97 protein-coding genes, 1 tRNA gene and 1 riboswitch (2 of these 99 only partly in view) are annotated in these 113,485 nt (G+C 69.0%); of the genes, 48 read left to right on the forward strand and 50 right to left on the reverse strand.

Annotated features, from left to right (window positions below; translation table 11 throughout):
• The 3 genes from K0H49_RS20955 to K0H49_RS20965 form a co-directional block, all read left to right on the forward strand.
• Positions 1–85, forward strand: the 3' portion of a protein-coding gene (locus K0H49_RS20955; RefSeq protein WP_219216585.1) for an NAD(P)/FAD-dependent oxidoreductase. It extends 1,016 nt beyond the left edge of the window; only the last 85 of its 1,101 coding nucleotides appear in the window; the start codon falls outside the window, past its left edge; the stop codon is at positions 83–85.
• A gap of 91 nt (positions 86–176) precedes the next feature.
• Positions 177–485, forward strand: a complete 309-nt coding sequence (locus K0H49_RS20960) for a glycine zipper domain-containing protein (RefSeq protein ID WP_219216587.1) — start codon at positions 177–179, stop codon at positions 483–485.
• A 54-nt stretch (positions 486–539) separates the two neighbouring features.
• The gene (locus K0H49_RS20965; protein WP_219216588.1) at positions 540–1,250 is read left to right on the forward strand and encodes a phage holin family protein; all 711 of its coding nucleotides are present in this window, start codon (positions 540–542) and stop codon (positions 1,248–1,250) included.
• On the opposite strand, the gene K0H49_RS20970 is transcribed toward K0H49_RS20965, so the two are convergent.
• Entirely contained in the window at positions 1,251–2,321 is a 1,071-nt protein-coding gene (locus K0H49_RS20970) for a quinone-dependent dihydroorotate dehydrogenase (protein WP_219216591.1), read from the reverse strand.
• Positions 2,322–2,361: 40 nt separating this feature from the next.
• On the opposite strand from K0H49_RS20970, the gene rpiA reads away from it, so the two are divergent.
• Positions 2,362–3,051: a ribose-5-phosphate isomerase RpiA gene (gene rpiA / locus K0H49_RS20975; protein ID WP_219216593.1), complete on the forward strand. Its 690-nt coding sequence runs from the start codon at positions 2,362–2,364 to the stop codon at positions 3,049–3,051.
• 162 nt (positions 3,052–3,213) lie between these two features.
• Here the strand turns inward: rpiA and K0H49_RS20980 are convergent, their stop codons facing one another.
• The 5 genes from K0H49_RS20980 to K0H49_RS21000 form a co-directional block, all read right to left on the reverse strand.
• On the reverse strand, positions 3,214–3,840 hold the full coding sequence (locus K0H49_RS20980; RefSeq protein WP_219216595.1) for a glutaredoxin family protein: 627 nt from the start codon (positions 3,838–3,840) through the stop codon (positions 3,214–3,216).
• Positions 3,841–3,921: 81 nt separating this feature from the next.
• Positions 3,922–5,976, reverse strand: a complete 2,055-nt coding sequence (locus K0H49_RS20985) for a M3 family metallopeptidase (RefSeq protein ID WP_374122396.1) — start codon at positions 5,974–5,976, stop codon at positions 3,922–3,924.
• Positions 5,977–6,002: 26 nt separating this feature from the next.
• Entirely contained in the window at positions 6,003–6,854 is an 852-nt protein-coding gene (gene folD, locus K0H49_RS20990; RefSeq protein WP_219216598.1) for a bifunctional methylenetetrahydrofolate dehydrogenase/methenyltetrahydrofolate cyclohydrolase FolD, read from the reverse strand.
• Between the two features lie 77 nt (positions 6,855–6,931).
• Positions 6,932–7,567: a response regulator transcription factor gene (locus K0H49_RS20995; RefSeq protein ID WP_183027591.1), complete on the reverse strand. Its 636-nt coding sequence runs from the start codon at positions 7,565–7,567 to the stop codon at positions 6,932–6,934.
• Positions 7,564–10,104: a PAS domain S-box protein gene (locus K0H49_RS21000; protein ID WP_219216600.1), complete on the reverse strand. Its 2,541-nt coding sequence runs from the start codon at positions 10,102–10,104 to the stop codon at positions 7,564–7,566. Before K0H49_RS21000 ends, K0H49_RS20995 begins: the two co-directional genes overlap by 4 nt.
• Positions 10,105–10,315: 211 nt before the next feature.
• On the opposite strand from K0H49_RS21000, the gene aceE reads away from it, so the two are divergent.
• From aceE to K0H49_RS21020, 4 genes are all read left to right on the forward strand, one after another.
• On the forward strand, positions 10,316–13,045 hold the full coding sequence (aceE, locus tag K0H49_RS21005; RefSeq protein ID WP_219216603.1) for a pyruvate dehydrogenase (acetyl-transferring), homodimeric type: 2,730 nt from the start codon (positions 10,316–10,318) through the stop codon (positions 13,043–13,045).
• 47 nt (positions 13,046–13,092) lie between these two features.
• A complete protein-coding gene (gene aceF, locus K0H49_RS21010; RefSeq protein ID WP_219216605.1) occupies positions 13,093–14,781 on the forward strand; it encodes a dihydrolipoyllysine-residue acetyltransferase in 1,689 nt (562 codons plus the stop codon).
• A gap of 16 nt (positions 14,782–14,797) precedes the next feature.
• Positions 14,798–16,630: a dihydrolipoyl dehydrogenase gene (gene lpdA / locus K0H49_RS21015; RefSeq protein WP_219216607.1), complete on the forward strand. Its 1,833-nt coding sequence runs from the start codon at positions 14,798–14,800 to the stop codon at positions 16,628–16,630.
• A gap of 163 nt (positions 16,631–16,793) precedes the next feature.
• Positions 16,794–17,753 (forward strand): class I SAM-dependent methyltransferase, encoded by a 960-nt coding sequence (locus K0H49_RS21020; protein WP_219219056.1) that lies wholly within the window; start codon positions 16,794–16,796, stop codon positions 17,751–17,753.
• 68 nt (positions 17,754–17,821) lie between these two features.
• Here the strand turns inward: K0H49_RS21020 and K0H49_RS21025 are convergent, their stop codons facing one another.
• Positions 17,822–18,382, reverse strand: a complete 561-nt coding sequence (locus K0H49_RS21025) for a C40 family peptidase (protein ID WP_219216609.1) — start codon at positions 18,380–18,382, stop codon at positions 17,822–17,824.
• Between the two features lie 225 nt (positions 18,383–18,607).
• Between K0H49_RS21025 and K0H49_RS21030 the strand changes: the two genes are divergently transcribed.
• Positions 18,608–19,750 (forward strand): PQQ-dependent sugar dehydrogenase, encoded by a 1,143-nt coding sequence (locus tag K0H49_RS21030; protein WP_219216611.1) that lies wholly within the window; start codon positions 18,608–18,610, stop codon positions 19,748–19,750.
• Positions 19,751–19,759: 9 nt separating this feature from the next.
• Here the strand turns inward: K0H49_RS21030 and K0H49_RS21035 are convergent, their stop codons facing one another.
• Positions 19,760–20,527 carry an alpha/beta fold hydrolase gene (locus K0H49_RS21035; protein WP_219216612.1) on the reverse strand — a complete coding sequence of 256 codons (768 nt, stop codon included), beginning with the start codon at positions 20,525–20,527 and terminating at the stop codon, positions 19,760–19,762.
• A 100-nt stretch (positions 20,528–20,627) separates the two neighbouring features.
• Here K0H49_RS21035 and K0H49_RS21040 point away from each other — a divergent pair, with 100 nt between their 5' ends.
• From K0H49_RS21040 to K0H49_RS21075, 8 genes are all read left to right on the forward strand, one after another.
• Positions 20,628–21,233, forward strand: a complete 606-nt coding sequence (locus tag K0H49_RS21040) for an isochorismatase family protein (RefSeq protein ID WP_219216614.1) — start codon at positions 20,628–20,630, stop codon at positions 21,231–21,233.
• Positions 21,234–21,335: 102 nt separating this feature from the next.
• Positions 21,336–23,243, forward strand: a complete 1,908-nt coding sequence (locus tag K0H49_RS21045) for a propionate--CoA ligase (RefSeq protein ID WP_219216616.1) — start codon at positions 21,336–21,338, stop codon at positions 23,241–23,243.
• Positions 23,244–23,407: 164 nt separating this feature from the next.
• The gene (locus tag K0H49_RS21050) at positions 23,408–26,284 is read left to right on the forward strand and encodes a 2-oxoglutarate dehydrogenase E1 component (protein WP_219216618.1); all 2,877 of its coding nucleotides are present in this window, start codon (positions 23,408–23,410) and stop codon (positions 26,282–26,284) included.
• A gap of 54 nt (positions 26,285–26,338) precedes the next feature.
• Complete coding sequence (gene odhB, locus K0H49_RS21055) at positions 26,339–27,604, forward strand: 2-oxoglutarate dehydrogenase complex dihydrolipoyllysine-residue succinyltransferase (protein ID WP_219216620.1); 1,266 nt, start codon at positions 26,339–26,341, stop codon at positions 27,602–27,604.
• A 15-nt stretch (positions 27,605–27,619) separates the two neighbouring features.
• Positions 27,620–28,120: a hypothetical protein gene (locus K0H49_RS21060; protein WP_219216622.1), complete on the forward strand. Its 501-nt coding sequence runs from the start codon at positions 27,620–27,622 to the stop codon at positions 28,118–28,120.
• A gap of 3 nt (positions 28,121–28,123) precedes the next feature.
• Positions 28,124–29,551, forward strand: a complete 1,428-nt coding sequence (gene lpdA, locus K0H49_RS21065; RefSeq protein ID WP_219216624.1) for a dihydrolipoyl dehydrogenase — start codon at positions 28,124–28,126, stop codon at positions 29,549–29,551.
• Positions 29,548–30,645: a cell division protein ZapE gene (gene zapE / locus K0H49_RS21070; RefSeq protein WP_219216633.1), complete on the forward strand. Its 1,098-nt coding sequence runs from the start codon at positions 29,548–29,550 to the stop codon at positions 30,643–30,645. The genes lpdA (K0H49_RS21065) and zapE overlap by 4 nt, the downstream gene beginning before the upstream one ends.
• Positions 30,642–31,289 (forward strand): hypothetical protein, encoded by a 648-nt coding sequence (locus K0H49_RS21075; RefSeq protein WP_257625055.1) that lies wholly within the window; start codon positions 30,642–30,644, stop codon positions 31,287–31,289. Before zapE ends, K0H49_RS21075 begins: the two co-directional genes overlap by 4 nt.
• Before the next feature lie 51 nt (positions 31,290–31,340).
• Here K0H49_RS21075 and ilvD read toward each other — a convergent pair whose 3' ends face one another.
• Positions 31,341–33,035 carry a dihydroxy-acid dehydratase gene (ilvD, locus tag K0H49_RS21080; protein ID WP_219216634.1) on the reverse strand — a complete coding sequence of 565 codons (1,695 nt, stop codon included), beginning with the start codon at positions 33,033–33,035 and terminating at the stop codon, positions 31,341–31,343.
• Positions 33,036–33,144: 109 nt separating this feature from the next.
• Between ilvD and K0H49_RS21085 the strand changes: the two genes are divergently transcribed.
• Both K0H49_RS21085 and lgt read left to right on the forward strand, forming a co-directional pair.
• The gene (locus tag K0H49_RS21085; protein ID WP_219216636.1) at positions 33,145–34,086 is read left to right on the forward strand and encodes a LysR family transcriptional regulator; all 942 of its coding nucleotides are present in this window, start codon (positions 33,145–33,147) and stop codon (positions 34,084–34,086) included.
• A 218-nt stretch (positions 34,087–34,304) separates the two neighbouring features.
• Entirely contained in the window at positions 34,305–35,132 is an 828-nt protein-coding gene (gene lgt, locus K0H49_RS21090) for a prolipoprotein diacylglyceryl transferase (RefSeq protein WP_219216638.1), read from the forward strand.
• Positions 35,133–35,135: 3 nt separating this feature from the next.
• Here lgt and K0H49_RS21095 read toward each other — a convergent pair whose 3' ends face one another.
• Positions 35,136–36,044, reverse strand: a complete 909-nt coding sequence (locus K0H49_RS21095; protein ID WP_374122397.1) for a pseudouridine synthase — start codon at positions 36,042–36,044, stop codon at positions 35,136–35,138.
• 220 nt (positions 36,045–36,264) lie between these two features.
• Between K0H49_RS21095 and K0H49_RS21100 the strand changes: the two genes are divergently transcribed.
• The 5 genes from K0H49_RS21100 (at position 36,265) to K0H49_RS21120 (ending at position 41,818) form a co-directional block, all read left to right on the forward strand.
• Positions 36,265–36,933 carry a GntR family transcriptional regulator gene (locus K0H49_RS21100; RefSeq protein ID WP_219216642.1) on the forward strand — a complete coding sequence of 223 codons (669 nt, stop codon included), beginning with the start codon at positions 36,265–36,267 and terminating at the stop codon, positions 36,931–36,933.
• The gene (locus tag K0H49_RS21105; RefSeq protein WP_219216644.1) at positions 36,930–38,408 is read left to right on the forward strand and encodes a malonyl-CoA decarboxylase; all 1,479 of its coding nucleotides are present in this window, start codon (positions 36,930–36,932) and stop codon (positions 38,406–38,408) included. Before K0H49_RS21100 ends, K0H49_RS21105 begins: the two co-directional genes overlap by 4 nt.
• An 84-nt stretch (positions 38,409–38,492) precedes the next feature.
• Entirely contained in the window at positions 38,493–39,479 is a 987-nt protein-coding gene (locus tag K0H49_RS21110) for a Bug family tripartite tricarboxylate transporter substrate binding protein (protein WP_219216646.1), read from the forward strand.
• 9 nt (positions 39,480–39,488) lie between these two features.
• Positions 39,489–40,274 (forward strand): enoyl-CoA hydratase/isomerase family protein, encoded by a 786-nt coding sequence (locus K0H49_RS21115; RefSeq protein ID WP_219216648.1) that lies wholly within the window; start codon positions 39,489–39,491, stop codon positions 40,272–40,274.
• Entirely contained in the window at positions 40,271–41,818 is a 1,548-nt protein-coding gene (locus tag K0H49_RS21120; protein WP_219216650.1) for a malonate--CoA ligase, read from the forward strand. Before K0H49_RS21115 ends, K0H49_RS21120 begins: the two co-directional genes overlap by 4 nt.
• A 3-nt stretch (positions 41,819–41,821) precedes the next feature.
• On the opposite strand, the gene K0H49_RS21125 is transcribed toward K0H49_RS21120, so the two are convergent.
• Together K0H49_RS21125 and K0H49_RS21130 are read right to left on the reverse strand one after the other, a co-directional pair.
• Positions 41,822–42,934 (reverse strand): catalase family protein, encoded by a 1,113-nt coding sequence (locus K0H49_RS21125; RefSeq protein ID WP_219216652.1) that lies wholly within the window; start codon positions 42,932–42,934, stop codon positions 41,822–41,824.
• Entirely contained in the window at positions 42,931–45,282 is a 2,352-nt protein-coding gene (locus tag K0H49_RS21130) for an FdhF/YdeP family oxidoreductase (RefSeq protein WP_219219060.1), read from the reverse strand. The genes K0H49_RS21125 and K0H49_RS21130 overlap by 4 nt, the downstream gene beginning before the upstream one ends.
• A 116-nt stretch (positions 45,283–45,398) precedes the next feature.
• Between K0H49_RS21130 and K0H49_RS21135 the strand changes: the two genes are divergently transcribed.
• Entirely contained in the window at positions 45,399–45,716 is a 318-nt protein-coding gene (locus K0H49_RS21135) for a YnfA family protein (protein WP_219216654.1), read from the forward strand.
• Between the two features lie 9 nt (positions 45,717–45,725).
• Here the strand turns inward: K0H49_RS21135 and K0H49_RS21140 are convergent, their stop codons facing one another.
• From K0H49_RS21140 to ribD, 11 genes are all read right to left on the reverse strand, one after another.
• On the reverse strand, positions 45,726–46,151 hold the full coding sequence (locus K0H49_RS21140) for a universal stress protein (protein ID WP_219216656.1): 426 nt from the start codon (positions 46,149–46,151) through the stop codon (positions 45,726–45,728).
• A 182-nt stretch (positions 46,152–46,333) separates the two neighbouring features.
• Positions 46,334–47,329 (reverse strand): cell envelope integrity protein TolA, encoded by a 996-nt coding sequence (gene tolA, locus K0H49_RS21145; protein ID WP_219216658.1) that lies wholly within the window; start codon positions 47,327–47,329, stop codon positions 46,334–46,336.
• A gap of 3 nt (positions 47,330–47,332) precedes the next feature.
• Entirely contained in the window at positions 47,333–47,770 is a 438-nt protein-coding gene (locus tag K0H49_RS21150) for an ExbD/TolR family protein (protein WP_219216660.1), read from the reverse strand.
• A gap of 27 nt (positions 47,771–47,797) precedes the next feature.
• Entirely contained in the window at positions 47,798–48,499 is a 702-nt protein-coding gene (gene tolQ, locus K0H49_RS21155; RefSeq protein ID WP_219216662.1) for a protein TolQ, read from the reverse strand.
• Positions 48,496–48,933, reverse strand: a complete 438-nt coding sequence (gene ybgC, locus K0H49_RS21160) for a tol-pal system-associated acyl-CoA thioesterase (RefSeq protein WP_183025612.1) — start codon at positions 48,931–48,933, stop codon at positions 48,496–48,498. The genes tolQ and ybgC overlap by 4 nt, the downstream gene beginning before the upstream one ends.
• Positions 48,930–50,114: a pyridoxal phosphate-dependent aminotransferase gene (locus tag K0H49_RS21165; RefSeq protein WP_219216664.1), complete on the reverse strand. Its 1,185-nt coding sequence runs from the start codon at positions 50,112–50,114 to the stop codon at positions 48,930–48,932. Before K0H49_RS21165 ends, ybgC begins: the two co-directional genes overlap by 4 nt.
• Entirely contained in the window at positions 50,111–50,647 is a 537-nt protein-coding gene (gene nusB, locus K0H49_RS21170; RefSeq protein WP_183025614.1) for a transcription antitermination factor NusB, read from the reverse strand. The genes K0H49_RS21165 and nusB overlap by 4 nt, the downstream gene beginning before the upstream one ends.
• Entirely contained in the window at positions 50,644–51,111 is a 468-nt protein-coding gene (gene ribH / locus K0H49_RS21175) for a 6,7-dimethyl-8-ribityllumazine synthase (RefSeq protein ID WP_219216666.1), read from the reverse strand. The genes nusB and ribH overlap by 4 nt, the downstream gene beginning before the upstream one ends.
• A 3-nt stretch (positions 51,112–51,114) precedes the next feature.
• Complete coding sequence (ribBA, locus tag K0H49_RS21180) at positions 51,115–52,269, reverse strand: bifunctional 3,4-dihydroxy-2-butanone-4-phosphate synthase/GTP cyclohydrolase II (RefSeq protein ID WP_219216667.1); 1,155 nt, start codon at positions 52,267–52,269, stop codon at positions 51,115–51,117.
• Positions 52,266–52,925: a riboflavin synthase gene (locus K0H49_RS21185; RefSeq protein ID WP_219216670.1), complete on the reverse strand. Its 660-nt coding sequence runs from the start codon at positions 52,923–52,925 to the stop codon at positions 52,266–52,268. Before K0H49_RS21185 ends, ribBA begins: the two co-directional genes overlap by 4 nt.
• A 64-nt stretch (positions 52,926–52,989) precedes the next feature.
• Positions 52,990–54,120, reverse strand: coding sequence for a bifunctional diaminohydroxyphosphoribosylaminopyrimidine deaminase/5-amino-6-(5-phosphoribosylamino)uracil reductase RibD (ribD, locus tag K0H49_RS21190; protein WP_219216672.1), 1,131 nt, complete (start codon positions 54,118–54,120; stop codon positions 52,990–52,992).
• Positions 54,121–54,288: 168 nt separating this feature from the next.
• Here ribD and pilV point away from each other — a divergent pair, with 168 nt between their 5' ends.
• The 6 genes from pilV to K0H49_RS21220 are packed head-to-tail and all read left to right on the forward strand — an operon-like array spanning position 54,289 to position 61,389.
• The gene (pilV, locus tag K0H49_RS21195) at positions 54,289–54,873 is read left to right on the forward strand and encodes a type IV pilus modification protein PilV (protein ID WP_219216674.1); all 585 of its coding nucleotides are present in this window, start codon (positions 54,289–54,291) and stop codon (positions 54,871–54,873) included.
• Positions 54,854–55,852 (forward strand): PilW family protein, encoded by a 999-nt coding sequence (locus tag K0H49_RS21200; RefSeq protein ID WP_219216676.1) that lies wholly within the window; start codon positions 54,854–54,856, stop codon positions 55,850–55,852. Before pilV ends, K0H49_RS21200 begins: the two co-directional genes overlap by 20 nt.
• On the forward strand, positions 55,849–56,490 hold the full coding sequence (locus tag K0H49_RS21205) for a pilus assembly PilX family protein (protein ID WP_374122398.1): 642 nt from the start codon (positions 55,849–55,851) through the stop codon (positions 56,488–56,490). Before K0H49_RS21200 ends, K0H49_RS21205 begins: the two co-directional genes overlap by 4 nt.
• Positions 56,491–56,492: 2 nt before the next feature.
• Positions 56,493–60,443, forward strand: coding sequence for a pilus assembly protein (locus tag K0H49_RS21210; RefSeq protein ID WP_219216678.1), 3,951 nt, complete (start codon positions 56,493–56,495; stop codon positions 60,441–60,443).
• Positions 60,440–60,865, forward strand: a complete 426-nt coding sequence (locus tag K0H49_RS21215; RefSeq protein WP_219216681.1) for a type IV pilin protein — start codon at positions 60,440–60,442, stop codon at positions 60,863–60,865. The genes K0H49_RS21210 and K0H49_RS21215 overlap by 4 nt, the downstream gene beginning before the upstream one ends.
• The gene (locus K0H49_RS21220; RefSeq protein WP_219216683.1) at positions 60,865–61,389 is read left to right on the forward strand and encodes a GspH/FimT family pseudopilin; all 525 of its coding nucleotides are present in this window, start codon (positions 60,865–60,867) and stop codon (positions 61,387–61,389) included. The genes K0H49_RS21215 and K0H49_RS21220 overlap by 1 nt, the downstream gene beginning before the upstream one ends.
• A gap of 12 nt (positions 61,390–61,401) precedes the next feature.
• On the opposite strand, the gene nrdR is transcribed toward K0H49_RS21220, so the two are convergent.
• The 3 genes from nrdR to K0H49_RS21235 form a co-directional block, all read right to left on the reverse strand.
• Positions 61,402–61,845 (reverse strand): transcriptional regulator NrdR, encoded by a 444-nt coding sequence (gene nrdR / locus K0H49_RS21225; protein WP_183025625.1) that lies wholly within the window; start codon positions 61,843–61,845, stop codon positions 61,402–61,404.
• Between the two features lie 26 nt (positions 61,846–61,871).
• A complete protein-coding gene (gene glyA / locus K0H49_RS21230; RefSeq protein WP_219216685.1) occupies positions 61,872–63,116 on the reverse strand; it encodes a serine hydroxymethyltransferase in 1,245 nt (414 codons plus the stop codon).
• Positions 63,117–63,159: 43 nt separating this feature from the next.
• Positions 63,160–63,280, reverse strand: a riboswitch (ZMP/ZTP riboswitch).
• Positions 63,281–63,330: 50 nt separating this feature from the next.
• Positions 63,331–64,170, reverse strand: a complete 840-nt coding sequence (locus tag K0H49_RS21235; protein ID WP_219216687.1) for a lytic transglycosylase domain-containing protein — start codon at positions 64,168–64,170, stop codon at positions 63,331–63,333.
• 672 nt (positions 64,171–64,842) lie between these two features.
• On the opposite strand from K0H49_RS21235, the gene K0H49_RS21240 reads away from it, so the two are divergent.
• Both K0H49_RS21240 and K0H49_RS21245 read left to right on the forward strand, forming a co-directional pair.
• The gene (locus K0H49_RS21240; RefSeq protein WP_219216690.1) at positions 64,843–68,583 is read left to right on the forward strand and encodes a DUF748 domain-containing protein; all 3,741 of its coding nucleotides are present in this window, start codon (positions 64,843–64,845) and stop codon (positions 68,581–68,583) included.
• 94 nt (positions 68,584–68,677) lie between these two features.
• Positions 68,678–71,566, forward strand: coding sequence for a DUF349 domain-containing protein (locus K0H49_RS21245; protein ID WP_219216691.1), 2,889 nt, complete (start codon positions 68,678–68,680; stop codon positions 71,564–71,566).
• Positions 71,567–71,759: 193 nt separating this feature from the next.
• Here the strand turns inward: K0H49_RS21245 and K0H49_RS21250 are convergent, their stop codons facing one another.
• The 5 genes from K0H49_RS21250 to K0H49_RS21270 all read right to left on the reverse strand — a co-directional run bounded on the left by K0H49_RS21250 (position 71,760) and on the right by K0H49_RS21270 (position 75,159).
• Positions 71,760–72,551 (reverse strand): M90 family metallopeptidase, encoded by a 792-nt coding sequence (locus K0H49_RS21250; RefSeq protein ID WP_219216693.1) that lies wholly within the window; start codon positions 72,549–72,551, stop codon positions 71,760–71,762.
• Between the two features lie 13 nt (positions 72,552–72,564).
• Positions 72,565–73,335 (reverse strand): UDP-2,3-diacylglucosamine diphosphatase, encoded by a 771-nt coding sequence (locus tag K0H49_RS21255; RefSeq protein WP_219216695.1) that lies wholly within the window; start codon positions 73,333–73,335, stop codon positions 72,565–72,567.
• Between the two features lie 19 nt (positions 73,336–73,354).
• A complete protein-coding gene (locus K0H49_RS21260; RefSeq protein ID WP_219216696.1) occupies positions 73,355–73,867 on the reverse strand; it encodes a peptidylprolyl isomerase in 513 nt (170 codons plus the stop codon).
• A 21-nt stretch (positions 73,868–73,888) separates the two neighbouring features.
• Entirely contained in the window at positions 73,889–74,449 is a 561-nt protein-coding gene (locus tag K0H49_RS21265) for a peptidylprolyl isomerase (RefSeq protein ID WP_219216697.1), read from the reverse strand.
• A 98-nt stretch (positions 74,450–74,547) separates the two neighbouring features.
• Entirely contained in the window at positions 74,548–75,159 is a 612-nt protein-coding gene (locus K0H49_RS21270) for a tetratricopeptide repeat protein (protein WP_219216699.1), read from the reverse strand.
• Between the two features lie 209 nt (positions 75,160–75,368).
• Here K0H49_RS21270 and cysS point away from each other — a divergent pair, with 209 nt between their 5' ends.
• The 6 genes from cysS to K0H49_RS21300 all read left to right on the forward strand — a co-directional run bounded on the left by cysS (position 75,369) and on the right by K0H49_RS21300 (position 81,013).
• Positions 75,369–76,745: a cysteine--tRNA ligase gene (gene cysS, locus K0H49_RS21275; protein ID WP_219216701.1), complete on the forward strand. Its 1,377-nt coding sequence runs from the start codon at positions 75,369–75,371 to the stop codon at positions 76,743–76,745.
• Between the two features lie 14 nt (positions 76,746–76,759).
• A complete protein-coding gene (locus tag K0H49_RS21280; protein WP_219216711.1) occupies positions 76,760–77,410 on the forward strand; it encodes a DNA-3-methyladenine glycosylase family protein in 651 nt (216 codons plus the stop codon).
• A gap of 140 nt (positions 77,411–77,550) precedes the next feature.
• Positions 77,551–78,531, forward strand: a complete 981-nt coding sequence (locus tag K0H49_RS21285) for an acetyl-CoA carboxylase carboxyltransferase subunit alpha (RefSeq protein ID WP_219216713.1) — start codon at positions 77,551–77,553, stop codon at positions 78,529–78,531.
• A 35-nt stretch (positions 78,532–78,566) separates the two neighbouring features.
• Positions 78,567–79,541 (forward strand): tRNA lysidine(34) synthetase TilS, encoded by a 975-nt coding sequence (tilS, locus tag K0H49_RS21290; protein WP_219216715.1) that lies wholly within the window; start codon positions 78,567–78,569, stop codon positions 79,539–79,541.
• A 73-nt stretch (positions 79,542–79,614) separates the two neighbouring features.
• Complete coding sequence (locus tag K0H49_RS21295; protein WP_219216717.1) at positions 79,615–80,883, forward strand: aspartate kinase; 1,269 nt, start codon at positions 79,615–79,617, stop codon at positions 80,881–80,883.
• 37 nt (positions 80,884–80,920) lie between these two features.
• Positions 80,921–81,013 (forward strand) — tRNA-Ser (locus K0H49_RS21300).
• A gap of 253 nt (positions 81,014–81,266) precedes the next feature.
• On the opposite strand, the gene K0H49_RS21305 is transcribed toward K0H49_RS21300, so the two are convergent.
• The 9 genes from K0H49_RS21305 to K0H49_RS21345 form a co-directional block, all read right to left on the reverse strand.
• Complete coding sequence (locus K0H49_RS21305; RefSeq protein ID WP_219216719.1) at positions 81,267–82,256, reverse strand: CobW family GTP-binding protein; 990 nt, start codon at positions 82,254–82,256, stop codon at positions 81,267–81,269.
• Between the two features lie 13 nt (positions 82,257–82,269).
• The gene (locus K0H49_RS21310; protein ID WP_219216721.1) at positions 82,270–83,940 is read right to left on the reverse strand and encodes an amidohydrolase; all 1,671 of its coding nucleotides are present in this window, start codon (positions 83,938–83,940) and stop codon (positions 82,270–82,272) included.
• Between the two features lie 49 nt (positions 83,941–83,989).
• Positions 83,990–85,024, reverse strand: coding sequence for an ABC transporter ATP-binding protein (locus K0H49_RS21315; RefSeq protein ID WP_219216723.1), 1,035 nt, complete (start codon positions 85,022–85,024; stop codon positions 83,990–83,992).
• Positions 85,021–86,085: an ABC transporter ATP-binding protein gene (locus K0H49_RS21320; RefSeq protein WP_219216725.1), complete on the reverse strand. Its 1,065-nt coding sequence runs from the start codon at positions 86,083–86,085 to the stop codon at positions 85,021–85,023. Before K0H49_RS21320 ends, K0H49_RS21315 begins: the two co-directional genes overlap by 4 nt.
• Positions 86,085–86,990 carry an ABC transporter permease gene (locus tag K0H49_RS21325; protein WP_219216727.1) on the reverse strand — a complete coding sequence of 302 codons (906 nt, stop codon included), beginning with the start codon at positions 86,988–86,990 and terminating at the stop codon, positions 86,085–86,087. Before K0H49_RS21325 ends, K0H49_RS21320 begins: the two co-directional genes overlap by 1 nt.
• On the reverse strand, positions 86,987–87,961 hold the full coding sequence (locus K0H49_RS21330; protein ID WP_219216745.1) for an ABC transporter permease: 975 nt from the start codon (positions 87,959–87,961) through the stop codon (positions 86,987–86,989). Before K0H49_RS21330 ends, K0H49_RS21325 begins: the two co-directional genes overlap by 4 nt.
• A 92-nt stretch (positions 87,962–88,053) precedes the next feature.
• Entirely contained in the window at positions 88,054–89,649 is a 1,596-nt protein-coding gene (locus tag K0H49_RS21335; protein ID WP_219216746.1) for an ABC transporter substrate-binding protein, read from the reverse strand.
• Between the two features lie 192 nt (positions 89,650–89,841).
• Positions 89,842–91,284 (reverse strand): NAD(P)/FAD-dependent oxidoreductase, encoded by a 1,443-nt coding sequence (locus K0H49_RS21340; RefSeq protein WP_219216748.1) that lies wholly within the window; start codon positions 91,282–91,284, stop codon positions 89,842–89,844.
• 15 nt (positions 91,285–91,299) lie between these two features.
• On the reverse strand, positions 91,300–91,701 hold the full coding sequence (locus tag K0H49_RS21345) for a nuclear transport factor 2 family protein (RefSeq protein ID WP_257625057.1): 402 nt from the start codon (positions 91,699–91,701) through the stop codon (positions 91,300–91,302).
• Positions 91,702–91,851: 150 nt separating this feature from the next.
• On the opposite strand from K0H49_RS21345, the gene pdxR reads away from it, so the two are divergent.
• The 5 genes from pdxR to K0H49_RS30735 all read left to right on the forward strand — a co-directional run bounded on the left by pdxR (position 91,852) and on the right by K0H49_RS30735 (position 96,945).
• Entirely contained in the window at positions 91,852–93,387 is a 1,536-nt protein-coding gene (pdxR, locus tag K0H49_RS21350; RefSeq protein ID WP_219216750.1) for a MocR-like pyridoxine biosynthesis transcription factor PdxR, read from the forward strand.
• Between the two features lie 193 nt (positions 93,388–93,580).
• The gene (gene tauA / locus K0H49_RS21355; protein ID WP_219216752.1) at positions 93,581–94,594 is read left to right on the forward strand and encodes a taurine ABC transporter substrate-binding protein; all 1,014 of its coding nucleotides are present in this window, start codon (positions 93,581–93,583) and stop codon (positions 94,592–94,594) included.
• 7 nt (positions 94,595–94,601) lie between these two features.
• A complete protein-coding gene (locus K0H49_RS21360; protein WP_219216754.1) occupies positions 94,602–95,390 on the forward strand; it encodes a taurine ABC transporter ATP-binding protein in 789 nt (262 codons plus the stop codon).
• Complete coding sequence (locus K0H49_RS21365) at positions 95,383–96,264, forward strand: ABC transporter permease subunit (protein WP_219216756.1); 882 nt, start codon at positions 95,383–95,385, stop codon at positions 96,262–96,264. The genes K0H49_RS21360 and K0H49_RS21365 overlap by 8 nt, the downstream gene beginning before the upstream one ends.
• Before the next feature lie 24 nt (positions 96,265–96,288).
• A complete protein-coding gene (locus K0H49_RS30735) occupies positions 96,289–96,945 on the forward strand; it encodes a class I SAM-dependent methyltransferase (protein ID WP_257625058.1) in 657 nt (218 codons plus the stop codon).
• Positions 96,946–97,034: 89 nt separating this feature from the next.
• Here the strand turns inward: K0H49_RS30735 and K0H49_RS21375 are convergent, their stop codons facing one another.
• A complete protein-coding gene (locus tag K0H49_RS21375; protein ID WP_219216759.1) occupies positions 97,035–98,387 on the reverse strand; it encodes an MFS transporter in 1,353 nt (450 codons plus the stop codon).
• A 53-nt stretch (positions 98,388–98,440) separates the two neighbouring features.
• On the reverse strand, positions 98,441–100,081 hold the full coding sequence (locus K0H49_RS21380; protein ID WP_219216761.1) for a GMC family oxidoreductase: 1,641 nt from the start codon (positions 100,079–100,081) through the stop codon (positions 98,441–98,443).
• Positions 100,082–100,178: 97 nt separating this feature from the next.
• Between K0H49_RS21380 and K0H49_RS21385 the strand changes: the two genes are divergently transcribed.
• Positions 100,179–100,991 (forward strand): IclR family transcriptional regulator, encoded by an 813-nt coding sequence (locus K0H49_RS21385; RefSeq protein ID WP_219216763.1) that lies wholly within the window; start codon positions 100,179–100,181, stop codon positions 100,989–100,991.
• An 18-nt stretch (positions 100,992–101,009) separates the two neighbouring features.
• Here the strand turns inward: K0H49_RS21385 and K0H49_RS21390 are convergent, their stop codons facing one another.
• From K0H49_RS21390 to K0H49_RS21410, 5 genes are all read right to left on the reverse strand, one after another.
• Positions 101,010–101,801 (reverse strand): TSUP family transporter, encoded by a 792-nt coding sequence (locus K0H49_RS21390; RefSeq protein ID WP_219216765.1) that lies wholly within the window; start codon positions 101,799–101,801, stop codon positions 101,010–101,012.
• Complete coding sequence (locus K0H49_RS21395; RefSeq protein WP_219219065.1) at positions 101,798–103,321, reverse strand: AMP-binding protein; 1,524 nt, start codon at positions 103,319–103,321, stop codon at positions 101,798–101,800. Before K0H49_RS21395 ends, K0H49_RS21390 begins: the two co-directional genes overlap by 4 nt.
• Positions 103,322–103,329: 8 nt before the next feature.
• Positions 103,330–104,772 carry an acylating sulfoacetaldehyde dehydrogenase gene (sauS, locus tag K0H49_RS21400; protein ID WP_219216767.1) on the reverse strand — a complete coding sequence of 481 codons (1,443 nt, stop codon included), beginning with the start codon at positions 104,770–104,772 and terminating at the stop codon, positions 103,330–103,332.
• Between the two features lie 71 nt (positions 104,773–104,843).
• On the reverse strand, positions 104,844–105,827 hold the full coding sequence (locus K0H49_RS21405; RefSeq protein WP_219216769.1) for a tripartite tricarboxylate transporter substrate binding protein: 984 nt from the start codon (positions 105,825–105,827) through the stop codon (positions 104,844–104,846).
• Positions 105,766–106,638 carry an IclR family transcriptional regulator gene (locus tag K0H49_RS21410; protein ID WP_219216771.1) on the reverse strand — a complete coding sequence of 291 codons (873 nt, stop codon included), beginning with the start codon at positions 106,636–106,638 and terminating at the stop codon, positions 105,766–105,768. Before K0H49_RS21410 ends, K0H49_RS21405 begins: the two co-directional genes overlap by 62 nt.
• Before the next feature lie 170 nt (positions 106,639–106,808).
• On the opposite strand from K0H49_RS21410, the gene K0H49_RS21415 reads away from it, so the two are divergent.
• Positions 106,809–107,426: a Pr6Pr family membrane protein gene (locus tag K0H49_RS21415; protein WP_219216772.1), complete on the forward strand. Its 618-nt coding sequence runs from the start codon at positions 106,809–106,811 to the stop codon at positions 107,424–107,426.
• Here the strand turns inward: K0H49_RS21415 and K0H49_RS21420 are convergent.
• Positions 107,423–108,457 (reverse strand): LacI family DNA-binding transcriptional regulator, encoded by a 1,035-nt coding sequence (locus K0H49_RS21420; protein WP_219216774.1) that lies wholly within the window; start codon positions 108,455–108,457, stop codon positions 107,423–107,425. The two genes, K0H49_RS21415 and K0H49_RS21420, sit on opposite strands and share 4 nt — an antisense overlap.
• 175 nt (positions 108,458–108,632) lie before the next feature.
• On the opposite strand from K0H49_RS21420, the gene K0H49_RS21425 reads away from it, so the two are divergent.
• Together K0H49_RS21425 and K0H49_RS21430 are read left to right on the forward strand one after the other, a co-directional pair.
• Positions 108,633–109,637 carry a Bug family tripartite tricarboxylate transporter substrate binding protein gene (locus K0H49_RS21425; protein WP_219216775.1) on the forward strand — a complete coding sequence of 335 codons (1,005 nt, stop codon included), beginning with the start codon at positions 108,633–108,635 and terminating at the stop codon, positions 109,635–109,637.
• A gap of 16 nt (positions 109,638–109,653) precedes the next feature.
• A complete protein-coding gene (locus K0H49_RS21430; RefSeq protein ID WP_219216778.1) occupies positions 109,654–111,378 on the forward strand; it encodes an N-acyl-D-amino-acid deacylase family protein in 1,725 nt (574 codons plus the stop codon).
• Positions 111,379–111,441: 63 nt separating this feature from the next.
• Here K0H49_RS21430 and K0H49_RS21435 read toward each other — a convergent pair whose 3' ends face one another.
• Together K0H49_RS21435 and K0H49_RS21440 are read right to left on the reverse strand one after the other, a co-directional pair.
• Positions 111,442–113,160: a cobaltochelatase CobT-related protein gene (locus K0H49_RS21435; protein WP_219216779.1), complete on the reverse strand. Its 1,719-nt coding sequence runs from the start codon at positions 113,158–113,160 to the stop codon at positions 111,442–111,444.
• Positions 113,161–113,200: 40 nt separating this feature from the next.
• On the reverse strand, positions 113,201–113,485 hold the final stretch of the coding sequence (locus K0H49_RS21440) for an AAA family ATPase (protein WP_219216781.1). Its footprint extends 663 nt past the window's final position; only the last 285 of its 948 coding nucleotides appear in the window; its start codon lies beyond the right edge, outside the window — the gene reads right to left on this strand; it ends in the stop codon at positions 113,201–113,203.

Genomic DNA, 113,485 nt, shown 5'->3' on the forward strand with positions numbered 1-113,485 from the left:
GGTCAACCTGTTCGGCATCGAGTCGCCCGGGCTGACGAGCAGCTTAGCCATCGGACGACATGTGGTTGAACTGCTGGCGCAATGATCGTCAACCTGTACCATGGAATGCCGCGCTGTTTGCCGGCATCCAGTCGCCGGCACCGTTGCCGGTAGTCCACCCACGGAGGAAGATTTCAATGAGTGCATCCAACAACCTCGAAGCCGCAGCCAACGCCGTCGTCGAAGACATCGCCAACGACGTCAAGGGCGTGCTGGGTGGCAAGGACCTCGAGTCGAATCCGCAGATCAAGGCGCTGCGCCAACGGGTCGAGGCCAAGCTGGCCATCGCCCGTGAGCTGGCATCCGAGAAGAGCAAGATCGCCGCCAAGAAGGCCAAGGACGCCGCCAGCACCGCCAATGCCTATGCCCACGACGAACCCTGGCAGATCGCCGCTGGCGCGCTGGCCGTGGGTGTTCTGGTGGGCCTGCTGCTGGGCCGTCGCTGAGCGCATCCGCGCATCTGAGTGCCGCGCCGTCGCGCGCGTGACCGGGAGGATCGAATGAACAAGTTGCTGTCCCTGCTGGGACTGGATGCGCGCATCCGCCGCGTCAAGATCGCTGCGGGCGAAAGTGCGATGGCGATCGAGGACCGGACCCAGCTCCTGCGCATGGCGTGGGACGACGAGAAGGACCGGCTGCAGCGCATGCTGCTGCTGATCATCGCGGTGCTGGGCCTGACCACGGTCGCGGTGGCCCTGCTCTCGGTGGCCGTGGTGGTGCACTTCTGGGACACGCCGCACCGCGCCACCGCCGCCTGGTCGGTGGCCGGCGTCTGGATCGCCCTGTGGGCCGTGTCGCTGATCGGCCTGCTCTCGACGCTGCGTGGTGCCAGCGGTGCCTTCGCGCCGAGCCGCCAGGAATTCGAACGCGACTGGGCCTGGGTGCAGGACCGTCTGGGCATCGGCAACCAGGGCCAGCCCGAAGGCACGCCGCGCCCGACGCGCCCGGCCACGCGGGAAGAACTGCTGGCCCGCATCGCCCGCCAGCGCCAGCGCATCGCGGTGCTGCAGGCCGCGAGCGCGGATGCGGCCACGGCCCAGGCGGCACCGCCGCCGCCCGACGAAACCCCCAGCGAGACCGCGCTGCGCCTGCTGCGTGCCCATCCCGTGGCTGCGGGCGTCGCGGCCGCCGCCGTGGTGGCAGTGGTCAAGCCGCGCAGGCTGCTGCGCTGGGCCGCCTTCGTGGCCCCGGTGCTCTGGCGGATGCGCTGATCAGGCGGCGCGGGACCGCAGGGCCTGCGCCACTTCGCGGACCAGCGCCGGTCCGCGGTAGATCAGGCCGGTGTAGACCTGCACCACATCGGCGCCGGCCGCCAGCTTGGCCTGTGCATCGGCGCCACTCAGGATGCCGCCCACCCCGATGATCGGATAACCCGTGCCCAGCGCGGCGCGCAACTGGGCGATCACGCGGTTGCTGGCCTCGCGCACCGGCGCGCCCGACAGGCCGCCGGCTTCCTCCGCATGCGGCAGGCCCGCCACCGCCGCGCGCGACAGCGTGGTGTTGCTGGCGATCACGCCGTCCACGCCATGGCGCTTCAGTGTCGCGGCGATCACCGTGACCTGCGCATCGTCGAGATCGGGTGCGATCTTGAGGAACATGGGCACCTGGCGACCATGCTGCTGCACCAGTTCGGCGCGGCGCGCCACCAGCGCACCCAGCAGCGCATCGAGTGCCTCGTCGCTCTGCAGCGAGCGCAGGTTCGCGGTGTTGGGGCTGGAGATGTTGATCGTCACGTAGTCGGCGTGCGGGTAGACGCCCGCCAGGCCGATCAGGTAGTCGTCGGTGGCACGCTCGATGGGCGTGGCGGCGTTCTTGCCGATGTTCAGGCCCAGCAGCATCGGCGCGGCCTTGGCGCCATCCTTGCGGAAGCGTGCGCGCTGCACGTTGGCCAGGAACACGTCCAGCCCGTCGTTGTTGAAGCCCAGCCGGTTGATCAGCGCGTCACGCTGGGGCAGGCGGAACATGCGCGGCTTGGGGTTGCCCGGCTGCGGCTTGGGCGTGACGGTGCCGACCTCGACGAAGCCGAAGCCCATGGCCGAGAAGGCATCGATGCAGCGCGCGTTCTTGTCGAGTCCCGCGGCCAGCCCCACGCGGTTGGGAAAGCGCAGGCCGGCCAGCGTGACCGGATCGTCCACCCGCCGGGAGGCATAGGCGCAGGCCAGCGGCGTGTTCTGGGTGCGGGCCAGGCTGCCGAGCGTCAGCTCGTGGGCGTGTTCCGGGTCGAGGCCGAAGAGGACGGGGCGGGCGAGTCCGTAAAGGGACGAAAGCAGCGGCAGGGGCATTGGATAATTCTCGGCTTCGTTAGCTCCAGGATTGTCCCCGATGACCGCACCCTCTTTGACCCAGGATGAACTCAAGGCCCAGGTGGCCCGCGCCGCGCTCGACTATGTGGTGGAGGGCGAGATCGTCGGTGTCGGCACCGGCTCGACCGTCAACAAGTTCATCGAGGCGCTGGCCACGGTCAAGGACCGGATCCGCGGCGCCGTGTCGAGCTCGGTCGCCTCGACCGAACGCCTGCGCGCGCTGGGCATCGAGGTGTTCGACAGCAATGCGGTGGAGGAGCTGTCGGTCTACATCGACGGCGCCGACGAGATCGACGGCCGCGGCTTCATGATCAAGGGCGGCGGCGCCGCGCTCACGCGCGAGAAGATCATCGCGGCCCAGTCGCGCTCCTTCGTCTGCATCGCCGACGCTTCCAAGCGCGTGCACGTGCTGGGCGGCTTTCCGCTGCCGGTCGAGGTGGTGCCGATGGCCGCGCGCCGGATCATGCGGCAGTTCGAGCGCCTGGGTGGCGTGGCGCAGGTGCGCGAGAAGGACGGTGTGGCGCTGGTGACCGATAACGGGCAGCACATCGTCGACGTGAGCGGCCTGAAGATCACCGACCCGCTGGGTTTCGAGACTGAAGTGAGCCAGTGGCCCGGCGTGGTGACCGTCGGCGTGTTCGCCTACCAGCGCGCCAACGTGTGCCTGCTGGGCACGCCCGCGGGCGTGGAGACGCTGCGCTACGACTAGGGCCTGGTCACACTATTTCCGGGGATCGCGTTGGAGGAACAAGGGGCTGGGTGCAAGGCGCCCGCGCGCAGCAAGGCTGAAGCCTTGCAAGCGCGGGCAACGCCGCAGACGGCCCCTTGTTTCTCCAACCCTTCGCGACCCCGGAAATAGTGTGAACAGGCCCTAGAAACGGATGCCGGCCGGGTTCGACGGCGTCGGGCCTGCCGCGGGCGGAACCGGCGCCGGCGGTGCCACCTGCGCCGCGGGCGGCGCGCTCACCGGCGCCGGGCGCTGCGCCACCATGGGCTGGGGCGGCGCATTGCGGTAGCCGGCGGGTAGGCGGATGCTCTTCGGGTAGCCGGCGGCATCCAGGTATTGCGACCATTCGCCGTCGGAGAAGCCCTTGAGTTGTTGCGAGCCGATGGTGAGCAGCGGCAGCGAGCCCTGCGAGCTCAGGCGCTGCAGCGCTTCGACATCCTCGTTGGTCTTGACCTGCCGTTCGGCAAAGGGCACGCCGCGTGTCGTGAGCAGCGAGCGGCCGGTGTCGCAGGGCGCGCAGTTGTCGCCGGTGTAGAGCGTGACCGGATAGCGCTGCACCACCTGCTGCAGCTCGTAGGGCAGGGCCGCCGAACCGCCGTCGTTGGACGCCGTCCCCGTGCGCGGTGCAGCGGGGCGGGCATCGGCGGCCGGCGGCTGATCGGAGAAGCTGACCTTGCCGTTCGCGTCCACATGGCGGTAGACCTGCTGGGCCGATGCCGCGACGGCGGCGAAGGCCAGCAGCAGAAGGGAGAGGCGCGCTGTGCGATGCATGAGGGAGGCTCCGGGCTCGAGGATCGAAAGCCGGAGTATCTCAGGCCGCGCGCCGCCTGCCATCCCCTGCCGTCCTGTGCGTTATGCCGGTTGGGGCTCCGCCATGCCCTGGTGGCGCAGCAGCGCGTCGAGCTGCGGTTCGCGGCCGCGGAAGGCCTTGAAGGACTCCATCGCGCTGCGGCTGCCGCCGGCCTCGAGGATGGCCTGGCGGTACTTGCGGCCGGTCTCGATGTTGGGCTCGCCGCTGGCGCCCGCGGTCTCCTCGAAGGCCGCATAGGCGTCGGCGCTCAGCACCTCGGCCCATTTGTAGCTGTAGTAGCCGGCCGCATAGCCGCCCGAGAAGATGTGGCTGAAGGTGTTGGGCGTGCGGCTGAAGGGCGGCGAGGGCATCACCGCCACCTCGGCGCGCACCTTGCCCAGCAGCGCCATCACCTCGCCCGGCGGAGCGGTGGCGGCCTGGTACTCGGTGTGCAGCAGCATGTCGAACAGCGAGAACTCGATCTGGCGCAGCGTCTGCATGCCGCTCTGGAAGTTCTTCGCGGCGGTCATCTTGTCGAACAGCGCGCGCGGCAGCGGCTCTCCGGTGTCGACATGGGCCGTCATGTGCTCGAGCACGTCCCACTCCCAGCAGAAGTTCTCCATGAACTGGCTTGGCAGCTCGACCGCGTCCCATTCGACGCCGCTGATACCCGACACGTCGCGCTCGTTGACCTGCGTGAGCATGTGGTGCAGCCCGTGGCCGAACTCGTGGAACAGGGTGGTGACGTCGTCGTGCGTGAGCAGCGGCGGCTTGCCGTCGACGCCCTCCGCGAAGTTGCACACCAGCTGCGCGACCGGCGTCTGCAGCACGCCGGTGTCGGGGCGCAGCCAGCGGGCGCGCACGTCGTCCATCCAGGCGCCGCCGCGCTTGCCGGCGCGGGCCGAGGGGTCGAGGTAGAACTGGCCGACGCGCTGGCCGTCGCGCTCGATGCGATAGAACTCGACGGTCGGGTGCCAGACCGGCGCGAAATCGCGGCGGATCGAGACCTCGAACAGCGTCTCGACGATCTTGAACAGGCCGGCCATCACCTTGGGCGCCGGGAAGTACTGCTTGACCTCCAGTTCGCTGAAGGCGTAGCGCGCTTCCTTGAGCTTCTCGCCGACGAAGGTCCAGTCCCAGGGCTGCGGATCGGCCAGGCCGATGGTCGAGGCGAACACGCGCAGGTCGGCCAGGTCGCGTTCGCCGAAGGGCTTGGCGCGCGCGCCGAGGTCGCGCAGGAACTTCACCACCTGTTCGGGCGTGTCGGCCATCTTGGGCACCACCGACAGCTCGCCGTAGTTGCGGTAGCCCAGCAGCTTCGCCTCTTCCTCGCGCAGCGCGAGGATCTCGGTGATGAGCGCGCTGTTGTCGAAGGCCGGGTCGCCGAGTTCGCTGGCACGGGTCACGTAGGCGCGGTAGAGCGTCTCGCGCAGCGCGCTGCTCTTGGCGAACTGCATGACCGGCAGGTAGCAGGGCATCTTGAGCGTGAGCTTGTAGCCGGGCTTGCTGTCGGCCTCGGCGCCCGCGCGGGCGGCGGCGATCACGTCTTCGGGCAGGCCCTCGAGCTCGCCGGCCTCGGCGTAGTAGGCAAAGGCGTCGGTCGCGTCGAGTGCGTTCTCGCTGAACTTCTGGCTCAGCTCGGCCTGGCGTTCCTGGATCGCGGCGAAGCGTTCCTTGGCCGCGCCCTGCAGCTCGGCGCCGCCCAGCACGAAGTTGCGCACCGCGTTGCGATGGGCCTGCTTCTGTTCGGTGTTGAGCGTGGCGGTATCGATGGCCTTGTACTTGGCGTAGAGGCGCTCATCGGAACCCAGCCGGGTCCAGAAGGCGGTGACGCGCGGCATGGCTTCGTTGTAGGCGGCGCGCAGTTCGGGCGTGTCGGCCACCGCGTTCAGATGGCCGATCGCGCCCCAGGCCCGGCTGAAGCGCTCCGACGACACGTCGAGCACCTTCGAGATCGCCAGCCAGTCGGCCGGGAAGCCGGCGGCGGTGACGGTCTGCAGCGCGGTCTCGGCGTCGGCCAGCAGGGCGTCGACCGCGGGCGCGACATGGGCCGGCCGGATCTGGTCGAACAACGGGAGATCGGTGAAGTCGAGGAGCGGATTGGTCATGGAGTGCATCTGGCGCCAGGCGCCGCAAGTTCAAGTCAGTGGGCGCTGCGTTCAGCGGCTTCTAAGGTGTTGACGAGCAGCATCGTGATGGTCATGGGGCCGACACCGCCAGGCACCGGCGTGATCCAGCCGGCCACTTCCTTGACACCCTCGAAATCGACGTCGCCGCAGAGCTTGCCCTCGTCGTTGCGGTTCATGCCCACGTCGATCACGACTGCGCCGGGCTTGACCATGTCGGCGGTCAGCACGTTGCGCTTGCCCACGGCGGCGACGATCACGTCGGCCTGGCGGGTCATGGCGCCGAGGTCGGGCGTGGCGCTGTGGCAGATGGTCACGGTGGCGTTCTTCGCGAGCAGCATCAGCGCCATCGGCTTGCCGACGATGTTGCTGCGGCCGATGACCACCGCGTGCTTGCCGCGCAGGTCGTAGGCTATCGATTCGAGCATCTTCATGCAGCCGTAGGGCGTGCAGGGCCAGAAGCCCGGGGCGCCGGTCATGAGCGCGCCGGCGCTGGCGACGTGGAAGCCGTCGACGTCCTTCTCGGGCGAGATGGCCTCGATGACCTTCTGGGCATCGATGTGCTTGGGCAGCGGCAGCTGCACCAGGATGCCGTGGATGGCCGGGTCGTCGTTGAGCGCGTCGATGCGCGCGAGCAGTTCGGCTTCGCTGAGCTCGGCCGGGTACTTCTCGAGCACCGAGTGCAGGCCGTTGTCTTCGCAGGCCTTGATCTTGTTGCGCACATAGACCTGGCTGGCCGGGTTCTCGCCGACCAGGACCACGGCCAGGCCGGGCGTCACGCCACGGGCCTTGAGGGCCGCGGCGCGCGCGGCGACCTCGGTGCGCAGGGTGCGGGAGAGGGCGTTGCCGTCGATCAGTTGGGCAGTCATCGTGATTTGATTTTCCAAGTAGAAACGCCCGCTTGCGCAGGCGTCGGGGGACTTTGTGGCTATCTCGCCGATAGCGATCAGGAAGCCTTGGCGGTGGGCTGGGCCTGGCCGAGCGCGATCTTCAGCAGATCGGCCACGGTGTTGGCGTTGAGCTTTTCCATGATGTTGGCGCGGTGCGCCTCGACCGTCTTGATGCTGATGCCGAGGTCGTCGGCGATCTGCTTGTTCAGGCGGCCGGCGACGATGCGCTCGAGCACCTGGGCCTCGCGGCCGGTGAGCTTGGACAGCAGCGCGTCGCGGCTGGCCGACTGCTGGTGCTGGGCGAAGGCGCCGCGCGCATGTTCGAGCATGCGCTCGACCAGCGAGACCAGTTCGTCTTCGTTGAAGGGCTTCTGGATGAAATCCATCGCGCCCTTCTTCATCGAATCGACCGCCATCGGCACGTCGCCGTGGCCGGTGATGACCATGATCGGCAGCGGCGAGCGCCGTTCGATCAGGCGGTCCTGCAGCTCGATGCCCGACATGCCGCCCATGCGGATGTCCACGATCAGGCAGGCCACCTCGCGCGGGTCGTAGCGGGACAGAAATGACTCTGCGGAGTCGAAGCAGCGGACCCGATAGTCCTTGCCTTCGAGCAGCCATTGCAGCGAGTCACGCACGGCTTCGTCGTCATCGACGACATAGACCGTGCCCTTCTTCGGAATCAAACTCATGCGGGTACCTTTGCCTCGTCGTTTGCTACGGAACTGCTAGCGTCCATCACCGGAATCCAGAAGGAAAAACGGCATCCGACCACGTCCGGACCATTGTAGATGTTCTCCGCCTGCATCCGGCCGCGATGCGACTCGACGATGGTGCGGCACAGGTTCAGGCCGATGCCCATGCCCTCGGGCTTGGTCGAGAAGAAGGCCTCGTAGAGGCGGTCCATGACCTCGGGCGCCAGGCCCATGCCGGTGTCCTGCACCGAGAACTCGATGGTGTTCTGGTTGTCGATCACCTTGGGCAGCACGCGCAGCTCGACGCTGCGGCGTGCCAGCGGGCGCTGGGCCAGGTCGATCGATTCGGCCGCGTTCTTCAGCAGGTTGACCATCACCTGCTCGATCAGGATCGGGTCGACCCGCACGATCGGCAGCCGGGCCGCCACATAGTGGTTGAGCCGCACGTTGCGCCGGCGCAGCTCGATGCCCGCCAGCTCGACGGCTTCGCTCACCATGGTGGCGACCTCGGCCGGCGTGCGGTTGGGCTCGCTGCGCTTCACGAAGGAGCGGATGCGCTGGATGATCTGGCCGGCGCGCTGGGCCTGCTTCGAGGTCTTCTCGAGCGCCGCCAGCAGCGCGTCGTTGTCGATCGACTGCCCCTTGATGCGCGACATCATGCCGTTGCAGTAGTTGGTGATCGCGGTCAGCGGCTGGTTGAGCTCGTGCGCCACGCTCGAGGCCATCTCGCCCATGGTGATCAGCCGGCTGGACGCATGCGCGCGGTCGGCCTGCGCCGCGGCCTGCTCCTCGGCGTCGCGCCGCGGCGTGATGTCGGTGGCGATCACCAGCTGCGCGAGCCGGCCGTCGACCCAGGTCAGGTAGCGCGAGCGCACCTCGAGCCACTTGCCCAGTTCGGGCACGAAGATCTCGTTGTTGGCGGGCTGGGCCGTGGTCAGCGTGTCGATGGGCAGGCCGGCGAAGGGGTCGACGTCGTCGAGTTCCTCGTCGTGCGCGGCCGAGGCCGGCACGCCGGCCTGCGCCACCATGCCCAGGTGGCCCACCGTGTCGGAGCCGAACCAGAGGCGGTACAGCTTGTTGGCGAACAGCAGCTCCTCGCTGCCGATCGGCGCCACCGACACCGCGGCATCGAGCGCCTCGAGCACCGTGGTGAAGCGCTCGTACGAGGCCGACAGCTGCTCGCGGATGCGTGTGGGCTCGGTGATGTCGGTCATCGAGGTCATCCAGCCGGTCTGGTGGCCGCGCGCGTCGATCAGCGGCGAGACATAGAGCCGGGCGTTGAAGATGCTGCTGTTCTTGCGTTTGACCCGCACCTGGAAGCCGCCGGGCAGGGCGCGGCCGTGCAGCTCTTCCTCGAGCCGCTCGTTCATCACTTCGCGGTCGGACTCCAGCCAGTAGGGGAAGGGCGGCGTCTGGCCGACCAGCTCGGTCTCGCTCCAGCCGGTCATGGCACAGAAGGCGGCGTTGACGTAGGTGATGCGGCCCTCGAGGTCGAGCACGCGCATGCCGGTCAGCATGGAATTCTCCATCGCGCGCCGGAAGTTGGTTTCGGCGACCAGCGCCTGCTGCGCCTGCAGCCGCTTGCGCGTGTGGCGCCAGGTGCCGATCAGCATCCAGGCCGTGAGCACGCTGAGCGCGCCCACCAGCCAGAACAGGCCGTTGCCGACCAGGCCGGGCGAGGTCCGGTAGGCCTGGGCGCGCAGCATCATGGCGTTGCCGATGGGCGAGACCGGCACTTCGTAGTCGTTGGTGTGCTCGATCCAGGGAAGCAGCCGGGTGCCGGCCTCGCGCGGGTTGACCGTGTTGCCGGCCAGCAGTCCGCCCTTGGCATCGAGCAGTGCGACCGCGTAGCGCGCGCTGACCTCCGGCGGCACGCCGTAGCGCAGCAGGCTGTCGACCGAGAACTCGCCCAGCACCATGCCGGCGAACAAGCCCTGGTCGAACAGGGGGATATGCAGCTGCAGCATGCCGGGCGGCTCGCCACCGGCCACCGGCTGCGAGAACACCGGCTGGCGCAGTTCGCGGGCCAGCGCGTAGTTGCTCTCGATGTCGCCGGGCCGCAGCACCTCTTCAAGCGCGTGCTGCTGGGCGGGCGGCACGCCGGGCGCCGCGTAATTGGCCTTGAAGCGCCGACGGTCATCGATCCAGCTGATGGCCTGCAACTCGGGATACTGGCTGATCAGGGACTCGGCGCGGCTGGTGAATTCGGCTGCGTCGATCTCGCGGTTCGAGGCGTCGCGGGCGATGCGCATCAGCTGTTCCTGGCGTTCGAGCAGGCGCAGCCGCAGGCGCTGCTGTGCGTACTCGACGTCGCGCTTGACCGACTCCTGCTCGCGCTCGATCTCCTCGGCGCGCAAGTACCAGAAGGCGCAGACGATGGCCGCGAGGAACAGCATCACGGCGGCCAGGGGCGCGAGCATCGCGACGGTGTCCTGCAGTACCGGCGTCTGGCGCTTCCACCAACGCCGCCACCAGGAAAGGGGCGACGATTTGACGGCGCTGCGGGCGGCGGCGAGCGGACTGAAGAAGGGCATCTCTCGAGTGTAGGGGAACCCCTAGTGAGACCGATGCGGTGGGTTCATCAAAAGCGTTCAGACTGGCAACGGCGTGCCGCCCATCGCCATCGCCATGAACACAAGTTATTTCACATTAAGAAAAGACAAAACACCATTTGAAATTTGACCTGTTCTGTGCGACATTTCCGCCCAGTTTCAGATCCACAGCCACGCCCACAAGGAGACAAGCATGTCGGCAACCCCCGAGAGAGCATTCGGCTCGGCCGCGAACGACGCGGATGCGCAGGAAACCCGTGAATGGATGGACGCACTGTCCGCCGTCATTGAGAGCGAAGGCCCCGAACGGGCGCATTTCCTGCTCGAACAGCTGCTCGAACATGCGCGGCAGAACAGCATCGACAAGCCCTTCTCGGCCAACACCGCCTACGTCAACACGCTCGAGGCCGACCAGGAAGAGCGCTCGCCGGGCAATGCCGAGATCGAGGAGCGCCTGCGCTCCTACATGCGCTGGAACGCGATGGCGATGGTGGTCAAGGCCAACCGCCTGCACCCGGCCGACGGTGGCGACCTGGGCGGCCACATCGGCTCCTTCGCCTCGCTGGCGACGATGTTCGGCGCCGGCTTCAACCACTTCTGGCGCGCCGAGAGCGAAGGCCACGGCGGTGACTGCCTCTACATCCAGGGCCACGTGTCGCCCGGCATCTACGCGCGCGCCTTCCTCGAAGGCCGCCTGAGCGAAGAGCAACTGCTGAACTTCCGCCAGGAAGTCGACGGCAAGGGCCTGTCGAGCTACCCGCACCCGAAGCTGATGCCCGAGTTCTGGCAGTTCCCCACGGTGTCGATGGGCCTGGGCCCGTTGATGTCGATCTACCAGGCGCGCTTCCTCAAGTACCTGCATGCCCGCGGCATCGCCAACACCGAGAACCGCAAGGTCTGGGTGTTCTGCGGCGACGGCGAGATGGACGAGGTCGAGTCGCTGGGCGCCATCGGCCTGGCCGCGCGCGAGAACCTCGACAACCTGATCTTCGTGATCAACTGCAACCTGCAGCGCCTCGACGGCCCGGTGCGCGGCAACGGCAAGATCATCCAGGAACTGGAAAGCGAATTCCGCGGCGCCGGCTGGAACGTGCTCAAGCTGATCTGGGGTTCCAACTGGGACCCCCTGCTGGCGCGCGACAAGGACGGCGCGCTGCGCAAGCTGATGATGGAGACGAACGACGGCGATTACCAGTCGTTCAAGGCCAACGACGGCGCCTACGTGCGCAAGAACTTCTTCGGCCGTGACCCGCGCACGCTCGAGATGGTCAGCAAGATGAGCGACGACGACATCTGGCAGCTGCGCCGCGGCGGTCACGATGCGCAGAAGGTCTTCGCGGCCTTCGACTCGGCCGTCAAGCACAAGGGCCAGCCCACCGTGCTGCTGGTGAAGACCGTCAAGGGCTTCGGCATGGGCAAGATCGGCGAAGGCAAGAACAACGTCCACCAGACCAAGAAGCTGGCGGACGAGGACATCAAGCTCTTCCGCGACCGCTTCAACATCCCGATCCCGGACAGCCAGCTGGCCGACATCCCGTTCTACAAGCCGGCCGACGACACGCCGGAAATGCAGTACCTGCACGAGCGCCGCAAGGCCCTGGGCGGTTACCTGCCGCACCGCCGCGTGAAGGCCGACGAGAGCTTCACCGTGCCCGCGCTCGAGACCTTCAAGGCCGTGCTCGAGCCCACGGCCGAGGGCCGCGAGATCTCGACCACGCAAGCCTATGTGCGCTTCCTCACGCAGCTGCTGCGCGACCAGGCGCTGGGCCCGCGCGTGGTGCCGATCCTGGTCGACGAGGCACGCACCTTCGGCATGGAAGGCCTGTTCCGCCAGATCGGCATCTACAACCCGCACGGTCAGCAGTACACCCCGGTCGACAAGGACCAGGTCATGTACTACAAGGAAGACAAGGCCGGCCAGATCCTGCAGGAAGGCATCAACGAAGCCGGCGGCATGTCGAGCTGGATCGCGGCCGCCACCTCGTACTCGACGAACAACCGCATCATGGTGCCGTTCTACGTGTACTACTCGATGTTCGGCTTCCAGCGCATCGGCGACCTGGCCTGGGCGGCCGGCGACATGCAGGCCCGCGGTTTCCTGCTGGGCGGCACCTCGGGGCGCACCACGCTCAACGGCGAAGGCCTGCAGCACGAAGACGGCCACAGCCACATCCTGGCCAACACCATCCCGAACTGCGTGAGCTACGACCCCACCTTCGCGCATGAAGTGGGCGTGATCCTGCACCATGGCTTGAAGCGCATGGTCGAGAAACAGGACAACGTCTACTACTACCTGACGCTGCTCAACGAGAACTACCCGATGCCCGGCCTGCAGCCCGGCACCGAGGAGCAAATCCTCAAGGGCATGTACCTGAGCAAGCAGGCGCCGGTGGTCAAGCCTGCCAAGGGCAGCAAGGAAGCGCCGAGCGTGCAGCTGCTGGGCAGCGGCACCATCCTGCGCGAGAGCTTCGCTGCGCAGGAGCTGCTCGAGAAGGACTGGGGCATCAGCGCCGGCGTCTGGAGCTGCCCGAGCTTCAACGAACTCACGCGCGACGGCCAGAACGCCGAGCGCTGGAACCTGCTGCACCCGACCGAGGAGCAGCGCGTGTCCTTCGTGGGCCAGCAGCTCGCCGCGAGCACCGGCCCGGTGGTGGCTTCGACCGACTACATGAAGGCCTACGCCGAGCAGATCCGTCCCTTCATCCCGAAGGGCCGCACCTACAAGGTGCTGGGCACCGACGGCTTCGGTCGCAGCGACTTCCGCAGCAAGCTGCGCGAGCACTTCGAGATCAACCGCCACTTCATCGTGGTGGCCGCGCTCAAGGCCCTGGCCGAGGACGGCGTGCTGCCCGCGACCAAGGTCGCCGAGGCGATCAAGAAGTACGGCATCGATGCCGACAAGGTCAACCCGCTCTACGCGTAAGAATCAACCCGAACAACCGACGCGCCCGACGGGCGGGAGACAACGATATGGCAGCAGTGGAAGTGAAAGTGCCCGACATCGGCGATTTCGATGAAGTCGCGGTGATCGAGGTGCTGGTGAAAGTGGGCGACACGGTGAAGGCCGAGCAGTCGCTGATCACGGTGGAGTCCGACAAGGCCTCGATGGAGATCCCGTCGTCGACCGCCGGTGTCGTCAAGGAACTCAAGGTCGCGATGGGCGACAAGATCAAGCAGGGCTCGGTCGTGCTGGTGCTGGAAGCCGAAGGCGCGGGCGAAGCCGCTGCGCCGGCGCCGGCTCCCGCGGCTGCGGCTGCGGCACCGGCACCCGCGCAGGCGGCGGCACCGGCGCCCAGCGCCGCGCCCGCACCCGCGGCGTCGGCCGGGCCGGTCGACGTCAAGGTCCCCGACATCGGCGACTTCAAGGACGTTTCGGTGATCGAGCTGCTGGTCAAGCCGGGCGACACGATCGCAGCCGACCAGTCGCTGATCACGGTGGAATCGGACAAGGCCTCGATGGAGATCCCGTCGTCGGCGGCCGGCGTGCTCAAGGAGCTGAAGGTCAAGATCGGCGATGTCGTGAACATCGGCGACCTGATCGCGGTGCTCGAAGGCACCGCTGGCGCCGCACCGGCACCGGCACCGGCCGCAGCGCCGGCGGAAGCCCCCGCGCCCGCGCCCGCAGCGGCTGCGGCAGCACCCGCCGTGGCCACGGCCTCGGCACCCGCACCGGCGCCCTCGGCGGCACCGGCGGCGCACAACCCGACCACGGCTCCCACCGGCAGCCTGCCGCATGCCTCACCCTCGATCCGCAAGTTCGCGCGCGAGCTCGGCGTGCCGCTGGAAGAGGTCAAGGGTTCGGGCCCGAAGGGCCGGATCACGCAGGAAGACGTCCAGGCCTTCACCAAGGCCGTGATGAGCGGCGCAGCCAGCACCAAGGCCTCCGCGGCCAAGGCGCCGGCGGGCGGTGGCGGCGACGGCGCAGCGCTGGGCCTCATTCCATGGCCGAAGGTCGACTTCACCAAGTTCGGCACGGTCGAGCGCAAGGAGCTGTCACGCATCAAGAAGCTCAGCGGCGCCAACCTGCACCGCAACTGGGTGATGATCCCGCACGTCACCAACAACGACGAGGCCGACATCACCGCGCTGGAAGCCTTCCGCGTGGCGACCAACAAGGAGAACGAGAAATCGGGCGTGAAGGTCACCATGCTGGCCTTCGTGATCAAGGCCGTGGTCTCGGCGCTGAAGAAGTTCCCCGAGTTCAACGCCAGCCTGGACGGCGACACGCTGGTCTACAAGCAGTACTACAACGTCGGCTTCGCGGCCGACACGCCCAACGGGCTGGTGGTGCCGGTGCTCAAGGATGCCGACAAGAAGGGCATTTTGCAGATCAGCCAGGAGATGGGCGAACTCGCCAAGAAGGCGCGCGACGGCAAGCTCGGCGGTGCCGACATGCAGGGCGGCTGCTTCTCGATCAGCTCGCTGGGCGGCATCGGCGGCACGCACTTCACGCCCATCATCAATGCGCCCGAAGTCGCGATCCTAGGCCTGTCGAAGAGCGCGATGAAGCCGGTGTGGGACGGCAAGCAGTTCGTGCCGCAGCTCACGCTGCCGCTGTCGCTGTCGTACGACCACCGCGTGATCGACGGCGCCTCGGCCGCGCGCTTCAATGCGTACCTCGGCCAAGTGTTGGCGGACTTCCGCCGCGTGCTGCTCTGAGAACAAGGAACCCGAGATGAGTGAACAACAGATCAAGGTTCCGGACATCGGCGACTTCGACGAGGTCGCGGTGATCGAGGTGCTGGTGAAGGTGGGCGACACGGTCAAGGCCGAGCAGTCGCTGATCACCGTGGAGTCGGACAAGGCCTCGATGGAGATCCCCTCGTCGGCCGCGGGCACGGTGAAGGCCGTGGCCGTGAAGATCGGCGACAAGATCAAGCAGGGCTCGGTGGTGCTGACGCTGGAGGTGGCGGAAGGTGCTGCGGCAGCCCCTGCGGCTGCGCCCGCACCGGCGCCCTCTGCAGCAGCGCCGGCCGCCAAGGCCGCGGCACCTGCGCCCGCACTGGCCCCCACGGCCGCGCCCATCGTGTCGAGCTACGGCGGCCAGGTCGACGTCGAGTGCGACGTGGTCGTGCTCGGTGCCGGCCCCGGCGGCTACTCTGCCGCCTTCCGCGCGGCCGACCTCGGTCTCAAGGTGGTGCTGATCGAGCGCTATGCCACGCTGGGCGGCGTCTGCCTCAACGTGGGCTGCATCCCGTCGAAGGCACTGCTGCACGTGGCCTCGGTGATGGACGAGGTCAAGCACTTCGCCGACCTGGGCGTGGACTTCGGTGCGCCGACCATCGATCGCGCCAAGCTGCTGGGCCACAAGAACAAGGTGGTGGGCAAGCTCACCGGCGGCCTCACGGCCATGGCCAAGATGCGCAAGGTGACGGTGGTGCGCGGCGTGGGCAGCTTCATCGACGCGAACCACCTCGAGGTCGACGAGACCTCGGGCACGGGCTGGGACACCAGCGGCAAGAAGCAGGTCGTGAAGTTCCGCAACGCGATCATCGCGGCCGGTTCGCAGTCCGTGAGCCTGCCCTTCATGCCCAAGGACGACCCGCGCATCGTCGACTCGACCGGTGCGCTGGAGATGGGCATCGAGCCCAAGCGCATGCTGATCCTGGGCGGCGGCATCATCGGCCTGGAAATGGGCACGGTGTATTCGTCGCTGGGCGCGCGCCTGGACGTGGTCGAGATGCTCGACGGCCTGATGCAGGGCGCCGACCGCGACCTGGTGAAGGTCTGGCAGAAGATGAACGCGCCGCGCTTCGACAACATCATGCTGAAGACCAAGACCGTGGGCGCCGAGGCGACCAAGGACGGCATCAAGGTCACCTTCGAAGGCGAGAACGCGCCCAAGGAGCCGCAGCTGTACGACCTGGTGCTGCAGGCCGTGGGCCGCAGCCCCAACGGCAAGAAGATCGGCGCCGAGAAGGCCGGCGTGACCGTGACCGACCGCGGCTTCATCCCGGTCGACATCCAGATGCGCACCAACGTGCCCAACATCTTCGCCATCGGCGACATCGTGGGCCAGCCCATGCTGGCGCACAAGGCGGTGCACGAGGCGCATGTGGCGGCCGAGGTCATCGCGGGCGAGCAGAAGGGCGACAAGGAGCTCTCGAGCGCGGCCTTCAACGCCCGCGTGATCCCGAGCGTGGCCTACACCGATCCCGAGGTGGCCTGGGTCGGCCTGACCGAAGACCAGGCCAAGGCCGAAGGCATCAAGGTCAAGAAGGGCCACTTCCCCTGGAGCGCTTCGGGCCGCGCGATCGCCAACGGCCGCGACGAGGGCTTCACCAAGCTGCTGTTCGACGCCGAGACCCATCGCATCCTGGGTGGCGGCATCGTCGGCACGCATGCCGGCGACATGCTGGGCGAGATCGCGCTGGCCATCGAGATGGGTGCCGACGAGATCGACATCGGCAAGACCATCCACCCGCATCCCACGCTGGGCGAAAGCATCGGCATGGCCGCGGAAGTGGCGCACGGCACCTGCACCGACCTGCCGCCGGTCAAGCGCTGAACGGCGCGCCCGGCCTGAACGAAGAATCCCGCCGCCGGCGGGATTTTTTCTAGGTGCGCGGGCGATACCATCGAGCGCCCGCTCTCGATCGGTCGGTCACGCCCATCGCCTGACCCTGCCTTGCGCCTTCCGGGCGCTCCCTACCCACGACACCGAGGTTCGTATCCAAGCCCTGCTCGACACCATCGCCCGCATGGAGCGACCCACCGACGCCGTCCGCATCTTCCACGGGCGCGGCGGCCTGCATCCGGGTTGCGAAGACTGGGCGCTCGATGCCTTTGCGCCCGTGCTGCTGCTGACCTGCTTCCGGCCCGTCGGCGACGCGGAACTGGCGGCCGTCGGCGAGGCGCTGGCCGCGCGTTGGCGGCAGCTCGATGCCGGCCCTCTGAACTGGGTCCTGCAGACGCGCGAAGGCGGTGGGCAGACCGAGACGCGGCTGATGGCCGGCGAAGTGCCCGAGGTGCACGAGGTGACGGAGCAGGGCACGCGCTACCGCGTCCACCTGTTGCAGGGGCAGAACCACGGGCTGTTCCTGGACATGGCTGCGGGCCGCCAGTGGACACGTGCATACGTGGCGCAGCGCGCGGCCGCCAACGCCGCGGCACGCGCGGCGGGCGGCTGGGCGCCGGGTCTGAAGGTGCTCAACCTCTTCGCCTACACCTGCGCCTTCTCGGTGGTCGCGCTGCAGGCCGGTGCTGACCAGGTGCTGAACATGGACATGAGCAGCCGCGCGCTGGCCGTCGGCCAGCAGAACCACCGGCTCAATGGCGTGCTGAAGGGTGCGAGCTTCCTGGGCCACGACATCTTCAAGAGCTGGGGCCGCATCGGCCGCGCCGGGCCCTACGATCTGGTGATCGCCGATCCGCCGAGCTACCAGAAGGGCAGCTTCGTCGCCACCAAGGACTACGCCCGGCTGCTGCGGCGTCTGCCGGAACTGCTCGCGCCGCAGGGCCATGCGCTGCTGTGCCTCAATGCGCCGGAGCTGGGGCCGGATTTCCTGCAGGCGCAGGTGGAGGCCTCGGCGCCGTCGCTGGCCTTCGTCGAGCGGCTGGCCAATCCCTCGTCTTTCGCCGATGCGGCACCCGATCGCGCGCTCAAGGTCTTGGTCTACCGCGCGGGCTGAACCGGTTGCCCCATGAAAAAACCCGCCGATGGCGGGTTTTTTCATGGGAGACGGCGGGGTCGCCGGCCTTACTTGCCGGAAATGGCCGCCGTGGTCTCGGTTTGCGCTTCCTGGACCCGGCGGGCGCCGTCGAAGCGGCGCTGCCAGTAGCTGCCGTTCATGTCCTCGACCCGGACCTGGGCGCCGCTGCGCGGCGAATGGATGAACTTGCCTTCGCCGACATAGATGCCCACATGGCTGAAGGCGCGGCGCATGGTGTTGAAGAACACCAGGTCGCCGGGCTTGAGTTCGCTGCGGTCGATCTTCTCGGTGGCGGCGGCCTGTTCCTCGGCGCGGCGCGGCAACAGGTGGCCGACGGTCTGGTTGTACATCGCGCGCACGAAGCCGCTGCAGTCGAAGCCGGTCTCGGCTGAGTTGCCGCCGCGGCGGTAGGGCACGCCCAGGAAGCCCACGGCGGTGACCACCAGGTCGGAGGTGCGGTCGACGACCGTCTGGCTGACGTGCTGGATGTGGCCCATCAGGCCCTTGTCCGTCAGCATGCGCTCCATGTCGTCCGAGCGGTCCTGCGGTGGGGCGGCGTGGGCCGCACTGGCCAACAGGAGGGAGGCGAGTAGGAGTGGAATTCGCATGGGCTCGTAGGATGGGGATGACAGCATGCGCCGTCAAATTCAGACGAAGTCGCGATTCTGCATGCAAATGGCTGTGGCGATTGGGGTTTTCGGCTTTTTTGACCATCAAAAATGTAACGATGACCCGCCCGGGCGCTGCTGCGCGGCGGGTTGTACCTAGAAGGTTTTCAGTATTCGCCGCGTCCGCGCTGCGGTCCCGTCGCGCGTTCCGCCTCAAGGAGTTGCATGCATCCGAACAAAAATCCCCGCCGAAGCCTGCAGTACGGGCTGTTGGCGCCCGTTTTGGCCCTGGCCTGCACGGCAGCCCTGGCCCAGCGCCAGCCCGAGGTGCGGGCGGAGCAGGTCGCCAGCGGACTGCAGAACCCATGGGCGGTGGCTTTCCTGCCCGAAGGCCGCTTCCTGGTCACCGAAAAGGCCGGGCGCATGCGCGTGGTCGGCGCCGATGGCAAGCTGGGCGCGCCGCTGGCCGGCCTGCCCGCCATCGCGGCCGGCGGGCAGGGCGGCCTGCTCGACGTGGTGACCGACAGCGGCTTCGCCGGCAACCGCACGGTCTATTTCTGCTTCTCCGAGCCCGAAGTCGGCGGGTCGGCCAACAGCACGGCGGTGGCGCGCGCCCAGTTGTCGGCCGACGGCGCGCGGCTCGAGGGCACGAAGGTGATCTTCAGCCAGCGGCCGAAGGTGACGAGCAGCGCCCACTTCGGCTGCCGCATCGTCGAGGCCCGCGACGGCACGCTGTTCGTCACCCTGGGCGACCGCTTCGGCCGCAAGGACGATGCGCAGAAGCTCGACAACCACCTGGGCAAGGTGGTCCGGATCCAGAAGGACGGCATGGTGCCGCGCGACAACCCCTTCGTGAGCCGCGCGGGCGCGCTGCCCGAGATCTGGAGCTACGGCCATCGCAACGGCCAGGGTGCGGCGCTGGCGCCCGACGGCCGCTTCTGGATGCACGAGCACGGCCCGCAGGGCGGCGACGAGATCAACGTGCCGCAGGCCGGCAAGAACCACGGCTGGCCCGTGATCACCTACGGCGAGAACTACGGCGGCGGCAGGATCGGCGACGGCCTGACGGCCAAGGAAGGCATGGCGCAGCCGCTGCACTACTGGGTGCCCTCGATCGCGCCCTCGGGCATGGTCTTTCTCACCAGCGACCGTTACGGCGCCGCTTGGAAGGGCAACCTGTTCGTCGGTTCGCTCAAGTTCGGCTACCTCGACCGCATCGAGCTCAAGGACGGCAAGGTGGTGGCCGAGCACAAGCTGCTGGAGGAGGGCCGGGCGCGCATCCGCGACGTGCGCCAGGGGCCCGACGGCTGGCTGTATGTGCTGACCGACGAGGCCGACGGCAAGCTGCTGCGCCTGCGGCCGCGCTGAGCCACGGGCTCAGGGGGCGCAGCGCGGCAGCGGCAGGGTCGGCAGCAGCGCGGTCCAGAGCCGGTGCCACGGCGCCCAGTCGTGGCCTCCCTCGGTGGTGAGCACATGGTCGGCCGGCAGCACCGCGGCCAGCAGGCCGTTGGGCGCCGCGAAACGGTCGGCCCTGCCATAGCCCAGCCACAGCGGCGGCAGCGTGCTCGCCGAGGGCGACGCATAGCCCTGGAGCGACGTCCACAAAGCCGTCTCGCGCTGTAGACGATCGTCCCCGGGCGGCACCGCCGCCGGATGCCAGCTGCGCAGGCCGCCGGCCTTTGCCACGTCATCGGCCACCGCCGGCTCGCCCAGGTAGGGCGCGAGCGCCACCAGGCCGGCAATCTCGCCGGGCCGTTCCTGGGCGTAGACCAGCCCGCCGAAGCCGCCCAGCGAGATGCCGACGAGCCAGATCGCGCGGTAGCCGCGGGCCCGGGCCGGCGCGATCACGTCCTGCCGCAGGCGTTCGACGAACGTGCCCTTCTCGTAGTAACCCAGGTGGGCATCGACGCGCAGCACGTCGACCGCGAGCCGCTGGTCCTGCACCGCGCGCACGAAGCCTTCGCGCACGAACTCGTCGGGGTGCGAGTGCACGCCGGGCAGCATCACGAGCAGCGTGTCGGGGTGCAGCGCGCAGTCGCTCGGGTCGCTCAAGATGTACAGGGGCGCATCGGCCGAGCGCAGGTTGGCACAGCCGGCCAGCAGGCCCAGGGCGAGGAGTGCGGCGAGCGGGTGGAAGGGCTTCATGGGAGAGGGGGCGGGGGTCTGCCGGTGCGTCTCGCGATACGGTCTAATTCTGCGCTGCACGGGCCGAAGTCGCCCGTCCTGTTTTTCCGAAGGATTCCCCATGCTGCTCGACGTCTCCCTTTCCCAACTCGTTCTGGTCGACTACCAGGCGCGCCTGATGCCCGCGATCTTCGAAGCCGACGCGACCGCCGCCAACGCGGTGCGCCTGGGCAAGATCGCGCAGCTGCTCGAGGTGCCGGTGTTCGGCACCGAGCAGAACCCGTCCAAGCTGGGCGAGAACCTGCCCGAGATCCGCGCGCTGTGCCAGCGCACGCTGGCCAAGATGCACTTCAGTGGCGTGGAAGAGGGGCTGGGCGAATGGCTGCGGCCGCCGGTCAAGGCGCCGCAGGGCAATGCGCGCAGCCTGCCCAAGCACCTGCAGAAGCCCGCCGGTGGTGCCCAGGAAGAGCGCGGCACCATCGTGATCGCCGGCTGCGAAGCCCATGTGTGCCTGCTGCAGACCGCGCTCGACCTGCTCGAGGACGAGTTCGAGGTCTGGGTCGTGACCGACGCCTGCAGCTCGCGCACCGAGCGCAACCGGGATGCGGCCTTCGACCGGCTGGCCGGCGCCGGCGCCGAGCTGGTGACCACCGAGATGGTGGGCTTCGAATGGCTGCGCACGGCCGAGCATCCGGCCTTCCGCGACTATCAGGCGCTGATCCGCTGAGCGGGAAACGGGCAGGGCGGGTGTCAGGCTGCCGAAAGCCCGCCGAACCATGATGAATTCAGCCCCGCGCCATAAGCGGGGCGTCTCTGGAGACATACCGACATGCGTTCGTACAGCGACTTCTATCGCCGGTCCGTCGACGACAGCGAGGCCTTCTGGGCCGAGCAGGCCCGGCTGATCGACTGGCAGACCCCACCGCAGCAGATCCTCGACGCCAGCCATCCGCCCTTCGCGCGCTGGTTCGTGGGCGGCACCACCAACCTGTGCCACAACGCGATCGACCGCCACCTCGACGCGCGCGGCGACCAGCCGGCGTTGATCTGCGTCTCGACCGAGACCGGGCTGGAGCGCAGCTACAGCTTCCGCGAACTGCACGCCGAGGTGCAGTGCACGGCCGCCAGCCTGCTCGCGCTGGGCGTGAAGCGCGGCGACCGCGTGCTGATCTACATGCCCATGATCGCGGAGGCCACCTTCGCGATGCTGGCCTGCGCGCGCATCGGCGCGGTCCATTGCGTGGTGTTCGGCGGCTTCGCCAGCGGCTCGCTGGCCTCGCGCATCGAGGATGCCGAGCCGACCGTGATCGTGAGCGCCGACGCGGGCTCGCGCGGCGGCAAGGTACTGGCGTACAAGCCGCTGCTCGACGAGGCGATCCGGCTGTCGAAGCACAAGCCCGCGGCCGTGCTGCTGGCCGACCGCGGCCTCGCGCCGATGGATCGGGTGGCCGGCCGCGACCACCTGATGCGCGATCTCGCCGCACAGCACCGCGGCGCGGTCGTGCCCTGCGCCTGGCTCGAGTCGACCGAGATCAGCTACACCATCTACACCAGCGGCACCACCGGCAAGCCCAAGGGCGTGCAGCGCGACACCGGCGGCTACGCGGTCGCGCTGGCGGCCAGCATGCCGCACATCTTCGACGCGAGGGCGGGAGAGACCTACTTCTGCACCAGCGACATCGGCTGGGTCGTGGGCCACAGCTACATCGTCTACGGCCCGCTGATCGCGGGCATGGCCACCATCCTCTACGAAGGCCTGCCGACCCAGGGCCTGGACCGCCAGCCCGACGGCGGCATCTGGTGGCAGCTGGTCGAGAAATACAAGGTGACGGTGATGTTCAGCGCGCCGACCGCGGTGCGCGTGCTCAAGAAGCAGGACCCGGCGCTGCTCAAGAAATACGACCTGTCGAGCCTGCGCGCGCTGTTCCTGGCCGGCGAGCCGCTCGACGAGCCCACCGGGCGCTGGATCGGCGAGGGCCTGGGCGTGCCGATCATCGACAACTACTGGCAGACCGAATCCGGCTGGCCGATCATCACCATCGCCAACGGCGTCGAGAAGAAGCCGGGCAAGCTGGGCAGCCCGGGCGTGCCCATGTACGGCTGGCGGGTGAAGATCCTCGACGAGTCGACCGGCGAGGAACTGAGCGCGCTCAACGAGAAGGGCGTGGTCGTGATCGAGGGACCGACGCCGCCCGGCTTCATGCAGACCATCTGGCGCGACGACGCGCGCTTCGTCAACACCTACTGGAAGAGCGTGCCCGGAAAAATGGTCTATTCGACCTTCGACTGGGGCATCCGCGACGCCGACGGCTACTTCTTCATCCTCGGGCGGACCGACGACGTGATCAACGTCGCGGGCCACCGGCTCGGCACGCGCGAGATCGAGGAGGTGATCTCGGGCCATGCCAACGTCGCCGAAGTGGCGGTGGTCGGCGTGGCGGACGCGCTCAAGGGGCAGGTCGCGGTGGCTTTCGTTGTGCCGCGCAATGCGGACGGCGTCGAAGGGGCGGGCGCCCTGGCGCTCGAGGGCGAGATCATGCGGCGCGTGGCCGATCAGCTGGGGGCGCTCGGCCGCCCGTCACGCGTGCACTTCGTGACGGGCCTGCCCAAGACGCGCAGCGGCAAATTGCTGCGGCGCGCCATCCAGGCGATCTGCGAAGGGCGCGATGCGGGCGACCTCACGACCATGGACGATCCCGCCACGCTGCAGCGCATCCGTCAACTGCTCTGGCCTTAGGGTTGCTTGGGCCCGTCGGCTGTCACAAGGCTGACGTGGCACAATGCCAAGGTACTCAGGCCCTTCCCTAGCCACAGTCGCATCCGCCAATCGGTTCAGCCGTGTAGCGGAAGGTTTCTTAAACCAGCTAATGCTTCCTTCAGGGGAGCGAAAGTCAGCGGAATATGAGCGATTCCTCGACGTCCAACGTCTACCAAGCCTATCAAGGCAACACCTACCTCTTCGGCGGCAACGCGCCCTATGTCGAGGAGATGTACGAAAACTACCTCGCCAACCCCGGCAGCGTGCCCGACAACTGGCGCTCCTACTTCGACGCGCTGCAGCATGTGCCGGCCGCCGATGGCAGCAGCGCCCGCGACGTGGCGCACCAGCCCGTCATCAACGCTTTTGCCGAACGCGCCAAGCAGGGCACGACCAAGGTCGTGCACGCCAGCGGCGCCGATTCCGAGCTGGGCCGCCAGCGCACCGCCGTCCAGCAGCTGATCGCCGCCTACCGCAATGTCGGCGCGCGCTGGGCCGACCTGGACCCGCTCAAGCGCACCGAGCGTCCCGCCATCCCCGAACTCGAGCCCTCGTTCTACGGCCTGCGCGATGCCGACCTCGAGACCGTGTTCAACACGAGCAACACCTTCTTCGGCAAGGACACCATGTCCTTGCGCGACCTGCTCAACGCGCTCAACGAAACGTACTGCGGCACCATCGGCGCCGAGTACATGTACACCACCGACCAGAACCACAAGCGCTGGTGGCAGCAGAAGCTCGAGAGCGCCCGGACCAATCCGAAGCTCAATGCGGACCAGAAGAAGCACGTGCTCGAACGCCTGACGGCCGCCGAAGGCCTCGAGCGCTTCCTGCACACCAAGTACGTCGGTCAGAAGCGTTTCTCGCTCGAAGGCGGCGAGAGCTTCATCGTCTCGATGGACGAGCTGATCCAGGAAGCCGGCGCCAAGGGCGTGCAGGAAATCGTGATCGGCATGGCCCACCGCGGCCGCCTCAACGTGCTGGTCAACTCGCTGGGCAAGATGCCGGCCGACCTGTTCGCCGAGTTCGACCACACCGCGCCTGAAGACCTGCCCAGCGGCGACGTCAAGTACCACCAGGGCTTCAGCTCCGACGTGACCACGCGCGGCGGTCCGGTGCACCTGAGCCTGGCGTTCAACCCGTCCCATCTCGAGATCGTGAACCCGGTGGTCGAAGGCTCGGTGCGCGCCCGCATGGACCGCCGCGGCGATCCGCTGGGCAAGCAGGTGCTGCCGATCATCGTGCACGGCGACGCGGCCTTCGCCGGCCAGGGCGTCGTGATGGAAACGCTGGCGCTGGCCGAAACCCGTGGCTATTCCACGGGCGGCACGGTGCACATCGTGATCAACAACCAGATCGGCTTCACCACCAGCGACCCGCGCGACAGCCGCTCGACGCTGTACTGCTCGGACATCGTCAAGATGATCGAAGCCCCGGTGCTGCACGTGAACGGCGACGACCCGGAAGCCGTGGTGCTCGCCACCCAGCTCGCACTGGACTTCCGCATGGAGTTCCAGAAGGACGTGGTGGTCGACATCATCTGCTTCCGCAAGCTGGGCCACAACGAGCAGGACACGCCTTCGCTGACCCAGCCGCTGATGTACAAGAAGATCGCGGCCCATCCCGGCACGCGCAAGCTGTACGCCGACAAGCTGGCTGCCCAGGGCCTGGGCGAGACGCTCGGCGACGACATGGTCAAGGCGCAGCGCGCGGCCTTCGATGCCGGCAAGAACACCTCGGACCCGGTGCTGACCAACTTCAAGAGCAAGTACGCGGTCGACTGGAGCCCGTTCCTGAACAAGAAGTGGACCGACGCCGGCGACACCGCCATCCCGACTTCCGAGTGGAAGCGGCTGGCCGAGCGCGTGACCTTCGTGCCCGAAGGCTTCACCGTGCATCCGCTGGTGAAGAAGGTGCTCGACGACCGCGCCGCCATGGGCCGCGGCGACGTCAACGTCGACTGGGGCATGGGCGAGCACATGGCTTACGCCTCGCTGGTGGCCAGCGGCTACCCGGTGCGCCTGTCGGGTGAAGACTCGGGCCGCGGCACGTTCACGCACCGCCATGCGGTGCTGCACGACCAGAACCGCGAGAAGTTCGACACCGGCACCTACACGCCGCTGCAGAACGTGGCCGACAACCAGGCCCCGTTCGTCGTCATCGACTCGATCCTGTCCGAAGAGGCCGTGCTGGCCTTCGAATACGGCTACGCCTCGAACGACCCGAACACGCTGGTGATCTGGGAAGCCCAGTTCGGCGACTTCGTCAACGGTGCGCAGGTCGTGATCGACCAGTTCATCGCTTCGGGCGAAGTGAAATGGGGCCGCGTCAACGGCCTGACGCTGATGCTGCCGCACGGCTACGAAGGCCAGGGCCCCGAGCACAGCTCGGCACGCCTGGAGCGCTTCATGCAGCTGTCGGCCGACACCAACATGCAGGTCGTGCAGCCGACCACGGCCAGCCAGATCTTCCACATCCTGCGTCGCCAGATGGTGCGCAACCTGCGCAAGCCGCTGATCATCCTCACGCCCAAGTCGCTGTTGCGCAACAAGGACGCGACCTCGCCGATCTCCGAGTTCACCAAGGGTGCGTTCCAGACGGTCATCCCCGACCACAAGGAACTCAAGGCCGACAAGGTCAAGCGCCTGGTGGCCTGCTCGGGCAAGGTCTACTACGACCTGGTGAAGAAGCGCGAAGAACGCGGGCAGGACGACACGGCGATCATCCGCGTCGAACAGCTCTATCCGTTCCCGCACAAGGCTTTCGCCGCCGAGATCAAGAAGTACCCGAACCTGGCCGACGTGGTCTGGTGCCAGGACGAACCGCAGAACCAGGGCGCCTGGTTCTTCGTGCAGCACTACATCCACGAGAACATGGTCGACGGCCAGAAGCTCGGCTACTCGGGTCGTGCCGCTTCCGCTTCGCCCGCGGTCGGCTACTCGCACCTCCACCAGGAGCAGCAGAAGGCCCTGGTCGAAGGCGCGTTCGGCAAGCTCAAGGGTTTTGTCCTCACGAAGTGAGCGAGCTCCTTCTTATCCATCCCACAAAAAGTACAAGTCGGAGCACTCTCCAAAATGTCTATCGTTGAAGTCAAAGTCCCCCAGTTGTCCGAATCCGTGGCCGAGGCCACCATGCTCACCTGGAAGAAGAAGCCAGGCGACGCCATCGCCATCGATGAAATCCTGATCGAGATCGAGACCGACAAGGTCGTGCTCGAGGTGCCCGCACCTGCCGCCGGCGTGCTGGCCGAAATCGTCCAGGGCGACGGCGCGACCGTCGTGGCCGATCAGCTGATCGCCAAGATCGACACCGACGGCAAGGCCGCTGCGGCTGCGCCCGCCGCCGCAGCCGCACCTGTACCCGCCGCGGCCCCCGCGCCGGCGCAAGCCGCTGCCGCCGCCACCGGCGGCGCCAAGTCCGACGTTGCCATGCCCGCCGCTGCCAAGCTGCTGGCCGACAACAACCTGAAGACCAGCGATGTGGCGGGCTCGGGCAAGGACGGCCGCGTGACCAAGGGCGACGTGCTCGGCGCCGTGGCCTCGGGCACGACCGCCAAGGCGCCGGCCGCTGCGCCCGCACCGGCCGCCAAGCCGCTGCTGCAGCAGGTCGCCGCACCCGCGAGCCCGAAGGATCTGGGCGAGCGCCCCGAGCAGCGCGTGCCGATGAGCCGCCTGCGCGCGCGCATCGCCGAGCGTCTGCTGCAGTCGCAGTCGACCAACGCCATCCTGACCACCTTCAACGAAGTGAACATGGCCCCGGTCATGGACATGCGCAAGAAGTTCCAGGACGCGTTCACCAAGGAACACGGCGTGAAGATCGGCTTCATGAGCTTCTTCGTGAAGGCCGCGGTGCATGCGCTCAAGAAGTACCCGGTGATCAACGCCTCGGTCGACGGCAACGACATCGTCTACCACGGCTACTTCGACATCGGCATCGCGGTGGGTTCGCCGCGCGGCCTGGTGGTGCCGATCCTGCGCAACGCCGACCAGATGAGCTTTGCCGAGATCGAGAAGAAGATCGCCGAATTCGGCCAGAAGGCCAAGGACGGCAAGCTGGGCATCGAAGAGATGACCGGCGGCACCTTCTCCATCAGCAATGGCGGCACCTTCGGCTCGATGCTGTCGACGCCCATCATCAACCCGCCGCAGTCGGCCATCCTGGGCGTGCACGCGACCAAGGACCGCGCGGTGGTGGAGAACGGCCAGATCGTGATCCGTCCGATGAACTACCTGGCGATGAGCTACGACCACCGCATCATCGACGGCCGCGAAGCCGTGCTGGGCCTGGTCGCGATGAAGGAAGCGCTGGAAGATCCTTCGCGCCTGCTGTTCGACATTTAATTTATCGCGAACGCAATGCGCCGCCTGGCCGTCGTCATGCTTTGCGCGATCGGCGCCTCGGCCTCGGCCGGGGCGGCGGAGCGCGATGCGTGGAGCGGCCTCTACCGGCATGAATGGGTGGCCGACACCCAGGCCGCGCGCGAGCGCCCGGGGGCCGGGCCGTCGCAGCTGACGATCGCCCGTGCGCCCGATGCCGACCCCGCCAGGCTGGCCGAGCGCTACCAGGCGGACCTGGCCCGATGGACCCTGGCCGATGGTAGCGGCGGCGGCGAGAAGAGCGAGCCGCTGCGCCGCTTTCTGCCGCGTGACTACGGCGAGTGGGGCTGGACGGCCCTGCACGAGGCCGGCCGCATGGAATGCCTGGACGGCGGCCATCTCTTCATCTGCAAGACCGCACCCGACACCACGGTCGCCTTCGGCCCCGAAGGCCCCAGGCAGGAGACCCTGCGTGTCAAGACGGGTGTCTTTGGAATCGCCCTCCATGCGGGCGCATTCGAACTCAAGAAACTGGACTGAAACATGAGCAAGCAATTCGACGTCATCGTCATCGGTGGTGGCCCCGGCGGCTACATCGCCGCGATCCGTGCGGCCCAACTGGGCTTCAACGTGGCCTGTGTCGACGAGTGGAAAAACGCCAAGGGCGGCCCCGCACTGGGCGGCACCTGCACCAACGTCGGCTGCATCCCCTCGAAGGCGCTGCTGCAGTCGTCCGAGCACTACGAGCATGCCGGCAAGCACTTTGCCGACCATGGCATCAACGTCAAGGGCCTGGAACTCGACCTCGGCAAGATGCTGGCCCGCAAGGACCAGGTCGTGAAGCAGAACAACGACGGCATCACCTACCTGTTCAAGAAGAACAAGATCACGTCCTTCCATGGCCGTGCGTCCTTCGTGAAGGCCGCCGACGGCGGCTACGAGATCAAGGTGACCGGCGCGGCCGAAGAATCCATCGTCGGCAAGCACATCGTCGTGGCCACGGGCTCCAACGCCCGCGCGCTGCCCGGCACGCCTTTCGATGAAGAGAACATCCTGTCGAACGACGGCGCGCTGCGCGTCGGCGACGTGCCGAAGAAGCTCGCGCTGATCGGCTCGGGCGTGATCGGCCTGGAAATGGGCTCGGTCTGGCGCCGTCTGGGCGCTGAAGTCACGGTGCTCGAAGGTCTGCCGACCTTCCTGGGCGCGGTCGACGAGCAGATCGCCAAGGAAGCCAAGAAGGCCTTCGACAAGCAGGGCCTGAAGATCGAACTCGGCGTCAAGGTCGGCGAGATCAAGTCGGACAAGAAGGGCGTCAAGGTCGCCTACACCAACGCCAAGGGCGAAGCGGTGTCGCTCGACGTCGACAAGCTGATCGTCTCGATCGGCCGCGTGCCCAACACCATCGGCCTGAACGCCGAAGCCGTGGGCCTGGCGCTCGACGAGCGCGGCGCGATCAACGTGGACGACGAGTGCAAGACCAACCTGCCCAACGTCTGGGCGATCGGCGACGTGGTGCGCGGCCCGATGCTGGCGCACAAGGCGGAAGAAGAGGGCGTGGCCGTGGCCGAGCGCATCGCGGGCCAGCATGGGCACGTCAACTTCAACACCATCCCCTGGGTCATCTACACCTCGCCCGAGATCGCATGGGTGGGCCAGACCGAGCAGCAGCTCAAGGCCTCGGGCCGCGCCTACAAGGCCGGCACCTTCCCCTTCCTGGCCAACGGCCGCGCGCGCGCGCTGGGTGACACGACCGGCATGGTCAAGTTCCTGGCCGATGCCACCACCGACGAGATCCTCGGCGTGCACATGGTCGGCCCGCAGGTCAGCGAGCTGATCTCCGAAGCCGTGGTGGCGATGGAGTTCAAGGCCAGCGCCGAAGACATCGCCCGCATCTGCCACGCCCACCCGTCGCTCTCCGAAGCGACCAAGGAAGCGGCACTGGCGGTCGACAAGCGCACGCTGAACTTTTGAGCGTCAAGCAAGCCTACGAGGCCGAGCTCGTTGCTCGCGGCTTCCAGAGCGACCCCGCGCAACTGCGCGCGGTGGACGCGCTGGAACGCTGCGCCAGCGAGTGGGCCGATTACAAGGCGCAGCGCTCCAATGCGCTGAAGAAGCTGATCAACCGGCCGGAAGTGCCGCGCGGCGTCTACATGTACGGCGGTGTCGGACGCGGCAAGAGCTTCCTGATGGATTGCTTCTTCAACGCCGTGCCGATCAAGCGCAAGACGCGGCTGCACTTCCATGAGTTCATGCGCGAGGTGCACCGCGAGCTGGCCGACCTGCAGGGCACGGTCAACCCGCTCGACGAACTCGGCCGGCGCATGGCAAAGCGCTTCAAGCTGATCTGCTTCGACGAGTTCCATGTCGCGGACATCACCGACGCCATGATCCTGCACCGGCTGCTGGCCGCGCTGTTCGACAGCGGCGTGGGCTTTGTGACCACCTCCAATTTCAAGCCCGACGACCTGTACCCGGATGGCCTGCACCGCGACCGCATCCTGCCCGCGATCGCGCTGCTCAACGAGAAGCTCGAAGTGATCAGCGTGGACAACGGTACCGACTACCGGCACCGCACGCTGGAGCAGCTGCGGCTCTATCTCACGCCCAACGGCCCCGAGGCCGACGCGGAGATGACGCAGGCCTTCGACCGGCTGGCCGAGTCCGCCGACGAAGACCCGGTGCTGCACATCGAGGCGCGCGAGATCCGGGCGCGCCGCAAGGCGGGCGGCGTGGTCTGGTTCGATTTCCGGACCCTGTGCGGCGGCCCGCGCTCGCAGAACGACTACCTCGAGATCGCGACCCAGTTCCACACGGTGCTGCTGTCCGATGTGCCGCAGATGACGGTCGCGCGGGCCTCTGAAGCACGCCGTTTCACCTGGTTGGTCGACGTGTTCTACGATCGACGGGTCAAGTTCATCCTGTCGGCGGCCGTGGAGCCGGAGGCGTTGTACACCGAGGGGCCGCTGGCCCACGAGTTTCCACGCACCGTGTCCCGGCTCACCGAGATGCACTCCGCTGAATTCCTTGCGCTCGAAAGGCGCGTGGTGGACACCCGACTCACATGAAGATTCGCACCCTGTTCCTGTCGCTGCTGCTGGCCCTGGGCGCATTGCCCGGCATGGCCCAGACCAACGCGGCCGACGGCAACGTGGACCTGGCCGCCGAGCGGGCCCGCCTGACGGCGGAGCGTGCGGCGATCGAGGCGCGCGCGCAGAAGGAGCAGGCGGCCTGCTATCAGAAGTTCGCGGTCGAGGACTGCCTGATCGACAGCCGCCGCAAGCGCCGCACGCAGGACGACGACATCAAGCGCCAGGAGGCCACGCTCAGCGACATCGATCGCCGGCGCCGTGCCGCGGCCCAGCTGAAGCGCCTCGAGGAGGCCGCCCCGCGTCCTCAGGACGATCCGGCGCAGCGCGAGCGCGCGCAGGCGGCCCAGCAGGGGCGCGAACAGCGCGCCGCCGATCACGCCAAGACCCGCGACGACGCGGCCGCACAGGCCGAGGCCAATCGCCAGAAATTCGAGGCCAAGCAGCGCGCTCAGGCGGCCGAGCAGGCCAAGGCCGCCCGGCTGCAGGCGGCGGCACCGGAAGCCCGTGCGCGCAACGAGCGCAAGCTCCAGAAGGCGCAGGAGCATCGCGAGGCCCGCGAACGCAGCAACGCCGAGCGCGTCAAGCCGCGCTCGCCCGCGCTGCCCACACCGCCGCCCTGATCGGGGCGGCTTGCGACGAGGGCCGGCAGCCAGGCTGCCGACCTCGGCGGATCAGTACTTGTCCAGCACGGCGCCCGAGCTCGCGCTCGAGGCGTTGAATGCGAACTTGGCCTGCACGCCACGCGTGTAGCGCGGCGCCGGTGCCGTCCAGGCTGCGCGGCGCTTGGCGATCTCGGCCTCGGGCACGTTGAGTTCGAGCACCAGCTTGTGCGCGTCGATGGTGATCGAGTCGCCTTCGTTGACGAAAGCGATGGTGCCACCGGCCGCAGCCTCGGGCGCCACGTGGCCCACCACCATGCCCCAGGTGCCGCCCGAGAAGCGGCCGTCGGTGATCAGGCCCACGCTCTCGCCCAGGCCAGCGCCGATCAGCGCGCCCGTGGGGGCCAGCATCTCGGGCATGCCCGGGCCGCCCTTGGGGCCGAGGTAGCGCAGCACCATCACGTCGCCGGCCACGATCTTGCCGGCCAGGATGGCTTCCAGCGCCGACTGCTCGTCGTCGAAGACGCGCGCCGGGCCGGTGATGACCGGGTTCTTCAGGCCGGTGATCTTGGCGACCGCGCCTTCGGGCGACAGGTTGCCCTTGAGGATCGCGAGGTGGCCTTCGCTGTACATCGGCTTGTCGATCGGGCGGATCACGTCCTGGTCGGCGCGCGGCACGTCGGGCACGTCCTTGAGGACTTCGGCGATGGTCTGGCCGCTGATGGTGATGCAGTCGCCATGCAGCAGGCCGGCCTTCAGCAGCACCTTCATGACCTGCGGGATGCCGCCCGCCTGGTGCAGGTCGACTGCCAGGTACTTGCCCGAGGGCTTCAGGTCGCAGATCACCGGCACCTTCTTGCGCATGCGCTCGAAGTCGTCGATGGTCCAGTCGACGCCGGCCGTGTGGGCGATCGCCAGGAAGTGCAGCACCGCGTTGGTCGAGCCGCCCGTGGCCATGATCACGGCCACCGCGTTCTCAATCGCCTTCTTGGTCACGATGTCGCGCGGCTTGAGGTCCTTCTTGATCGCCTCGATCAGCACCTTGGCCGATTCCTTGGCCGAGTTCTGCTTCTCGTCGTGCGGGTTCGCCATGGTCGAGGAATAGGGCAGCGACATGCCCAGGGCCTCGAAGGCGCTCGACATGGTGTTGGCCGTGTACATCCCGCCGCAGGAGCCGGTGCCGGGGATGGCGCGCTTCTCGATCTGCAGCAGGTCCTCGTCGCTCATGTTGCCGGCGGCGTTCTGGCCCACCGCCTCGAACACGCTCACGATGTTCAGGTCTTGGCCCTTGTAGCGGCCCGGCAGGATGGTGCCGCCGTAGACGTAGATGGCCGGCACGTTGGCGCGCAGCATGCCCATCATGCCGCCGGGCATGTTCTTGTCGCAGCCGCCGACCACCAGCACGCCGTCCATCCACTGGCCGCCGACGCAGGTCTCGATGCAGTCGGAAATGACTTCGCGGCTCACCAGCGAGAACTTCATGCCCTCGGTGCCCATGGCCATGCCGTCGGAAATCGTGGGCGTGCCGAAGACCTGGGCGTTGCCGCCGGCTTCCTCGATGCCTTCGATGGCCGCGTCGGCCAGCTTCTGCAGGCCCGAGTTGCAGGGCGTGATGGTGCTGTGGCCGTTGGCCACGCCGACCATCGGCTTCTTGAAGTCGGCTTCCTCGTAGCCCATCGCATAGAACATCGAGCGGTTGGGCGCGCGTGACTTGCCTTCGACGATGTTGGCGCTGCGGCGGTTGATCTGGAGTGCTTTGTCGGCCATGGGTTCTCTTCTCGTGGGTTGTCTTGTGGGGGAGGCTCGGCGCCAAGTATCCGCCCTTTGACTGATTGGTTCCAATCCATTTTTGGAGCTTGATTGATATGCTCGGCATATGAATGAAGCCTTGATCGACCTGCGTGCCTGGCGCCAGTTCGTCGCCGTGGCCGAAGAGCTGCATTTCGGCCGCGCGGCGCTGCGCCTGCACATGACGCAGCCGCCGGTCACGCAGGCCATCGCCCAGCTCGAGAAGACGCTGGGCATCGTGCTGTTCGACCGCACCCGCAGGCGCGTGGCGCTCACGCCCGCGGGCGAGGCGCTGCTGCCCGACGTGCGCGACATGCTCGAGCGCGCGCAGGCGCTGCCGGCCCGTGCGCGCGCTGCGGCCGCGGGCGAGGTCGGGCGGGTGCGGCTGGCCTTCGTCTCGACCATCGGCTTCGAGCGGCTGCCGGTGTGGGTGCGCGAGTTCCGCGCGCTGTGCCCCGAGGTGGCGCTGGAACTGGTCGAGGCCACCGGCGACGTGCAACTCGAGGCCTTCGCGCGCGGCGAGCTCGATGCCGGCCTGATGCTGCATTCGCCCGGTTTCGCGCCGCCCGGGCTCGAGCGGCTGGTGGTGGCGCGCGAGCCGCTGGTGCTGGCACTGCCGTCCCGGCATGCGCTGGCGCAGGTCGTGGCCCCCACGCTGGCCGAGGTGCTGGACGAGCCGCTGGTGATCTTCCCGCGCCGCATCGTGCCCTCGCTGCACGACGCGATCTACGGGCTCTACCACGCGGTCGGCCGCACACCCGTGGTGGCGCAGGAGGCGATCCAGATGCAGACCATCGTCAACCTGGTCTGGGGCGAGCTGGGCGTGGCCTGGGTGCCGGAGAGCGTGCGGCAGTTCCGGCGCGAGGGCGTGGTGTACCGCGCGGCCGCCGAGTTCGCGCCGGCCGGACGCCCGCGCCGGGCCACGCCGTTCCCGGCCTGCGAGACCAGCCTGGTCTGGCCCGCGGCGCTCGACAACCCGGCGCTGGCGCGCTTCGTCGCCTTCGTGCGGGAACGCTCGGGCAGTGCCTGAGCCCGAGGCTCAGGCCGCGCCCTTGAGCTGTTGCGGGGCTCATCACCTCAGCGTGGAGGCAGGCGATGCGGCGCGGCATGGGCATGGTCCGAGTGTGGGTGGATCACGCCGTGGCCGCAACGACAACAGGCCCCCCAATCTGGCCAATTCCCCGGCGTGGCCTGGTGGTCCGACAGGGCGTGCGCCAACCGTCACATCGGCCACGGCACAATGCCCGCATGCTCATGTATCCGCAGATCGATCCGATCGCCCTTCAAATCGGGCCCGTTGCCATCCACTGGTATGGCCTGACCTACCTCGCAGCCTTCGCGCTCTTCTATTTCCTCGGCACGCGCCGGCTGCGGCACGAGCCCTTCCGCTCGCTGACCGGGCCCGGCGTCTGGAGCCGAAAGGACGTGGAGGACATCCTGTTCCTCGGCGTGATGGGCGTGATCGTCGGCGGCCGCCTGGGCTACTGCCTGTTCTACAAGCCCGGCTACTACCTCACGCATCCGCTGGAAATCCTGATGGTCTGGCAGGGCGGCATGAGCTTCCATGGCGGGCTGCTGGGCGTGATCGGCGCGATGGTGTGGTTCGCGCATTCGCGGGCCCGGCCGTTCTGGCAGGTGATGGACTTCGTCGCGCCCTGCGTGCCGACCGGCCTGGCCGCGGGCCGGGTGGGCAACTTCATCAACGGCGAACTCTGGGGCCGCTTCTCGAGCCCGGACCTGCCCTGGGGCATGGTGTTCCCGCAGAGCGGCTCGATGCTGCCGCGCCACCCGTCGCAGGTCTACCAGTTCCTGCTCGAAGGCCTGTTGCTGTTCGTGATCCTCTGGCTCTACGCCCGCAAGGAACGCGTGCAGAGCCGGGTCGCGGCGGTGTTCCTGATCGGCTACGGCGCGATGCGCTTCATCGCCGAGTACTTCCGCGAGCCCGACGATTTCCTCGGCCTGCTGGCGCTCAACATGAGCATGGGCCAGTGGCTGTGCGTGCCGATGATCGCCTTCGGCGTCTGGCTGTACCTGAGCGCACCGGCGCGCGCCGCGCGCTCCGCCCGACGCGCCTGAGGATCAGTTTCCGAGCGACAGCGTGGTGCGAAACAGCCGCGCGTCGCCCGTCACCGGATCGGTGAAGCGCAGCGTCTGCGCCAGCAGCTGCAGCGGGTGCGCATGGTCCTCGTCGCCTTCGGCCCGCAGCACGGGGTAGACCGGGTCGTTGACGATCGGCATCCCCAGCGCCGCGCAATGCACCCGCAGCTGGTGCTTGCGGCCCGTGACCGGCGACAGCCGCAGGCGCAGCCGGCCGCCGTCGAGCGCCGCGAGTTGCTCGATGTGCGTTTCCGAATTGGCTTCGCCGGGCACCTCGCGCATGCGCATGAAAGCCAGGTCCTCGGCCAGCCGGCTGCGGTGCACCGCGGGCAGGGGCTGCGGCCCGGGCCCGTGCACGATCGCTTCGTAGGTCTTGTGCACCTCGCGTTCCGCAAAGATGCGCTGGTAGTGGCCGCGGGTGCCGGGCTCGACGCTGAACAGCACCAGGCCCGCGGTGCTGCGGTCGATGCGGTGCACCGGTGCCAAGGTGTCGATGCCCAGCCTGCGCTTGAGCCGCACCAGCAGGCTTTCCTGCAGGTACTTGCCGCCGGGCGTGACCGGCAGGAAATGCGGTTTGTCGGCCACCACCAGGTGCGCATCCTGGAACAGCAGCACCTCGTCGAAGGGCACGCGCGGTTCGTCCGGGATCTCGCGGTAGTAGTAGACGCGCCGGTGGGCGCGGTAGGGCTGGGTCCGCGTGACCGTCTCGCCGTGCTCGTCGATCACCTCGCCCGCGTCGATGCGCGCCAGCCAGGTGGCGGTGCCGACCGCGGGAAAGCGTTCGAGCAGGAAGGCCAGCACCGTCGGCCAGGCGCCGGGCGGCAGGCCGACGCAGCTGGGGCCGACGCCGTCGCGGGTCGGCAGGGGGAGGGGGGGAGCAGGGGCGCGCACGGCATCGACTGTAGCCGTGCCGCCGGAATGGCCCAGGGTTTCCACCGGCGCCCGGCCATTGCCAGCACGAGGCGTTGTTCCCATAATTACGCGTAATTATCGGAAATTACGGATTTGCCCTGGTGCAGACCGCCATGTCCTTTGGGCACCTCGCGTGACCTGCCATGTGCGCCCGTATGAACCCCGACAAGCCGATCCACCTGCCAGGCTGATCCACACCATGCGCATCGTTGCCAATTCGCTGCACGACGAGGTCGCCACCGCGCTGAGGGAAGAGATCTTCGCGGGCGCGCTGGCACCGGGCAGTTTCCTCGACGAGGCGGCGCTGTGCGAGCGGCTGGCCATTTCGCGCACCCCGTTGCGCGAGGCCCTGAAGGTGCTCACCGCCGAGGGCCTGCTGCGTCACGAGCCGCGCCGCGGCTGTTTCGTGGCCGAGGTGACCGAGCGCGACCTCGACGAGATCTTCCCGGTGATCTCGCTGCTCGAGGGCCGCTGTGCCTGGGAGGCGGCACGCAATGCGAGCGACGCCGACATCGCCACGCTCGAGGGCCTGCACGACAAGCTGGTCAAGCACGCCGCGGCCAAGCGCATCACGGCCTACTACGCGACCAACCTCGTGATCCACGAGGCCATCATCACGCTGGCCGACAACCGCTGGCTGGCCCAGACCATCGGCGACCTGCGCAAGATCCTCAAGCTCGCGCGACTGCAGCAGCTCAACGCCCCCGGCCGGCTGGCACAGAGCCTGTCGGAACACCTGGCCGTGTTCGCGGCGCTCAAGGCGCGCGACAGCGACGGCGCCGAGGCCGCGATGCGCACCCATCTCCACCGCCAGCGCGAAGCCCTGCGCGCCGTGGCGCTTCAACAGAAATCGAGGTTGGCTTCATGAATGCTTCCACCTGGCTCACGCGCAGCGTGTCGCGATTGCGCCCCGATGCCGCACCGGCGGCCGAACCCGAAAAGGAGGTCGCATCCTCTTCCTCGTCGGCCCCAGTGAAGAAGAAGGCCGCGTTGCCGCCACGCACGCTGAACGAGCGCCTCGAGGCCACGCTTCGCCGTCATGGCGAAGCGATGGCGCCACGTGCGCTGCGGCGTGCGCTGACCGAGCTTCAATCGGTGGTCGATGCGCGCGTCAGCGAGGTCGAGGCCGGTCGGCGCGCCTGCGAAGTCATGCGCTGGTATGCCGCGCTCGACGCAGCCGAGCGGCGCGACGTCTGGCTGCTGATCAGCGAGCGCTTCGCGCCCGATGCCAAGAAGCTCAGCAGCGCGCGCGCGCGCCACGAGGCCGCGGTCGGCACCCTCGACGAAGGGCAGGCCGAGGTGCACCTGCGCCGCGCGCTGGCCTCGCCGCGCGCGCGCCTGTTGCAGCGCTTCACCATCGACCCCGACGGCATGCGCTTCCTGATCGACCTGCGCGCCGAACTGCTGCCGCAGGTCAAGGGCGAGCGCCGCTTCGTGCCGCTCGACGCCGAGCTCGAACACCTGTTCTCGACCTGGTTCGACGTGGCCTTCCTCGACCTGCGCCGCATCAGCTGGGATTCGCCGGCCTCGCTGATCGAGAAATTGATCCAGTACGAGGCGGTGCACGACATCAAGAGCTGGGCCGACGTGAAGAACCGGCTCGACAGCGATCGCCGCTGCTACGGATTCTTCCACCCGCGCCTGCCCGACGTGCCGCTGATCTTCGTGGAGGTGGCGCTGGTCGACCACCTGAGCGACGGCATCGTGCCGCTGCTCGACGAGGCCGCGGCGCTGGCCACCGCGGACAAGGCCAGCACCGCGATCTTCTATTCGATCAGCAACACGCAGAGCGGCCTGCGCGGCGTGAGCTTCGGCGATTCGCTGATCAAGCGCGTGGTCGAGACGCTGCAGGCCGAGTTCCCGCGGCTCAAGGTGTTCGCGACGCTGTCGCCGATCCCGGGCTTTCGCCCCTGGCTGGCCAAGCACGCGGGCGAGATGCTGGCGCGGCTCGACGACAAGCGCGCGCGCGCCCTGGGGCAATCGCTGGGCTCCCTGCCGCCCACCCCGGAGCGTCTGCTGGCCGCGGCCGACGATGCGCTGGCGTTCGACGCCAGATCGCCCGTGCGCCAGATGCTGCTGCAGTGCGCGGCCGAGTACCTGGGCCGTGCGACGGTCGACGGCAAGCCGGTCGATCCGGTGGCGCGCTTCCATCTCGGCAACGGCGCACGGGTCGAGCGCCTCAACTGGGCGGGTGACCCGTCCAGCAAGGGCGTCAAGCAGGCCTATGGGCTCATGGTCAACTACCTCTACGATCTCAAGCGGCTCGACAAGCACCGCGCGCTGCTGGCCCAGGGCAAGGTGGCGGTCTCGGGCGACATCGACAGCCTGTTCCTCAAGGCTTGAGCGCCGATTTTTCGACGGGCCGATTTCCACGGCGTGCCGACGGCCCCGGCACATGAGCGTTGCATAAAAACAGGAGACAAGACAATGAACCACAGCTTTCAACGGCGCGACATGCTGCGCCTGGCCGCAGCGGCCGCGGCCGTCCTTGGCGGCGGCGCGCAGGCGCAATCCGGCTGGCCTTCCAAGCCCGTCACGCTGGTCGTGCCTTTCCCGGCCGGCGGCGGCACCGACGCGTTCGCGCGGCCGTTGTCGGCGCAGTTCTCCAAGGGCACCGGCCAGACGCTGGTGATCGACAACCGTGGCGGCGCGGGCGGCACCCTGGGGGGCAGCGTGGCCTCCAAGCTGCCGGCCGACGGCTACGGCCTGTTCATGGGCGGGGTGCACCATGCCATCGCACCGTCGATCTACCCCAAGCTCGACTACGACCTCGAGAAGGACTTCGTGCCGCTGATGCTGCTGGCCAATGCGCCGCAGGTGGTGGTGGTCAATCCCAAGCGCGTGACGCAGACCACCGTCCAGGAGTTCATCGCCTATGCCAAGCGCAACCCGGCCAAGATGAACTACGGCTCGGCCGGCGCCGGCACCTCGCACCATCTGGCGGGCGAACTGTTCAAGCAGCAGACCGGCACCTTCATCACGCACATTCCCTACCGCGGCGCGGGCCCGATGCTGCAGGACCTGATCGCCGGCAATGTCGACGTCTGTTTCGACGGCCTGGGCTCTTCGTCGCAACACATCAAGGGCGGCCGCATCAAGGCCCTGATGATGGCCGGCGCCAAGCGCAACCCGGCCTTTCCGGACGTGCCCTGCGCCGCCGAGGTGGGCCTGCCCGACTACAACGTGACGACCTGGTACGGCCTCTGGGCGCCCAAGGGCACGCCGGCCGAGGTGCAATCGCGCATCATCGAGGACATGAAGAAGTCGCTGGCGACCGACGAGCTCAAGACCATCTGGGCCGCCAACGGTTCGGAGATTCCCAACCTCACGGGCACGGCCTACGGCGGCTTCGTCAATGCCGAAATCAAGCGCTGGGCTGCGGTGGTCAAGGCCTCGGGCGCCAAACTGGAATGAGGAGAATTGATGGCGGGTGAGATTCGCATCGAACGCGAGGGCGCGATCGCCTTCGTCACGCTGGTGCACGCAGGGCGCCTGAATGCCATGTCGCGTGCGATGTGGCGCGACCTGCGCGCGGCCTTCGAGGCCTTCGCGACCGACACGGCCCTGCGCTGCATCGTGCTGCGCGGGGAGGGCGGGGCCTTCTGCGCCGGTGGCGACATCTCCGAATACCCGTCCTTCCGCTTCGATGCGGCTGCGCTGCGCGTCTTCCATGAAGACGAGGTCGGCGCCGCGCTCAAGGTGCTGCGCGGCTGCGAGGTGCCGATGCTCGCGCAGATCGAGGGCGCCTGCATGGGCGCCGGCCTCGAGATCGCGAGCTGCTGCGACATCCGGCTGGCCGGCGCGTCGGCGAAGTTCGGCGCGCCCATCGCCAAGCTCGGTTTCCCGATGGCGCCCTACGAAGCGGCGCTGGTGCACCGCGCCGTGGGCGATGCGTTGGCACGCGACATGCTGCTGGCCGCCGGCGTGCATGGCGCGCCCCGGCTGAAAGAGGCCGGCTTCCTGCTCGAGGTGCTGCCCGATGCCGCCGTGGCCGACGCGGTGCGGGTGCATGCGCGTCGCATCGCCGCGCTCGCGCCCGAGGCCGCGCGCGCCCACAAACGCATGCTGGCCGCATTGGCCGGCATCGACACCGGCAAGGTCGAGGCCCTGCTGCCCACGGCCTACGACTACGCCGATTCCCCCGAACACCGCGAAGGCATCGCTGCCTTCCTTGCCAAACGTCCTCCTGTTTTCCGAGATCACGCATGACGACCCAAGCCAACCTTTTCGCCGCGCTGCGCGCCGCCTTCCCTGCCGATCTCGATGCGGTCGCGGTCGAGACCGACGACGGCCTGCTGTACTCCTGGCGCGACCTCGACCGCGCGAGCGCGATGCTCGCCAACCTGTTCACCGCGCTCGAGCTGACGCCCGGCGCGCGTATCGCCGTGCAGGTCGAGAAGTCCGTCGAAGCGCTGATGCTCTACCTGGCCACGCTGCGCGCCGGCTATGTGTTCCTGCCGCTCAACACCGCCTACCGCGGTGCCGAGATCGCATACTTCATCGGCAATGCCGAGCCGGAGGTGGTGGTGTGCAGCAGCGCCAACGCCGAATGGGTCGGCCCGATCGCGCTGGCCGCGGGCACGCGCCATGTGTTCACGCTCGACGACGACCGCACCGGCACCTTGCTCGAACTGGCCGCGCAGTGCAGCGACCGGCACACCGTGGTGCACAAGGACGAAGACGACCTCGCGGCCATCCTCTACACCAGCGGCACCACCGGCCGCAGCAAGGGGGCGATGCTCACGCACCGCAACCTGCTGTCGAACGCCGAGGTGCTCAAGGACTACTGGGGCTGGACCGAGGGCGACGTGCTGATCCACGCTCTGCCCATCTTCCACGTGCACGGCCTGTTCGTCGCGATCCACGGCGCGCTGCTCAACGGCAGCAAGATGATCTGGCTCAACAAGTTCGACCCGAAGCGCGTGGTGGCGCGGCTGCCCGAGGCCACGGTCTTCATGGGCGTGCCCACGCTCTATGTGCGCATGCTGGCCGAGCCCGGGCTCACGAAGAAGGCCTGCAAGCGCATGCGCCTGTTCATCGCGGGTTCGGCGCCGCTGCTGATCGAGACCTTCCACGCCTGGCAGCAGCGCACCGGCCACACGATCCTCGAGCGCTACGGCATGAGCGAGACCGCGATGCTCACCTCCAACCCCTACAGTGCGGTGCAGGGAGAGCGCCGCGGCGGCACGGTGGGCTTCGCGTTGCCGGGCGTGAACCTGCGGGTGCGCGTGGCCGAAGACAACGGCGACAGCCGCGAGGCGACCACGGGCGAGATCGGCAACATCGAGGTCGACGGCCCCAACGTGTTCGCCGGCTACTGGCGCATGCCCGAGAAGACGAAGGAGGAATTCACATCCGACGGCTTCTTCAAGACCGGTGACGTGGGCCAGATCGACGGCCTGGGCTACATCACCATCGTCGGCCGCAGCAAGGACCTGATCATCAGCGGCGGCTACAACGTCTACCCGGCCGAGATCGAGGGCTTCATCAACGAGCTGCCGGGCGTGGCCGAGAGCGCGGTGGTCGGCGTGCCCCATGCGGACTTCGGCGAGGTCGGCGTGGCCGTGGTCACGACCAAGCCCGGCGCGGTGATCGATGCGGACGCGATCGTGGCCGAGCTCAAGGCCAGGCTGGCCAACTTCAAGGTGCCCAAGCGCTGCTTCGTGGTGGGCGAGCTGCCGCGCAACGCGATGGGCAAGGTGCAGAAGGCGCTGCTGCGCGAACAGCACAAGGGTCTGTTCGCGCGCGCCTGAGCCTCAATCGGGCAGCGCGGTCAGGCTGCGCGGCTCCTGCACCTGGGTCGCGTTGTGCTCGGAACGGTAGCGTGCCGCCATCGCATAGACCGCCTTGCGCACGCGCATGACCGAACCGATCGGCCGGTGCGCGGCCAGGCCGTGCCAGGGGCTGAAGGACATGCCGTCGTCCACCGCGGCCGAGCGCGCGTCGCTCCAGGCGACCTGCGGCGCGGCCACGATGCGTGCCACCGTGACGAAGGGGCTCTGGTCTTCCGGCCACTGCACCGAAGCATCCTCGATCGGCATGGCCTGGAGGTCGGTGCACAGCTGGACCCGCAGTTCCCAGGTGCCGCCGCTGTGGCTGAAGTGTTCGACCACCGCGTCGCGCAGGCCGTGGGGCCGATCGTGCAGGTCGACCGGTGCATCGGTCAGCGCGGTGAGTTCGGGAGACACCGGCACCAGCTGCAGCTTGCCCATGTAGGGCCCGAACAGCATGGGCACCTGCGTGTAGAAGGTCTCGCCGAGGATGTTCGTCTCGGGGTGGCCGCCCAGCGCCTTGAGCGTGCCGCTCTCGCCGCCGGCCTTCTCGATCAGGCTCTCGAGCCCGCGCAGCGTGGCCGACAGCGCCTTCTTGAGGCCCGGCAGCTTGTCGGTGCTGGATGCGAGCAACTTGAGCGTGCCCAGGAATTTCTTGGCGGTGGGTGCGCTGAACACCGGCCCGTTGACCATCAGGAAATCCTGCGTGACATCGGCCTGCGACCCGGGCAAACGCTCCCCCGGCACACCGATGATCTTCATGCCCAGGCCGCGCGGCGTCGACACGCTGTCGTCCAGCAGGTCACCGGGCACGGTCGACAGGCGCATCACGACCGGGTACGACGCCGGCGTGGCGAACACGCCTTGCGCCAGCATCGAGGGTAGGCCTGCCGCGACCTGCAGTTCGCCGAACAGCAGGCCGTGGCTCTTCGCATGCACGCTGCGGTAGGCATGGCCCTCGTCCTTGCGCACGATCTCGTTGATCTTGTGCAGGGTTTCGCTCAACGCGCGTTCGGTCTCGGCCTCGCCGTCCTCGAGCGCTTCGAAATCGGCCTGGTAGGGCAGCGGTGTGATGGGGTGCGTGGTGGGGTCGCTCATGGCTGTTCCTTTGAATCGTGGGGAAAGGAGGGCGGGCGGCCGCTCGTGCGCCGCAGCCGGATCGGGATCGACTTGAAGGCTGGCACTTGGCTGCCCTCGGCATGGTGCGCGAGCGGCACCAGCGGATTGCATTCGGGAAAGTAGCCGGCCGCGCAGCCTGCGGGGATGTCGAAGGGCGTGACGCGCAGGCCGATGACTTCGCGCCTCACGCCGTCGTCGACGGCGGTGGTGGCGGTCACGGTGTCGCCCTCGGCCAGGCCCAGGCGCGCGATGTCGGCTGCATGGAGCAGCAGCACCTGGCGCGTGCCGTAGATGCCGCGAAAGCGGTCGTCGAGGCTGTAGATGGTGGTATTGAACTGGTCGTCGCTGCGCATCGTCATGAGGCGCAGCACGTCCGGCGCGGTCTCGGGCGTGTCGGGGTCGGCCACCAGCGTGTCGGGCACGATGAACTGCGCCTTGCCGCTGGGTGTCTTCCAGATGCGCTCGCGCGCCGGGATCGGCCGGTGGAAGCCGCCGGGCGCGCGGAAGCGGCCGTTGAAGTCGCGGAAGATCTCGGGCCAGGTGGCCTCGATGGCGTCGCGCACGCGGCCGTAGTCGCCCGCCCAGGCGGCCCAGGGCACGTGGTCGTTGGGCTCGAGCGTGGCCTGCGCGATGCCCGCGATAATCGCGGCCTCGGAGCGCAGCGTGGCTTCGGCCGGTTCGGCCATGCCGTCGGAGGCGTGCATGAAGCCGGTCGAGTCCTCGACCGATACCGTCTGCGCGCCGCCCGCCTGGCGGTCGATCTCGATGCGGCCCAGGCAAGGCAGCAGGTAGGCCACCTCGCCGTGCACCAGGTGACTGCGATTGAGCTTGGTCGCGACCTGGACCGTGAGCCGCAGCCTGCGCCAGGCCGCCTCGACGCGGGCGGTGTCGGGCACCGCGCGCAGGAAGTTGCCGCCCAGGCCGACGAAGGCGCGCACCGAGCCGTCGAGCACACCCTCGCAGGTGGCGACGGTGTTGCGCCCCTGGTCGCGCGGCGGCTCGAAGCGGTAGAGCGCGGCCAGCGTGTCCAGCGGCGCGAGCTCGGGCTTCTCAGTGATGCCCACGGTGCGCTGGCCCTGCACGTTCGAGTGGCCGCGCACCGGGCAGATGCCCGCGCCGCGCCGGCCGATGTGCCCGCCCAGGAGCAGCAGGTTCGACACCATCTGCACATTCATCACGCCCTTGCGGTGCTGGGTGAGGCCCATGCCGTAGATGCCGATCACGGCACGCGCGCGGGCATAGACCGCGGCCGCCTGTTCGAGCGCCGTCCGGGTGAGGCCCGATTCGGATTCGATCGCCTCCCACGGCGTCTCGCGCATGCGCGCGGCGAAGGCATCGAAGCCCTGCGTGTGCTCGGCGATGAAGTCCGCGTCGACCACGCGTGCGGCACCGCTGCGCCGCGCTTCGTCGTCGGCCGCGATCAGCGCCTTGCACAGCCCGCTGATGGCCGCGATGTCGCCGCCGATCTTCAGCTGCAGGTACTGCGTGCTGATGGCGGTCCGGGCCGGCGTGAGCATCTCGATCGGCGACTGGGGGTTGGCGAAGCTCACCAGCCCGCGTTCCTTGAGAGGGTTGAAGCTCACGATCGGCACGCCGCGCTGCCGTGCCTCCTGCAGCTGGTGCAGCATGCGCGGGCTGTTCACGCCCACGTTCTGGCCGAAGAAGAAGATCGCGTCGGTCTGGTCGAAGTCGTCGAGCGTCACTGTCCCCACCGGCACGCCGATGGTCTGGGGCAGCGCCACCGAGGTGCTCTCGTGGCACATGTTGGAGCTGTCGGGCAGGTTGTTGTTGCCGTAGAGCCGGGCCAGCAGCTGGTACATGTAGCTGGCTTCCAGCGAAGCGCGGCCCGAGGCGTAGAACACCGTGGACTTGGGATCGGCAGCACGCAGCGCACGGAGTTCCGCACCGATGCCCGCGTAGGCCTCGTCCCAGGCGACTTCGACATAGCGGTCGGTGGCCGCGTCCCAGCGCAGCGGCACGGTGAGCCGGCCGCCTTCCTCGAGCGCATGGTCGCTCCAGCTCTCCAGGCTCGTCAGCGTGTGCTGCGCGAAGAAGCCGGGCGGCATCCGCTTGGCCGTGAGTTCCCAGGCCGTGGCCTTGGCGCCGTTCTCGCAAAACTCTGCGCGGTGCGGCTTCGCTGGCTTGGCCCACGCGCAGCTGACGCAGGCAAAGCCGCCATGCTGGTTCTGCTTGAGCAGCGCCTTGGTTCCCTGGATGGGAATGCGTTCACGCGTCAGAACGCCGGCCACGGCCTGGAGGGAGCCCCAGCCGCCGGCCGGGTGTTCGTTGGGTTCGAAGGTGGGGGTGTCGCTCACGTGGCCGGCCATTCCGTAGGGCCGCACGATCGGCGGCTGATGGCCTGCAGTATTCGGGCCGCCGCAAAGGCCCGCGTAGGGCAGTGCTGCCGCGCGGTGTCGGACGGCCCGCCACCGACAATGCGCGCATGAAAACTCTCGCGCTCTTCGTCGCCACCGCGCTGGCCGAAATCGTCGGCTGCTACCTGCCCTGGCTGTGGCTCAAGCAGGGCAAGTCGGTCTGGCTGCTGGTGCCCGCCGCGCTGAGTCTGGCGCTGTTCGCCTGGCTGCTCACGCTGCATGCCACGGCCGCGGGCCGCGTCTATGCGGCCTACGGCGGTGTCTACATCGGGGTGGCGATCGTCTGGCTCTGGGCCGTGGATGGCATCCGGCCGACGCCCTGGGACGTGGCCGGTGTGGTGGTGGCGCTGATGGGCATGGGCCTGATCATGTTCCAGCCCAAGTGAGGGCCGGCCTTACTTGACCAGCAGCACCGACACCGGACTTTCGGCGATCACCTTGCTGGCCACCGAACCCATGAGCGCGCGGCCGAACATGCCGTGGCCATGGGTGCCCATGACGATCAGGCCGGCGCCGGCTTCCCTGGCGGCCGCGACGATCTCCTCGGGCGCGTAGCCATGGCGCTCCTGGGTGGTGAAGGCGCTCACGCCCTGGTCGGCCAGGGCCTTCTTCACCGGCTCGAAGACCTTGGCGGCTTCTTCGGCGTAGTAGCCGTCAACGACTTCCCTGGACACATGGCGCTTCACGTTGCCTGGCAAGGCGGTGCAGACGTGCAGCACCACGAGTTCATGGCCTTCGACGAACATGGCGCGGTGATCGGCCAGGTAGGCCAGGGCCTTCTGGGTGTACGGGCTGCCATCGACGGCGACGAGGATTTTCATGAGGGTCCTTTCAGGGTCATGGAAGAGGGCTGCCACGGTGGCGGGCCCTGCAACATGTGACCACAGCCCGTTCCCCCGAGTGCGCTTGCCCCCGGAGACGCTGCGGTCTTGACCTCGAGCGTAGGGGGCCTGTGCGCTGCGCGGGTTGATGCAGATCAACCCGCGCAGGCGCCCCCGAAGGCTCAGCGCTTGGGCTTGAGCTCGACGATCAGCGCGGGTGGCACCCGGCCGTCGATGTCGCGCGGCAGCTTCTCGGTCTTCTGCAGCGCGCGCAGCGCGGCCTGGTCCCAGGCGGGCAGGCCACTGGACTTGACCAGCCGCGGCGTGCCGACGATGGTGCCGTCGGGCGCCAGCTTGACCTCGAATTCGGCACCCGGGTTGCCGTTGACGAGTTCGGCGTCGGGGAACACCACGTTCGGACGCACGGCCGCGGCGACCCGGCCGCCGTAGCTGCCCGAGGGGCCGGAGGACTTCAGCGCGGTGCCGGTCGCGTTGTCGTCGCCGCTGGCGCCGGCCAGGCCCTGCATGCGCTTGAGCGTGGCGGCGCGGTCGGCCGCCGCCTGCTTGGCGGCATCGGCTTCCTTCTTCTTCGCGGCCTCGGCCTGCTGCTGCTGTTGCTGCTGCTTGGCCTCGGCTTCCTTCTTCTTGCGCGCGTCGGCCTGGGCCTTCTCCTGCGCTTCGCGGCGATCCTGGGCGTCTTCCTCGGCGCGGCGCTTGGCCTCGAGATCCTTCTTTTCCTGGGCCGCCTTCTTCGCGGCTTCCATCTTCTTTTCCTGCTTGGCCTGCTCGATTTCCTGCTCGCGCTCCTTCTGCTCGCGGGCCTTCTTCTCGCGTTCGAGCGCGATGTCGGGTGGGCGTGGGGCGGGGGCGGGCTCGGGCGCCTTCACCGCGGGCGGCGGTGGCGGAGGAGGGGGCGGCGGTGCCGGTGTCGGCACGGGGGCTGGCGCGGGCGGTGGCACCGGGGCCGGCGGCTGCGTCAGGCGCGGCGCGGCCTGCTGCACCGTGGTCGACCAGATCTCGGCCTCGACGGCGTCGCTCTCGGCATCGCGCTTCCAGTGCACGCCCCAGGTCAGCGCGGCGATGAGCACGGCGTGCGCCGCCAGCGCGAAGGCGATGGCGCGCGGCGTGCCGCGTTGCGGCGGGGGGGCGAACTCGGGGCGGTCGGCGGCGAGCGACATGCCTTACTTCGCGCCCGTGGTCGTGACCGACAGGCCGACCCGTTCGACGCCCGCGCGCTTGAGCTGGTTCATGGCCTTGACCACGGTCTCGTACTTGACCGACTTGTCGGCGCTGATGACCACCGGGCGCTCGGCATCGCCGCCCTGCGCGGTCTTCACGGCCGCGCCGATCTGCGCGAAGGGGATGGCGCTGCCGCCCGAGCCGCTGGACGGGTCTTTCTTGATCTGGATCTCGTCATCGGACTTGATGACGATCTCGATCGGCTTGTCGGGCTGCTTGTTGGCGCGGTCGACGCTGGGCAGGTTGATCACGCTGGGCGTGATCAACGGGGCGGTGACCATGAAGATGATCAGCAGCACCAGCATGACGTCGATGAACGGGACCATGTTGATCTCGTTGATCGTGCGGCGGCCGCGGCCGCGGGAGGAGGTGGCGGGCATGGGCTCGTCTTCCGTTCGGCGCCGGGCTCAGCGGCCGGCGCTCGAGGGCGCCGGCTGGGTCGACAGGTTGCGCTGCAGGATGTTCGAGAACTCTTCGATGAAGGTCTCGAGCGCGATCGCGGTCTTGTCGATCTCGCGCGCGAAGCGGTTGTAGCCGACCACCGCGGGGATGGCGGCGAACAGGCCGATGGCGGTGGCGACCAGCGCCTCGGCGATGCCGGGTGCGACCGTGGCCAGCGTGACCTGGGTCAGCGCGGCCAGGCCGGTGAAGGCATGCATGATCCCCCAGACCGTGCCGAACAGGCCCACATAGGGCGAGACCGAGCCGACCGTCGCCAGGAAGGACAGGTTGGATTCGGCCACGTCGAGTTCGCGCTGGAAGCTCGCGCGCATCGCGCGGCGTGCGCCGTCCAGCAGCGTGCCGGCATCGGCCACGTGGCGTTCGCGCAGCTTCTGGTACTCGCGCATGCCGGAGGCGAAGATGCGCTCCATCGGGCCGGCGAGCTTGGCGTTCTGGGCCGCCGAGGCGAACAGCTCGTTGAGGCTGGTGCCCGACCAGAAGTCGCGCTCGAACTCGTCGTTGAGGGCGCGCATGCGCTTGAGCGCGAAGAACTTGCGGAAGATCGCCGCCCAGCTGGCGATCGAGATGCCGGCCAGCAGCAGCACCACGAGTTGCACAGGCAGGCTGGCATGGATCAGGAGGGTGAGGATCGAGAGGTCTTGGTTCATGGCGTGAGAGGTTGAGACATGGAGCCGCGATGGCGCTCGAGGGTTCCCGCAACATGGGCCGGAATGCGTGCCGGGCGCAATGTGAGGCCATCGACCCAGCCGATGCGGATCGTGCCTTCGCACAGCAAAGAGGGTTGCTCTTCTTTTGATAGCACGCGCTGGGCGATTATGGCCGACGCCGAGCCGGTCTGCCGCAGCTCGACCGTAACAAGCAGTTCGTCGTCGAGGCGCGCCGGCCGGTGGTACTTGAGCTGGGTCTCGCTCACCACGAACATCCCGCCGCTCTGTTCGCGCAGCGCGCGCTGCTCGATGCCCAGGTCGCGCAGCCACTCGGTGCGCGCGCGCTCCATGAACTTCAGGTAGTTCGCGTAGAACACGATGCCGCCGGCATCGGTGTCCTCCCAGTAGATGCGGATCGGGAACTGGAAGCTCATCCGGCCAGCGTCTTGAGCCGCGCGATCGCTTCTTCGAGGTGCGCCATCGAGCTGGCGGTCGAGAAGCGCACGAAGCGCGAGGTCTCGGCCGTGCCGAAATCGCGGCCCGGCGTGATCGCGACATGGGCGCGCTTCATGACCTCGAAGGCGAAGTCCCAGCTGCCCTCGATGCCCAGCCTGCGGGCGAAGTCGGTGCAGTCGGCCCAGGCATAGAAGGCGCCGTCGGGCTCGACCGGCACCGTGAGTCCGAGCGCGTTGAGCTGCGGAATGAACCAGTCGCGCCGGGCCTTGAACTCGGCGCGGCGGCGCTCGTACTCGGCGATGCTCTCGGGCTCGAAGCAGGCCAGCGCCGCGTACTGGGCCACGGTGCTCGCGCAGATGAACAGGTTCTGCGCCAGCCGCTCGACCGCCGGCACGATCGCATCGGGCACCACCAGCCAGCCGAGCCGCCAGCCGGTCATGTTGAAGTACTTGCTGAAGCTGTTGATGCTGATGACCTGGTCGTCGATGGCCAGTGCGGTCTGGCCGAAGGCGTCGTCGTGCGACAGGCCCAGGTAGATCTCGTCGATCAGCGTGATGCCGCCGCGGCGCGACACCACCTCGTGGATGCGGCGCAGTTCGTCGGGTGCGATCGAGGTGCCGGTCGGGTTCGAGGGCGAGGCCAGCAGCACGCCGCGCGTCTTGTCGGTCCAGGCGGCCTCGACCTTGGCGGCGCTGAGCTGGAAGCGCTCGGCCGCGGTGGTCGGCACCAGCACGGCGCGTCCCTCGGCGGCCGTCACGAAATGGCGGTTGCAGGGGTAGCTGGGGTCGGGCAGCAGGATCTCGTCGCCGGTCTCGATCAGCGCCAGGCAGGCCAGCTGCAGCGCGGCCGAGGCGCCGGCCGTGATCACGATGCGGCGGGCCGGCACGTCGACGCCGAAGCGCTCGCGATACCAGCCGCTGATGCGTTCGCGCAGCAGCTCCAGGCCGGTGGCCTGCGTGTACTGCGTGGCGCCCGCGCGCACGGCGCGCACCGCGGCTTCCTGCACCAGGGGCGGCGCGGTGAAGTCGGGCTCGCCGATGTTCAGGAAGATCATCGGCCGGTCGGTGTGGGCCACCTCGCGCGCCAGCGCGCTGGCGGCCTTGGCCACCTCCATCACATAGAAGGGCTCGATCTTTTCCGCGCGGCTCGAGATCCTCATGCGCGCGCTTTCCCCGATGCGCGGTCGGCTTCGACCTCGACGCTGCGCAGTGTGGGCGCCAGGCCGTTGAGCACCGCGTTCACGTACTTGTGGCCGTCGGTGCCGCCGAATTCCTTGGCCAGCTCGATGCACTCGTTGAGCACCACGCGCCATGGCACGTCGAGGCAGTGGCGGAATTCGTAGACGCCGATCCACATCACGGCATGCTCGATCGGCGAGATCTCGCCGAACTTGCGGTCCAGCAGCGGCTGGATCATGGCGTCGAGCTCGGCCTCTTCACGGATCGTGCCGTGCAGCAGCGCGTCGTAGTGCGCGGCATCGGCCTTGTGGAAGCCTGCCAGGTCGCGCGTGAAGTGGTCGATCTCGGTGGCGTCGTTGCGGCCCACCAGGTGCTGGTAGAGCGCCTGCAGCGCGAATTCGCGCGAGCGGCTGCGGTTGGACTTGGCCGAGGCCTTGCGTGCGCCCGTGCTGGTGAGGCCGGTGCGCACCTGGCGCGGCTTGGCGTCTTGTTCGGGAGGAAGGTCTGCGGTCATGAGAGGGTGGTTGCCAGCAGCTGCGCCATTTCGACGGCGACGCGCGCCGCATCGCGGCCCTTGTCGGTCTGGCGGGCCACGGCTTGTTCCAGGTTTTCGGTGGTGAGGATCGCGTTGGCGATGGGCAGGTGGTGGTCGAGTGCGATGCGGCTCACGCTTGCACCGGACTCGTTCGCCACGAGTTCGAAATGGTAGGTCTCGCCGCGGATGATGCAGCCCAGCGCGACCAGCGCGTGGTAGCCGCCGCGCCGGGCCATGGCCTGCAGCGCGACCGGCACTTCGAGCGCGCCGGGCACGCGCACGTGGTCGATGTCGGCATCGGCCACGCCGAGCGCGGCGAGTTCGGCTAGGCAGGCTTCGGCCAGTGCGTTGGTGATGTCTTCGTTGAAGCGCGCCTGCACGATGCCGATGCGCAGTCCTTGTCCGTCGAGCGCCAGAGGCTCGCCCTTGTTTGCGTGAAGCACGTGTCAGTCCTTGTGGATGTAGCCGGTGATTTCGATGCCGTAGCCGGCCGCCATGCTGGGCATGCGACGCGGCGTGCCCAGCAGCTGCATCTTGTGCACGCCGCATTCGCGCAGGATCTGCGCGCCCACGCCGTAGCTGCGCAGGTCCATGCGGCCGCGCTCGGGCGCCTGGGCGGGACGCGCGGTCCCGTCGAATTGGGCCAGCAGCTCGGCCGCGGATTCACCGCAGTTCAGCAGGATCGCGACGCCCTTGTCCTGCTTCGCGATGTAGGCGAGGCTGGCGTCGAGGCTCCAGGAGTGCAGCGAGCGGTTGATCTCGAGCGCGTCGAGCACCGACAGCGGCTCGTGCACGCGCACGGCCACGGTCTCGTCGGCGCCCCAGCTGCCGCGCACCAGTGCCAGGTGCACGCCGTTGCTCGGCTTGTCCTGGAAGGCGTGGGCCGTGAAGCGGCCCCAGGCGGTTTCGATCTCGCGGCAGCCGACCTTGTGGACCAGCGTCTCGGTGCGGCTGCGGTGCTCGATCAGCGCAGCGATGGTGCCGATCTTCAGGCCGTGCTCGGCCGCGAACAGCTGCAGGTCGGGCAGGCGCGCCATCGTGCCGTCTTCGTTCATCACTTCGCAGATCACCGAGGCGGGCGAGCAGCCGGCCATGGTGGCGAAGTCGCAGCCGGCTTCGGTGTGGCCGGCGCGCATCAGCACGCCGCCGTCGACCGCCTGCAGCGGGAAGATGTGGCCAGGCTGGACCAGGTCGGCCGCCACCGCGTTGCGTGCGACCGCGGCCTGCACGGTGCGCGCACGGTCGGCCGCCGAGATGCCGGTGGTCACGCCTTCGGCGGCCTCGATGGAGACCGTGAAGGCGGTCGAGTGCTGGGCGCCGTTGCGCGCCACCATCGGCGGCAGGTTGAGCCGCTCGCACATCTCGCGCGACAGCGTGAGGCAGATCAGGCCGCGGGCATAGCGCGCCATGAAGTTGATGGCTTCGGGCGTCACGTGGTCGGCCGCCAGCACGATGTCGCCCTCGTTCTCGCGGTCTTCCTCGTCGACCAGGATGACCATGCGGCCGGCCGCCATGTCGGCGACGATCTCCTCGACTGACGAGATGGGGGCCGGAGCCCGCCCGGTGCGATTGCCCGCGATGGGGGTGATGGATGCGTTCATGGCGTGGTGGTTGCTGATGAAATTGCGGCGGGAAGCATCCCGGCCTGGAGCATGCGCTCGACGTAGCGAGCGACGGTATCGATTTCGAGGTTCACGCGGGCGCCTTCGCGCAGCGTGCCGAGCGAGGTGTTCTCCACCGTGTGCGGGATCAGGTTGATGCTGATCTCGCTGCCGTCGGCCCCATCGCTCACGCTGTTGACCGTGAGGCTCACGCCGTTCACGGTGATCGAGCCCTTGTACGCGAGGAAGCGCGCCAATGCCGGCGGCGCGAGCACGCGCAATTCCCAGCTCTCGCCGACCGGCGCGAAGCGGCGCACCGTGCCGATGCCGTCGACATGGCCCGACACGATGTGGCCGCCCAGCCGGTCGCTGGCGCGCATCGCCTTCTCGAGGTTGAGCTGCGCGCTTTCTTCGGCCAGGCCGGCGGTCTTGTCCAGCGATTCGACGGAGATGTCGATGGTGAACTGTTGCTGGGCCGGATCGAGCGAGGTCACGGTCATGCAGGCGCCGTTGAGCGCAATGCTGTCACCGAGGCCGACGTCGTCCAGATAGCCGGGTGGCGTGGCAATGCTGAGGCGCTTGCCGTGAGAGGAGGAGCTTCCGAGGTTGCGTACGGCGGCGATGCGCCCCACGCCGGTGATGATGCCGGTGAACATCCCCGCATTTTCGCAGAGAACGCAGGGCTTCGGAGGCGGCCGCGCCGCCACGCGCATTTCCGCTTCAGAAAGCGTCGCGCCCGGCGACGCGCGCCAGGATGCGCAGGTCGGGCCCGAAGCGCTCCACCGAACGGAATTCCAGGGGCAGGGCGCCGGCCAACGCGGTCAGCGGGCCCTCGGCGAAAGGCTGGCTGGCCATCTCCAGGCCCTCGCCGATCAGCTTGGGCGCCAGGTAGACCAGCAGTTCGTCGACCCAGCCTTCGCGCAGCAGCGAGCCGTTGAGCTTGTGGCCGGCCTCGACGTGCAGTTCGTTGACTTCGCGTCGCGCCAGGTCGTGCAGCATCGCGCCCAGGTCGACCTTGCCGTCGGCATTGGGCAACGAGACGATGGTCGCGCCGCGCGCCGTCAGGGCCGCGGCCCGGTCGGCGTCGGGCTGCGCGGCGTAGATCCAGACCTGGCGATCGGGCACGTCGAAGAGCCTGGCGCCGGGCGGAGTCTGCAGCCGGCTGTCGACGATCACCAGATTCGGCTGGCGCGGCGTCTCGACCAGCCGCACATCGAGGCGCGGGTCGTCGTCGATGACCGTGCCCACGCCGGTCAGCACGGCGCTCGCGCGGGCGCGCCAGGCATGGCCGTCGGTGCGGGCCTCGGTCGAGGTGATCCACTGGCTCACGCCATTGCGCAGCGCCGTCTTGCCGTCGAGCGAGGCCGCGGTCTTCAGCCGCACCCAGGGTGTCCGGCGGACCATGCGGCTGAAGAAGCCGATGTTGAGTTCGCGCGTCGCCTCGGCCTGTGCGCCCACCTCGACCGCCACGCCGGCCGCGCGCAGCCGGGCGAAGCCCTGGCCGGCGACCAGCGGATTCGGGTCGGCGATCGACGCCACGACGCGGCCGATGCCGGCGGCGACCAGGGCGTCGCAGCAGGGGCCCGTGCGGCCATGGTGGGCGCAGGGTTCGAGCGTGACGTAGGCCGTGGCGCCAACCACCGACAGGCCGCGCGAAGCGGCGTCGCGCAGCGCCATCACCTCGGCATGCGGGCCGCCCGCGCGCTGGGTGTGGCCGCTGCCGATCACTTCGCCGGAGGGCGCGACCAGCACGCAGCCGACGCGCGGATTCGGATCGGTCAGCAGGCGGGCGTCCGAGGCCAGTTGCTGGGCGTGCGCGATGTGCTGCGCGTCGGGAGAGGAGGAGGGCATGGGCAGGGTGTGGCGGGTCGCGCGGCGCGCCGGCGAATCATACGAGGGGCCGTGTGGGCCGACGAACGGCAGGCGGTGCGTCGGCGTTCAAATCTAGACTCCCGGCACTTCGACGGACGAGCAGGCGCATCCTGCCGGCGATCGAGGAGGTGCAGGGAGGAACAGAACATGACGTGTTCCAGACGTCTGGCCGGAGGCTTTTCTCTTCTCGAGGTGCTGGTCTCGATCCTGATGCTCGGCGCGGGATTGCTGGGCGCGGCAGGCATGCTGATGACTTCGCTGCGCAGTGCCAGCGAGTCGGCCGTGTTCAGTGCGGCCGTCGACCTGGCGCGCGACCTGTCCGAGAAGCTACGCGCGAACACGGCCATCGCGGCGAGAAACGACGCGACGAACCCCTATCTGCTCGCACTGGGCGCGGGCGACGCGGCCCCCGCCAGCGCGCTGGCCTGCCTGGGCGAAGCGTCCTGCAATGCCGCGCAGCTGGCGGCCTGGGACGTGCATGAATGGGCGCTTCGTGTGCAGGCCGCCTTGCCCGAGGCCCGGCTGGTGGTCTGCTTCGACGAGGCCTTCGCCCGTGCCGAGCAGGGTGTCTGGGCCTGCACCCGGACCGGCCGCACGCTGGCCGTCAAGCTGGGCTGGACACCCCGGCTGGGGCCCAAGGCCGAGGCCGATGGCGCCGCCTCGCCACCCCGCCTGGTCATGCAGCTGAGCTCCGGACACGACGGTGATGGCCATGGGCCCGAAGGCTTCTGAGCCGCGCCCGACCGGGCGCCGCCGCCCGGCGCGCGGCGTCACGCTGATCGAGTTGATGGTGGCGCTGGCCCTCGGGCTGGTCGTGGTGCTGGCGGCTGGCACCGCCTTCCTCGCCGCCCGCAAGCTGTTCGATGCCAACGCCGACCTCCAGCAGGCGCAGGACACGATGCGTTATGCGCGCTACGTGGTGCAGAACGTGGTCCGGCAGGCCGGCTATGCGGACTACGCGCCCGACCGGGCGGTCGACGGCGTCGGCGCGGTCGCGGGCAATGCGGCGCTGCCGGGCGCCGCCGCAGATCCGTCGAGCCTCCATGTCTTCGGCGCGACGCGCACCGTCGTCCCTGGCACCGGTGACAGCGTCGGCGTGCACGGCGCCGACCCCGTGGCGGCCAACGATTCGCTGCTGGTACGCTTCTTCGGTCGCAACGCCTTCGACAGCGACGAGCCCGACGGCACCATGGTCGACTGCCTCGGACAGGCGGTGAGCGGGCCCGGGGGCGGCGCGCCCGAGGCTGCGCGGGCCTGGAGCTTCTTCTATGTGGCGCGGGCCGCCGACGGCGAACCCGAGCTGTACTGCAAGCGGCGCGTGCTCCATGCCGGCGCCGCCGACAGCTTCCATGCGCAGCCCATCGCGCGCGGCGTCGAGAAGTTCAAGGTGGTTTTCGGTTACGACGCCGATGGCGACAGCATCCCCGAGCGCTGGCTCGATGCCCAGGCGCTCGACGAGCAGGCCCGCGCCGCCGGCGTGCCGGCCAGCACCGAATGGCGCAAGGTCGTGGGGCTGCGGATCGGCATGGTGGTGCGCAGTGCGCGGCCCCACGCAGACCTGAGGCGCGCGGGCACGGCGGTGGCCACCCTGGCGCCACTGGGCGCCGCGTTCGGACATCGCGTGGCTTTCGATCCGCCGGACGATGGCCGTTTCCGCCTGACGACGAGCTTCACGCTGATGTTGCGCAATGTCGCGAGGGATCCGTCGTGAACGCGCCGTCCCATGGCGTCGCGGCGGCGCAGCGCGGCTTCTCGCTGATCGTGGTGCTGCTGTTGCTGGCCATCGTGATGGTGCTCGGCGTGTCCGCGGCGCAGTTGGCGCTGGTCAACGAGGTCGCGGCCCGCAGCGACCGCGACACCGAGATCGCGCTGCAGGCTGCCGAGGCTGCGTTGGTCGATGCCGAGCGTGACGTGCTCGGGCCGAACGCCGATGCCGCGGCCCGGCTGTGCCTGTTCGACCACCGGGACATCGCCGCCTTCGCCGCCGGTTGCGGCACGGGTCGCAACCTGGGTCTGTGCGCGGCCACCGCACCGGGCGAAACACCCGCCTGGATGGCCGCCGACCTCTCGCCCGCGAGCGCCGTTGCCGTGCCCTACGGACGGTTCACCGGCCAGTCCTACGTGGCGGGCGAGGACCAGGGTGCGGTACCGGCCCATCCGCCGCGCTACGTCGTCGAAGCGATCCGCAACCGCGGCGGCTGGGAGGCCCATCGTCTCCAGGGTGCGGGCGCCGAGCACGCCACCCATCTCTTCCGCGTGACCGCCGTGGGTTTCGGCGTCGATGCCCGGACGCAGGTGATGTTGCAGACCACGCTCTACAAATCCATGGCCAGCCCGGGGTGCCCATGAGCATGCAATCGATCCTTCGCCGCAGCCTTTTGGCCTTGTCGCTCTGCCTGGCCGGGCCCCACGCAAGCGCCGCTGCGCCGGCGCGCCCGCCCGATGCGGTGCTGGCGGCCGAGCCGCTGTCCGCTTCCGCGGCGCGCGTGAAGCCGAACATGGTGCTGGATCTGTCGGTGGCGTACTCGACCACCGGCGCGGCCTACCGGGGCGACTTCGACCTGCGCAAGACCTACATCGGCTACTGGGACCCGATGGGCTGCTACGACTACGCGGTGGCCGACGGTTTCTTCCGGCGCAGCGCCGATGCCAGCGAGGGCCGCGACGGCATCGTCTGCGCCCACCAGTGGAGCGGCAACATGCTCAACTGGGCCGCCTCGTCGGCCATCGACATGCTGCGCTATGCCATGACCGGTGGCGACCGTGTGATCGACACCGCCGAGACGACGGTGCTGCAACGGGCCGTGCTGCGAGACGATTTCTACAACTCGGACCGTTACTTCCCGGCCCGCATCCTGAGTGGCCGCCTCGACCAGCTGACACCGCTGGTCGCACGCGGGCAGGTGAGGGCGGAGGGCACCGTGCGCATCGCCAACTGCCGAGACCGCCTGTTCGTCGGTTCCGCGTCCAGGGGCCACTGCAGCGCGCCCGGGGCCAACCAGACCTACGGGCCGGACGGTGCGGCACCCTACCTGGCGCGTGTGCAGGTCTGCAGCGGCGCCGAGGGCACGACCCGCCGCGATCTGTGCTTCAGGTATCCGGGCGGACAGGCCAAGCCCGTCGGCGCGCTGCAGACCCATGCCGACAAGATGCGCTTCGCTGCCTTCGGTTACCTGATGGACGACCGCAATGCGCGCTATGGCGGCGTGCTGCGCGCGCCGATGAAATTCACCGGCCCGCAGGGGCAGAACGAGCGCTTCGAGAAGATCGCGAACGAGGCGCCCGAGTGGGACGCGACGACCGGCGTGTTCGTGCGCAATCCGCTGGCAGCGAGCGAGGGCCTCAGCGGCGTGGCGAACTACCTGAACCAGTTCGGGCGCACCGGTCCCGTGGCGGGCACCTACAAGGGGCTGGACCCCGTGGGTGAGCTCTACTACGAATCGCTGCGCTACCTGCAGGGGCAGCCGCCGTCCGAGCCGGCCGCGGCCGGCATGACGCCGGCGATGAAGGACGGCTTCCCCGTCTACAACCAGAGCCGTTACTGGGGCGCCGGCGATCGGGCGCTGTGGGACCCGGTGGTCGAGGGCTGCCAGCGCAACCATGTGCTGGCGATCGGCGACCTCTCCACGCACCACGACCAATCGCTGCCGGGCTTGCGCAACGACGGGCTCGACGGCTGGCCGAGCGGCTTTCGCACCCCCGACCCCGCCCGGATGGAGCCTGATGCCGCCCACTGGAGCAGCGTCGTGGGCGCGTTCGAGAACGACGAGTCGCTGGCCTACACCCATCCCTCGGGCAAGCCCGGGCTGAGGACGCGCGGCAATGCCGGCGGCCCGCGCGCCTTTGCCTACCGCAGCGGCATGCAGATCAGCGCGCAGAACATGGCCACGCTCGACACGGGGGCAAGCGCCGGCTCCCTGGCTTGGGCGGGGCTGGCCTATTGGGCGCACACGCAGCAGATCCGCAGCGACCATCCCGCGCTGCGGGTGAAGACCTACGCCATCGACGTGGACGAGCGGGGCGATGGCACGGTGCGCCGGGCCCAGCGCGGCAGCGCCTACTACCTCGCGGCCAAGTACGGCGCCTTCGACGACCGCAACCAGGACGGCAACCCCTTCGTGACCACCAGCGGTGCCGGCGGCGACGAGGTGGTCTCGAACGCGGAATGGCAGGCGGGCGTGGACGACGACGGCTTTCCCAGGCCGCGCGGCTACTTCCTCGCGAGCCGGCCTCAGGAGATGGTTGCGGCCATCCGGGAGATCTTCCGAAGCGCCTCGGCCGCCAGCGGCACCAGCGCGGGCGGCGCCATCGCCAGCCACAGGATCGCGCGCAGCGGCACGCAGCTCTACATCCCGCAGTTCGACGGCAGCACCTGGTCGGGCTCGCTGCTGGCCTACCCTCTGCGTTACGACGCGACCCAAGGCACGCTCGGCAAGGGCGCCACCGCAATCTGGAATGCGGGCGAGCGCCTCACGGGCAACCCGGAGGCGGTGCCCCCTGTGGCGGCCCGCGAACCGGCCGGCCGGCGCATCTTCACGCAGCTCAGCACGGGCCAGGGCGCCGAATTCGTGTGGGATGCCGTGAGCGCCGATGCGTCGCTGCGAGCCGCCCTGGACCGCGTGCCCTTCTCGCAGACGGACGAGCGCGACGGACTGGGCGCGGCCCGCGTTGCCTACCTGCGCGGCGACCGCCGCCGCGAGGGCCACGGCAGTGCGGGGGTGTTCCGCATGCGCGACTCGGTGATGGGCGACGTCGTCAACGCCACGCCGCTGCAGGTGGGCGCACCGAGCGCCGCGCTGCAGGGGCCGGGTTACGCGGACTTCCTGGCCGCGAACCGGGCGCGGCGACAGGCCGTGTACGTCGGTGCCAACGACGGCATGCTGCACGCTTTTGCTGCCGACGACGGCAGCGAACTCTTCGCCTACGTGCCGCGCGCGGTGTTCGACAAGCTGGGCGCCTACGCTTCGCCGGCCTATGTCCACCAGCCCTTTGTCGACGGCAGTCCGGTCGCCGGCGAGTTTCTGGGCGCCGACGGCCAGTGGAAGACGATGCTGGTCTCGGGCATGGGCGGTGGCGCGCGCGGGGTCTTCGCGCTGGACGTGAGCACGCCCGAGCGCTTTGCCGCGTCGCAGGTCCGATGGGAGTTCACCGGGGTCGACGACGCCGACATGGGCCATGTCACCCAGGCGCCGAGGCTGCTGAAATTCCGCACGGCGGCGGCCAGCAACGGCAAGGCCGCGACCTATCGGTGGTTCGCGGTGGTGCCTTCCGGTTTCAACAACGCCAACCCGACCCGGGCCGGTGCATTGTTCCTGCTGTCGCTCGACAAGGCACCGGGCGAGCCCTGGGTCAGGGGCGGCAACTACCACAAGGTCCTGCTGCCCGCGCCGGCCGACACCACGCGGGTCAACGCGCTCGGCCCGGTCGGCGACTACGCGGGCGCGGACGGTGCCACGCGATGGCTCTACGCCGGCGACACCCAGGGCCACCTGTGGAAGTTCGACTTCGCGACCAATGCACCCTGGACCGCGGCCAACGCACTGGCCCTGGCGGGCGCGCCGCTGATGGTCGCCCGGGACGCGGCGGGCCAGCGCCAGCCGATCACCGTGCCGCCGGAAGTCGGGGTCGGGCCGAATGGCGGCGCGCTCCTGCTGTTCGGCACCGGGAAATGGGTGGAAGTCGACGACCCTGCCAGCCGCTCCGCGCAATCGATCTATGCGGTGCACGACAACGGCCAGGCCATTCCCGAAGACGGCGCCCGCACGCAACTGCAAGCCCGCCGCGTCGAGAAGGACGGGGCACGCTTCCAGGTCACCGGCGACGCCTTCGCCTACGGCCGCTACAACGCGCGTACAGCCCAGCGCCGTGGCTGGTATTTCGACCTGCCCGATGCCGAAGACCGGGGCGAGCGACTGGTGTCGCGCATGGCGCTCGACGCCGGCCAGCTGTTCTTCAACACGCTGATCCCCCAGGGCACGGTCTGTGACGCAGGCGGTGGCGGCCACAGTTGCGCGGTGAACGCCCTGACGGGCCTGTCGGCGGGCCCGACCTGCATCCCCTCGACCGTCGGCATGCCGGGCGCGCCGTTGATCGTCCAGGCCGGCGAGGGTGCGTTTGGCCGGACCGACGCCTTCGGTCGCCGCATCGAGACCGGCAAGGTCGAGGTCGTCAACATCGGCACCGGGACCGGCGACGGACCGGGCGTCTCCATCGACCGGCCGCTCGCCAGCGGCAAGGTCAGCCAGGTGGGCGGGCGCCTGAACTGGCGTCGGGTCCTCAACTTCAAGGACTTGAAGCAATGAAGCGCCGCCACCGGGCCCCGCGCGGCTTCACGCTCATGGAACTGATGATGGCGGTGGTCGTGGTCGCCATCCTGGCGGCGGTGGCCTATCCGGTCTACACCGAAGCGTTGCGCAAGGGTTGGCGCGCCGAGGCGCGCACGGCGCTGATGCAGGAGATGCAGCAGCAGGAGCGTTTCCACACGCAGCGCGCCACCTACAGCGCCACCCCCTTCAGGAGCGACTCTGGCCTGGGCTCCGGCGGCGGCAAGTACACGCTGGCCGTCGGGACATGTGCGGGCCAGGCCGACACGCGGCATTGCATCCGGCTCACGGCCACGCTCAGGCGCGGCTTCGTCGATCCCGCGGTACAGGCGCTCTGGCTGGACAGCCGCGGGGAGAAGGGCTGCACCGGCACGGTGTCGCCGGCGGGGTGCTGGCCGTGATGGCACGGGCGGGCCGAGGCTTCACGCTTGTCGAGCTCCTGGTCGTCGTGGCGTTGCTGGCCATCCTGGCAACGCTGGCGGTTCCCGGCTTTCGCGATCTGCTGCTGCACCAGCGGCTGGCAGCGAGCAGCCGGGACTTCATCGCGGCGCTGAATCTGGCGCGCATCGAGGCGCTGCGGCGCTCGCAAAGCGTCAAGGTCCTGCCGCTCGGCCGCGACTGGGGCAGTGGCTGGCAGGTGCAGGTTCAGCAGGGCAGCGAGGTCGTGGTCCTGCGGCGTTTCGAGCCGCTGCGCGAGGGCATCGAGGTGGATGCGCTGGGCAATGCCTTCGGCCAGTCGGTGAGCTACGGCGCCAATGGCTTCGCGGGTGGCAGCAAGGGCATCAATGCGCTGGGGTGCCTGACCTTCAGGGCCCGGACCCAGCGCCGCAGCTCGATCGTCGTTCCGGCCTCGGGCCGGCCCAAGCTGTGCGACCCCGACAAGGCCGGCGATTGCGGCCTGGGGCGCTGCGGCAGCCAGCGCTAGCGCGGCAGGGACTCAGATGTCCCGCAGCAACTGCCGGAATTCGTCCACGTCCTCGAAGCTGCGGTACACCGAAGCGAAGCGGACGTAAGCCACCTTGTCGAGCTTCTTGAGCTCGCGCATCACGAGCTCGCCGACCTTGGTCGAGTCGATCTCGCGCAGGCCGCTGGAAAGCAGGCGCTGGTCGATGCGCAGCAAGGCGCCGTCGATCTGCTCGATGCTCACCGGCCGCTTGCGCAGCGCCAGCATCATTGAGGCACGCACCTTCTTGGAGTCGAAGTCAGCGCGGCTGCCGTCCTTCTTGACCACGACCGGAAAGTTGACGTCCGGCCGTTCGTAGGTGGTGAAGCGCTTGTCGCAGTCGCCGCACTGGCGACGGCGGCGCACGAAGTCGCCGTCCTCCGAGACCCGGGTCTCGACGACCTGGGTCTCGGCATGGCCGCAGAACGGGCACTTCATGCTGCGGGCGGCTCAGGCGGTGAAGTTCAACGGTAGACCGGGAACCGGCTCGTCAGCGCGTGCACCTTGGCGCGCACGGCATCGATGTTCGCCGCATCGCGCGGGTTCTCGAGCACGTCCGCCACCAGGTTGGCCGTCAGGCGCGCTTCCTCGTCCTTGAAGCCGCGCGTGGTCATGGCCGGCGTGCCGATGCGCACGCCGCTGGTCACCATCGGCTTTTCCGGATCGTTGGGGATCGCGTTCTTGTTGATCGTCATGTGGGCCGCGCCCAGCACCGCTTCGGCTTCCTTGCCGGTGATGCCCTTGGCGCGCAGGTCGACCAGCATGACGTGGCTTTCGGTGCGACCGCTGACGATGCGCAGGCCGCGCTCGGTCAGCGTGTCGGCCACGATCTTGGCGTTCTTGACCACCTGTTGCTGGTAGCTCTTGAACTCGGGCGTCATGGCTTCCTTGAACGCGACGGCCTTGGCGGCGATCACGTGCATCAGCGGGCCGCCCTGCAGGCCGGGGAAGATCGCGCTGTTGATCGCCTTCTCGTGCTGCGACTTCATCAGGATGATGCCGCCGCGCGGGCCGCGCAGGCTCTTGTGGGTGGTCGAGGTCACGATGTCGGCATGCGGCACCGGGTTGGGGTACACGCCCGCGGCCACCAGGCCGGCGTAGTGGGCGATGTCGACCATGAAGATCGCGCCGACGTCTTTGGCCACCTTGGCGAAGCGCTCGAAATCGATGTGCAGCGAGTAGGCCGAGGCGCCCGCGATGATCAGCTTGGGCTTGTGCTCGTGCGCCTTGCGCTCCATCGCGTCGTAGTCGATGGCTTCGTTGGCGTCCAGGCCGTAGCTCACCACGTTGAACCACTTGCCGCTCATGTTCAGCGGCATGCCGTGGGTCAGGTGGCCGCCTTCGGCCAGGCTCATGCCCATGATGGTGTCACCCGGCTTGAGGAAGGCCAGCATCACGGCTTCGTTGGCCGAGGCGCCGCAATGCGGCTGCACGTTGGCGGCGTCGGCACCGAAGATCTGCTTGACGCGGTCGATGGCCAGTTGCTCGGCCACGTCGACATGCTCGCAACCGCCGTAGTAGCGCTTGCCCGGATAGCCTTCGGCGTACTTGTTGGTGAGCTGCGAGCCCTGGGCCTGCATGACGGCCGGGGAGGCGTAGTTCTCGCTGGCGATCAGCTCGATGTGGTGTTCCTGGCGCGCGTTTTCGGCTTGAATCGCAGCCCAGATTTCGGGATCGGTCTGTTCGACCAGGATGTCGCGGTGGTACATGGCAGTCCTTAAAGACGGTGGTCCTTGCTCTCTACGATGAAACAAGGGCTGCCCAGGCGAACGGCTGATCGCCCGAAGCCGGGCGGCACGCTTCCCAGTGGTATTCCACGTCAACGCCATCCGCTGGAAAGGGATGGCGTCTATCGCCAGTCGCGTACCTCGCGAGTGTAGCCCAGGGTCGAGGGGCTCGCCGCCGCAGGGGCGAGCCGCGCGATCAGGAGGCGGCCAGCAGCGCGACCTTCTGCGGCGGCGCGACGTCGGGCTTGGCGTTGTTGGCAGGGGCGCCGACCGGGATCGGCTGGGTGCGCAGCACCGCCGGCGGGACCACCGGGAGCGTCCGCCCCGCGGCCACCAGGCGCAGCCGCTCGTGCTCGGCCAGCACCTTGCTCGTGTAGCCGCCGTCGTCGTCGAGGTTGGCCGCGCCCACGTAGTAGCGCAGGCCGGCTTCCAGCGAGCCGGCGCGTGCGATGCATTCCTGCAGCACTTTCACGCCGACGCGCATGTTGGTGACGGGGTCGAAGGCGGTGAGCGTACCGCCCGCGCTCTCGTACTTGTCGACATGCACGCGGGTCATGACCTGCATCAGGCCCTGCGCGCCGACCTGGCTTTGCGCAAAGGGATTGAAGCTGGACTCGACCGCCATGATGGCCAGGATCAGCGTCGGGTCGAGCTTGGTGCGCTGGCCGAGTTGGTAGGCTTCCGCCACCAGCACGCTCAGCGGCTCGGCCGCGACACGGTACTTCTTGCTCAGCCAGAAGGCCACGGCCGCCTGCTGCTTGGGCAGGTCCTTGGGGCTCGCCGCGGTCGTGCGTTCGATCGCATTGGGCTCGAGCGCCGTGGCTTCCGGTGCCGGCTTGCGCGACTCGAGCCAACTCATCAGGTGGACTTCGCCGCTTTCGCGCAAGTCCGGTCGGGCCATCAACGCGAGCACCACGAACACCGTGGCCAGGCCCAGCAGGGCGAAGCCGTTGTGCGTGATCTCGAAAAAGCCGTCGACCACATCGGATCCGAATGTCCGTAGCCCGCGGGCTGTGGCCTCCAACGCCTTGTTCATCGTTTTCCTTTCTGTGCGGCGCCTGAGCCTCTGCGCCCTTGGGGGCGACGGAGAAAACAAACGACAGCGCTTGGATTGGTACGTACCAGGTGAGCGCGAGGAGGGAAGTGCGCTGCAGCCTGATGAGCCGAAGCAGGTTCGGCGGCGGAAAGAGAAAGAAGGCCCGGCGCGAGGGGGTGGAGCGCGGGGCGACGGCGGATTCTAGGAGCGGCCAAATACCCGGTCAAGCATAAGGAAATCGATTGTTATGCTGGGATGGCTGAAGGGGTAAGTGGTCTTATGGCTTAAAGGGCACTGCAGATCGACCGACAAATGGTGTTGTATTGCACGAATTGAAGGCTTAATCTGCGGGTGTCCGATCTGATCGGGCATCGGCCAGAGTCCTGGATTTCGGCGCAAGCCCTGGGTCCGGTGAGCGAGGCAAAAACGGCGGCAATCTCTTGTCGCCAGCGAAGGCGGAACCATTCAACTTCCGCCCGAGCAAACAGATGGCATGGGCCTCGCGCCCGCCATCGAGCCCGGTGCGCGACCGTGGTCGTGCACCGGGCTTTCTTGTTGGGGCGCTGCCTTCGAAGGTCGGAAATGCGACATGCGGCGCGCTGTCGGTTCGTACACGCTGTTTCAGGATGCGCGCGCGTCGCGGCCGCCACTCAATTGCGGCACACTCGCGCGATGAATGCCGCTTCGCTGAAACAGAACAAATGGGTGCGACGTGTTGGCGTTGCCGTGCTGGCGGTGTTGGCCCTCTGGGCGGTGGCCTGGCTGGCCGTGCCGCCCATCGCCAAGAGCCAGCTGCAGAAGATCGCGAGCGAGAAACTGGGCCGCCAGGTAACGGTCGGCAAGATCGATTTCAAGCCGTGGACGCTAGAGCTCGCGCTGAACGACTTGCGCATTGCCACGGCCGACGGCAGCCAGTCGCAATTGGCCATCCGCCGCATCTATGTGGATGCCGAACTGCAGTCGCTGCTGCGCCTGGCGCCGGTGATCGATGCCGTCAGCATCGAAGCCCCGGAGGTGCACCTCACGCACCTCGCCGACGGCAAGTACGACATCGACGACATCATCGCCAAACTGTCGAGCGAGCCCGCCAAGCCGCCCGGGGACCCGGCGCGTTTCGCGGTCTACAACATCAGCGTGTCGGGCGGCAGCGTCGACTTCGACGACCGCACCGTGGGCCGCAAGCACGCGCTGCGCGACCTGGTGCTCAACGTGCCCTTCCTGAGCAACCTCGACTCGAAGCGCGACATCAAGACCGAGCCCAAGCTGGCCTTCACGCTCAACGGCAGTGCCTTCGACTCGGCCGCCTTCTCCACGCCCTTCGCCGAAAGCCGCAAGACCGATGCGCAACTGCGCTTCAAGGACCTCGATCTCGCGCCCTACCTGGGCTACATCCCGACCGGCCTGCCGGTCCAGCTCAAGGCCGGCACGCTCGACGCCGACCTGAAGATCGATTTCGAACGCGCGGCCGCCACCGGCCTCAGGATCACCGGCACGGTCGAGGCCCACAAGACCCGCCTGGCCGATGCCAGGGGGCGCGAGCTGCTGGGCTTCGACTCGCTCAAGCTGGGACTGACCGACGTGCGGCCGCTCGACGGCGTGATCCATCTGGGCGAGGTGGCGCTGGCGGGTCCGCAACTGGTGGTGGCGCGCGATGCGAGCGGTCAGCTGAACCTGCTGGCCACCGATCCGGCCACGGGTGCGACCCAGAAGGTGGCGCCTCCCAAGGCTGCCGCCAGCGCAGCCGCAGCGCCGGCCGCCCAGAAGAACCCCTTGCGCGTGCAGGTCGACAAGGTCGTGCTGAGCGGCGGCCAGATCGGCTGGCGCGACGAGACGACCAAGCCTGCCGCTGCCGTCGACGTGAGCCAGCTCGCGATCGAGGCCACGGGCATTGCCTGGCCCATGGACAAGCCGACCCATTTCAGCGGCTCGACGCTGGTGGGGGGCGCGGCGCTCAAGTTCTCGGGCGACGCCACCGACAAGGCCGCGACCGTGCAGACCGAGGTCACGGCGCTGCCGCTGTCGCTGGCTGCGCCTTACCTGGCGCAGAGCCTGGAGCCGACGCTCGATGGCAAGCTCAGCGGCCAGATCGACGTGGCCTGGACCGCGCCTGCCGCGCTCAAGTTCAAGGCCCGCCGACTCGCGGCCGACGGCCTGGCCCTGACCCAGGCCAAGACCGCGCTGGTGAGCGTGGGCCGCTTCGAGCTGATCGATGCCGAGGCCGACATGAGCCAGCACACGCTGGCCATCGCCTCCTTCACGGCCACCAATCCGAAGCTGCGCATCGAACGTGACAACGAGAAGCGCTGGATGTTCGAGCGCTGGCTCAAGACGCCGGCCGCGTCGTCGAACCCCGGCGCGAAGGAGACCAGCGCCCGCGTGGCCGCGCCCAAGTCCGAGGCGGCGGCAGCGCCGCAGCCCGGCGCCAACACCCAGCCCTGGCGCCTGAGCATCGGCACGCTGGCGGTGGACGGCGGCGCGGTCTCTTATGCCGACAAGGCCGGCTCGGCGCCCGTCGCGGTCGAGATCACCGCGCTCAAGCTCAATGTGCAGAAGGTCACGCCCAACAGCGCTACGGTGTCGCCGGTGCAGCTGTCGGGCCGGATCGCCGCCGGACGCGCCGACCCGGGGCGCTTCGACTACAAGGGCAACGTGGTGCTGCAGCCGCTGTCGGCCGAGGGCCGGCTCGACGTGAGCGCCTTCCCGGCCCATGCGTTCAAGGCCTACTACGCCGACGCGCTCAACATCGACATCCGCCGCGCCTTCGCCAGCTACCGCGGCACGGTGCGCTACGCCACGCAGCCGGCGGGCATGAACCTGCACCTGGCGGGCGATACGGCGGTCGAAGACTTCCGTGCCAACAGCGCGTCGCTGACCCAGTCCGACGCGCCGGGCCTGGAGCGCAGCAACAACCAGCTCCTGAGCTGGAAGGCGCTGAGCCTGCGTGGCCTGCAGGTGGCGATGGTGCCCAAGGCGCCGCTGTCGGTCGACGTGCGCGAAACCACGCTGACCGATTTCTTCGCCCGCGTGATCGTCGACCCCACGGGCCGTCTCAACCTGCAGAACCTCACGAAGAAGTCGCAGCAGGACGCGGACGCCGCGGCGGCCAAGGTCGCGGCCGCGCCCGAAGCCGCCACGCAGCGCAAGACCGGTGGCGTGACCGTCACGACGGCCGTGGTGCCGGCCGCCGACGGCACCGCGCCGGCGGCCGATGCGGGCGGCCCCGCGCCGCTGATCCGCTTCGGCCCGATGAGCCTGGTCAACGGCAAGATCGACTTCACCGACCTGTTCGTCAAGCCCAACTATTCGGCCGACCTCAGCGAGCTGACCGGCAAGCTCAGCGCCTTTGCTTCCGACAAGGCCGGACTGGCCGATCTCGAATTGCGCGGCAAGGCGCAGCAGACCGCGGCGCTCGACATCTCCGGCAAGATCAATCCGCTGGTCAAGCCGCTGGAGCTCGACATCACGGCCAAGATGCGCGACCTCGACCTGGCACCGCTGACCCCGTATTCGGTGCGCTACGCGGGCCACGGCATCGAGCGCGGCAAGCTGAGCATGGACGTCAACTACAAGATCACGCCCGAAGGCCGGCTCTCGGCCTCGAACAAGCTGGTGCTCAACCAGCTGCAGTTCGGCGAGGAAGTCAAGGGCGCGCCCAACAGCCTGCCGGTCCGGCTGGCGGTCGCGCTGCTGGCCGACCGCAACGGCGTGATCGACGTCGACCTGCCGATCAGCGGCTCGCTCAACGATCCGCAGTTCAGCATCGGCTCGCTGATCTTCAAGGCCATCGGCAATTTGATCGTCAAGGCCGTGACCGCGCCGTTCAGCCTGCTGACCGGCGGCTTCGGCGGCGGCGGCGCTGGTGAGGCCAGCGCCATCGCCTTCGACGCCGGCAGCGCCGCGCTGTCGCCCGCGGCCAAGGAAAACCTCGACAAGGTCGCCAAGGCCCTGACCGATCGGCCGGCGCTTCAACTGACCGTGGTCGGCACCGCCGGCCTCGAGCAGGAGCGCGATGCGGCCAAGCGCCAGCGCCTGCGCCAGATGCTGCAGGCCGAGAAGCGCCGCGCGGCCGCGCGCTCGGGCCAGGATGCCGCCGAGGTTCCGCCGTTGACCGATGCCGAATACCCGGTTTTGCTGACCGCGGTCTACAAACGCGCCGACATCACCAAGCCTCGGAATATGATCGGGCTTGCCAAAGACCTGCCGGTGCCGCAAATGGAAGACCTGTTGCTTGCCGGCATCACCGTGAACGAAGAGACCATTCGTCAGCTCGCCGTCGAACGCGGCGCCGTGGTCCGCGATTACCTGCTGGCCAAGCAGTTGCCGAGTGAACGCTTGTTCCTCGGCGCGGTGCGCACGAACCCCTCCGATGCCGGCTGGAAACCCGGCGCCGAACTGAATCTGGCGAGCCGTTGACCGGATCGAGCGCCGGTCTGTGAAAATGGCGGGGTGCGCCGGCTTTTGCCGGCGCCTTGGCTTTCCTCCTATCCGATAAAACGATCAGCGCGCAGTGACCTCTACTTCCTCCAAGCACCAAGACCTCCAGTCCCTCGATACGCTCACCGGCGGCGCCTTCACCGCGCCCACCTCCGGAGAGCGCGCGCAGCGCATCCGCGAGTGGCTGGCGACGAGCCCTTCGCCCGAGCAGATGCAGGAGGTGTTCAAGGAATTGAGCGGCCGCGACAAGGGGGCTGCACGCCTGCTGCGTGAAAAGCTCGACGAGCTCAAGCGCGCCAAGGGGCAGGAAGCGATCGCCGCCGAATGGGCGCAGAAGGCCGAGGCGCTGCTGGCCCAGTCCAAGCTCAACATCGCCGATGCGCTGGCCTGGCAGCGCGATGCCGCCAAGGCCGGTGCGCCGCTGTCGCGCGAGCCGCTGGCCGGTTTCAAGGTGCAGCTGGCCGAACGCGTCAAGGGCATCGAGGACCTGCAGCACCGTGCCCAGGTGCAGCGCGAGGCCGCCGTGCTGCTCGCGCAGCGCTTCGAAGTGCTCTCGACCAAGGGCTGGCGCGATGCGCAGGCCGCCGAGGAAGCCCTGCGCGCCGACGTCGCCCATTGGCAGCAACAAGCCGGCGAACTGACTGCGGACGCCAACTGGAGCAGCCTGGACGCGAAGTTCGCGCCCCAGCTCGAGGCCTCGAAGGCGCAGTTGATGGTGGTGTCCGATTCCTTCCACGGCGCGCTGGCGCAGGCCGCCGCTGCCGCCGCGGATGCGGCCGCGCCGCTGCCGCCGGTGCCCGTCTGGGCCGACGAGCTGCGCGCCGCGCGTGGCCTGCCGACCGAGGCCTCGGTGGTGGCTGCGGCCGCCGCGCCGGCCAAGCCCGCCGGACCCAAGGTCGACCCTGAAAAGCGCGCTGCGGCCCAGGCTGCGGTCGAAGCCTCGCTGACCAAGCTCGAACAGGAAACCGCCGAAGGCCACGGCAAGGCCAGCGCCGGCGCCGCCGCCGCGCTGCGCGCGGTGCTCAAGGAGCATGGCAAGCTGGTCGAAGCGCCGCTGGAAGCCCGCGTGCATGCCGCGCTGGTGGCCGCCGGTGAACTCGAAGGCTGGCAGCGCTGGAGCGCCGACAAGGTGCGCGAAGAACTGGTGGCCAAGGCCGAAGGCCTGCTCAAGCGGCCCGAAGGCCAGGCGCTGGGCGGCCGCAAGATGCAGGAATCGCTGCGCACCCTGCGCGAGCAGTGGAAGCAGGCCGACCAGGGCGGCGTGCCCAACCATGCACTCTGGAAGCGTTTCGACGAAGCCTGCAACGAAGCCCACAAGGTGGTCGAGGCCTGGCTCGACAAGGTCCGCGCCGACGCCGCCGAGCACCGCGCCCATCGCGTGGCGCTGATCGAAGAGGTCAAGGGCTGGGCGGTCGAACACGCCGCCGGCAACGACCTCAAGGCGCACAGCCGCGCGCTGCACCAGTTCGCCGACCGCTGGCGCGATGCCGGCCATGTGGGCGAGAAGGTGTTTGCCGAACTGCAGCCGCTGTGGAACGAGGCCTTCGGTGCCGCCCGCGTGCCGCTGGAAAGCGCGCAGGCGTCGAGCGTCGAACGTCGCCAGGCCATGATCGCCGAGGCCGCCGAACTGGGCGCCCAGCCGATGCTGCGCATCGACGCCGTCAAGGCGCTGCAGCAGCGCTGGCAGGCCGAGGCACAGGGTGTGCCGCTCGACCGCCGCCACGAACAGAAGCTGTGGGATGCCTTCCGCGCGCCCATCGACGAGGCCTTCAACCGCAAGACGACCGAGCGCGAGAAGGCGTCGGCCGCGATGAGCGAACACGACCGCTACGTGCTCGACGCCTCTAAGGCGCTCGACGCGGCCAACGCGACGGGCGACGTGCAGAAGATCCGTGCCGCGGTGGCGCAGCTCGAAGCCGCGATCCGTGGCGAAGCGCGGCCGCCCGCACCGGCCCCCGCGCCGGCTGCGGCCCGGAACGGCGCTGACGGCCCGGCCGTGGGTGCGACCGAAGTCGTGGCACCCGGCCAGGCGGCCGCCGAGTTCAGTGAAGGCGCACAGATCCAGCCCGTGCCCGGCGAGAACGAGGCGCCCGCGCCTGCCGTGGCACCGGCCGACACCGAAGAAGTCGGCGACGCCGCCGCGAGCCCTGCAGCTGCCGGCGACCTGATCGCCCCCGTGGGCAGTGCCGATGCCGGCGCGCTGGCCGACGAAGGCGACAACGCCGCCGCCGCCGTGCCCGCGGCAGCGCCGAAGCCCGCGCCCAAGCCGGTCGTGGCCGCGCGCCGCGGCGATGACCGCCCGGGCAGCCGCAAGGCCGAGCCGGCAGCGCCCGCCGGCCGTTTCGGCGACCGCCGTGACAGCCGCAGCGGCCCTGGCGGTCCTGGTGGCCGCCCCAACGACCGCGGCCCGCGTCCCGGTGCGCCGGGTGGCGATCGCGGTGACCGTGGCGCACCGGGCGGCGGCCGTTTCGGCGACCGTGCCCCGCGCTTCGAAGACCGCGGCCCGCGCCTCGGCGATGCGGCCTTCCGTGCCCAGCGCGAAGCGCTGGAGCGTGCCGATCTGGCGCTGCGCAAGCTGGCGGCGCAAGCCCATGGCGAAGCGCTCACGCACCTGCTGAGCGCATGGGAAAAGCGCGACGCGGCCCAGCTGCCCAGCGTGCAGGAACTCGGCCGCGCGGTGACGCCGACGGTGCGCAGTGCCTGGACGCAGGCGGTCGCCAAGCCCGCCGCAGGCGACGCCGGCGAAGCGCTGCTGCGCCTCGAGATGGCGGCCGAAGTGCCAACGCCCGCCGACCAGCTCGACGCGCGCCGTGCGCTGCAGTTGAAGCTGCTGACGAAGCGCGGTGACCCGGTGCCGGCGCAGACCTGGGGCGAGGACGCCGGCAAGGTGCTGGCCTCGGCCCACGATGCCGCGACGGCACGCCGGCTGCAGAACGCGCTCAAGGCGCTGTTGCGCAAGTAAAGGTCCGGCCCCGAGGCCGACCGGTATGACAAAGGCGCCCCGCGGGGCGCCTTTTCTTTGTGGGATCAGAACTGCTCGGCAGGACCGCCATACGGGCGGCCGCGCAGCCTTGAATGCGACACGGGCCGCCGGCTTCAGGCCGAGGAGCCCGAGGTGGATGGCCGGCGATGCGCTCCGGCCTCATCGCGGCGCATCAGGGGCGAGGGTTCAGAAAGAATTCATCGAAACGCACAAGCACGTCGGGGAAATCGCGGCCGAAATGGGCGCGGTTGACGAAGTAGGCCTCGCAGGCTACGGCGAAGAACTCGCTGAGGGATGTGGCGCCATAGGGGTCGAGCCAGGTCGGCTCGCCGCCGAAGCGCTCGGCCAGGATGGTCTGTTCCCTGAACGCCTCGTAGGCCGGCTGGATCACATCGGTCCAGGCCGCACGCGCCTCGCGGGCGCTCGAGGTGCCCGCGAAGCCCGAGGGCAGGGTGGGGCTGCCGTCGGCCCCGCCGTCTCGCATGTCGATCTTGTGGGCGAACTCGTGGATCACCACGTTGTAGCCCTGGTCCGCGCTCACGCTGCTGGCCAGCACGTCCTGCCAGCTCAGCATCACCGGGCCGCGCTCCATGGCCTCGCCGGCCACGACCTCTTCGTACTCGTGCACCACGCCGGCCTCGTCCATGGTCTTGCGCTGCGCCACCACTTCCGAAGGGTGGATCACGATGCCGACGAAATCGTCGTACCAGTCGAGGCCGCCCCGCAGGTGCAGCACGGGCAGCACCGCCTGCGCCGCAACGGCCAGCGCCACTTCGTCGGTGATGACGAAGCCGTGCGCGCCGTGGAATTCCTTGTCGCGCAGGAACTCGGCGGCCATGGTGCGCAGTCGCGCCGCGTCTTCGTCGGTGGGCCGGGCCAGAAAGGGGTAGCGCGCCAGCGTGGCCTGCCAGGCGGCATCGGGGATGGCGGGGGCGGCACGCAGGCCGCGGAGCCACTTGAACATGGGGAGGCGGCCGTCAGCGAACGTCGACGCGCCGGGCCCCTGAGGCCGACAGGCACAGCACCTGCGCGCGCGGCGGGTGCGCGGCGGCATCCCAATCGCTCAGCACGATGCGCCGCAAGCCGTCGCCCAGCGCGTGCTCGGCCGGCTTGTGCGTGTGGCCATGGACCAGCGTGTGCGCATCGGCACGCTGCAGCCATTCGCGGGCCGCGTCGGTGTCGACATCGGCCCAGACCATGCCGGGCGTGGCCTTGCGGGCTTCGCTCTGCGTGCGCATCGAACGCGCCAGCGCGCGCCGCTCCTCGAGCGGGCGGGCCAGAAAGACCTGCTGCCACGCCGCATTGCGCACCTGGGCGCGAAATTTCAGGTAGTCGGTGTCTTCGAGGCACAGCAGGTCGCCGTGGCTCAGCAGCCAGCGTCGGCCATGCAGCACCAGCACGGTCGGGTCGTCGAGCAGCGTCAGGCCGCACTGCGCGGCGAACGCCGGGCCGACCAGGAAGTCGCGGTTGCCGTGCATGAAGAATACCGGGCGGCGCGCGGCCGCTTCACGCAGCAGCTCGGCGCATTGCGCCTCGAAGCCGGGCAGGGCGGTGGCGTCGTCGCCGATCCAGACCTCGAACAGGTCGCCGAGGATGAACAGCGCGTCGGCCGGTGTGGTCTGGAGATAGCCGCGCCACGCATCGAAGGTGATGGGCTCGTCCGCCTGCAGGTGCAGGTCGGACAGCAGGTCGACGGTGCGCCACGCGGCGGGCGCGACGAGTTCGGCGAAGGCCGCCTGGTCACTCATGCCGCGCAGCGCCAAGCCGTCATTCGACCGTGATGGTGGCTTTCTCGATCACCACGTCTTCGAGCGGCACGTCGTCGTGGAAGCCCTTGCGGCCGGTCTTCACGGCCTTGATCTTGTCGACCACGTCGGTGCCGGCGATCACCTTGCCGAACACGGCATAGCCCCAGCCTTGCGCCGAGGGGGCGGTGTGGTTCAGGAAGGCGTTGTCGGCGATGTTGATGAAGAACTGCGCGGTGGCCGAATGGGGCGCGCTGGTGCGGGCCATGGCGACCGTGTACTTGTCGTTCTTCAGGCCGTTGTTGGCTTCGTTCTGGATCTCGGCATCCGAGGGCTTCTGGCTCATGCCGGGTTCGAAGCCGCCGCCCTGGACCATGAAGCCCGGGATCACGCGATGGAACACCGTGTTGTCGTAGTGGCCCTTCTTCACGTAGGCGAGGAAGTTCTCGACCGACTTCGGCGCCTTGGCGCGGTCGAGTTCGAGAGTGATGGTGCCTTGGCCCTTGATGCTGAGTTCGACCTGGGGATTGCTCATTGGAAAGCTCCTTTTTTCGCTTTACTTCGCCACGACGGTGGCGGACTGGATGGTGATGGGTTCGACGGGCACGTTCTGCATGCCGCCCTTGTTGCCCGTCTGCGCCGCGCGGATCTTGTCGACCGTCTCGGTGCCCGAGACGACCTTGCCGAAGACGGTGTAGCCGTGGCCGTCGGGGTTGGGGGCGTCGAGCATGGCGTTGTCCTTCACGTTGATGAAGAACTGCGCGGTGGCGGAGTTCGGGTCGCCGGTGCGGGCCATGGCGATCGTGTACTTGGCGTTCTTCAGGCCGTTGGAGGCCTCGAGCGGCACGGGCGCGCGCGTGGGCTTCTGGCGCATGTCGGCGGTGAAGCCGCCGCCCTGGATCATGAAGCCGTCGATGACGCGGTGGAACACCGTGCCGTCGTAGTGCTTGTCCTTCACGTACTGCAGGAAGTTGGCGACCGTCTTGGGTGCCTTCTCGGGGGCGAGTTCGACCACGATGTTACCGGCCGAGGTGGCCAGCTTGACGCGCGGCGCGGCGGCCGTCTGGGCCCAGGCGGCACCGGTGACGAGCAGCGTGGCGGCGAGGGTCAGCGCCATGCGGCGCGAGGAAGATGGGAGTTTCAAGAAAAGATCTCGCTTTCTGAAAAAGAGGGGGGGCGGGGTCGCCGCGTTGCCCCACGTCGTGCGCCAGAGGCTTACTTGCTGCGCGCGGGCTTGTGCGCGGGCACTGGGGCCGGCGCCGGCGGCAGGGCCGCGGCGGCCGGCGCGTTGAGGAAGATCTGGCGGATCAGCACCAGCTTGGGCGTCGCGCTGGCGTTGGTCGACGCCAGCTGCTGCGCTCGGCCGTACGACTGGGCCGCGAGACGCGCGTAGACGTCGCCGAGGTTCTCGTGCGCGGTCGCGTAGTTCGGGTTGAGCCGCAGGGCGTTTTCGAGCGCGTCGCGCGCCTTGTCGAACTGGCTCTGCTGCGCGTAGAGCGCCGCGAGGTTGTTGTAGGGCTCGGGCAGCTCGGGGAAGTCCTGCGTGAGCTGTGTGAAGGCGGCTGTCGCCTCGGCGGTCTTGCCCTGTTCGGTGAGGATCACGCCGCGCAGGAAGCGCATCTGCGGATCGCGCGGCTTGCCGGCGATGTAGGCATCGGCCTTGGCCAGCGCTTCGGGGGCCTTGCCCTGGCGCAGCAGCTGGTTGACGTCCGAATAGTCGTCGGCCAGGGCGACGGTCGATGCGGCAGCGATCAGCAGCGCGCCCAGCAGGCGCAACGCGGGGCGAAAGGACAGGGCGGGAGAGAGGAGGGGTACGGCGTGCTTCATGAGGCTCGGGAAGAAGGTCTGGCGCGGGCTTCGAGATTCACCCGGAAGATGCCCGGCAGGGGCCGTTTATACTGGGCACGATTGTAGCCGAGGGGCCGCGTCCAACCTCTCGTGCCACAGTCCCCCCATCCCTGAATGAAAACGTTGTTCGCCCGTACCCGTCGCCAGCCTGCGCCGGGTGGGTCGCACATCGACGCTTCCCGAATTCCATGAGTCTGCGCATCTACAACACGCTCTCGCGTGAACTGGAGGAGTTTTCCCCGTTGCAAGCCGGTCACGTGCGCATGTACGTGTGCGGCATGACGGTCTACGACCTCTGCCACATCGGCCATGCCCGGATGATGATGGCCTTCGATGTGGTGCAGCGCTGGCTGCGCGCGAGCGACCTGCAGGTCACCTATGTGCGTAACATCACCGACATCGACGACAAGATCATCGACCGCGCGGTCAAGCGCGGCATCACGATCCGCGCCTTGACCGACGAGATGATCGCGCTGATGCACGAGGACATCGCCGCGCTGGGCATCGAGCCGCCGGCGGTCGAGCCGCGCGCCACCGACTACGTGCCGCAGATGCTCGGACTGATCGAGACCCTGGAGCGCAAGGGCCTGGCCTACCGCTCGCCGACCGGCGACGTCAACTACGCGGTGCGCAAGTTCCCGGGCTACGGCAAGCTGTCGGGCAAGTCGCTCGACGAGCTGCATGCGGGCGAGCGCGTGGCGGTGCTCGACGGCAAGCAGGACCCGCTGGACTTCGTGCTCTGGAAGGCCTCGAAGCCCACCGAGCCGACCGAGGTGCAATGGGACAGCGCCTTCGGCAAGGGCCGGCCCGGCTGGCACATCGAATGCTCGGCCATGAGCTGCGCGACGCTGGGCGAGACCTTCGACATCCACGGCGGCGGCGCCGACCTGCAGTTCCCGCACCATGAGAACGAGATCGCGCAGAGCGAAGGCGCGAGCGGCCAGCCGCTGGCCAGGCTCTGGATGCACAACGGCTTCGTGCGCGTGGACAACGAGAAGATGTCCAAGAGCCTGGGCAACTTCTTCACCATCCGCGAGGTGCTGCAGAAGTACGACCGCGAGACGCTGCGCTTCTTCCTCGTGCGCACGCACTACCGCAGCCCGCTCAACTACAGCGACGCCCATCTGGACGATGCCCGCAATGCACTCAAGCGCCTGTACACGGCGCTCGACCTGGTGGCGCCCGTGCCGGTGACGATCGACTGGACGAACCCGCACGCCGCTGCCTTCAAGGCCGCGATGGACGAGGACTTCGGCACGCCCGGCGCGATCGCGGTGCTGTTCGAGCTGGCCACGGCCGTCAACAGCACGCGTTCGGCCCAGGCGGCCGGGCTACTCAAGGCGCTGGCCGGCACGCTGGGGCTGCTGCAGGGCGATCCCAAGGCCTTCCTGCAGGCCGGCAGCATGCTCGACGACGCAGCCATCCAGTTGCTGATCGCGCAGCGCGCGGCGGCCAAGGCAGCCAGGAATTTTGCCGAGGCCGACCGCATCCGCGACGAACTGCTCGGCCAGGGCATCGTGCTCAAGGATTCGCCCACCGGCACCACCTGGGCCGCGGCCCAGTGAAGGACTCGACTGCGATGTCTCCCGTCATTTCCGCGCCGGTCAAGATCATCACGCCCGACTACTGGGAAGAGGCCTGCCGGCACCTGGCCAAGAAGGACCGCGTGATGAAGCGGCTGATTCCGCAATTCGGCGATGCCTGCCTCGAGTCGCGCGGCGATGCCTTCGTCACGCTCGCGCGCAGCATCGTCGGCCAGCAGATCTCGGTCAAGGCCGCGCAACAGGTGTGGGATCGCTTCGAGACGCTGCCGCGCAAGATGACGCCGGCCAACGTGCTCAAGCTCAAGGTCGACGACATGCGGGCCGCGGGCCTGTCGGCCCGCAAGATCGAGTACCTGGTCGACCTCGCGATCCATTTCGATTCGGGTGCCGTCCACATCGACGCCTGGAAGGACATGAGCGACGAGATGATCATCGCCGAGTTGGTTGCCATCCGCGGCATCGGACGCTGGACCGCCGAGATGTTCCTGATCTTCCACCTGATGCGCCCCAACGTGATGCCGCTGGACGACGCCGGCCTGATCAGCGGCGTGAGCCAGAACTACTTTTCCGGCGAGCCGGTGAGCCGCAGCGACCTGCGCGAGGTGGGCGTGGCATGGGCCCCTTACTGCAGCGTGGCGACTTGGTATATTTGGCGATCGCTCGACCCGGTACCGGTCGCGTACTGACCATGACACATCCCCAGGCCTCGCTTACGACGCGTCGACACGCCCGGCCCCTTCGCGGCCTGGCCCGTCGGGCTGCGCGGTGTTCCGCCAGCCCCACGGTCCGGCCCTCGACCCATTGATGACACCCACAGGAGAAGACGTTGGCGAAACGAACCTTCCTCGACTTCGAGCAGCCCATCGCTGAACTCGAAGGCAAGATCGAAGAACTGCGCTATGTGCAGACCGAATCCGCGGTCGATATCTCCGAAGAGATCGACCAGCTGAGCAAGAAGAGCCAGCAGCTCACCAAGGACATCTACAGCGAGCTCTCGCCCTGGAAGATCACCAAGATCGCGCGGCACCCCGAGCGTCCTTACACGCTGGACTACGTCAAGGAAATCTTCACCGACTTCGTCGAGCTGCACGGCGACCGCCATTTCTCGGACGACCTGTCGATCGTGGGCGGCCTGGCACGCTTCAACGGCACGCCCTGCATGGTGATCGGCCATCAGAAGGGCCGCGACACCAAGGAGCGCACCGCGCGCAACTTCGGCATGAGCAAGCCCGAGGGCTACCGCAAGGCCCTGCGCCTGATGAAGACCGCCGAGAAGTTCAAGCTGCCGGTGTTCACCTTCGTCGACACGCCCGGCGCCTACCCCGGCATCGACGCCGAGGAGCGCGGCCAGTCCGAGGCCATCGGCCGCAACATCTTCGAGATGGCGCAGCTCGAGGTGCCGATCATCGTCACCATCATCGGCGAGGGCGGCTCCGGCGGCGCGCTGGCGATCTCGGTGGGCGACCAACTGGTGATGCTGCAGTACTCGATCTACTCGGTGATCAGCCCCGAAGGCTGCGCATCGATCCTCTGGAAGACCAGCGAGAAGGCGCAGGAAGCGGCCGACGCGCTGGGCATCACGGCCCACCGGCTCAAGGCCCTGGGCCTGGTCGACAAGATCGTGAACGAGCCCGTGGGCGGCGCGCACCGCGACCACAAGCAGATGGCCGCCTTCCTCAAGCGCGCGCTCAACGACGCCTTCCGCCAGGTCAGCGACCTCAAGGTCAAGGAACTGCTCGAGCGCCGCTACGAGCGCCTGCAGAGCTACGGCCGCTACTCGGACACCAAGGCCGAGAGCACGCGCTGACGCGCCGCGGGCCGATGCCGGCCTGCCTTCCCCCGATGGACAACCCCGCCGCTCACGCGCTCGCCTCGTGGGCGGCGCCGTTGCCGCTGGGTGTGGCCTACAGCGGCGGTGCCGATTCCACCGCGCTGCTGCACGCGGCCGCGGCCTGCTGGCCCGGGCAGGTGCATGCCTTGCATGTGCACCACGGGCTGCAGTCGGCGGCCGATGATTTCGAGCGCCATTGCGCGCAGGCCTGTCGCATGCTGGGCGTGCCCTTGCACGTCGCACGCATCGACGCGCGCCACGCTTCGGGCGACAGCCCCGAGGACACCGCACGCCGCGCGCGCTACGCCACGCTGGCGCAACTGGCGCAGGCCCAGGGCCTGCAGCACGTGGCGCTGGCCCAGCATGCCGACGACCAGGTCGAGACGATGCTGATCGCGCTCGGCCGCGGCGCGGGCCCCGACGGCCTGGCCGCGATGCCGCGCGAGATGACGCGCCACGGCGTGCAGTTCCACCGGCCCTTGCTCGAAGTGCGGGCCGACGCGCTGCGCGCCTGGCTCGCGTCGGCGCAGGTGGCCTTCGTCGACGATCCGAGCAATGCCGACGCGCGCTACACGCGCAACCGCATCCGCCACCAGCTGCTGCCGGCGCTGGCCCAGGCACTGCCGCAGTTCCGCGAGACCTTCGCGCGCTCGGCGCGCAACGCGGCGCGGGCCTCGTCGTTGCTGGTCGAACTGGCCGAGCTCGACCTGGCCGCGACCGGCGCGCCGCCGCGCATCGCCGCGCTGCAGGCCCTGCCGCGCGAGCGTTGCGCCAACGCGCTGCGGCGCTGGCTGCGCCGCGATCACCAGGCCGTGCCCAGCGAGGCGCAGCTGCAGCAGCTGCTCGACCAACTGGAGGCCTGCCGCACACGGGGCCATCGCATCCGGCTGAAGGTGGCCGATGGCTTCGCCCAGCGCGAGGGGGATGTGCTGCGTTGGTACAATGCCCCGCCTTCGCCGGCGCTTGAGGCGTCCTCCGCTGAATGAGCTTGGCGGCGAGTGCAGTCTCCGGCCACCGACGACTTCGCGGTGCCCGTTTTACTTCTCCTTGATTTCACCCATGGCATTGATCGTTCACAAATACGGCGGTACGTCGATGGGCTCGACCGAGCGCATCAAGAACGTCGCCAAGCGCGTTGCCAAATGGGCACGTGCCGGCCACCAGATGGTGGTGGTCCCCAGCGCCATGAGCGGCGAGACCAACCGCCTGCTGGGCCTGGCCAAAGAGCTGGCCTCCGGCAAGGCCGATTCGCAGTACGAGCGCGAGCTCGACATGCTGGCCTCGACCGGCGAGCAGGCCTCGTCGGCATTGCTGGCGATCGCGCTGCAGGCCGAGGGCGTGCAGTCGGTCAGCTACGCCGGCTGGCAGGTCGCGGTGCGCACCGACAACTCCTACACCAAGGCCCGCATCGAGAGCATCGACGACGCCCGCGTGCGCGCCGACCTCGACGCCGGCAAGGTGGTGGTCATCACCGGCTTCCAGGGCGTGGACGACAGCGGCAACATCACGACGCTCGGTCGGGGTGGCAGCGACACCTCGGCCGTGGCCATCGCCGCGGCGATGAAGGCGGCCGAATGCCTGATCTACACCGACGTCGATGGTGTCTACACCACCGACCCGCGCGTCGAACCCGATGCGCGCCGCCTGCTGACCGTGAGCTTCGAAGAGATGCTCGAGATGGCCAGCCTGGGCTCGAAGGTGCTGCAGATCCGATCGGTGGAATTCGCCGGCAAGTACAAGGTCCCGTTGCGCGTGCTGTCGAGCTTCACGCCCTGGGACATCGACATCAATGAAGAAGCCAAATCTGGCACGCTGATCACTTTCGAGGAAGACCTGAACATGGAACAAGCCGTCGTATCCGGCATCGCGTTCAATCGCGACGAGGCCAAGATCTCGGTGCTGGGCGTGCCCGACAAGCCGGGCATCGCGTACCACATCCTCGGCGCCGTCGCCGATGCGAACATCGAAGTCGACGTCATCATCCAGAACCTGAGCAAGGACGGCAAGACCGACTTCAGCTTCACGGTGAACCGCAACGACTACGCCAAGGCCACCGACCTGCTCAAGTCGAAGGTGCTGCCGACGCTGGGCGCGGACGAGATCGTCGGCGACACCAAGATCTGCAAGGTCAGCATCGTGGGCATCGGCATGCGCAGCCACGTGGGTGTGGCCAGCAAGATGTTCCGCGTGCTGAGCGAAGAGGGCATCAACATCCAGATGATCTCGACCAGCGAAATCAAGACCTCCGTCGTGATCGACGAGAAGTACATGGAACTGGCCGTGCGCGCATTGCACAAAGCTTTCGATCTTGATCAGCCTGCGGCCTGAAAACGCCTCAAACGCTGGCATAATCTAGGCTTCCAAAGGAACTGTGACCGAGTGGCCGAAGGTGCTCCCCTGCTAAGGGAGTATGGGGTGTAGAGCCTCATCGAGGGTTCGAATCCCTCCGGTTCCGCCAGGATGCTGAAGCCCCGTTGATCGATTGATTGACGGGGCTTTTTTCATGCCCGCCTTCTTCTGGGAGAAGGCGTTGGTCCCCGTTAAGTGGACGTGTGGATGCCGCAGCCGGACTTGGGGGCCGCGTCGTAGTGCTGGGGCTGGCTATGGGCGCAGGAGCATGGTTGCGGCGCCAGCCGCGTCTGCACGGCAGTCCCGCGCCGCACCCCAGAACCGCCGCGCCTTCACGGCCACCCGGCCCAAGGACGCGCTCCTCAGCGCAGCACGGACCCGTCGGCGCGCGCCGAACCGAACTGCGCTTCGAGCGCGGCGAGCGGCAGCCGGCCCTGCAGGCCGATGGCCACCACGGCCGGCCCGGCCTGTGGCGCCGTGGCGCGACGCAGCGAGGCATGGCGGCCGGCGAAATGGAGTTCGGTCCATTCGGCTTCGCCGGTGCGCAGCAGGGCCTTGAGCCGCAGCAGGCCTGCGGGCGCGTCGGCCATCCAGCGGCGCAGCGCGGCGGCCTCGAAGCGGCGCTCGGGCCGGGCCGACCAGGTCTGGAACAGCTCGCCATGCTGCGGCGAGGCATCGCTGCCGGGCAAGGGGCCCGCATGGTTGCAGCCCGGGCCGCAGATGTGCGGCGCCTGCGCGCCGGGCGCCGGCCGGGTCGGCCATGGCGGCTCGCGCAGCAGTTCGAGCGGCACGCGGGCCTGGACGGTGTCGAAGCGCGGCGTCTTCGGGGCGCTGGCCGCGATGCGCGCGTGCACGCGGGCCAAGGCCTCGCCGTCCACGGTGTCGGTCTTGTTGACGACGATCAGGTCGGCCGCCCGCAACTGGCGCTCCATCGTGTCGGCCAGCAAGGGATCGCCCAGGTGCGCGAGCAGGGCGCTGGCGTCGACCAGCACGACCACGCCGCCCAGGCTCAGGCCGGGGTCGGCCAGGCCCAACTGCGCGATGCGCCAGGGGTCGGACACGCCGCTGGCCTCGACCACCACGCCGTCGAAGGGCGAGCCCGAGGAGAGCACCTGCATCAGCGCGCGCGACAGGTCGTCGCCGATCTGGCAGCAGACGCAGCCGTTGCTCAGGGCGATGGTGTCGCCGCTGGCGGAGGCGATCAGTTCGGCGTCGATGTTGAGCGCGCCGAAGTCGTTCACCAGCACCGCGATGCGCTGGCCTTGCGTCGCGCGCAGCCAGCCGTTGAGCAGCGTGGTCTTGCCGGCGCCGAGGAAGCCGCCGATGACGGTGAGCGGCAGGCGCCTTGTCATGCTCACTTCGGGCTCAGGCCGGGTGCGCTTCGAACACGCGGCCCGAGAGCACGGTGCCCCACACGCGGGCGTCCTTCAGCGCGGCCGGGTTCATGGCCAGGGGGTCGTCTTCCAGCACGCAGAAGTCGGCGCGTTTGCCGCATTCGATGCTGCCGACCTCGTGGTCGAGCTTGAGCGTCCAGGCCGCGCCCAGCGTGATCGCGCGCAGCGCCTGCGGCACCGTGATGCGTTCCTTCTCGCCGAGCACGCGGCCCTTGGGTGTGACGCGATTGACGGCGCACCAGGCGGTGAAGAGCGGCCCGAGCGGCGTCACCGGCGCATCGGAGTGGATGGCCAGCGGCACGCCGGCCGCGAGGGCGCTGCCGCAGGCGTCGAGCCGGTTCGCGCGGTCGGGACCCATCGTCATCTCGTAGTGCTGGTCGCCCCAGTACCAGAGGTGGTTGGCGAACAGGTTGGCGCACAGCCCGAGCGATGCCATGCGGCGGAACAGCGGTGCGTCGATCATCTGGCCGTGCTGCAGCGTGTGGCGGTGGTCGGGCCGCGGCGCCTTGGTCAGGATGCGCTCGATGGCGTCGATGGCGACCTCGCTCGCCTCGTCGCCGTTGGTGTGCGTGTGGATGGTCAGCCCGGCGCGATGGTAGGTCTCGAAGTCGGCCTCGTACTGCGACGGGGCGGTGACCCAGATGCCGTTGGGCGCGCCGTTGAAGTGGCCGGGCCAGCGCAGCCGCGCCGAGAAACCCTGGATCGAGCCGTCGAGCATCATCTTCACCAGGCCGTAGCGCAGTCGGTCGGTGTTGCGCGCCTTCAGTGCCGTCACGTGCTCGGCGCCCTGCGGCGCCCCGTGGGTGCCGTGGAAGGCCTGGAAGGCGGGCAGGATGCGCACGCCGAATGCCTCGTCGCCGGTCACGCTCTCGAGCACGCGGCAGTCGTCTTCGCCCAGCTTGTTGACCAGGTCGGTCGCGGTCGTCACGCCCTGCATGCAGGCCAGCCGCGCGAAGGAGCGCACGCCGGCTTCGGTCATCGGCGCCAGCAGGCCGGCGTTGCCGATCTTGCGCAGCACCAGGTACATCGCCGCGGGTTCCTGCAGCTCGCCGGTGGGCTCGCCGGCCATGGGGCCGTCGGCGAACTTCAGCACGCCCTCGACTTCGTTGTCGCGCGTGACCTCGGCGATGCGCAGCATGGCCGAGTTGACGTTCATCAGGTGGCCGTTGGCGTGGCCGATGACGATGGGCCGCGTTGCGCTCGCGCGGTCCATGTGCGTGACCGTCATGCGCTCGCCGCCGAAATAGATCGGGTCGAAGCCCCAGGCGATCAGCGGCTCGCCGGCGGGCCGGCCCTCGGCCGTCATGCGCGACGCGACCTCGATCAGCCGCGCCACCACCGCCTCCATCGAGCGCAGGCCGGGCCACACCTTGCCCTGCGGGTCGCGCCGGTCGAACCAGCCGAGGTACGTCCAGTCCCACATGCTGCCTTCCTTCAGATGGCAGTGGCCTTCGACCAGCCCCGGCATCAGCACCTTGCCGGCGAAGCGCTCGTCCAGCGCGAAGTTGCCCCAGGCCTGCATGTCGGCCAGCGAACCGACCGCCAGCACCCGGCCGTCGCGCACCGCGACGTGCGTGGCGCTCTCCTGCATCGGGTTCATGGTGATGATCCTGCGGGCGGTGTAGACGGTGATCGGGCTCATGGATGGCGTGGCTTCGTGGGGTGAATGGAGTGAGGAAGGACGGAAAGGCTCAGGCGGCAGGCATCTGCAGCGGGACGGTGGGCACGCCGTCGACGACATCGACGCGGCGGCAGCGCACCCAGTGGCCGGGCGCGACCTCGCGCAACGGCGGCAGTTCGGCCACGCAGGCCGGCTCGGCGACCGGGCAGCGGCCGGCGAAGCGGCAGCCGGCGGGCGGGTTGATCGGGCTCGGCGGATCGCCGCTCAGCTTGATGCGCTGCGCTGCGCGCCGGCGGCCGCCGTCGACGGTCGGCACCGCCGACATCAGCGCCACGCTGTAGGGATGCAGCGGCCGGGCGAAGAAGGCGCGGCGCGGCGCGCGCTCGACGATCTGGCCCAGGTACATCACGGCGATCTCGTCGCAGATGTGCTCCACCACCGCCATGTCGTGCGAGATGAAGAGGTAGGTCAGGCCGAGCTGGCGCTGCAGCCGCACCAGCAGGTTGAGGATCTGTGCGCGGATCGCGATGTCCAGCGCCGACACCGGTTCGTCGCACACCACCAGCTCGGGGTGGGTGGCGAGCGCGCGCGCGATGTTGATGCGCTGGCGCTGGCCCCCGGAGAACTGGTGCGGGAACAGGTGTTGCTGCTCCGGCCGCAGGCCGACCGCCTCGAACAGTTCGTCCACGCGCGCGCTGCGTTCGGCCGGCGTGCCGACATTCATCAGGTCGAGCGGGGCACGCACCGTGGCGCCGGCGCGCTCGCGTGGGTTGAGCGAGGAGAAGGGGTCCTGAAAGATGATCTGCATGCGACGACGCGCGAAGCGCAGCGCCTCGCCGTTCAGGGCGCCGAGGTCCGTGTCGCCGAGCCGGACATGGCCGGCGGTCAGCGGCGACAGGCGCATCACCGCCAGCGCGGTGGTCGTCTTGCCCGATCCCGATTCGCCGACCACGGCCAGGGTGCTGCCGCGGCGGATCTCGAAGGACACGCCGTCGACGGCCTTCACCACCTCGGCGGGCCGGCCCCAGCCCGCGCCCGGGCGTGGGAAGTGCACCTGCAGGTCCTGCACGGACAGCAGCACGTCGGCCGCAGTGATCCGCGTCATGCCGCTTCCAGTTCGGCGCGCGTGGCGGCGCTCGCGTGCAGCCAGCAGGCCGCGCCGTGCGGCGCGGAGGGGCGCTCGGCAGGGGCGGCGGGGCCGGCATCGTCCAGCACCAGCATCGGCGGCACCTCGGCCGCGCAGCGCGGCATCGCGTGCGGGCAACGTTCGCGGAAGGCGCAGCCGCTGCCCAGCTCCCAGATGGACGGCACGACGCCCGCGATCTCCGCCAGTGCGACGCGCTCGCCGGCTTCTGACGCGACGCTGCTGCCCAGCGCAGGCAAGCAGTCGATCAGTCCGCGCGTGTAGGGGTGGCCCGGCCGACCCAGCACCTCCTCCGTGCTGCCCTGTTCGATCACCCGGCCGGCGTACATCACCATCACGCGGTCGGCCATCTCGGCCACCGCGCCCATGTCGTGCGTGATGAGCAGCACGGCGGTTCCCTTCTCGCGCTGCAGCGCGCGCAGCAGGTCGAAGATCTGGGCCTGCACCGTCACGTCGAGTGCGGTGGTGGGTTCGTCGGCGATCAGGATGTCGGGCCGGCAGGCCAGCGCCATCGCGATCATCACGCGCTGGCGCATGCCGCCCGAGAGCCGGTGCGGGTATTCGTCGACGCGCCGCTCGGGCGCCGGAATGCCGACCTGCTGAAGCATCTCGATGGCGCGCTGCCGTGCGGCGGCGGCGTCGAGCCCGGCGTGCAGCCGCAGCGACTCGCCGATCTGGTCGCCCACGGTGAACACCGGGTTGAGCGAAGTCATCGGCTCCTGGAAGATCATCGAGATGCGGTTGCCGCGCACCGCACGCATGCGGGCCTCGTCCGCCTGCAGCAGGTCCTCGTCGTGGAACAGCACGCGGCCGCCGCTGATGCGCCCGGGCGGTGCGGGGATCAGGCGCAGCAGCGCGAGCGCGGTCATGCTCTTGCCGCAGCCCGACTCGCCGACCACGCAGAGCGTCTCGCCGGCGCGGATCTCGAAGTCGACGCCATTGAGCACCAGCGCCCGACCGCGCCGGGTCTTGAATTCCACGTGCAGGTCCTGCACGCGAAGGATCGCGTTGTCGGTGGCCATCAGCGCTCCCTCAGTTTCGGGTTCAGTGCATCGTTCAGGCCGTCGCCGATCAGGCTGACCGCCAGCACCGTGACGAAGATCGCGGCACCCGGGAAGGTCACGGCCCACCAGCAGTCGAGCACGTAAGGCCGGCTCGAGCCAATCATCAGCCCCCAGCTCATCTGGTTCGGGTCTCCGAGCCCGAGGAAGGACAGGCCGGCTTCGAACAGGATCGCCGCGCCGATGGCCAGCGTGGCCGACACCACCAGCGGCGGCAGCGCGTTCGGCAGGATCACCCTCCAGATGATGCGGGCGTTGCGCGCGCCGATGGCCCGCTCGGCGCGCACGAACTCGAGGTTGCGGAACTTCAGGAACTCGGCGCGCGTGAGCCGGGCGGTACCGGTCCAGCTGACGACGCCGATGGCCAGCGTCACGGTCACCAGCGAGGGCGAGAAAAGCGTCACCACGACCATCGCGAACAGCAGTGCCGGCAGCACCTGGAAGAACTCGGTGATGCGCATCAGGACTGCGTCCACGCGGCCGCCGTAGTAGCCGGCGAAGGCCCCCAGCGTGATGCCGATCAGCACCGACAGCAGGGCCGCGACGGCCCCGACCAGCAGCGTGGCGCGGCCGCCGTGGATGAGCGTGGTCAGCACGTCGCGCCCGAGGTAGTCGGTGCCGAGCCAGGCCTCGTCGCTGAAGGGAGGGGTCATCGGCGCGGCGCGGATCTCGAAAGGGTCGGCCGCATGGAACCAGGGGCCGGCGATGGCCACCGCGAGCACCAGCAACAGGATCGCCATGCCGACGATGGCCGAGGGGTTGCGCACGAACATGCGCAGCGCCTCGACGGTCGGATGCGGCACCTTGGCGGCCGCATGGGGCGGCGCGACCCGGGTGGCGGCCTGAGGAAGGGTGGAACTGTTCATGCGGTCTTGATCCGGGGGTCGATGAGGCGGTAGCAGAGGTCGGTCACGAGGTTCATGACGATCACCACCACGCTGGAGAAGAGCAGCACGCCGAGGATGGTCGGGTAGTCGCGCCGGAGCACCGAGTCGAAGGCCAGCCGCCCCAGCCCGGGCCAGTTGAAGACCGTTTCGACCAGGATCGCGCCGGCCAGCACGTTGCCGAACTGCAGGCCGAGCACCGTCACCACCGGCAGCAGGGCGTTGCGCAGCGCGTGCTTGTAGAGCACCACGCGGTCGGCCAGGCCCTTGGCGCGCGCGGTGCGGATGTAGTCGGCCCCCAGCACGTCGAGCATCGCCGAGCGTGCGAGCCGGCTGTACTGCGCGAGGTAGACCAGCCCGAGCGAGACCGTCGGCAGCACCAGGTGGTGCAGCACGTCGAGCACTCCGGCGAGGCCGCTGTCGCTCGCGTCGGCCGCGCGCATGCCCGAGACCGGCAGGATCGGGAACACCGAGGCGAACAGAATCATCAGCATGATCCCCATCCAGAACACCGGCGCGGCGAAGCCCACCATGCTCAGCACCGTGATGAACTGCGAGAGCAGGCCGTTGGGCTTGCGCGCCGACAGCACGCCCAGTGTGGTGCCGGCCACGAAGGCCCAGAGCACCGCGCTCAGCACCAGCAGCAGCGTGGCGGGCACGCGCTCGAGGATCATCTCGCTGACCGGCAGGTTGAAGAAGTAGGAGTAGCCGAGATCGCCGCTCAGCACCTTGCCGAGGTAGACGCCGAGCTGCACGTAGAGCGGCTTGTCGAGGCCGTACTGGCTGCGCAGCTGCGCGACCATCTCGGTGCTCATGCCGCCACTGGCGCCCGCGATGGTCTCCACGGGGTCGCCGGGTGCGGCATGCACCAGCAGGAAGTTGAGGACCACCACTGCGAGCACCAGAACCAGGCCCTGGAGCAGGCGTGACAGTGTCCGACGCGCAAGATTCATCGTGTTTGACCTCGGCCGCCGGAGCGGCCGTTCGAGACGAAGGACAGGGATGCCGCGCGCAAGGGCCGGGGCATGCGTTGGCCTTGTCTGGTTTACTTGAACGCCACCTCGTCCATCGGCGACAGCGGTCCCCAGATCGACGTCGGCGGGTTCACCAGCTGCTTGGCGTAGACCGTGTGGTAGGGGATCTGGTTGATGAACAGCAGCGGCAGCTCGTCGGTCACGATCTTCTGGAAGGTCGCGTAGTAGGCCTTGCGCTTGGTCGGGTCGGTGATGCCGCCGGCGGTGTTGAGCAGCGCGTCGACCTGCGGGTTCACGTAGGACTGCGTGTTGGTCCAGACGATCGGCTTGATGTTGGTCGACAGGTAGGTGCGGTGCACGCCGATGATCGGGTCGCCCCAGTTGAACACCAGGTCCATCGACATGTCGAAGTCGTGGGTGGCCAGGCGCTTGGCCCAGGCCGGGAAGTCGGCCGAGGCGCGCACCTCGACCGCGATGCCCACCTTCTTGAGCTGGCCGCGGATGTACTCGGCCACGTTCTTCTGCTGGTCGTCCTGGCCCGGCAGGTAGTCGATGGTGAGCTTGAAGCGTTCGCCGTTGGCGCCGATCCTGTAGCCGGCCGCATCGAGCATCTCGCCGGCCTTCTTGAGGTCGAGCGGGTAGCGCACCACATCAGGCACGGCGAACGGACTGGCGGCCACGATCGGTCCGTCGGAAGGTGTCGCGTAGCCGCCCATCAGCGCCTTGGTGATGAAGTTCTTGTCGATCGCGGTTGCGATGGCCTTGCGGACCTGCAGGTCGGACAGCGGCTTCTTCGTGAGGTTGAAGGCCAGCCAGTTGAGTGCGCCGATGCCGTCATAGCCCTGTGCGGTGAGCGCGGCCTTGGGGTTCGCGCTCAGGCGCTTGAGCGAGGTGGGCGTGGTGACGAAAGGCAGCATCTGCATCTCGCCGCGCTCGAAGCCCAGCATCAGTGGGGCAATGTCGGGCGTGATGTTGATGATCAGCTTGTCGAGGTAGGGGCGGTTCGGCAGGAAGTACTTGTCAAAGCGTTCGAGCACGATGCGCTGCGAGGGCTTGAACTCGGTCACGCGGAAGGGTCCGGAACCCACGATGTCGGTGCTGTTGCGCGGATGGGCCTTGAGGTCCTGGCCGTCGCCGTAGATGTGCTTGGGCAGGATCGGCGCGAGCGCCGGCGACATCGCGAGCACGATCGCGGGATGCGGCGTGCTCATGCGGATGATGGCGGTGTACGGATCGGGCGTCTCGACCTTCTCGACCGGCGCCAGCATGGTCTGGAACGGGTGGTTGGCCTTGATCGCCATGATCGAGAAGGCGACGTCGGCCGAGGTGATCGGCTTGCCGTCGTGGAACACCGCGTTCTTGCGCAGGTTGAGCGTGAGCGACCTGGCGTCGTCGGACAGCTGCCAGGCCTCGGCGAGGTAGGGCTGTGGATTCCACTTGTCGTCGAAGCGCAGCGGGCTTGCGAAGACCTGGGTGCCGGGCAGGGCCGTTGCAACGCCGGACTGCACCGCGCCGTTGAGGTGGCGCGGCGTCTGCGTGTTGCCGATGACCAGCGTGCCGCCGCGCTTGGCTTCCTGTGCGGTGGCGGGGACCGGCATCAGTGTGCCGGCGGTGAGCAGGGCGGCCGCCAGCAAGGCGGTGCGACGGACGAGACGGACGGGATGCATGCGTACCTCTTCGGATGTCGACGGATGAACGAGGCCCGCAAGCCTCAACTCCGAAGATAAGGCGCAGGCCAACCCGGTGCGAAGGTCCACAGTAACGTCAATGAAAGGTCCAGATGGCAAGGGTTTTCCCCGCTCCGCACCCAAGCCATGCACGCGCCCTGACGTGGCGCATGCGGTGCCGTCCATGTCGCACTACTTCTCGTCGCGCAGCCAGTACCACTTGTAGAGCGCGCGCTGGCCGATGCGGCGGAAGGGTGCGAACAGCGGCGATTCGACCAGGCCCAGCACATTGGGGAAGGGCAACGGCGAGCGGTAGATCGGCAGCTCGAACACCGCATGCCCGCCGTCCTTGCCGGCCACGCGTTCGGCCAGCCGCTTGCCGGCCCAGGTCGAAAACGACACGCCGTTGCCGCCGTAGCCCACCGCGTACCAGATGGTCTTGTGGTCGTCCGGCTGCGTGATGCGCGGCATCATGTCGTGGCTCATGTCCACCCAGCCCCACCATGAGTAGTCGATCGGGATGCCGGCCAGCGGTGGAAACTTGCGTGCGATGGCGTCGGTGAGCAGCTTCAGGTGCACCGGGCCTTCGGCATCGGCGCCGCTGACCGAACTGCGGCTGCCCAGTTGCAGGCGGTTGCCCTTGAGCAGGCGATAGTAGAAGCGCAGCGTGCGCGTGTCGGTCAGGAAGGTGTGGGACTTGAAATGGGTGGCCGCTATTTCCGCATCGGTGAGCGGCCGCGTGACGACCGAGTTCGAGAGGATCGGCATGATCCGGTTCTTCAGCAGCGGGTTGAGCGCCTGGCCGGTGTAGCCGCCGGTGCACACCGCCACCCGCTTGGCGCGGACGATGCCGCCGGGTGTGCGCAGGTGGTGCACGCCGTTGACGGTTTCCCAGCCCTGCACCGGGCTCGAGGTGTGGACCTTGACGCCCAGGGCACGCGCCTTGCGCAGCAGGCCGAAGGTGAACTTGAGCGGGTGGATGCCCACGCCCTCGGCCTCGAACATCGCACCCACCGTCTCGCGCTCGTCGCAGTAGTCGCTGCGCACTTCTTCGGCGCTCATCATGCGGGTGGCGTAGCCGAAGGTATCGCGCATCAGCGTGGCCTCGGCCTCGAGGCCGGCCAGCTTCTCGGGCCGGTGCGCGAGGTGCAGGTGGCCGCCGTCGTAGGCGTCGCAGTCGATCTGCGTCGTCAGGTGCCTGAAGTTCTCGAAGCCGCCACGGATCTCGGCGTCGAGCCGCCGCGCCGTGTCCAGGCCCCAGCGTGCGATCCATTGCGAGCGCTTGAGACGGCCGCTGGCGTTCTGGCCCTGGCCGCCGCTGCGGCTGGAGCAGCCCCAGGCCGCCTGGTTGGCTTCGAGCACCGTGGCCTGGATGCCGTGCTCCTGGGCCAGGTACAGCGCGGTCGACATGCCGGTCGCGCCCGAGCCGATCACCACCACGTCGACGTCGATGTCCCGCACGATCGGTCCGTCGTCCTCCGGGGGCGTGCCGGCGCTGGCCACCCACCAGGTCGGCGCGTAGGCCCGGCCCGCGCCGGGGTCGGTCGCGATCAGCGGGTCGTAGCGCGGGTCGTAGGGCTTGCGCGCCGGGGCGGGCGGCGCTTCGGTGAACGGCACGGGAGCGATCGTCGTCATGAGCGGCGCCCTGGCTTACTTGGCCGCCGGCTGGTTGGGCCGCGTCTTGCGAAACACGTTCTTCAGGTGGATCTTTCCGTCCCTGAAGCCGAACACGTCGATGCCGTCGGTCTCGATGCGGCTGCCGTCGGCCGCCGTGCCGGTGAAGGTCCACTGCGAGGTACCGAAGTCGCCGTGCACGAAGTGCTGGCCGTTCTCCCACTGCGCATCGGGCACCGCCTGCCACGCGGCGGCGAAGGCCTTGCGCACGGCCTCGGTGCCGACATGGCGCGTGCCGCAGGCGTCGGGGCCCGCCGCGGTCTGGAAGATGCAGTCGGGCGTCATGAAGCCCATGAGGGCATCGATGTCGTGCCGGTTCCAGGCCTCGCTGAAGGCGGCGAGGGTGGCGGTGCTGACGGAAGAGGTGAGGGCGGTCAAGGCGGAACTCCTGGTGTGAATGAGGACGAGCGTAGGCAACGCGCCGTCCGCGCGCTAGGGCCAGTTCGGGGGATTCGACCGATCCAGACGCAGCGCCTGGATCGCCTGGCGCTTTCGCGCGACCGCGCAGGCCGTAGACTGCGGCCCACCATGTCCTCCTCGCGATCGACCCAATGGGCCCAGCTTTTCGCGCTGCCCGATCAGCCGGCGCTGCCACTGCAGGGCCGGCTGCGCGCCGCGGTGGTGCGGGCCATCCTGGAGGGCCGGCTCGGCCCCGGCGCGCCGCTGCCGTCGTCGCGTGAACTGGCCGCGCTGCTGGGTCTCAGCCGCAACACCGTGACCTCGGCCTACCTGCAGTTGATGGACGAGGGTTTTCTCGAGGCGAGACCGCGCAGCGGCGTGTTCGTGGCGCCCGATGCGCGGCCGCTGGCGGCGGCGCCGGCCGAACCGCTGGTGGGGCGCAGCGGCCAGTCGGGCCAGCCGCCCGACTGGTCGACCCGCGTGGTGCGTTCGCTGCTCGACCAGCCCACGCTGGCCAAGCCCGACCAGTGGCGCAGCTACCCGTACCCCTTCGTCTACGGTACGCACGACCCGCAGCTTTTTCCCACCGAGGATTTCCGCGAATGCTGCGCACGCAGCCTGGCGCGCTCGCAGCTGCCGCACTGGACGCCGGACTTCGAGACCGACGACGTGCCCGACCTGATCGAGCAGATTCGCACCCGGCTGCTGCCCAAGCGCGGCGTGTTCGCGCTCAAGGAAGAGATCCTGGTGACGGTCGGTGCACAGCATGCCTACTACCTGCTGGCCGAGGCGCTGTTCGACGAGCGCAAGTTCGTCGGCCTCGAGGAACCGGGCCATCCGCATGCGCGCAACAGCTTCTCGCTGCGCAACCCGCGCTGGGTGGAGGTGGCGGTCGACGACGAGGGCCTGGTGGTCGATGCGCTGCCGGCGGTCGACTACCTCTTCGTCACGCCCTCGCACCAGAGCCCGACCACCAGCACGCTGAGCCTGGAGCGGCGCCAGTGGCTGCTGCGCAAGGCCGAACTGCAGGACTTCGTCATCATCGAGGACGACTACGAGGCAGAGAACCTGTACCAGGGCGCGCCCATGCCGGCGCTCAAGAGCCTGGACAAGACCGGGCGCGTGATCTACGTCGGCTCGGTCTCCAAGAGCCTGTCGCCGGCGCTGCGGCTGGGCTACATCGTCGCGCCCCGCGCGCTCATCACCGAGCTGCGCGCGGTGCGCCACGCGATGGTGCGGCACCCCAGCGCCTTCCTGCAGCATGCCTACGCGCTGTTCCTCTCCTTGGGGCACCACGAGTCGCATGCGCGGCGCGTCAACCAGGCCATGCAGGAGCGGCTGGCGCTGGCGGCGCAGGCGCTGCGCGACCACCTGCCGGATTTCGATTTCCAGCTGCCGCAGGGCGGGGCCTCGCTCTGGGTCCAGGCCCCGGCCTGGGTCGACGCCGCCGAACTGGCCCTGATGGCGCGCAGCCACGGCGTGCTGATCGAGGCCGGCGACGTCTTCTTCGCCAAGCCGCCCTACCCCTGTCCCTTCTTCCGCCTGCGCCTGTCCTCCATCGCCACCGCGCAGATCCCGGCCGGCATCCGCGCGCTCGGCCTGGCGGTGGAAGAACTGGCGCAGGCGCGCGGCGAGCAGCGCCCGCCCATCACGCGGCCGCACTGAACGACCGACCGCGCACAAGGCGCGTGCATGCGGTGCGGCGCGCGCACCACAACGAGGGTAAGTCCCGAGCCCCTGGCTCCATCCCCTTGGGGGTGCTGGCACTTCCGAGCACGCCGTGATGCGTGCACAGTGGCATCGCGCAGCAGCGTGGTCTCGCGTCTGCTTCATCCATCCACCCCCGAGGAGATATCCGATGAACCGTTCCAAGCGTCTCACCCTGCAAAGCGCAGCCGCCCTCGCCACCGTCGTGCTCTGCGGTGGTGCCCTGGCCCAGGCCAAGGCCAAGGAAGTGACCTTCGCGCACCAGGACATGCTGGTGCCGCTGCGTCTGGTGATGGAGTCGGGCGAAGTCGAGAAGGCCACCGGCTACAAGATCAACTGGCGCATGTTCTCCGGCGGCGGCGACGTGATCCGTGCCATGGCCTCGGGCGACGTGCAGATGGGTGAGACCGGGTCGAGCCCGCTGACCGCCGCAGCCAGCCAGGGCCAGGACATCCAGCTGTTCTGGATCTCGGCCGACATCGCCGACGCCGAGGCCCTGGTGGCGCGCAACGGCAGCAACATCAACAGCATGAAGGACCTGGCCGGCAAGAAGGTCGCGACACCCTTCGTCTCGACCGCCCACTACCAGCTCATGGCGGCGATGAAGATGGACGGGGTCGATCCGCGCAGCGTCAACGTGATGAACATGCGCCCGCCGGAGATCGCCGCCGCCTGGGAGCGCGGCGACATCGACGCCACCTTCATCTGGGACCCGGTGCTGTCGAAGGTCAAGGCCAACGGCAAGAGCATCGCCACCTCGGGCAGCATCGGCAAACGCGGCGCCCCCACCTTCGAGGGCATCGTGGTCAATGCCAAGTGGGCGGCCGCCAACGAGCCCTTCATGATCGCCTTCGTGCAGGCGCTCAACCGCGCCAACGACGAGTACAAGGCCTCGGCCAAGGGCTGGACCGCGGATTCGCCGCAGGTCAAGGCGATGGCCAAATGGACCAAGGCCGACCCCAAGGACGTGCTGCCGGTGATGGGCCTCTACAGCTTCCCGACCATGGCCGAGCAGCTGTCGCCCGCCTGGCTGGGGGGCGGCGCGGCCAAGGCGATGGCGGGTACCGCGGCCTTCCTGAAGGAGCAGGGCCGGGTGCAGGAGGTCAAGCCCGATTACAGCGCCTTCGTCACCACGACCTACGTCACCAAGGCGATGGCGAAGTAGGCGCGTCATGCCGACGCTCGACATTCGCGACCTCACGGTCAACTACGCGGTCAAGGGCGGCACGCTGCAAGCCCTGGCACCGGTCAACCTGAAGATGCACGACGGCGACTTCGTCGTCGCGCTGGGCGCTTCGGGCTGCGGAAAGACCACGCTGCTCAACAGCATTGCCGGATTCCTCCCGCCCTCGACCGGCGAGATCCTGCTCGATGGCCAGCCCGTGGTCGGCCCCGGCGCCGATCGCGGCGTGGTGTTCCAGAAGCACGCGCTGATGCCCTGGCTCAACGTGCGCGACAACGTGGCGCTGGGGCTGCGCCTGGGCGGCATGGGCCGTGCCGAGCGCGACCGCATCGCCGAGGAGAAGCTCGGCCTGGTCGGTCTCACGCCCTACGCCGACCGCGCCGTCTACGAGCTGTCGGGCGGCATGCAGCAGCGCGTGGGCATCGCGCGCGCGCTGGCCAGCGATCCGGCCGTGCTGCTGATGGACGAGCCCATGGGCGCGCTCGACGCCTTCACGCGCGAGTCGGTCCAGGAGATCCTGCTGCAGGCCTGGTCCAAGTCCAACAAGATGGTGTTCTTCATCACCCATTCGGTGGAGGAGGCGCTGTTCCTCGCGACCCGGCTGATCGTGATGAGCCCGAGCCCGGGCCGCATCTCGCACATCTACGACGACATGCCTTTCTCGCGCCAGTTCCTCGCCCATGGCGACGCACGCAAGGTCAAGTCCGAGCCGGAGTTCATCCGCCTGCGCGAAGAGGTGCTGTCGATCGTCCATCACCGGGAGACCGCCCATGTCTGAAGTCACCGTCGCCGTTCCCGTCGCGGTGCCGCCGCCCTCGACGCCGTCCGCCGCACCCGCGCCGGCCACGGGCGCCACGCTGCGGACCAGCGCGTTCAAGGTGCCGGGCGAAGGCTCCAGCGGCACCATCAGCGTGGTCACGGTGGTGGTGCTGCTCGCGCTGTGGGCCATCGTCACCAACATCGGGTGGATCAAGCCGCTGTTCCTGCCCTCGCCGCAGGCGGTCTTCCAGCAGTTCCACGAGTACCTGACCGGCCAGGCCAACGACAAGCCGCTGTGGCAGCACTTCCTGGCGAGCATGTTCCGCGTGTTCTCGGCCTTCCTGCTCGCGTGCCTGACGGCCATCCCGGTCGGCATCGCGATGGGCATGAGCCGCTGGGCCCGCGGCATCTTCGACCCGCCGCTCGAGTTCTATCGGCCGCTGCCGCCGCTGGCCTACCTGCCGCTGATCATCATCTGGTTCGGCATCGACGAGCTGCCCAAGGTGCTGCTGATCTTCCTGAGCTGCTTCGCGCCGCTGGCGCTGGCCGCGCGTTCGGGCATGCGCAGCGCGTCGCAGGAGCAGATCAACGCCGCCTACTCGATGGGGGCGAGCTACCTGCAGGTGATCCGCCACGTGATCCTGCCGTCGGCGCTGCCCGACATCCTGGTGGGCATGCGCATCGCCATCGGCTTCGGCTGGACCACGCTGGTGGCCGCCGAGATGGTCGCGGCCAACATGGGCCTGGGCCAGATGGTGCTCAACGCCTCCAACTTCCTGCGCACCGACATCGTGATCATGGGGATCATCGTGATCGGCGTGGTGGCCTACCTGTTCGACCTGCTGATGCGCTGGCTCGAACGGCGGCTGGTGCCATGGAAGGGGCGCATGTAGGGCCACATGCAGGGGCGCAGGCGCATGGCCTGCGGACCTCGGCAGATCCTCGGCCCGATCCATCGGCCCGCGGCGGCACAGGGCCTGCTGCGGCGCCGCCATCACGGTGCCCGAGACGATGGGAAGCGCGCACGCCGCGCGCCACTGAAGTCGCCCTCCCTTCGGTCGACTGCGGGCTGGTGTCCGACCGGGTCACGCGGCGGCTGCAGGACTGCCGCGACGTCGAGCGCCGCTGACCGCGGCGACCAATTCGACCGCATCGTCTCCCTCGAGATGCTCGAGGCCGCGGGCCGGCGCCACTGGCCGGCCTGCTTCGACGCCGTGCGCTGGCGCCTGTCGGCCGACGGCGTGGCGGGGGCGCAGGTGACCACGATCGCCGACGCGCACGTCGACCACCGCCGCCGCACGCCCGATTCCATCCAGCGTTTCATCGTCGCGGGCGGCATGCAGCCGTCCGTCGAGGCGATGCGGGCACAGGCGCTCCGCGCGGAGTGCACGCTCGCGCAGAACGAGGCAATGCCATCCACGTGGGCCGAGTGGCGCCACCGCTTTCTCGCGGCCGGGCCGGCCTTCAAGCGAAGGGTTTCGACACCGCCGTCACGCCGATCCGGGCATGCTGCCTGTGCCGCTGCGAAGCGGGCTTCCTGTCGGGACGGCTCGGCGGCGGCCTGTTCACGTTGAAGCACGTCCGGCCGACCACGGCCTGAGACGGCATTCGCCGCCCACAAAAAAGGCCCTCGCATGCGCGAGGGCCTTGTCATTTCAGCGGCTCACCGCAGGGCTTCGCGTCCGCGCGGCTCGGGCGGGTTGCGAACGGTCTCGACCGGGTCGTCGGCAGGCAGCGGCGTGCGTCCGATGAGCCATGCGCACCAGGCGGACACGGCCCCGGCGAAGATCACGTACATGCAGATCTGCCAGGGTTGGCCGCCGCCCGACTTGAGCAGCGCGGTCGCGATGATGGGCGTGATGCCCGAGGCGAAGATGCCCGAGAACTGGTAGACGAAGGAGATGCCTGTGTAGCGCACCTTGGCGTCGAACAGGTCGCAGAAGAGGGCGGCCTCGGGCCCGTAGACCGAGGCGTACAGGATGCCGAACGGAATGATGATGGCCAGCCAGATCATGAACATGCTGCCGCCGCTGTGGGTCATCAGCCAGAACGCCGGGAACGACGACAGCGCCGTGATGAGCGAGCCCCACATGTAGACCCGCGGGCGGCCCATGCGGTCGGACAGCCGGCCGAAGAAGGGAATGAAGAAGCACATCACCACGGCGGCCGCCATCACGCCCAGCAGCGCCTCGGTCCGGCTGATCTTGATGGTGCTCGTGAGGTAGTTGATCGAGAACACGCCGAAGATGTTGAAGAACACGCCGTCGATGTAGCGCGCCCCCATGCCCTTGAGCACGTTGCCCGGATAGCGCCGGAGCATGTCGAAGAAGGGAATGCGCAGCTCGGCGTTCTTGGCCTTCACGGCGGCGAACTCCGGCGTCTCCTGCACGTGCAGCCGGATGTACATGCCGACCACCACCATCACCCCCGAGATCAGGAACGCGATGCGCCAGCCCCAGGCCATGAATTGCTCGTCGGTCAGCAGCCACGACAGCAGCGCCACCACGCCCGAGGCCAGGCACAGGCCGATCGCCAGCCCGATCTGCGGCAGCGAGGCATAGAAGCCGCGCTTCTCCTTGGGCGCGTACTCGTAGGCCATCAGCACCGCGCCGCCCCACTCGCCGCCCAGGCCGATGCCTTGCGCGACGCGCAGCAGCAGCAGCAGCAGGGGCGCCGCGATGCCGATCTGCGCATAGGTCGGCACCAACCCGATCAGGAAGGTGGCCACGCCCATGATCATCAGCGTGATGACCAGCATGCTCTTGCGGCCGATCTTGTCGCCAAAGTGGCCGAAGATCACGCCGCCCAGCGGCCGCGTGACGAAGCCCACCGCGAAGGTGGTGTAGGCCAGCATGGTGGACACCACCGGGTCGCTGCCCGGGAAGTAGAGCTTGTTGAAGACGATGCCCGCCACCACGCCGTACAGGAAGAAGTCGTACCACTCGATGGTGGCGCCGACCAGCGCCGATACCACCACCTTGCGAATCTTCTTCTCTTCCGCTGTCGTTGCACTCATGTGTTTGTCTCCAATGAAGTGTCGTTGGGATGCCCTCGAAGGGCCTGCGCGCTCTACCGAAATCGTGCGGGTTGCCTTGCGTCTTCGCGGACCATGTCGACGGCCTTCTCGGCCATCATCACGACCGGCGCGTTGGTGTTGCCCGAGACCAGCGTGGGCATTGCCGAGCAATCGATGACCCGCAGGCCCGCGATGCCGTGCACGCGCAGCCGCGCGTCGACCACGGCCAGCGGGTCGTCGCCCATGCGGCAGGTGCCGCTGGGATGGAAGATGGTGGCGCCGTGATCGCGGCAGAACGCGAGCAGCTCCTCGTCGCTCGCGGCCTGCGGGCCGGGCTTGACCTCGCGCTTCACGTAGGGGCGCATGGCCGGCGCATCGGCGATGGCACGCGCCGCCTTCAGGCCGGCCACCGCGGTACGGCGGTCGAGTTCGGTCGCCAGGTAGTTCGGTTGCATCGACGGCGGTTCGAAGGGATCGAGCGAGCGGATGCGGATGTGGCCGCGCGATTCGGGCCGCAGCTGGCACACCGACATCGTGAAGCCGGAGTAGGGGTGCACCCGGCCGCCCGCCATGTCCGCCGAGAGCGTGGCCACATGGAACTGGATGTCGGGCGTCGCGCTCACGGGGTGGCCGTGTTCGTCCTTCAGCGCCTGCATGAAGCAGCCGCCCTGGTTGATGCCGATGGCCAGCGCGCCGGTGCGGTGCAGCAGCCACTCCAGCCCCAGCCGGGCCTGGCCGACCCACGAATTGAGTTGGTCGTTGGTCGTGATGGGGCGCGTGCATTCGTAGCCCACGCGGATCTGCAAGTGGTCCTGCAGGTTCTCGCCGACACCGGGCAGGTCGTGCAGCACCGGCACGCCCTGTGCGGCGAGCAGCGCGTGCGGGCCGATGCCCGACAGCTGCAGCAGCTGCGGCGACTGGATGGCACCGGCCGACAGCAGCACCTCGGCGCGGCAGCGGGCGGTCTTCATCTCGCCGCCCTGGCGGTAGTGCACGCCCACCGCACGACGGCCTTCGGTCAGCAGGCCCGCCGCGAAGGCCTCGGTCTCGATGCGCAGGTTGGGCCGGCGCCTGACCGCCGGCGGGAGGTAGGCCTTGGCGGTGCTGCAACGCAGGCCGTGGTGGGTGTTGAGCTGGAAGTAGCCCGCACCTTCCTGGCGTGCGCCGTTGAAGTCCTCCGTGCGCGGTACGCCGATCTGCTGCGCGCCGTTGATGAAGGCCTCGATCAGTTCATGCCGCGCGCCGATGTCCGACACCTTGAGCGGACCGTCGCCGCCGTGCAGCGGGCTGCTGCCGCGCTGGTTGCCCTCGGAGCGGATGAAGTAGGGCAGCACCTCGTCGTACCCCCAGCCCGCGTTGCCCAGCGCGGCCCAGTGGTCGTAGTCCTCGCGCTGGCCGCGGATGTAGATCAGGCCGTTGATCGAACTGCTGCCGCCCAGCGTCTTGCCGCGCGGCCAGTAGATGCGGCGGCCGTTCATGTTCGGGTCGGGGTCGGTCTCGAAGCGCCAGTTGACATCGGGGCTCCACATCGTCTTGCCGTAGCCGATGGGCAGATGGATCCAGGGCGAGCTGTCGCGCGGGCCGGCTTCCAGCAGCAGCACGCGGGTGGCGGGGTCTTCGCTGAGTCGGCCAGCGAGCACACAGCCCGCCGAACCGGCACCCACCACGATGTAGTCGAATTCGTTGAGATTCATTCCGGGCCCGGGTTGCAATGGAACAATCGCCGCATCGGCCCGGATCGTAGGTCAATGATTTTCGGAACGCAACGTTCCACTTTAGAGGTTTACCCGCATGACGTCTTCACGACGCGACGCTGCTGTCGTCCCGTTTTCCCCGCCCGAGGCGCTGTCCGCGGAGGGCGCAAGCGGCTCCTCGGCCGAGCGCAGCCTGCGCCTGCTGGCGCTGCTCGCCAGCGAGGGCCGGGCCCTGACGCTGGCCGATCTCGCGGCGCGTCTGGCCCTGCCCAAGGGCACCGCGCACCGCATCTGCACGCAATTGCTGGCCGCCGGGTTCCTGGCGCGCGACGTGGACGAGCGCGCCTTCAGCGTCGGTCCGGCGCTGCGCCAGCTGGCCTTCGACACGCTCAACCACGGCGTGGTGCGCGGACTGCGCCACGACGTGTTGTCGGAGCTGGTGCGGCAGGTCGGCGAGACCTGCAACTTCACCACCCTCGACGGCACCCAGGTGCTCTACCTCGACCGGGTGGAGGCCCAGTGGCCGTTGCGCCTGACGCTCGAGATCGGCTCGCACGTGCCGCTGCACTGCACCGCAAGCGGCAAGCTGCTGCTGGCCCAGATGCCGCGCAAGGAACGCGACGCCGTGATCGCCGGCCTCACGCTGACGCGCATGACGCGCAACTCGATCGTCGCCGCGTCCCGGCTGCGCGCCGAGTGCGATGCCATCATCGAACGCGGCCATGCCTGCGACAACGAGGAGTTCATCGCGGGACTGGTGGCGGTAGCGGTCCCGGTGCGCAACGCGGCCGGCGCGGTGCGTGCCGCGATCGCGGTGCACGCGCCCACGGCGCGCATGTCGCTCGACGAGGCGCTGGGGCAGCTCGACGCGCTGGAGGCCGCGGCGCAGCGCATGGGCACGCTGCTCTGAGCGGCGTGGCGGCCGGGGCTACGCCAGCAGGCCGTACAGCGACCGCAGCACGCTCACCGCCGCCAGCCCGATCAGCAGGTTGAGCACATGCCGGCGGAACTGTTCGGGCGAGACGCCCGCGAACGAGCGCCCGCCGAACCAGATGCCCACGAGCATGGCCGGCGCCAGCCACACCGCCCAGCGCAAGGTCTCAGGGCCGAGCAGGCTGCCGCTCGCATGGGCCGCGCCGGGCATCAGCGCCGCACTGGCCAGCGCCACCACGTCGCTGAACAGCAGCAGCGCGATCATGGTGGCGCGCAGCCGCGCCGGCGGCATGTTGACGGTGCTCAGCAGCACGGCCAGCGCGATGCCGCCGATGGCGGCCACGCCGTTGATGAAGCCCGACAGCACGCCCGCCAGCAGCCGCACGCCGCGGGTCGGCAGCAGCGCCGCGCGGTAGCCGCGTCGAAGCAGCAGGGCCGCGGCCATCAGCAGCGCGCCGATCAGCAGGCGCAGCGGCGTCTCGGGCAGCCAGGCCAGCAGCGCGACGCCGACCGGGATGAACAGCAGGTTGCCGAGCGCGAGCCAGCCGATCCAGCGCATGTCGACATCGCGCGCGATGCCGCGCAGCTGGCTCAGGCTCGCCAGGATCTCGAGCGCGAAGATGGCGGGCACCACCTTCGCTGGCGAGACGATCAGCGACAGCCCGGCCACCGAGATGGCGGAGAAGCCGAAGCCCGCGAAGCCGCGCACCATGCCCGCGGCGAACACCACGCACAGGCTGTAGGCGAGCAGCAGCGGCGGCAGCGGCGCATCGAGCAGCGCCGTCATTCGAACAGGGGCGCGAGCCGCAGCCGCTGCACCTTGCCCGACGGCCCGCGCGGCAGGTCGTCCACGAAACGGAAATGGCCCGGCGTCTTGAAGCGGCCCAGCGTGCCTTCGCAGAAGGCGCGCAGCGCGGCCTCGCTGCAGTCCGCGCCCTCGCGCAGCACGATGCACACCCCGATCTCCTGGCCGTAGTGCCGGTCGGGCACGCCCACGGCCGCGGCCTCGCGCACGGCCGGGTGCTGCAGCAGTGCCTCGTCGATCTCGCGCGGCGCGATGTTCTCGCCGCCCTTGATGATCAGTTCCTTGATGCGGCCGGTGATGAAGAAGAAACCGTCGCCGTCGCGGTGGCCCAGGTCACCGGTGCGCAGCCAGCCATCGGGCGTGAAGCTCTCGCGCGTCGCCTCGGGGTTCTTGTAGTAGCCGCGCATCACGTTGGGGCCGCGCAGCGCGAGCTCGCCGGTCTGGCCATCGGCCACCTCGTCCAGCGCAGCATCGATCACGCGCGCGTCGCAGCCCGAGGCGCGGCCGACCGAGCCGAGCTTGCGTTGCGCCGCCACCATGGGGTTGGAGAAGGCGGGGGCCGCGGTTTCGGTGAGGCCCATGGTCTCGACGATGCCGATGCCGAACATCGCCTCGAATGCGCGATGGTGCTCGGGCGCCAGCGCGGCCGAGGCCGAGCGGCAGAAGCGCAGGCCGGCGGTCAGTGCGCGCGGCACCGGACCGCCCTCGAGCAGGTAGGAAATCATCGTCGGCACGACGTTGATCCAGGTGCAGTGGGTGGCCGCGGCCTGCGTCCAGAAGCGGCCGGCCGAAAAGCGTGGCGGCATCGCCAGGCTGCCGCCGTGCGCCAGCGGCGCCAGCATGGTCACGACGAAGGCGTTGATGTGATAGAGCGGCAACACCGCCAGCACGCGGTCCGCGGGCGTCAGGCCATGCTCGAGGCCGATGGCGTGCGCGTTGGCGGCGAGGTTGGCCTGCGTCAGCATCACGCCCTTGGGCTGTCCGGTGGTGCCCGAGGTGTACATCAGCAGCGCCAGTGCGTCGGGCGACGGGGGTGGCAGGTCGACGGCCGTCGCCGCCGGTTCGCCGGGCAGCGTGGGGGCGTCGGGGTCGACGACCCACACCGCCACCGTGCGCTCGACGGTCTCGAGCATGGCGCGCACGCGCGCCTCCCATTCGGGTGCGACGCACACCACGCGGCAGTCGGAATGCGCCAGCACGTAGCGCATCTGCTCGGGCTGGGCCACCAGGTTCACCGGGTTGACGCACAGGCCTGCATGCAGCGCGCCCAGCAGCAGGCGCAGCGTCTGCAGGCCGTTGGGCATCACCAGCGACACGGTGTCGCCTTGCTGCGCACCCTGGGCCTGCAGCAAGGCGGCTGCGCGTCGGCAGCCCTGGGCCAGCTGCGCACAGTCGATGGTCGGCTCGGCCGACTCGGTGGAAAGCGCATAGACGGCGGTCGGCCGCAGGCGCGCCTGCTGCTCGATCAGCGCATGGACGGTGGTGGCCGCCGCCGGCGGCATCGCGGCATTCACGCGGCACCGTGCCGGGCGAAGAAGGCGCCGAAGATCTCGTCTTCGGTCGGCATGCGCTCGGGGATGGGCCGCGAGATGCGCGTGATGTTGAGGTAGTGCCGGTAGTTCATGTTCTCGGAGAAATTGTTCTTGCCCCAGGTGCCACAGCCCATCGAGAGCGAGAAGGGCAGGCCGTTGTCGAAGTTGCCGCCCGTGGCCAGCGCATGCGGCTGGTCGACGATGACGCGCGACACCGGCAGCGTGAGACCGAGGCGCAGCGCGCGCTCGGGCACTGCACTGTGCAGGCCGACCGAGTGGCCCGCGCCCTCGTAGCCGTAGATGCGCTCGACCGTGGCGGCGGCGGCATCGAAGTCGGCGGCCCCGTACACGGTGAGCACCGGGCTGAGCTTCTCGCCCGAGAACGGATGCTCGGGGCCGACGCCTGCCTCGTCCACCATGAGGATGCGCGGATCGCGCTCGGCGATGGCGAGCCAGGCGGCGCGGCCCGCCGCATCCTGTGCTGCCGCGCGCTGTGCGATGACGCGGGCCGATTGGCCGATCACCGCAGCCGACAGCCGCCCTTCCGGCCACATCAGCGATTGCAGCACGCGCTTTTGCGACGCGTCGAGCATCACCGCGCCGCGCGCCTCGAGCGCGGCCAGCAGTGCGGGGCGTGCGGCATCGACCACCACCAGGCTGTTCTCGGCCGAGCAACTGGTGGCGTTGTCGAAGGTCTTGGAGCGCAGGATGCGGTCGGCCGCGAGGGCCGGGTCGGCGGTCTCGTCGACGATGCTCGCCACGTTGCCCGCGCCCACCCCGAAGGCCGGCGTTCCGCTGGCGTAGGCCGCGCGCACGTTGGCCTGCGAGCCGGTCGCGACCACCAGGTCGCACAGCGTCATCAGTTCGGCGGTCGACTGCTTGCTGACCGGCGAGGGCAGCAACTGCACCAGGTCGCGCGGTGCGCCGATGCGGTCGAATTGCGCATGGATGAACGCGATCAGCCGCGCCGCGGTGGTCCAGCCCTTGGGCGAGGGCGCGACGATGACGGCATTGCGGCCCTTGAGCGCATTGATGATCTTGTTGGCCGGGGTCGCGCCCGGATTGGTCGACGGCGTGACGGCGCACACCACGCCCACCGGTCGTGCGATCTCGACGATGCCCCGCGCGTGGTCTTGCGCGATCACGCCGACCGAGCGCGTGCCCTGCAGGTCGCGCAGCAGGCCGAGGGTCTTGCGGTGGTTCTTGCGCACCTTGTCCTCGACGTTGCCCACGCCGGTGTCGGCCACCGCGAGCGCGGCGAGCTCGCGGTTGCGGCCGGGCTCGATGATCGCCCAACCGGCGGCCGTGACCACCATGTCGACCTGCTCCTGCGACCAGGTGTCGTAGATGCGTTGCGCGGCGCGCGCGCGCCCCACGAGATCGGCAATGGGGCTCTGTGCGGAGGAGTTCGAGTGGTCCATGGTCTTCATTGGTTGCTGCGAGATGCATTCTCACGGGACACACCGCCCCGGACGGGCCGGGGCGGCACCGGTCAATCTACCTTGATGCGGGCCTCTTTCGCCAGCTTGGCCCAGCTCGCCAGCTCGGTGTCGACCACCTTGCCCAGCGCCTCGGGCGGGCCGCCCACGCCTTCGCTGCCCTGGGCCAGCAGCCTGTCGCGGATCTCGGGTTCGCGCACGACGGTGTTGATGGCCTTGTTGAGCTTGTCGATCGCGGCCCTGGGCGTCTTCACGGGCACGAACATCGCGTACCAGGAATCGACCTCGAAGTCGGCGATGCCGGCCTCCTGCATGGTGGGCACGTCGGGGAAGGCCGCGCTGCGCTGGGTGGTCGAGACGGCCAGCGCCTTGAGCTTGCCGGCCTTGACGAACTGCGCAGCCGCAGGAATCGACACCCACAGCAGCGGCACCTGGCCGCCCATCACATCGGTCACGGCGGGTCCGCCGCCGCGGTAGGGAATGTGCGTCATGCGGGTGCCGGTGCGCAGCTTGAGCAGCTCGCCCGCCAGGTGCCCGGGCGAGCCGTTGCCCACCGAGGCGAAGGAGATCGTGTCCGGCTGGGATCGGGCCAGCGCCACCAGCTCGGCCACGGTGCTGGGCGCGAACTGCAGGTTCGCCACCAGGATCTGCGGCAGCGATGCCACCATGCCGACCGGCTCGAAGTCCTTGGCCGTGTCGAAGGGCAGCTTGGGGTAGATGCTCGGGTTGATGGTGTGCGAGGACAGGGTGAACAGCACGGTGTAGCCGTCCGGCGCCGCCTTGGCCGCTGCGTCGGTGCCGATGGAGCCGGCCGCGCCGCCGCGGTTGTCGATCAGCACCGGCTGGCCCATCAGGGTCTGGAAGCGCTCCTGCACGATGCGTGCGATCACGTCGGTGCCGCCGCCGGGCGGGTAGGGCACGATGAGCTTGATCGGTCTGCTCGGGTAGTCGGTGCCGTTCTGGGCCGGTACGGCGCTAGCTGCGAGCGCGACGGCGGCCAGGAGGCCGGCCCGCAGCAGGGGGACGAGTCGATTCATTCTGCATGTCTCCGTCTTGGGGGGTGAGCGCCGTTGGAAGGCGCGTCGCAGACGCCGGCCCGTGCCGGTAGCCCAGCGTGCCGCTGGCGTCGCGCGCGCAGGACATGACCTGTTCGGCGAGTTCGCGTGCCTGGGTGCGTGCAAAGCGGATCGAGGGCACGCTCATGCCCAGGGCGGCGACCGCCTCGCCTCGCGCATTGAAGACGGGGACGCCGAGCCCGCAGACCCCGAGGCGCCATTCCTCGCGGTTCTCCGCAAAGCCGCGGCTGCGCGTGCGCACCAGCTCGGCCTGCAGCGCGTCGAAGTCCAGGATGCTGTGCGGCGTGTGGGCCACCAGCGTGCCCAGCCGTTGTCGCAGCGCGGGCAGGTCGAGCTGCGCGGCCGCCAGCAGCGCCTTGCCCGAGGCCACGCAGCAGGCCGGCGCGCGCCCGCCGATGCGCGAGTACGCCGCCACCGGCAGCGGGCTGTCGAACTTGTCGAGGTAGACGATCTCCGCGCCGTCGAGCGTGGCCAGGTGGATGGTCTCGCCGGTGGCCTGTGCCAGCGCCGCGAGGTGCGGGCGCAGCAGCGCCGTGATGTCGGACACCTCGGCCACGAGCGCGCCCAGCTCGAACAGCCGCAGGCTCGGCCGGTAGGCGCTGGTGGCCGGGTCCTGCGTGGCCCAGCCGCATTCGACCAGGGTCTTCAGCGTGCGATGCGCGTTGCTGCGCGCCATGCCGAAGGCCTGGGCGAGATCGGTCACGCGGCAATCCTGCTGCCGGCGAGTCATCCATTCGATGGTGGCGAGGCCCTTGGCCAGTGTGGAGTCCATGCTGCAAAAAATCGGTTGTGTTCTAAATATCAGAACGTTGTTCGTGAATGTGGAACAACTTTAGGCAGACGGACGGGCGCTGTCAACCGCGCCGGCCGCGGGGTCGTCCGGGCCCTACCATCGGCAGCCAGGGGAGCCGACGCACCGATGCATGCACGGAGGACATCACCATGCGCGTGAATATCTGGAACGGCCTGCGCCTCGCGCTGGCGCTGCTCACGCTGGCGGCCATCGGCCGGCAACTGGCGATCCATCTCGCGCTGGGTTTCCCGGCGCTCAACTTCTTCAGCTACTTCACCAATCTGTCGAACCTGTTCGCGGCGGTCGTGCTGTGCGGCGTGGCCTGGCGCGCCAGCAGTGGCCGCGAGCCCCGGCCCGCCGCCGACCTGCTGCGCGCGATGGCGGTGGTCGACATGGTCGTGGTCGGCATCGTGTTCGCGCTGCTGCTGCGCGACGTCGACCTCGGGGCGCTGCGGCCGTGGATCAATGTCCTGCTGCACGGCGTGATGCCCTGCGCGATGCTGATCGACTGGCTGCGCGTGCCGCCGGTCCGCCCGCTCGGCGTGCATGCCTGGTGGCTCTGCCAGGCCGTTCCGGCCGCCTACCTGGCGTACGTGCTGCTGCGCGGTGCCGCGACCGGCTGGTATCCCTATCCGTTCCTGGTGCCGGCCAAGGTCGGCGGCTACGGCGGCGTGGCGCTCTATGCGGTGGGCATCGCGCTGACCTTCGCGCTGGTGGGCTGGGCCGTGCTCGCGCTGGGGAACCGGCGGGCGCGGACCCTGGCCTAGCCTGGCACTGCGCCGGTGCTGGCGCGCTGCATCAACGTGACCGGCAAGGCCCGCAGCGGGAGCTCGGGCCTGCCCTGCAGCTGTGCCAGCAGGCGGTGTCCGGCCTGCTCGCCGATCTCGCGGATCGGCAGGTGCACAGTGGTCAGCGGCGGGTGCAGGTAGGGCGCGAAGTCGTTGTCGTTGAAGCTCGCGATCGACAGCCGGCGTGGCACCTCGATGCCCGCCTGTGCGAGTGCGGAGAGCGCGCCTGCGGCGAGGTAATCGCTGCCGCAGACGATGGCGGTGACCGGAGGCTGGCGCCGTGCGATGGTGTTCATGGCGTCGAAGCCTTCGCGGAAGCCGTGCTCGGTCTCGCTCATCGCGTCGTCGCACAGCGTCAGGCCCCGCTTGGCGATGGCCAGGCCCAGGTCGCGCAGTCGGCGCCGGGCGCGTTCGCTGTCGACGGTTCGGCCGCCGATGTAGCCCAGGCTGCGGTGGCCGAGTGCAGCCAGGTGGTCGACCACGAGGGCCGCCGCCGCGTATTCGTCGAAGCCTACGCTGTGGCCACCGGACTCGGGCGGCGCCCACATGGTCACGAACGGCGTGCGGTGGGCCGCGAGCATGGCGAGCACCTGCGGTGGCTGCTCGGCCCCAAGCAGCGCCACGGCGTCGACGCCGCGCTCCAGCAGGGCGCGCAGGATGCCCGTCTCGTAGGCGGGCCGGGGGTCGGGCGCCGACAGCAGCAGCGTGTAGCCCTCGGCCGCCAGCGTGCTCTCGAGCGCCTGCACCAGCGCGGGGAAGGACGAACTTCCAAAGCGCGGGACGATGGCGCCGACCGTCATGGTGCGGCGCATGGCCAGCGCGCGGGCCGCGCCATTGGTCACGTAGCCGAGCCGCTCGACCGCCGCCATCACGCGCAGCCGCGTCGCCTCGCTGATCATGTCCGGCCTGCTGAGGGTGCGCGACACGGTGCCGGTGGAAACACCGGCCAGGCTGGCGACGTCGGCGAGCGAGGCGGCGCGTGGGGTGTCGGGGGAAGAGGGTGCGTTCATGTGCGGCGGCGGCAGTGCACGGATCTTAGCCGTCGTGCAAGCGCATGCAGCGCCTCGGTGCTAACCCGAAGACGGGCACCGGCCAATCAGGCCTATCCTTCATGCAAGCGCTTGCATAAAGCGCTGGACGGGCGACTCCGAAACGCCCGCACGCCCCACCTGCTGGAGACACACCATGAAGCCGACCGTGCATTCCCGTCGTTGCCTGCTCGCCATCGCCGCCGTGGCCTGCGGCCTTCTCGCGCCCCCCGCTGCCTTCGCCCAGGCGGCGACCTGGCCGATCGCGGGCAAGCCGATCCGCATCGTGGTGCCGTTCCCCGCGGGCTCGGGTTCCGACGCGACCGCGCGCGTGATCGCCAAGCTGATGACCGACGAGCTCGGCGGCGCCAACGTCATCGTCGACAACAAGCCCGGTGCCGGCACCTTCATCGGCGCGCAGGACGTGGCGCGATCGCCGGCCGACGGCCACACGCTGCTCTACACCATCGTCATCACGCACACGCAGAACCCGCACCTCTACGCCAAGCTTCCCTACGACCCGGTGCGGGATTTCACGCCGCTCGCCCAGATGGTCAAGTCGGCCACGGTGCTGATCGCACCGCCCGATGCGCCCTTCAACAACGTGCAGGAGCTGGTGCGCTATGCCAAGGCCCATCCGGGCCAGCTCAACTACGCCTCGTTCTCCCAGGGCTCGACCTCGCACCTCAATGGCGAACTGCTGCAGATGCGCACCGGCACGAAGATGACGCACGTGCCCTACAAGGGCACGGCCGACGCTTCGCGCGCGCTGGTGGCGGGCGAGGTGCAGCTCTACTTCGACGGCACCGCGACCGCGGTGCAGCTGATCAAGGCCGGCAAGGCCAAGGGCCTCGGTACGGCGACGCCCACCCGCGTGCCGGTGCTGCCCGACCTGCCGACCATCGGCGAGCAGGGCGTGAAGGGGCTGGACATCGTGGGCTGGCAGGGCCTCTTCGGACCCGGCGGCATGGACCCGGCGGTGGCGAAGAAGATCGGCGACCTGCTCGCGAAGATCGCGCGCTCGCCCGACATGCTGAAGCTCATCGAGACGCAGGGCAACGAGCCCTCCGGCGTCGCCGGCCCGGCCTTCGCCGCCATCGTGAAGAACGACAGCGAGCGCTGGGGCGAGGTCATCAAGGCCGCCAACATCAAGCTGGACTGAAAGAAGAGGAATTTCCATGTTCGACACCATCATCCGCGGCGGCACGCTCGTCGACGGCAGCGGGCAGCCGCGTTTCACCGGCGACATCGGCATCCGCGAGGGGCGCATCGCCGAGGTCGGCGGCAAGCTCGGCGCGGGCCGGCGCGAGATCGACGCCAGCGGTGCCATCGTCACGCCAGGCTGGGTCGACGTGCACACGCACTACGACGGCCAGGTCACCTGGGACCCGTACCTCAGCCCGTCGACCGACCATGGCGTGACCAGCGTGGTGATGGGCAACTGCGGTGTCGGCTTCGCGCCGGTGCATGCCGACAAGCGCGATTGGCTGATCAGCGTGATGGAGGGGGTGGAAGACATCCCCGGCACCGTGCTGGCCGAAGGCATCGACTGGCAGTGGGAGAGTTTCCCCGAGTATCTCGATGCGCTGGAGCGCATGCCGCGCGCGCTCGACGTGGGCGCGCAGATCCCCCACTCGGCGCTGCGCACTTACGTGATGGGCGAGCGCGGCATCACGCACGACGAGGCCACGCCGGCCGACATCCAGGCCATGGTGGCGCTGGTGCGCGAAGGCATGCGCGCCGGCGCGCTGGGCTTCTCGACCAGCCGCACCATCATCCACAAGTACGAGGGCCGCAAGTACCCGCCGGGCACCTTCGCCTCGCCCGACGAGATTCTCGGCATCGGCCGCGTGCTGGGCGAGGTCGGCCACGGCGTGTTCCAGATGACCTCGAACCACTACCAGATGGAAACCGAGCTGCCCTGGATGACGCAGCTGGCGCGCGACAACAACCTGCCGGTGGCCTTCGCGCTGGTGCAGACCGACCAGACGCCCGACACCTGGAAGCGGCTCTTGGCCGCGCTCGACGAGACGCACCGCCAGAACGTGCCGCTGTACGGCGCGGTGGCCGGGCGGCCGGCCGGCATCCTGATGGCCTGGCTCGGCTCCACGCACCCCTTCATGAGCCACCCGCTGTGGCAGCAGATCGCGCCGCTGGCGTGGCCCGAGAAGCTGGCACGCCTGCGCGAGCCCGCGGTGCGGGCGCAGTTGACGGACATGGCGGCGCTCATGGGGTCGGCGCAGTACGACACGCGTACCGCCTACCTGACCCAGAGCTTTCACAAGATGTATGCGCTGGGCGCCGAGCCCGACTACGAACCGCCGCAGTCGCAGAGCATCGCCGCCATCGCGCAGCGCGATGGCCGCACGCCGCTCGAGGTGGCCTACGACATGCTGATGGACCTGGACGGCAAGGGCATCGTCTACTTCCCCAGCTTCAACTACGCCTACAACGACCTCAGCCAGCTGCATACCGAACTGCAGCACCCGCGCACGATGATGAGCCTGGCCGACGGCGGGGCGCACTGCGGCTACATCTGCGATGTGAGCATGCCCACCTACATGCTCACTCACTGGGCGCGGGACCGGCGGCGCGGCCCGACGCTGCCGCTCGAACTGATGGTGCAGCGGCAGACGCGCGACACCGCCCGCATCTACGGCATGGAAGACCGCGGCCTGCTGCAGCCGGGCTGCCTGGCCGACATCAACATCATCGACTTCGATCGCCTGCGCATTCCGCCGCCGTACGTGGCCTTCGACCTGCCCGCCGGCGGCCGCCGGCTGGTGCAGACCGCCGAGGGCTACCGCGCCACGCTGAAGGCCGGCGAGACCATCATGGAGGACGGCGAGCGCACCGGTGCGCTGCCAGGCAGGCTGGTGCGCGGGCCGCAACGGCGAGCCTGAGGCCGCGGGGGCGGTCCCACCGTTTCGCAGCGCCTCGCCGCGCGGTCCGGGGGCACCGGTCGGTCAGCGGCGCAGCCACGCCATCAGTCCCACGATCTCCGCGAACACCGCGTTGCCCACCGAGGCGGCCACGTCGATCACCTGGCTGTTGCGGTAGCAGAGGCTCAGGTCCAGCCCGACACCGATGCCGCCGATGGCGATGCGCCCGGCCTGCTCGTGGCGCGCCACCACGTCGCGCAGGTGATGGTCGAGGTAGTGGGCGTCGTTGGCGAGTTCGGTGGCGCTGTCCATCGGCGAGCCGTCGGTGATCACCAGCAGCAGCTTGCGCTCCTCGCTGCGCGCCAGCAGGCGGGTGCAGGCCCAGTCGACCGCCTCGCCGTCGATGCCTTCGCGGAACAGGTCGGCTTTGAGCAGCGCCGCGATCGACGGGCGGGCACGACGCCAGGGCGTGTCGGCGCTCTTGAACACCAGGTGGCAACGCTCGTTGAGCCGGCCCGGATGGGGCGGCTTGCCGGCGCGCTGCCAGTCGCGCCGTGCGCGGCCGCCGTTCCAGGCGCCGGTGGTGTAGCCGAGGATCTCGCTGGCCACGCCGGCCTGTTCGAGCGCACGGGCGAACACGTCGACCAGCATCGCGACGGATTCCGCGTGCTGCTTCATCGAGCCCGAGCAGTCGATCAGGAAGGCGAGGGCGCAATCGGCCACGGGCGCCACGCGCTCCGTGCGGAACAGGCGCCGTTCGGCGGGCGACGCGATCAGCTGCGCCAGGCGGCGGCCGTCGATGTGGCCTTCCTCCTGGCCGCTGTCCCAGCCGTCGCGTGCGGGTCGGGCGAGCAATGCGCGCAGCGTGCGGGCCAGCCGCGCGACGTTCACGCCCTGGTCCGCGATGCGGCGGTCAAGCTGCTCGCGATGGGCGCCGAGCACCTGCTTGCGTGCCAGCGTCGCGGCCTCGTGCTCGCGGTCCCAGGCGGTCGTGAAGACGCGGTACGCCCCGACGGCATCGTCGAGCACCTGGCTGCGGCCCGACGGGGCGGTGGTGATGCGCTCGACGACGTCGGCATCCATGTCGGCCACCAGGCTGAAGAGGCCGCGTCGGGTCTCGGCCTCGGCGCGCGCCGTGCCGGCGTCGGGTTCTTCTCCGGCATCGGCCAGCAGCTCCGCGACGGTGCGGGCGATGGCACGCGCGTGCACCGCGTAGGCGGCCTGGTCGGTGCGGTCGCGGCGCAGGCCGGCGAGGGCATGGCCGATGCGCGGCGACAGCGCGAAGCGCGTGGCCTCGAGCATGTCCTCGGTGGCCTCCACCACCTGCTGGCCGCTCACGCGGGCACGGCAGATCTGCGCCACTGCGTAGACCAGCAGCCCGCGCGCGGTGTCGGTCATGCCCGCGTGGTGGAAGGCCAGCGACCAGGCCTCGTGCCGGTGGCGCAGGTTGTGCACCATGCCCGGCATGGCCTCGGGCGCCAGGGCCTCGACGCGGAACTGCTCCAGCATCTCGAACAGGAAGCGCTCGACCGGTGGCTCGGGCTTCAGCCTGTCATGCAGCGCCGCGTCGGACCGCGACAGCCGAAGGCCGAGGCCGTCGGCCACGCCGCGGAAGGAACCGAGGTCGTCGGTCTCCGGCGACGGGTGCAGGTGCGGCGCAAACCAGGGCAGGGGATCGCGACCGCGGTGCAGCCGGCGGCCGCGGAAGTGCAGGTCGCGCTCGCCGCTGACCGCGCGCACGACTGCTGCGCACAACTCGTCCAATTGCTGCGCGTGGCGGATGCGCTGCTGCAGGTCGTTCACCGGGCGGCCCTCCGGACGACACCCGCGGGCCCGGCGGTGTTCACAGGTCCCGGTCGAAGCAGCGCTGGAAGTACTCGCCCACCAGCGGTCGTTCGGCCTCGTCGCACTTGTTCACGAAGGACAGGCGGAAGGCCAGCGCAGTGTCCTGGAAGATCTCGACGTTCTCGGCCCAGGTGATGACGGTGCGGGGCGACATCAGCGTCGACAGGTCGCCCGCGGCGAAGCCCTTGCGCGTGAGTTCGGCCACCGCCACCATCGAACGCACGAGCGCGCGGCCGGCGTCGTCGGCCAGCGCAGGCACGCGTGCCTGCACGATGGCCACCTC

This window comes from Variovorax boronicumulans, from assembly GCF_019352895.1.
GTDB lineage: Bacteria > Pseudomonadota > Gammaproteobacteria > Burkholderiales > Burkholderiaceae_C > Variovorax > Variovorax boronicumulans_A.

Bases quoted from the DNA above. Each gene is read 5' to 3' on its own strand.
- K0H49_RS21360 (WP_219216754.1), top strand. From the start codon at position 94,602: ATGCCGACGCTCGACATTCGCGACCTCACGGTCAACTACGCGGTCAAG.
- K0H49_RS21325 (WP_219216727.1), bottom strand. From the start codon at position 86,990: ATGAACAGTTCCACCCTTCCTCAGGCCGCCACCCGGGTCGCGCCGCCC.
- ilvD (WP_219216634.1), bottom strand. From the start codon at position 33,035: ATGGCCGACAAAGCACTCCAGATCAACCGCCGCAGCGCCAACATCGTC.
- K0H49_RS21385 (WP_219216763.1), top strand. From the start codon at position 100,179: ATGACGTCTTCACGACGCGACGCTGCTGTCGTCCCGTTTTCCCCGCCC.
- cysS (WP_219216701.1), top strand. From the start codon at position 75,369: ATGAGTCTGCGCATCTACAACACGCTCTCGCGTGAACTGGAGGAGTTT.
- K0H49_RS20980 (WP_219216595.1), bottom strand. From the start codon at position 3,840: ATGCATCGCACAGCGCGCCTCTCCCTTCTGCTGCTGGCCTTCGCCGCC.
- K0H49_RS21025 (WP_219216609.1), bottom strand. From the start codon at position 18,382: ATGCGAATTCCACTCCTACTCGCCTCCCTCCTGTTGGCCAGTGCGGCC.
- K0H49_RS21130 (WP_219219060.1), bottom strand. From the start codon at position 45,282: ATGGCCGGCCACGTGAGCGACACCCCCACCTTCGAACCCAACGAACAC.
- K0H49_RS21310 (WP_219216721.1), bottom strand. From the start codon at position 83,940: ATGAGCCCGATCACCGTCTACACCGCCCGCAGGATCATCACCATGAAC.
- K0H49_RS21060 (WP_219216622.1), top strand. From the start codon at position 27,620: ATGCGCCGCCTGGCCGTCGTCATGCTTTGCGCGATCGGCGCCTCGGCC.
- nrdR (WP_183025625.1), bottom strand. From the start codon at position 61,845: ATGAAGTGCCCGTTCTGCGGCCATGCCGAGACCCAGGTCGTCGAGACC.
- K0H49_RS21410 (WP_219216771.1), bottom strand. From the start codon at position 106,638: ATGGACTCCACACTGGCCAAGGGCCTCGCCACCATCGAATGGATGACT.
- K0H49_RS21135 (WP_219216654.1), top strand. From the start codon at position 45,399: ATGAAAACTCTCGCGCTCTTCGTCGCCACCGCGCTGGCCGAAATCGTC.
- K0H49_RS21305 (WP_219216719.1), bottom strand. From the start codon at position 82,256: ATGACAAGGCGCCTGCCGCTCACCGTCATCGGCGGCTTCCTCGGCGCC.
- K0H49_RS20985 (WP_374122396.1), bottom strand. From the start codon at position 5,976: ATGCACTCCATGACCAATCCGCTCCTCGACTTCACCGATCTCCCGTTG.
- K0H49_RS21165 (WP_219216664.1), bottom strand. From the start codon at position 50,114: ATGAGGATCTCGAGCCGCGCGGAAAAGATCGAGCCCTTCTATGTGATG.
- tauA (WP_219216752.1), top strand. From the start codon at position 93,581: ATGAACCGTTCCAAGCGTCTCACCCTGCAAAGCGCAGCCGCCCTCGCC.
- K0H49_RS21000 (WP_219216600.1), bottom strand. From the start codon at position 10,104: ATGCCCTTCTTCAGTCCGCTCGCCGCCGCCCGCAGCGCCGTCAAATCG.
- nusB (WP_183025614.1), bottom strand. From the start codon at position 50,647: ATGACCGCAGACCTTCCTCCCGAACAAGACGCCAAGCCGCGCCAGGTG.
- K0H49_RS21425 (WP_219216775.1), top strand. From the start codon at position 108,633: ATGAAGCCGACCGTGCATTCCCGTCGTTGCCTGCTCGCCATCGCCGCC.
- K0H49_RS21420 (WP_219216774.1), bottom strand. From the start codon at position 108,457: ATGAACGCACCCTCTTCCCCCGACACCCCACGCGCCGCCTCGCTCGCC.
- ribD (WP_219216672.1), bottom strand. From the start codon at position 54,120: ATGCCCTCCTCCTCTCCCGACGCGCAGCACATCGCGCACGCCCAGCAA.
- K0H49_RS30735 (WP_257625058.1), top strand. From the start codon at position 96,289: ATGGCCTGCGGACCTCGGCAGATCCTCGGCCCGATCCATCGGCCCGCG.
- K0H49_RS21185 (WP_219216670.1), bottom strand. From the start codon at position 52,925: ATGTTCACCGGCATCATCACCGGCGTGGGGCGCATCGCCGCCGTACGC.
- K0H49_RS21365 (WP_219216756.1), top strand. From the start codon at position 95,383: ATGTCTGAAGTCACCGTCGCCGTTCCCGTCGCGGTGCCGCCGCCCTCG.
- K0H49_RS21380 (WP_219216761.1), bottom strand. From the start codon at position 100,081: ATGAATCTCAACGAATTCGACTACATCGTGGTGGGTGCCGGTTCGGCG.
- K0H49_RS21045 (WP_219216616.1), top strand. From the start codon at position 21,336: ATGCGTTCGTACAGCGACTTCTATCGCCGGTCCGTCGACGACAGCGAG.
- ybgC (WP_183025612.1), bottom strand. From the start codon at position 48,933: ATGAGCTTCCAGTTCCCGATCCGCATCTACTGGGAGGACACCGATGCC.
- K0H49_RS21105 (WP_219216644.1), top strand. From the start codon at position 36,930: ATGAATGCTTCCACCTGGCTCACGCGCAGCGTGTCGCGATTGCGCCCC.
- K0H49_RS21140 (WP_219216656.1), bottom strand. From the start codon at position 46,151: ATGAAAATCCTCGTCGCCGTCGATGGCAGCCCGTACACCCAGAAGGCC.
- K0H49_RS21335 (WP_219216746.1), bottom strand. From the start codon at position 89,649: ATGCATCCCGTCCGTCTCGTCCGTCGCACCGCCTTGCTGGCGGCCGCC.
- K0H49_RS21395 (WP_219219065.1), bottom strand. From the start codon at position 103,321: ATGCCGCCGGCGGCGGCCACCACCGTCCATGCGCTGATCGAGCAGCAG.
- ribBA (WP_219216667.1), bottom strand. From the start codon at position 52,269: ATGAACGCATCCATCACCCCCATCGCGGGCAATCGCACCGGGCGGGCT.
- K0H49_RS21075 (WP_257625055.1), top strand. From the start codon at position 30,642: ATGAAGATTCGCACCCTGTTCCTGTCGCTGCTGCTGGCCCTGGGCGCA.
- K0H49_RS21085 (WP_219216636.1), top strand. From the start codon at position 33,145: ATGAATGAAGCCTTGATCGACCTGCGTGCCTGGCGCCAGTTCGTCGCC.
- K0H49_RS21100 (WP_219216642.1), top strand. From the start codon at position 36,265: ATGCGCATCGTTGCCAATTCGCTGCACGACGAGGTCGCCACCGCGCTG.
- K0H49_RS21030 (WP_219216611.1), top strand. From the start codon at position 18,608: ATGCATCCGAACAAAAATCCCCGCCGAAGCCTGCAGTACGGGCTGTTG.
- K0H49_RS21415 (WP_219216772.1), top strand. From the start codon at position 106,809: ATGCGCGTGAATATCTGGAACGGCCTGCGCCTCGCGCTGGCGCTGCTC.
- K0H49_RS21210 (WP_219216678.1), top strand. From the start codon at position 56,493: ATGCAATCGATCCTTCGCCGCAGCCTTTTGGCCTTGTCGCTCTGCCTG.
- K0H49_RS21250 (WP_219216693.1), bottom strand. From the start codon at position 72,551: ATGTTCAAGTGGCTCCGCGGCCTGCGTGCCGCCCCCGCCATCCCCGAT.
- K0H49_RS21330 (WP_219216745.1), bottom strand. From the start codon at position 87,961: ATGAATCTTGCGCGTCGGACACTGTCACGCCTGCTCCAGGGCCTGGTT.
- K0H49_RS20995 (WP_183027591.1), bottom strand. From the start codon at position 7,567: ATGAGTTTGATTCCGAAGAAGGGCACGGTCTATGTCGTCGATGACGAC.
- pilV (WP_219216674.1), top strand. From the start codon at position 54,289: ATGACGTGTTCCAGACGTCTGGCCGGAGGCTTTTCTCTTCTCGAGGTG.
- K0H49_RS21375 (WP_219216759.1), bottom strand. From the start codon at position 98,387: ATGAGTGCAACGACAGCGGAAGAGAAGAAGATTCGCAAGGTGGTGGTA.
- K0H49_RS21040 (WP_219216614.1), top strand. From the start codon at position 20,628: ATGCTGCTCGACGTCTCCCTTTCCCAACTCGTTCTGGTCGACTACCAG.
- K0H49_RS21120 (WP_219216650.1), top strand. From the start codon at position 40,271: ATGACGACCCAAGCCAACCTTTTCGCCGCGCTGCGCGCCGCCTTCCCT.
- K0H49_RS21240 (WP_219216690.1), top strand. From the start codon at position 64,843: ATGAATGCCGCTTCGCTGAAACAGAACAAATGGGTGCGACGTGTTGGC.
- K0H49_RS21200 (WP_219216676.1), top strand. From the start codon at position 54,854: ATGGGCCCGAAGGCTTCTGAGCCGCGCCCGACCGGGCGCCGCCGCCCG.
- K0H49_RS21405 (WP_219216769.1), bottom strand. From the start codon at position 105,827: ATGAATCGACTCGTCCCCCTGCTGCGGGCCGGCCTCCTGGCCGCCGTC.
- K0H49_RS20960 (WP_219216587.1), top strand. From the start codon at position 177: ATGAGTGCATCCAACAACCTCGAAGCCGCAGCCAACGCCGTCGTCGAA.
- folD (WP_219216598.1), bottom strand. From the start codon at position 6,854: ATGACTGCCCAACTGATCGACGGCAACGCCCTCTCCCGCACCCTGCGC.
- K0H49_RS21265 (WP_219216697.1), bottom strand. From the start codon at position 74,449: ATGGCGCTGACCCTCGCCGCCACGCTGCTCGTCACCGGTGCCGCCTGG.
- K0H49_RS21270 (WP_219216699.1), bottom strand. From the start codon at position 75,159: ATGAAGCACGCCGTACCCCTCCTCTCTCCCGCCCTGTCCTTTCGCCCC.
- tolA (WP_219216658.1), bottom strand. From the start codon at position 47,329: ATGTCGCTCGCCGCCGACCGCCCCGAGTTCGCCCCCCCGCCGCAACGC.
- lpdA (WP_219216607.1), top strand. From the start codon at position 14,798: ATGAGTGAACAACAGATCAAGGTTCCGGACATCGGCGACTTCGACGAG.
- K0H49_RS21340 (WP_219216748.1), bottom strand. From the start codon at position 91,284: ATGACGACGATCGCTCCCGTGCCGTTCACCGAAGCGCCGCCCGCCCCG.
- K0H49_RS20965 (WP_219216588.1), top strand. From the start codon at position 540: ATGAACAAGTTGCTGTCCCTGCTGGGACTGGATGCGCGCATCCGCCGC.
- K0H49_RS21320 (WP_219216725.1), bottom strand. From the start codon at position 86,085: ATGGCCACCGACAACGCGATCCTTCGCGTGCAGGACCTGCACGTGGAA.
- sauS (WP_219216767.1), bottom strand. From the start codon at position 104,772: ATGGACCACTCGAACTCCTCCGCACAGAGCCCCATTGCCGATCTCGTG.
- K0H49_RS21430 (WP_219216778.1), top strand. From the start codon at position 109,654: ATGTTCGACACCATCATCCGCGGCGGCACGCTCGTCGACGGCAGCGGG.
- tolQ (WP_219216662.1), bottom strand. From the start codon at position 48,499: ATGAACCAAGACCTCTCGATCCTCACCCTCCTGATCCATGCCAGCCTG.
- tilS (WP_219216715.1), top strand. From the start codon at position 78,567: ATGGACAACCCCGCCGCTCACGCGCTCGCCTCGTGGGCGGCGCCGTTG.
- glyA (WP_219216685.1), bottom strand. From the start codon at position 63,116: ATGTACCACCGCGACATCCTGGTCGAACAGACCGATCCCGAAATCTGG.
- K0H49_RS21110 (WP_219216646.1), top strand. From the start codon at position 38,493: ATGAACCACAGCTTTCAACGGCGCGACATGCTGCGCCTGGCCGCAGCG.
- lgt (WP_219216638.1), top strand. From the start codon at position 34,305: ATGCTCATGTATCCGCAGATCGATCCGATCGCCCTTCAAATCGGGCCC.
- K0H49_RS21220 (WP_219216683.1), top strand. From the start codon at position 60,865: ATGGCACGGGCGGGCCGAGGCTTCACGCTTGTCGAGCTCCTGGTCGTC.
- aceE (WP_219216603.1), top strand. From the start codon at position 10,316: ATGTCGGCAACCCCCGAGAGAGCATTCGGCTCGGCCGCGAACGACGCG.
- odhB (WP_219216620.1), top strand. From the start codon at position 26,339: ATGTCTATCGTTGAAGTCAAAGTCCCCCAGTTGTCCGAATCCGTGGCC.
- pdxR (WP_219216750.1), top strand. From the start codon at position 91,852: ATGTCCTCCTCGCGATCGACCCAATGGGCCCAGCTTTTCGCGCTGCCC.
- K0H49_RS21215 (WP_219216681.1), top strand. From the start codon at position 60,440: ATGAAGCGCCGCCACCGGGCCCCGCGCGGCTTCACGCTCATGGAACTG.
- K0H49_RS21050 (WP_219216618.1), top strand. From the start codon at position 23,408: ATGAGCGATTCCTCGACGTCCAACGTCTACCAAGCCTATCAAGGCAAC.
- rpiA (WP_219216593.1), top strand. From the start codon at position 2,362: ATGACCGCACCCTCTTTGACCCAGGATGAACTCAAGGCCCAGGTGGCC.
- K0H49_RS21115 (WP_219216648.1), top strand. From the start codon at position 39,489: ATGGCGGGTGAGATTCGCATCGAACGCGAGGGCGCGATCGCCTTCGTC.
- K0H49_RS21235 (WP_219216687.1), bottom strand. From the start codon at position 64,170: ATGAACAAGGCGTTGGAGGCCACAGCCCGCGGGCTACGGACATTCGGA.
- K0H49_RS21035 (WP_219216612.1), bottom strand. From the start codon at position 20,527: ATGAAGCCCTTCCACCCGCTCGCCGCACTCCTCGCCCTGGGCCTGCTG.
- K0H49_RS21260 (WP_219216696.1), bottom strand. From the start codon at position 73,867: ATGAGCAATCCCCAGGTCGAACTCAGCATCAAGGGCCAAGGCACCATC.
- K0H49_RS21280 (WP_219216711.1), top strand. From the start codon at position 76,760: ATGTCTCCCGTCATTTCCGCGCCGGTCAAGATCATCACGCCCGACTAC.
- aceF (WP_219216605.1), top strand. From the start codon at position 13,093: ATGGCAGCAGTGGAAGTGAAAGTGCCCGACATCGGCGATTTCGATGAA.
- K0H49_RS20970 (WP_219216591.1), bottom strand. From the start codon at position 2,321: ATGCCCCTGCCGCTGCTTTCGTCCCTTTACGGACTCGCCCGCCCCGTC.
- lpdA (WP_219216624.1), top strand. From the start codon at position 28,124: ATGAGCAAGCAATTCGACGTCATCGTCATCGGTGGTGGCCCCGGCGGC.
- K0H49_RS21150 (WP_219216660.1), bottom strand. From the start codon at position 47,770: ATGCCCGCCACCTCCTCCCGCGGCCGCGGCCGCCGCACGATCAACGAG.
- K0H49_RS21315 (WP_219216723.1), bottom strand. From the start codon at position 85,024: ATGACGCGGATCACTGCGGCCGACGTGCTGCTGTCCGTGCAGGACCTG.
- K0H49_RS21125 (WP_219216652.1), bottom strand. From the start codon at position 42,934: ATGAGCGACCCCACCACGCACCCCATCACACCGCTGCCCTACCAGGCC.
- K0H49_RS21255 (WP_219216695.1), bottom strand. From the start codon at position 73,335: ATGAGTGACCAGGCGGCCTTCGCCGAACTCGTCGCGCCCGCCGCGTGG.
- K0H49_RS21295 (WP_219216717.1), top strand. From the start codon at position 79,615: ATGGCATTGATCGTTCACAAATACGGCGGTACGTCGATGGGCTCGACC.
- K0H49_RS21390 (WP_219216765.1), bottom strand. From the start codon at position 101,801: ATGACGGCGCTGCTCGATGCGCCGCTGCCGCCGCTGCTGCTCGCCTAC.